This is a genomic window from Agreia sp. Leaf335 (assembly GCF_001423605.1).
Classification (GTDB): domain Bacteria; phylum Actinomycetota; class Actinomycetes; order Actinomycetales; family Microbacteriaceae; genus Agreia.
The window spans coordinates 110098-223207 of record NZ_LMOQ01000001.1 but is presented as its reverse complement, the minus strand read 5'-3'; the positions used below and the strand labels follow the sequence as shown (position 1 = coordinate 223207).

Annotated in this window: 106 protein-coding genes, 2 tRNA genes and 2 pseudogenes (2 of these 110 running past the window's edge); 52 read left to right on the top strand and 58 right to left on the bottom strand. The window is 66.5% G+C overall.

Features of this window, described 5'->3' with window-relative positions; genetic code table 11:
- The 3 genes in view from hpaE to ASF79_RS01105 are tightly spaced (at most 2 nt apart) and all read right to left on the bottom strand, a layout consistent with a single transcriptional unit that may run on beyond the window.
- On the bottom strand, window positions 1-1067 hold the 5' portion of the coding sequence (gene hpaE, locus ASF79_RS01115) for a 5-carboxymethyl-2-hydroxymuconate semialdehyde dehydrogenase (RefSeq protein WP_055850997.1). It extends 478 nt beyond the left edge of the window; only the first 1067 of its 1545 coding nucleotides appear in the window; it begins with the start codon at window positions 1065-1067; the stop codon falls past the left edge of the window.
- A 2-nt stretch (window positions 1068-1069) separates the two neighbouring features.
- On the bottom strand, window positions 1070-1753 hold the full coding sequence (locus tag ASF79_RS01110) for a GntR family transcriptional regulator (RefSeq protein WP_235480494.1): 684 nt from the start codon (window positions 1751-1753) through the stop codon (window positions 1070-1072).
- Window positions 1743-3242 carry a fumarylacetoacetate hydrolase family protein gene (locus ASF79_RS01105; protein ID WP_082495612.1) on the bottom strand — a complete coding sequence of 500 codons (1500 nt, stop codon included), beginning with the start codon at window positions 3240-3242 and terminating at the stop codon, window positions 1743-1745. The genes ASF79_RS01110 and ASF79_RS01105 overlap by 11 nt, the downstream gene beginning before the upstream one ends.
- Before the next feature lie 98 nt (window positions 3243-3340).
- Here ASF79_RS01105 and hpaH point away from each other — a divergent pair, with 98 nt between their 5' ends.
- Together hpaH and ASF79_RS01095 are read left to right on the top strand one after the other, a co-directional pair.
- A complete protein-coding gene (gene hpaH, locus ASF79_RS01100; protein WP_055850994.1) occupies window positions 3341-4126 on the top strand; it encodes a 2-oxo-hept-4-ene-1,7-dioate hydratase in 786 nt (261 codons plus the stop codon).
- The gene (locus ASF79_RS01095; protein ID WP_235500593.1) at window positions 4111-4929 is read left to right on the top strand and encodes an HpcH/HpaI aldolase family protein; all 819 of its coding nucleotides are present in this window, start codon (window positions 4111-4113) and stop codon (window positions 4927-4929) included. Before hpaH ends, ASF79_RS01095 begins: the two co-directional genes overlap by 16 nt.
- Here ASF79_RS01095 and ASF79_RS01090 read toward each other — a convergent pair.
- A complete protein-coding gene (locus ASF79_RS01090) occupies window positions 4923-6815 on the bottom strand; it encodes an FAD-binding monooxygenase (RefSeq protein ID WP_055852947.1) in 1893 nt (630 codons plus the stop codon). The genes ASF79_RS01095 and ASF79_RS01090 overlap by 7 nt on opposite strands.
- Window positions 6816-6966: 151 nt before the next feature.
- Between ASF79_RS01090 and ASF79_RS01085 the strand changes: the two genes are divergently transcribed.
- Window positions 6967-7680 carry an IclR family transcriptional regulator gene (locus ASF79_RS01085; RefSeq protein WP_055850990.1) on the top strand — a complete coding sequence of 238 codons (714 nt, stop codon included), beginning with the start codon at window positions 6967-6969 and terminating at the stop codon, window positions 7678-7680.
- Between the two features lie 66 nt (window positions 7681-7746).
- On the top strand, window positions 7747-8532 hold the full coding sequence (locus ASF79_RS01080; protein WP_156366117.1) for an SDR family oxidoreductase: 786 nt from the start codon (window positions 7747-7749) through the stop codon (window positions 8530-8532).
- On the opposite strand, the gene ASF79_RS17505 is transcribed toward ASF79_RS01080, so the two are convergent.
- Window positions 8498-9331, bottom strand: coding sequence for a cupin domain-containing protein (locus ASF79_RS17505; protein WP_200933508.1), 834 nt, complete (start codon window positions 9329-9331; stop codon window positions 8498-8500). The genes ASF79_RS01080 and ASF79_RS17505 overlap by 35 nt on opposite strands.
- A 265-nt stretch (window positions 9332-9596) precedes the next feature.
- On the opposite strand from ASF79_RS17505, the gene ASF79_RS01070 reads away from it, so the two are divergent.
- On the top strand, window positions 9597-11303 hold the full coding sequence (locus ASF79_RS01070) for a histidine-type phosphatase (RefSeq protein WP_082495611.1): 1707 nt from the start codon (window positions 9597-9599) through the stop codon (window positions 11301-11303).
- Entirely contained in the window at window positions 11251-12171 is a 921-nt protein-coding gene (locus ASF79_RS01065; RefSeq protein ID WP_162239051.1) for a phosphatase PAP2 family protein, read from the top strand. The genes ASF79_RS01070 and ASF79_RS01065 overlap by 53 nt, the downstream gene beginning before the upstream one ends.
- Window positions 12172-12269: 98 nt before the next feature.
- Here ASF79_RS01065 and ASF79_RS01060 read toward each other — a convergent pair.
- From ASF79_RS01060 to serS, 5 genes are all read right to left on the bottom strand, one after another.
- Window positions 12270-12358 (bottom strand) — tRNA-Ser (locus tag ASF79_RS01060).
- 61 nt (window positions 12359-12419) lie between these two features.
- Window positions 12420-13649 (bottom strand): LCP family protein, encoded by a 1230-nt coding sequence (locus ASF79_RS01055; protein WP_082495609.1) that lies wholly within the window; start codon window positions 13647-13649, stop codon window positions 12420-12422.
- Window positions 13650-13701: 52 nt separating this feature from the next.
- A tRNA-Ser gene (locus ASF79_RS01050) sits at window positions 13702-13789 on the bottom strand.
- Window positions 13790-13856: 67 nt separating this feature from the next.
- A complete protein-coding gene (locus ASF79_RS01045) occupies window positions 13857-14663 on the bottom strand; it encodes an HAD family hydrolase (protein WP_055850979.1) in 807 nt (268 codons plus the stop codon).
- Complete coding sequence (gene serS / locus ASF79_RS01040; protein WP_055850973.1) at window positions 14660-15922, bottom strand: serine--tRNA ligase; 1263 nt, start codon at window positions 15920-15922, stop codon at window positions 14660-14662. The genes ASF79_RS01045 and serS overlap by 4 nt, the downstream gene beginning before the upstream one ends.
- A gap of 71 nt (window positions 15923-15993) precedes the next feature.
- Here serS and ASF79_RS01035 point away from each other — a divergent pair, with 71 nt between their 5' ends.
- Entirely contained in the window at window positions 15994-16977 is a 984-nt protein-coding gene (locus tag ASF79_RS01035; protein WP_235500592.1) for a diacylglycerol/lipid kinase family protein, read from the top strand.
- A 3-nt stretch (window positions 16978-16980) separates the two neighbouring features.
- Here the strand turns inward: ASF79_RS01035 and ASF79_RS01030 are convergent, their stop codons facing one another.
- Window positions 16981-18165 carry an epoxide hydrolase family protein gene (locus ASF79_RS01030; RefSeq protein ID WP_055850965.1) on the bottom strand — a complete coding sequence of 395 codons (1185 nt, stop codon included), beginning with the start codon at window positions 18163-18165 and terminating at the stop codon, window positions 16981-16983.
- 60 nt (window positions 18166-18225) lie between these two features.
- On the opposite strand from ASF79_RS01030, the gene ASF79_RS01025 reads away from it, so the two are divergent.
- Complete coding sequence (locus ASF79_RS01025; protein ID WP_082495608.1) at window positions 18226-19275, top strand: helix-turn-helix transcriptional regulator; 1050 nt, start codon at window positions 18226-18228, stop codon at window positions 19273-19275.
- Here ASF79_RS01025 and pheA read toward each other — a convergent pair.
- Window positions 19200-20162: a prephenate dehydratase gene (gene pheA, locus ASF79_RS01020; protein ID WP_055850962.1), complete on the bottom strand. Its 963-nt coding sequence runs from the start codon at window positions 20160-20162 to the stop codon at window positions 19200-19202. The genes ASF79_RS01025 and pheA overlap by 76 nt on opposite strands.
- Before the next feature lie 174 nt (window positions 20163-20336).
- Here pheA and pgm point away from each other — a divergent pair, with 174 nt between their 5' ends.
- The gene (pgm, locus tag ASF79_RS01015) at window positions 20337-21959 is read left to right on the top strand and encodes a phosphoglucomutase (alpha-D-glucose-1,6-bisphosphate-dependent) (protein ID WP_055850959.1); all 1623 of its coding nucleotides are present in this window, start codon (window positions 20337-20339) and stop codon (window positions 21957-21959) included.
- 6 nt (window positions 21960-21965) lie between these two features.
- On the opposite strand, the gene ASF79_RS01010 is transcribed toward pgm, so the two are convergent.
- The 3 genes from ASF79_RS01010 to ASF79_RS01000 form a co-directional block, all read right to left on the bottom strand.
- Window positions 21966-22880, bottom strand: coding sequence for an amidase domain-containing protein (locus ASF79_RS01010; protein WP_055850955.1), 915 nt, complete (start codon window positions 22878-22880; stop codon window positions 21966-21968).
- Between the two features lie 85 nt (window positions 22881-22965).
- A complete protein-coding gene (locus tag ASF79_RS01005; RefSeq protein WP_055850953.1) occupies window positions 22966-24348 on the bottom strand; it encodes an MFS transporter in 1383 nt (460 codons plus the stop codon).
- A complete protein-coding gene (locus ASF79_RS01000; RefSeq protein WP_146077646.1) occupies window positions 24341-25255 on the bottom strand; it encodes a M15 family metallopeptidase in 915 nt (304 codons plus the stop codon). Before ASF79_RS01000 ends, ASF79_RS01005 begins: the two co-directional genes overlap by 8 nt.
- A gap of 157 nt (window positions 25256-25412) precedes the next feature.
- Between ASF79_RS01000 and ASF79_RS00995 the strand changes: the two genes are divergently transcribed.
- Both ASF79_RS00995 and ASF79_RS00990 read left to right on the top strand, forming a co-directional pair.
- A complete protein-coding gene (locus tag ASF79_RS00995) occupies window positions 25413-27275 on the top strand; it encodes an MDR family MFS transporter (protein WP_200933506.1) in 1863 nt (620 codons plus the stop codon).
- A 109-nt stretch (window positions 27276-27384) separates the two neighbouring features.
- Window positions 27385-28812, top strand: coding sequence for a glycoside hydrolase family 1 protein (locus ASF79_RS00990; RefSeq protein ID WP_055852935.1), 1428 nt, complete (start codon window positions 27385-27387; stop codon window positions 28810-28812).
- A gap of 123 nt (window positions 28813-28935) precedes the next feature.
- Here ASF79_RS00990 and ASF79_RS00985 read toward each other — a convergent pair whose 3' ends face one another.
- Both ASF79_RS00985 and ASF79_RS00980 read right to left on the bottom strand, forming a co-directional pair.
- A complete protein-coding gene (locus ASF79_RS00985; protein ID WP_055776707.1) occupies window positions 28936-29394 on the bottom strand; it encodes a VOC family protein in 459 nt (152 codons plus the stop codon).
- Window positions 29395-29509: 115 nt separating this feature from the next.
- The gene (locus ASF79_RS00980; protein ID WP_055776710.1) at window positions 29510-29821 is read right to left on the bottom strand and encodes a DUF4190 domain-containing protein; all 312 of its coding nucleotides are present in this window, start codon (window positions 29819-29821) and stop codon (window positions 29510-29512) included.
- 85 nt (window positions 29822-29906) lie between these two features.
- Between ASF79_RS00980 and ASF79_RS00975 the strand changes: the two genes are divergently transcribed.
- Window positions 29907-30956: a LacI family DNA-binding transcriptional regulator gene (locus tag ASF79_RS00975; protein ID WP_055850946.1), complete on the top strand. Its 1050-nt coding sequence runs from the start codon at window positions 29907-29909 to the stop codon at window positions 30954-30956.
- Here the strand turns inward: ASF79_RS00975 and ASF79_RS00970 are convergent.
- Entirely contained in the window at window positions 30953-31594 is a 642-nt protein-coding gene (locus tag ASF79_RS00970; RefSeq protein WP_055850943.1) for a TetR/AcrR family transcriptional regulator, read from the bottom strand. The genes ASF79_RS00975 and ASF79_RS00970 overlap by 4 nt on opposite strands.
- A 119-nt stretch (window positions 31595-31713) precedes the next feature.
- Between ASF79_RS00970 and ASF79_RS00965 the strand changes: the two genes are divergently transcribed.
- A complete protein-coding gene (locus tag ASF79_RS00965) occupies window positions 31714-33264 on the top strand; it encodes an MFS transporter (protein WP_082495607.1) in 1551 nt (516 codons plus the stop codon).
- 88 nt (window positions 33265-33352) lie between these two features.
- Here the strand turns inward: ASF79_RS00965 and ASF79_RS00960 are convergent, their stop codons facing one another.
- Window positions 33353-34222, bottom strand: coding sequence for a DNA-methyltransferase (locus ASF79_RS00960; RefSeq protein WP_055850940.1), 870 nt, complete (start codon window positions 34220-34222; stop codon window positions 33353-33355).
- A gap of 43 nt (window positions 34223-34265) precedes the next feature.
- On the opposite strand from ASF79_RS00960, the gene ASF79_RS00955 reads away from it, so the two are divergent.
- Entirely contained in the window at window positions 34266-34550 is a 285-nt protein-coding gene (locus ASF79_RS00955) for a GNAT family N-acetyltransferase (RefSeq protein WP_055850936.1), read from the top strand.
- Between the two features lie 3 nt (window positions 34551-34553).
- Here ASF79_RS00955 and ASF79_RS00950 read toward each other — a convergent pair whose 3' ends face one another.
- The 7 genes from ASF79_RS00950 to ASF79_RS00920 all read right to left on the bottom strand — a co-directional run bounded on the left by ASF79_RS00950 (window position 34554) and on the right by ASF79_RS00920 (window position 41963).
- Window positions 34554-35603 (bottom strand): lipoate--protein ligase family protein, encoded by a 1050-nt coding sequence (locus ASF79_RS00950; RefSeq protein ID WP_055850933.1) that lies wholly within the window; start codon window positions 35601-35603, stop codon window positions 34554-34556.
- Between the two features lie 23 nt (window positions 35604-35626).
- A complete protein-coding gene (locus ASF79_RS00945) occupies window positions 35627-36469 on the bottom strand; it encodes an alpha/beta hydrolase (RefSeq protein WP_235500591.1) in 843 nt (280 codons plus the stop codon).
- Window positions 36470-36488: 19 nt separating this feature from the next.
- Entirely contained in the window at window positions 36489-37334 is an 846-nt protein-coding gene (locus ASF79_RS00940; RefSeq protein ID WP_055850931.1) for a transglutaminase family protein, read from the bottom strand.
- Window positions 37331-38263, bottom strand: coding sequence for an alpha-E domain-containing protein (locus ASF79_RS00935; protein WP_055776729.1), 933 nt, complete (start codon window positions 38261-38263; stop codon window positions 37331-37333). Before ASF79_RS00935 ends, ASF79_RS00940 begins: the two co-directional genes overlap by 4 nt.
- Window positions 38257-39975: a circularly permuted type 2 ATP-grasp protein gene (locus ASF79_RS00930; RefSeq protein WP_082495605.1), complete on the bottom strand. Its 1719-nt coding sequence runs from the start codon at window positions 39973-39975 to the stop codon at window positions 38257-38259. Before ASF79_RS00930 ends, ASF79_RS00935 begins: the two co-directional genes overlap by 7 nt.
- 104 nt (window positions 39976-40079) lie before the next feature.
- Window positions 40080-40778, bottom strand: coding sequence for a YceI family protein (locus ASF79_RS00925; protein ID WP_055850926.1), 699 nt, complete (start codon window positions 40776-40778; stop codon window positions 40080-40082).
- Window positions 40779-40790: 12 nt separating this feature from the next.
- On the bottom strand, window positions 40791-41963 hold the full coding sequence (locus ASF79_RS00920; RefSeq protein WP_055850923.1) for an acyltransferase family protein: 1173 nt from the start codon (window positions 41961-41963) through the stop codon (window positions 40791-40793).
- A 191-nt stretch (window positions 41964-42154) separates the two neighbouring features.
- Here ASF79_RS00920 and ASF79_RS00915 point away from each other — a divergent pair, with 191 nt between their 5' ends.
- Together ASF79_RS00915 and ASF79_RS00910 are read left to right on the top strand one after the other, a co-directional pair.
- The gene (locus tag ASF79_RS00915; protein ID WP_055852928.1) at window positions 42155-42814 is read left to right on the top strand and encodes a response regulator; all 660 of its coding nucleotides are present in this window, start codon (window positions 42155-42157) and stop codon (window positions 42812-42814) included.
- Window positions 42811-43908 carry a sensor histidine kinase gene (locus tag ASF79_RS00910; protein WP_055850919.1) on the top strand — a complete coding sequence of 366 codons (1098 nt, stop codon included), beginning with the start codon at window positions 42811-42813 and terminating at the stop codon, window positions 43906-43908. Before ASF79_RS00915 ends, ASF79_RS00910 begins: the two co-directional genes overlap by 4 nt.
- 26 nt (window positions 43909-43934) lie before the next feature.
- Here the strand turns inward: ASF79_RS00910 and ASF79_RS17620 are convergent.
- Window positions 43935-44225, bottom strand: a pseudogene (locus ASF79_RS17620) (hypothetical protein); the annotation flags it as partial.
- A gap of 75 nt (window positions 44226-44300) precedes the next feature.
- Window positions 44301-44900 (bottom strand): acyl-CoA-like ligand-binding transcription factor, encoded by a 600-nt coding sequence (locus ASF79_RS00900; protein ID WP_162239050.1) that lies wholly within the window; start codon window positions 44898-44900, stop codon window positions 44301-44303.
- 100 nt (window positions 44901-45000) lie between these two features.
- Between ASF79_RS00900 and ASF79_RS00895 the strand changes: the two genes are divergently transcribed.
- Together ASF79_RS00895 and ASF79_RS00890 are read left to right on the top strand one after the other, a co-directional pair.
- Window positions 45001-45915: an SDR family NAD(P)-dependent oxidoreductase gene (locus ASF79_RS00895; RefSeq protein ID WP_055850907.1), complete on the top strand. Its 915-nt coding sequence runs from the start codon at window positions 45001-45003 to the stop codon at window positions 45913-45915.
- Between the two features lie 107 nt (window positions 45916-46022).
- Complete coding sequence (locus ASF79_RS00890) at window positions 46023-46778, top strand: SDR family NAD(P)-dependent oxidoreductase (RefSeq protein ID WP_055850903.1); 756 nt, start codon at window positions 46023-46025, stop codon at window positions 46776-46778.
- Between the two features lie 150 nt (window positions 46779-46928).
- On the opposite strand, the gene ASF79_RS00885 is transcribed toward ASF79_RS00890, so the two are convergent.
- From ASF79_RS00885 to ASF79_RS00860, 6 genes are all read right to left on the bottom strand, one after another.
- Window positions 46929-47249, bottom strand: coding sequence for a DMT family transporter (locus ASF79_RS00885; RefSeq protein ID WP_055850898.1), 321 nt, complete (start codon window positions 47247-47249; stop codon window positions 46929-46931).
- Window positions 47249-47593: a DMT family transporter gene (locus ASF79_RS00880; protein WP_055850895.1), complete on the bottom strand. Its 345-nt coding sequence runs from the start codon at window positions 47591-47593 to the stop codon at window positions 47249-47251. The genes ASF79_RS00885 and ASF79_RS00880 overlap by 1 nt, the downstream gene beginning before the upstream one ends.
- A complete protein-coding gene (locus ASF79_RS00875) occupies window positions 47590-48117 on the bottom strand; it encodes a TetR/AcrR family transcriptional regulator (protein WP_055850892.1) in 528 nt (175 codons plus the stop codon). The genes ASF79_RS00880 and ASF79_RS00875 overlap by 4 nt, the downstream gene beginning before the upstream one ends.
- Before the next feature lie 288 nt (window positions 48118-48405).
- On the bottom strand, window positions 48406-50853 hold the full coding sequence (locus tag ASF79_RS00870) for a glycoside hydrolase family 2 TIM barrel-domain containing protein (protein WP_055850888.1): 2448 nt from the start codon (window positions 50851-50853) through the stop codon (window positions 48406-48408).
- A gap of 69 nt (window positions 50854-50922) precedes the next feature.
- Window positions 50923-51924 (bottom strand): Gfo/Idh/MocA family protein, encoded by a 1002-nt coding sequence (locus ASF79_RS00865; RefSeq protein ID WP_055850885.1) that lies wholly within the window; start codon window positions 51922-51924, stop codon window positions 50923-50925.
- A gap of 6 nt (window positions 51925-51930) precedes the next feature.
- Window positions 51931-53421, bottom strand: a complete 1491-nt coding sequence (locus ASF79_RS00860; protein WP_162239049.1) for an MFS transporter — start codon at window positions 53419-53421, stop codon at window positions 51931-51933.
- A gap of 148 nt (window positions 53422-53569) precedes the next feature.
- Here ASF79_RS00860 and ASF79_RS00855 point away from each other — a divergent pair, with 148 nt between their 5' ends.
- The 9 genes and pseudogenes from ASF79_RS00855 (at window position 53570) to ASF79_RS17615 (ending at window position 61328) form a co-directional block, all read left to right on the top strand.
- Complete coding sequence (locus ASF79_RS00855; protein WP_055850879.1) at window positions 53570-54586, top strand: LacI family DNA-binding transcriptional regulator; 1017 nt, start codon at window positions 53570-53572, stop codon at window positions 54584-54586.
- A 375-nt stretch (window positions 54587-54961) separates the two neighbouring features.
- On the top strand, window positions 54962-55093 hold the full coding sequence (locus ASF79_RS16970; RefSeq protein ID WP_082495708.1) for a MerR family DNA-binding transcriptional regulator: 132 nt from the start codon (window positions 54962-54964) through the stop codon (window positions 55091-55093).
- Between the two features lie 22 nt (window positions 55094-55115).
- Window positions 55116-55504: pseudogene (locus ASF79_RS17845) on the top strand (TipAS antibiotic-recognition domain-containing protein).
- 123 nt (window positions 55505-55627) lie between these two features.
- Window positions 55628-56422: a sugar phosphate isomerase/epimerase family protein gene (locus tag ASF79_RS00850; protein WP_055850875.1), complete on the top strand. Its 795-nt coding sequence runs from the start codon at window positions 55628-55630 to the stop codon at window positions 56420-56422.
- Window positions 56422-57561 (top strand): Gfo/Idh/MocA family protein, encoded by a 1140-nt coding sequence (locus tag ASF79_RS00845; protein ID WP_055850872.1) that lies wholly within the window; start codon window positions 56422-56424, stop codon window positions 57559-57561. Before ASF79_RS00850 ends, ASF79_RS00845 begins: the two co-directional genes overlap by 1 nt.
- Window positions 57562-57804: 243 nt before the next feature.
- Window positions 57805-59067: a D-arabinono-1,4-lactone oxidase gene (locus tag ASF79_RS00840; protein ID WP_055850869.1), complete on the top strand. Its 1263-nt coding sequence runs from the start codon at window positions 57805-57807 to the stop codon at window positions 59065-59067.
- Window positions 59068-59497: 430 nt separating this feature from the next.
- A complete protein-coding gene (locus ASF79_RS00835) occupies window positions 59498-59866 on the top strand; it encodes a hypothetical protein (RefSeq protein WP_055850866.1) in 369 nt (122 codons plus the stop codon).
- A 67-nt stretch (window positions 59867-59933) separates the two neighbouring features.
- Window positions 59934-60128 (top strand): DUF2795 domain-containing protein, encoded by a 195-nt coding sequence (locus ASF79_RS00830; RefSeq protein ID WP_055850862.1) that lies wholly within the window; start codon window positions 59934-59936, stop codon window positions 60126-60128.
- A gap of 12 nt (window positions 60129-60140) precedes the next feature.
- Entirely contained in the window at window positions 60141-61328 is a 1188-nt protein-coding gene (locus ASF79_RS17615) for a glycosyltransferase (protein ID WP_082495603.1), read from the top strand.
- Window positions 61329-61335: 7 nt separating this feature from the next.
- Here ASF79_RS17615 and ASF79_RS00820 read toward each other — a convergent pair whose 3' ends face one another.
- The 3 genes from ASF79_RS00820 to ASF79_RS00810 form a co-directional block, all read right to left on the bottom strand.
- Window positions 61336-61524 (bottom strand): hypothetical protein, encoded by a 189-nt coding sequence (locus tag ASF79_RS00820; RefSeq protein ID WP_055850856.1) that lies wholly within the window; start codon window positions 61522-61524, stop codon window positions 61336-61338.
- A gap of 397 nt (window positions 61525-61921) precedes the next feature.
- Window positions 61922-63046 (bottom strand): MFS transporter, encoded by a 1125-nt coding sequence (locus ASF79_RS00815; protein ID WP_162239048.1) that lies wholly within the window; start codon window positions 63044-63046, stop codon window positions 61922-61924.
- A gap of 402 nt (window positions 63047-63448) precedes the next feature.
- On the bottom strand, window positions 63449-64069 hold the full coding sequence (locus ASF79_RS00810) for a TetR/AcrR family transcriptional regulator (protein WP_055850847.1): 621 nt from the start codon (window positions 64067-64069) through the stop codon (window positions 63449-63451).
- A gap of 109 nt (window positions 64070-64178) precedes the next feature.
- On the opposite strand from ASF79_RS00810, the gene ASF79_RS00805 reads away from it, so the two are divergent.
- Window positions 64179-66344 carry a glycoside hydrolase family 3 protein gene (locus tag ASF79_RS00805; RefSeq protein ID WP_055850844.1) on the top strand — a complete coding sequence of 722 codons (2166 nt, stop codon included), beginning with the start codon at window positions 64179-64181 and terminating at the stop codon, window positions 66342-66344.
- An 86-nt stretch (window positions 66345-66430) separates the two neighbouring features.
- Here the strand turns inward: ASF79_RS00805 and ASF79_RS00800 are convergent, their stop codons facing one another.
- Window positions 66431-67000: a MarR family winged helix-turn-helix transcriptional regulator gene (locus tag ASF79_RS00800; RefSeq protein WP_055850841.1), complete on the bottom strand. Its 570-nt coding sequence runs from the start codon at window positions 66998-67000 to the stop codon at window positions 66431-66433.
- Between the two features lie 172 nt (window positions 67001-67172).
- Between ASF79_RS00800 and ASF79_RS00795 the strand changes: the two genes are divergently transcribed.
- The gene (locus tag ASF79_RS00795; RefSeq protein WP_235500590.1) at window positions 67173-68468 is read left to right on the top strand and encodes an MFS transporter; all 1296 of its coding nucleotides are present in this window, start codon (window positions 67173-67175) and stop codon (window positions 68466-68468) included.
- Window positions 68469-68488: 20 nt separating this feature from the next.
- Entirely contained in the window at window positions 68489-71137 is a 2649-nt protein-coding gene (locus ASF79_RS00790; protein ID WP_055850838.1) for an alpha-L-rhamnosidase, read from the top strand.
- Between the two features lie 26 nt (window positions 71138-71163).
- Here the strand turns inward: ASF79_RS00790 and ASF79_RS00785 are convergent, their stop codons facing one another.
- Window positions 71164-72174 carry a LacI family DNA-binding transcriptional regulator gene (locus ASF79_RS00785; protein ID WP_055852921.1) on the bottom strand — a complete coding sequence of 337 codons (1011 nt, stop codon included), beginning with the start codon at window positions 72172-72174 and terminating at the stop codon, window positions 71164-71166.
- 100 nt (window positions 72175-72274) lie between these two features.
- Here ASF79_RS00785 and rhaI point away from each other — a divergent pair, with 100 nt between their 5' ends.
- Entirely contained in the window at window positions 72275-73438 is a 1164-nt protein-coding gene (gene rhaI, locus ASF79_RS00780) for an L-rhamnose isomerase (RefSeq protein ID WP_055850835.1), read from the top strand.
- A 213-nt stretch (window positions 73439-73651) separates the two neighbouring features.
- Window positions 73652-75172 carry a DHA2 family efflux MFS transporter permease subunit gene (locus tag ASF79_RS00775; RefSeq protein WP_055850833.1) on the top strand — a complete coding sequence of 507 codons (1521 nt, stop codon included), beginning with the start codon at window positions 73652-73654 and terminating at the stop codon, window positions 75170-75172.
- 42 nt (window positions 75173-75214) lie between these two features.
- Here the strand turns inward: ASF79_RS00775 and ASF79_RS00770 are convergent, their stop codons facing one another.
- Together ASF79_RS00770 and ASF79_RS00765 are read right to left on the bottom strand one after the other, a co-directional pair.
- Window positions 75215-75871 (bottom strand): hypothetical protein, encoded by a 657-nt coding sequence (locus ASF79_RS00770; protein ID WP_162239047.1) that lies wholly within the window; start codon window positions 75869-75871, stop codon window positions 75215-75217.
- A gap of 57 nt (window positions 75872-75928) precedes the next feature.
- Entirely contained in the window at window positions 75929-76519 is a 591-nt protein-coding gene (locus tag ASF79_RS00765) for a hypothetical protein (protein WP_055850828.1), read from the bottom strand.
- Between the two features lie 88 nt (window positions 76520-76607).
- On the opposite strand from ASF79_RS00765, the gene ASF79_RS00760 reads away from it, so the two are divergent.
- The 4 genes from ASF79_RS00760 (at window position 76608) to ASF79_RS00745 (ending at window position 79920) form a co-directional block, all read left to right on the top strand.
- The gene (locus ASF79_RS00760; RefSeq protein ID WP_055850825.1) at window positions 76608-76823 is read left to right on the top strand and encodes a hypothetical protein; all 216 of its coding nucleotides are present in this window, start codon (window positions 76608-76610) and stop codon (window positions 76821-76823) included.
- A 186-nt stretch (window positions 76824-77009) separates the two neighbouring features.
- Window positions 77010-77816: an alpha/beta hydrolase gene (locus ASF79_RS00755; protein WP_055850821.1), complete on the top strand. Its 807-nt coding sequence runs from the start codon at window positions 77010-77012 to the stop codon at window positions 77814-77816.
- On the top strand, window positions 77813-78205 hold the full coding sequence (locus ASF79_RS00750; protein ID WP_055850817.1) for a VOC family protein: 393 nt from the start codon (window positions 77813-77815) through the stop codon (window positions 78203-78205). Before ASF79_RS00755 ends, ASF79_RS00750 begins: the two co-directional genes overlap by 4 nt.
- Window positions 78202-79920 (top strand): MFS transporter, encoded by a 1719-nt coding sequence (locus ASF79_RS00745; RefSeq protein WP_055850813.1) that lies wholly within the window; start codon window positions 78202-78204, stop codon window positions 79918-79920. Before ASF79_RS00750 ends, ASF79_RS00745 begins: the two co-directional genes overlap by 4 nt.
- Window positions 79921-79956: 36 nt before the next feature.
- On the opposite strand, the gene ASF79_RS00740 is transcribed toward ASF79_RS00745, so the two are convergent.
- From ASF79_RS00740 to ASF79_RS00720, 5 genes are all read right to left on the bottom strand, one after another.
- Window positions 79957-82908, bottom strand: coding sequence for a DUF5107 domain-containing protein (locus ASF79_RS00740; protein WP_055850809.1), 2952 nt, complete (start codon window positions 82906-82908; stop codon window positions 79957-79959).
- Window positions 82909-82978: 70 nt separating this feature from the next.
- A complete protein-coding gene (locus ASF79_RS00735) occupies window positions 82979-84046 on the bottom strand; it encodes an ABC transporter permease (protein ID WP_055850805.1) in 1068 nt (355 codons plus the stop codon).
- Window positions 84043-85542, bottom strand: a complete 1500-nt coding sequence (locus tag ASF79_RS00730; protein WP_055850801.1) for a sugar ABC transporter ATP-binding protein — start codon at window positions 85540-85542, stop codon at window positions 84043-84045. The genes ASF79_RS00735 and ASF79_RS00730 overlap by 4 nt, the downstream gene beginning before the upstream one ends.
- Window positions 85543-85629: 87 nt before the next feature.
- Window positions 85630-86670, bottom strand: a complete 1041-nt coding sequence (locus ASF79_RS00725; RefSeq protein WP_082495601.1) for a substrate-binding domain-containing protein — start codon at window positions 86668-86670, stop codon at window positions 85630-85632.
- 212 nt (window positions 86671-86882) lie between these two features.
- Window positions 86883-87770 carry an AraC family transcriptional regulator gene (locus tag ASF79_RS00720; protein ID WP_082495600.1) on the bottom strand — a complete coding sequence of 296 codons (888 nt, stop codon included), beginning with the start codon at window positions 87768-87770 and terminating at the stop codon, window positions 86883-86885.
- Between the two features lie 59 nt (window positions 87771-87829).
- Here ASF79_RS00720 and ASF79_RS00715 point away from each other — a divergent pair, with 59 nt between their 5' ends.
- The 3 genes from ASF79_RS00715 (at window position 87830) to ASF79_RS00705 (ending at window position 92221) form a co-directional block, all read left to right on the top strand.
- Entirely contained in the window at window positions 87830-88591 is a 762-nt protein-coding gene (locus ASF79_RS00715) for a DeoR/GlpR family DNA-binding transcription regulator (RefSeq protein WP_055850798.1), read from the top strand.
- A gap of 107 nt (window positions 88592-88698) precedes the next feature.
- Window positions 88699-90747 carry a bifunctional rhamnulose-1-phosphate aldolase/short-chain dehydrogenase gene (locus ASF79_RS00710; RefSeq protein ID WP_055850795.1) on the top strand — a complete coding sequence of 683 codons (2049 nt, stop codon included), beginning with the start codon at window positions 88699-88701 and terminating at the stop codon, window positions 90745-90747.
- 34 nt (window positions 90748-90781) lie between these two features.
- Window positions 90782-92221 carry a rhamnulokinase gene (locus ASF79_RS00705; protein ID WP_055850792.1) on the top strand — a complete coding sequence of 480 codons (1440 nt, stop codon included), beginning with the start codon at window positions 90782-90784 and terminating at the stop codon, window positions 92219-92221.
- A 100-nt stretch (window positions 92222-92321) separates the two neighbouring features.
- Here the strand turns inward: ASF79_RS00705 and ASF79_RS00700 are convergent, their stop codons facing one another.
- Window positions 92322-92942, bottom strand: a complete 621-nt coding sequence (locus tag ASF79_RS00700) for an LppP/LprE family lipoprotein (RefSeq protein ID WP_055850787.1) — start codon at window positions 92940-92942, stop codon at window positions 92322-92324.
- A gap of 57 nt (window positions 92943-92999) precedes the next feature.
- The gene (locus ASF79_RS00695; RefSeq protein WP_055777525.1) at window positions 93000-93527 is read right to left on the bottom strand and encodes a YbhB/YbcL family Raf kinase inhibitor-like protein; all 528 of its coding nucleotides are present in this window, start codon (window positions 93525-93527) and stop codon (window positions 93000-93002) included.
- Between the two features lie 146 nt (window positions 93528-93673).
- On the opposite strand from ASF79_RS00695, the gene ASF79_RS00690 reads away from it, so the two are divergent.
- On the top strand, window positions 93674-94453 hold the full coding sequence (locus ASF79_RS00690; RefSeq protein ID WP_235500587.1) for a FadR/GntR family transcriptional regulator: 780 nt from the start codon (window positions 93674-93676) through the stop codon (window positions 94451-94453).
- On the top strand, window positions 94446-95810 hold the full coding sequence (locus ASF79_RS00685; protein WP_055850784.1) for an alpha-hydroxy acid oxidase: 1365 nt from the start codon (window positions 94446-94448) through the stop codon (window positions 95808-95810). Before ASF79_RS00690 ends, ASF79_RS00685 begins: the two co-directional genes overlap by 8 nt.
- Window positions 95811-95931: 121 nt before the next feature.
- Here the strand turns inward: ASF79_RS00685 and ppk2 are convergent, their stop codons facing one another.
- Both ppk2 and ASF79_RS00675 read right to left on the bottom strand, forming a co-directional pair.
- Entirely contained in the window at window positions 95932-96759 is an 828-nt protein-coding gene (ppk2, locus tag ASF79_RS00680) for a polyphosphate kinase 2 (RefSeq protein ID WP_055850782.1), read from the bottom strand.
- Between the two features lie 79 nt (window positions 96760-96838).
- The gene (locus ASF79_RS00675; protein ID WP_055850780.1) at window positions 96839-97168 is read right to left on the bottom strand and encodes a hypothetical protein; all 330 of its coding nucleotides are present in this window, start codon (window positions 97166-97168) and stop codon (window positions 96839-96841) included.
- A gap of 205 nt (window positions 97169-97373) precedes the next feature.
- Between ASF79_RS00675 and ASF79_RS00670 the strand changes: the two genes are divergently transcribed.
- The gene (locus tag ASF79_RS00670; RefSeq protein ID WP_082495599.1) at window positions 97374-97727 is read left to right on the top strand and encodes a DUF4342 domain-containing protein; all 354 of its coding nucleotides are present in this window, start codon (window positions 97374-97376) and stop codon (window positions 97725-97727) included.
- Between the two features lie 42 nt (window positions 97728-97769).
- Here the strand turns inward: ASF79_RS00670 and ASF79_RS00665 are convergent, their stop codons facing one another.
- A complete protein-coding gene (locus ASF79_RS00665) occupies window positions 97770-98432 on the bottom strand; it encodes a pentapeptide repeat-containing protein (RefSeq protein ID WP_055850776.1) in 663 nt (220 codons plus the stop codon).
- Window positions 98433-98552: 120 nt separating this feature from the next.
- Here ASF79_RS00665 and ASF79_RS00660 point away from each other — a divergent pair, with 120 nt between their 5' ends.
- Window positions 98553-99746 carry a Gfo/Idh/MocA family protein gene (locus tag ASF79_RS00660; protein WP_055850773.1) on the top strand — a complete coding sequence of 398 codons (1194 nt, stop codon included), beginning with the start codon at window positions 98553-98555 and terminating at the stop codon, window positions 99744-99746.
- Window positions 99747-99788: 42 nt separating this feature from the next.
- Window positions 99789-100802, top strand: coding sequence for a sugar phosphate isomerase/epimerase family protein (locus ASF79_RS00655; RefSeq protein ID WP_055776794.1), 1014 nt, complete (start codon window positions 99789-99791; stop codon window positions 100800-100802).
- Window position 100803: 1 nt separating this feature from the next.
- Here the strand turns inward: ASF79_RS00655 and ASF79_RS00650 are convergent, their stop codons facing one another.
- Window positions 100804-102045, bottom strand: coding sequence for a cytochrome P450 (locus tag ASF79_RS00650; RefSeq protein ID WP_055850771.1), 1242 nt, complete (start codon window positions 102043-102045; stop codon window positions 100804-100806).
- A 99-nt stretch (window positions 102046-102144) separates the two neighbouring features.
- Here ASF79_RS00650 and ASF79_RS00645 point away from each other — a divergent pair, with 99 nt between their 5' ends.
- The gene (locus ASF79_RS00645) at window positions 102145-103317 is read left to right on the top strand and encodes an epoxide hydrolase family protein (RefSeq protein WP_055850768.1); all 1173 of its coding nucleotides are present in this window, start codon (window positions 102145-102147) and stop codon (window positions 103315-103317) included.
- Here ASF79_RS00645 and ASF79_RS00640 read toward each other — a convergent pair whose 3' ends face one another.
- Window positions 103318-103995 (bottom strand): AIM24 family protein, encoded by a 678-nt coding sequence (locus ASF79_RS00640; protein ID WP_055850764.1) that lies wholly within the window; start codon window positions 103993-103995, stop codon window positions 103318-103320.
- 181 nt (window positions 103996-104176) lie between these two features.
- Between ASF79_RS00640 and ASF79_RS00635 the strand changes: the two genes are divergently transcribed.
- Together ASF79_RS00635 and ASF79_RS00630 are read left to right on the top strand one after the other, a co-directional pair.
- A complete protein-coding gene (locus ASF79_RS00635) occupies window positions 104177-105031 on the top strand; it encodes a cytochrome c oxidase assembly protein (RefSeq protein ID WP_235500585.1) in 855 nt (284 codons plus the stop codon).
- A gap of 49 nt (window positions 105032-105080) precedes the next feature.
- Complete coding sequence (locus ASF79_RS00630; RefSeq protein ID WP_235500584.1) at window positions 105081-106037, top strand: aldo/keto reductase; 957 nt, start codon at window positions 105081-105083, stop codon at window positions 106035-106037.
- A gap of 51 nt (window positions 106038-106088) precedes the next feature.
- On the opposite strand, the gene ASF79_RS00625 is transcribed toward ASF79_RS00630, so the two are convergent.
- Window positions 106089-106379: a GIY-YIG nuclease family protein gene (locus ASF79_RS00625; RefSeq protein WP_055852905.1), complete on the bottom strand. Its 291-nt coding sequence runs from the start codon at window positions 106377-106379 to the stop codon at window positions 106089-106091.
- Window positions 106380-106603: 224 nt separating this feature from the next.
- Between ASF79_RS00625 and ASF79_RS00620 the strand changes: the two genes are divergently transcribed.
- Window positions 106604-107209 (top strand): TetR/AcrR family transcriptional regulator, encoded by a 606-nt coding sequence (locus tag ASF79_RS00620; protein ID WP_055852902.1) that lies wholly within the window; start codon window positions 106604-106606, stop codon window positions 107207-107209.
- Between the two features lie 147 nt (window positions 107210-107356).
- Entirely contained in the window at window positions 107357-108235 is an 879-nt protein-coding gene (locus ASF79_RS00615; protein WP_055850756.1) for a DsbA family protein, read from the top strand.
- Between the two features lie 93 nt (window positions 108236-108328).
- On the opposite strand, the gene rocD is transcribed toward ASF79_RS00615, so the two are convergent.
- Entirely contained in the window at window positions 108329-109567 is a 1239-nt protein-coding gene (rocD, locus tag ASF79_RS00610) for an ornithine--oxo-acid transaminase (protein WP_055850753.1), read from the bottom strand.
- Complete coding sequence (ddaH, locus tag ASF79_RS00605; RefSeq protein ID WP_055850749.1) at window positions 109564-110424, bottom strand: dimethylargininase; 861 nt, start codon at window positions 110422-110424, stop codon at window positions 109564-109566. The genes rocD and ddaH overlap by 4 nt, the downstream gene beginning before the upstream one ends.
- Window positions 110425-110604: 180 nt before the next feature.
- On the opposite strand from ddaH, the gene ASF79_RS00600 reads away from it, so the two are divergent.
- The 3 genes from ASF79_RS00600 to ASF79_RS00590 are packed head-to-tail and all read left to right on the top strand — an operon-like array spanning window position 110605 to window position 112202.
- Window positions 110605-111033: an Lrp/AsnC family transcriptional regulator gene (locus tag ASF79_RS00600; RefSeq protein WP_044440623.1), complete on the top strand. Its 429-nt coding sequence runs from the start codon at window positions 110605-110607 to the stop codon at window positions 111031-111033.
- A 19-nt stretch (window positions 111034-111052) separates the two neighbouring features.
- Complete coding sequence (locus tag ASF79_RS00595) at window positions 111053-111829, top strand: GTP pyrophosphokinase (RefSeq protein WP_326942837.1); 777 nt, start codon at window positions 111053-111055, stop codon at window positions 111827-111829.
- A complete protein-coding gene (locus ASF79_RS00590) occupies window positions 111822-112202 on the top strand; it encodes a GntR family transcriptional regulator (protein ID WP_055850745.1) in 381 nt (126 codons plus the stop codon). The genes ASF79_RS00595 and ASF79_RS00590 overlap by 8 nt, the downstream gene beginning before the upstream one ends.
- Before the next feature lie 20 nt (window positions 112203-112222).
- Here ASF79_RS00590 and ASF79_RS00585 read toward each other — a convergent pair whose 3' ends face one another.
- Window positions 112223-112576, bottom strand: coding sequence for a hypothetical protein (locus tag ASF79_RS00585; protein ID WP_055850741.1), 354 nt, complete (start codon window positions 112574-112576; stop codon window positions 112223-112225).
- An 81-nt stretch (window positions 112577-112657) separates the two neighbouring features.
- On the bottom strand, window positions 112658-113110 hold the 3' end of the coding sequence (locus tag ASF79_RS00580) for an ABC transporter substrate-binding protein (protein WP_055850737.1). 897 nt of this gene lie beyond the right edge of the window; the window shows 453 of its 1350 coding nt (coding positions 898-1350); the start codon falls outside the window, past its right edge; the stop codon is at window positions 112658-112660.

Here is a 113110-nt window from a genome sequence, read left to right as displayed (position 1 = left end):
ATGACCTTTGCGAAGTGCTCGGGGTGCACGAGCGCCCCCACCTCGGTCTTCGGATCGTGGGGGTCGCCCACCACGATGTTCTTCGCGCGCTCGGCGAATCGCGCCACGAAGTCGTCGTAGACGCTGCGCTCGACGAGGATGCGCGAGCCTGCGGTGCAGCGCTCTCCGTTCAGCGAGAACACCCCGAAGAGGGTCGAGTCGAGCGCGGCATCGAGGTCGGCGTCGGCGAAGATGACGGCCGGCGACTTTCCGCCGAGCTCCATCGACATGCCCTTGAGCGTCGGCGCGCAGTTCGCGAAGATCAGCTGCCCCGTCGAACTCTCGCCCGTGAACGAGATCAGCTGCACGTCGGTGTGCTTGACGAGCGCGTCGCCCGCCTCTTCGCCGAGTCCGTTGACGAGGTTGAACACGCCATCGGGAACACCGGCCTCGCGGAAAATATCAGCCCACAGGCTCGCAGAGAGAGGCGTGAACTCGGCGGGCTTCAGCACGACCGTGCAGCCGGAGGCGAGTGCCGGTGCCAGCTTCCAGCTCTCGAGCATAAAGGGCGTGTTCCACGGTGTGATGAGCCCGGCGACACCCTTCGGCTTGCGATTCACGTAGTTCAGCTGCCGACCCGGCACCTTGTAGGTGTCGTCGGACTGCGCGACGATCAGGTCGGCGAAGAAACGGAAGTTCTCGGCGGCACGCTGCGCCTGGCCGAGGGCCTGTGTGATCGGGAGGCCCGAGTCGAACGATTCCAACTCGGCGAGCCGGGCATCCCGCGACTCGACGATGTCGGCGATCTTGTTGAGCACGCGCGATCGTGCGCGCGGCAGCATCCGGGGCCAGGGGCCCTCGTCGAAGGCCGTGCGGGCGGCCGCGACGGCGAGGTCGATGTCGGCCTTCTGCCCGGCGGCAGCGGTGACGTAATTCTCGTTCGTCACCGGGTCGAGCACGTCGAAGGTCTCGCCGCCGACGCTGTCGACGAACCGGCCGCCGATGAAATGCTGGATGCGCTCGGGCAGGCCATCTGGAACGTGCTGTGTCGGCGTGGCCGGCTGGGTGCCTGCTGTCTCTGTCGTCATGGTCATCGTCCTTGATTCGCTTGGTGGTTGAGGAGCGCGTCGAGCGTTCCGGTTCGGTGGGCACGGGCGGCGAGCTCGATCTCGAGCGGATCGGCACCGCTCTCGATCAGCTGCAGCAGACGCTCGTGCTCGTCGACCGACTCCTGCGCCCGGCCGGGCACGAAGCCGAAGATCGAGTCGCGCAGCACGGCGAGGCGCTTCCAGCCGCGGTGCACGAGGTCGAGGATGTGCGGATTGGGGCAGTGCTCGAAGATCACCGCGTGGAACTGCCGATTGAGCTCGGTGAAGCGATGAGGGTCGAAGTGGTCGAGACAGTCGCGCATCGCCGCGTTGATGTCGCGCGCCTCGATCAGGTCGAGCGCGGTGACGAACGGGGCCGACAGAGCGGTGGCCCTGCCCTCGACGAGGCTCAGCGTCTCCATCGTGTAGAAGTACTCGCGCTCGTCGACCATCGCCACCTGGGCTCCGACATTGCGCTCGAACGTCACCGCACCCTCGGCCTCGAGGCGGCGGATCGCCTCGCGTACCGGCACCACGCTCACCTCGAGCTGCTTGGCGATCTGGCCGAGCACGAGCCGGAACCCGGGAGTGTAGTTTCCGTTCTCGATGCGCTCCTTGATGAAGCGGTACGCGAGTTCGGACTTGCTCTCGGTCACGATCTCGCCGTTCGCAGGTTCACTCGGCACGGCTCTCGCCCTTCGCATCGGCGTACTTCTTCTTCCACGCCGCGTTCATCGGATAGAGGCCGTCGACCGGCTCGCCGGCCGCGACCTGCTCGGCGATGTACTGCTCTTCGCGCTCCTGCTCGATGGCGGCTTCGACGACCTCGTCGACGAGCTGCGGCGGAATGACCAGCACGCCGTCGCCGTCGCCCACGATCACGTCGCCCGGCTGCACCGCGGCGCCGCCGCAGGCGATGGTCACGTCGACGTCCCACGGAACATGCCGTCGACCGAGAACAGCCGGATGCGCGCCCTGCGAATACGCCGGGATGCCGAGAGCGGCGACCGCGGCGATGTCGCGGATGCCGCCGTCGGTCACGATTCCGGCGGCGCCGCGCACCTGGGCGCGCAGGGCCAGGATGTCGCCGACTGTTCCCGTGCCGGCCTCTCCGCGCGCCTCGATGACGAGCACATCCCCGGGGTTCAGCCCGTCGAACGCGCGCTTCTGCGCGTTATAGCCGCCCCCGTGGCTGGCGAACAGATCGGGTCGGGCGGGGATGAAGCGCAGGGTGCGGGCGCGCCCGATCATCTTCTCTTCCGGGTGCAGCGGCAGCACACCGTCGATGGAGACGTCGTGGAAGCCCTTCTTGCGCAACTGCGAGCTGAGCGTCGCGGTGGCCACCGAGGCGAGCTTGACGCGTCGCTCCTCGGTGAGCTGCCACGCCGGTTCGAGCCCCGCCTCCTCCGGGCTGCCCCATGCTTCGGCGCGCTGCAGATCGTCGATCTTCGGGCCGGCGCCGAAGGCTCCCGGCTCGGAGTCGCCCTGCACCACCCGCGTCACGAGACGTCCTGTGCTCGGCGCGCCCGGCGCATCCGGTGCATCGACCTCGACCTCGACGGTCTGCCCGGGCACGACGACGCTCGACCCGGCCGGGGTGCCCGAGAGGATCACGTCGCCGGGCTCGAGGGTGATGAGTTGCGAGAGATCGGCCACCAGCTGGGCGAGCGGAAACACGAGTTCGGCTGTCGTGTCGCTCTGCACGAGCTCGCCGTCGACCCAGGTGCGGATGCGCAGGGCGGCGGGATCGACGGATCGTGCGTCGATGAGGTTCGGGCCGAGCGGGGTGAAGCCGTCGCCGCCCTTGGAGCGGAGGTTCGATCCCTTGTCGGCGTAGCGCAGGTCGTAGACGCCGAAATCGTTGGCCGCGGTGACGGCGGCGACGTGCGCCCAGGCATCGGTCTGCGTCACGCCGCGAGCGCTCGTGCCGATCACCAGGGCGATCTCTCCCTCGAAGGCGAGCAGCTCGGTGCCGGCGGGGCGCTCGATGACGCCGCTCGAGGCCACGGAGGTGCTGGGCTTGACGAAGTAGGAGGGCTGCGCCGGCGTGCGTCCGCGTTGCGCGATACGGCTCGGGTAGTTGAGGTGCAGCGCGATGACCTTGCCGGGGCGCTGAGCTCCGGTGGAGCCGTAGGGGGTCACGAGCGCCTCGGACGGGACTTCTTCGTACGTCATGGAAGGATCGTATACGATAAGATCAACGATGCAAACCCTCGTGGTCGTGCCAGCATAAGAAGCGGCCCGCGCGAGGATCGAGAAGAGACGAGGATGTCATGCTCGACGACACGACGATCGCTGCGATCGCCGACGAATTGGTTGAGGCGGCACGCACCCGCACTCCCGTTCCGCGGCTGACCGCCCGCTACCCCGACATGACCATCGAGGATTCGTATGCCGTGCAGTCGCTCTGGCGTTCGCGCAACGAGGCAGCAGGCCGACGCCTCGTCGGCCATAAGATCGGCCTCACCTCGAAGGCCATGCAGGCGGCCACCGGCATCACCGAACCCGACTACGGACTCATCTTCGACGACATGGTGCTCGAGAGCGGCACGGTTCTCGACTGGGGCGTCTACTCGCATCCGCGGGTCGAGGTCGAGCTCGCGTTCCGTCTGAAGGCCGATCTCACCGGCCCAGACTGCTCGCTGTTCGACGTACTCGCGGCCACCGAATACGTCGTGCCCGCGCTCGAGATCCTCGACTCGCGCATCGAGATGGAGGGCCGCACGATCGTCGACACCATCAGCGACAACGCCGCCATGGGCGTGATGGTCGTCGGCGGTCGCCCGGTGCGCCCCGACGAACTCGATCTGCGCTGGGCGGGCGCCATGCTCTATCGCAACGAGGGCATCGAAGAGACCGGACTCGCGGGCGGCGTACTCAACAACCCCGCCAACGGCGTGGCCTGGCTCGCCAACAAGATCTTCCCGCACGGCGACACGCTCAAGGCGGGCGAGCTCATCCTCGCCGGCTCGTTCACTCGCCCGATGTGGGTGTACGCAGGCGACTCAGTGTTCGCCGACTACGGCCCGCTCGGGGTGGTGACATGCCGATTCCAGTGAGCCCCCTAGATCCGGATGCCGGCTTCGCCGCCGCCCTCGGCTCCCACAACCGGCCGCTCGCCGGCATGTGGGTCTGCAGCGGCAGCCCGGTGATCGCCGAGCTGTGCGCGGGGTCGGGACTGGACTGGCTGCTCATCGACGCCGAGCACACGCCGAACAGCCTCGAATCCCTGCTCGCCCAGCTGCAGGCCGTGCACGGCTACCCGATCCTTCCGGTCGTGCGACCGCCGGTGCTCGATCCGGTGATCATCAAGCAGTACCTTGACATCGGCGCCCAGACGCTGCTCGTTCCCATGGTCGATACGGCGGAGCTCGCCGACCTGGCCGTACGGAGCGTGCAATACCCGCCCCGCGGCATCCGGGGTGTGGGATCGGCCCTTGCTCGCGCCTCGCGCTGGAACCGCACCGACGACTACCTCGCCACCGCCGCGTCGCGCATCTCGGTGATCGTTCAGATCGAGTCGGTCGCGGCCGTCGAGAACATCGATGCGATCCTCGCTGTCGACGGCATCGCCGGCATCTTTCTGGGCCCCTCCGACCTCGCCGCCTCTATGGGCGTGCTCGGCCAGCAGGATCACCCGGATGTCATCGCCGCGGTCGAGCGCTGCATCGCTGCAGCCGTCGCGGCCGGGGTGCCGGCGGGCGTCAATGCCTTCGCCGAGCCGCTCGCGCGTCGCTACCTGTCTGCCGGGGCGTCGTTCATTCTGGTCGGCGCCGATGTCGCGCTGCTCGCGCGCGCCTCGGAGGGCTTGGCGGCGAAGTATGTCTCGGCGGAGCCAGACGAGAACCGCGCCAGCTACTGAGTCGAGGCCGGGAGCATCGCGCCCGAGAAGAACCCCGAGAGCTCGCCACGAGCCGAGAGCGGCAGCACGTGGGCCACGTACTGATCGGGGCGAACCACCACGACGCACCCCTCTGACGCAGAGATACCCCGCTCGGCGAAGATGCTCCGCTCCGGCGCGGCCGCGTAGACCTTCTCGTAGTCGATCAGGCCGAACGGTCCGGTCCGCGGCAGGAACACCGTCGGCACCGCGGTGATGTCGACGTCGACGTGAGCCTCGGGGTACACGACCTTCACGTCGAAGACGCCATCGAACTCGGCGCCGGGTGCGACGTGTCGAACGAGGGGTGACTCCGGTGCACGCTCCAGCCACTCGGCCCACGCGGCCAGGGCTTCACGACCGCCATCCGCCTGTGCGGCCGGAAAGGCGTACAGCCTCCATCGGCCGTCGGCCTGGGCGTGGTGCCCGAGGTGAAGGGGATTTCCGTCGGCCACGCGAACCACCGGGGCTGACTTGAAGCGCTTACCCAGGGGAAAGCCCTCGGCCAGGCCCTGGTGCGCGGAGTCGCCGATCAGCATCGACGGCTCGTACTGGGTCATGAAGCCAGCGGGGAATTCGATCGTGCGAACGTAGAACTCGGCGAGCTCTTCGGGGTTCTCGAACTCTTCTGGCTTCTTGGCCATCAGCGTCGACCACTCCTTGTCGAAGTCGATCAGGTTCTTCGCGATGACCTGACGCTCACCGGAGTACGTCTTCAACAGCTCCTCCGACGCGAGGCCGGTCAGTACGTGCGCGAGCTTCCAGCCGAGATTGAAGCCGTCCTGCATCGAGACGTTCATGCCCTGCCCGGCCTTCGCGCTGTGGGTGTGGCAGGCGTCGCCCGTGATGAAGACGTGCGGGCTGCGATCGTCGCCCTCGGGCACCTCGTCGAACTTGTCGGTGAGCCGGTGGCCGACCTCGTAGACGCTGTACCAGGCCACGTCTTTCACATCGAGCGTGTACGGATGCAGGATGGCGTTCGCCTTCTCGATCGCCGTCTCGACCGTGGTTGTGCGCACCGCGCCGTTGTCGCCCGCGGCCACCTCGCCGAGGTCGACGTACATACGAAAGAGGTGCCCACCCTCGCGGGGGATGTGCAGGATGCTGCCCGACTGCGATTGGATCGCGCACTTGGTGCGGATGTCGGGAAAGTCGGTGACGGCCAGCGTGTCCATCACGGCCCACGCGTGCGCGGCCGAGGCGCCCACGAGCTTGCGGCCGATCGCCTCGCGCACACCGCTGCGGGCGCCATCGCATCCGACCACGTACTTGGCGCGCACCTGCCTCGTCTGCCCGGCGCGCTCGCCCGCGGTCTCACGCAGGGTGACCAGCACCGGATACTCGGCCTCGTCGTCGACCACGAGCGTCACGAACTCGAAGCCGTAGTCGATGCCCATGCGGGCCGGCGCGTTGCGTGCCACCTCGGCGAAGTAGTCGAGCACACGGGCCTGATTCACGATGAGGTGGGGAAACTCGCTCACCCCGGTCGCGTCGTCGACCGCGCGGGCCGAGCGATGGATGCGGCTCGGGTCCGTGGGGTCGGGCGACCAGAAGGCCATCTCGCTGATCTGGTAGGCCTCGGCGGTGATCCGGTCGGCGAAACCGAAGGCCTGAAAGGTCTCGACGCTGCGGGCCTGGATGCCGTCGGCCTGACCGATGGCCAGCCGCTCGGGCCGGCGCTCGACGATGCGGGCGTCGATGTCGGGGAACTGCGCGAGCTGAGCGGCGAGGATCATGCCCGCGGGCCCCGATCCGACGATCAGCACGTCGACCTGGCCGGGCAGCTCGCTCGGTCGATTCAGCCCTACACCGGCAGCGGGCGCGATGCGGGGATCGCCGGATACGTAACCATGGTGGTGGAATTGCATGAGTTGCTGCTCCGTCTTCATTGACCGGGCCATCACCGGCCTTGTACCGCCGGATGGAGCGTTCTATAATCGAACGCAGTGTTCGATTATCGTTCGCTGGAGCGTAGCGCGACACTCGTGCAGACGCAATCACCTCGATCCCGGGAGCAGCATGAGCACCCTCGACTCCGCGGCCGGCTCGGTCTCGCAGACCCTCGATCGCGGAATCCGCATCCTGGAATTACTGGCCGATGCCCGGCGCCCACAGAGCATCGACGATATTGCCGCCGCCCTCGAGGTGCATCGCTCGGTGGCCTACAGACTCATTCGAACGCTCGAAGCGCACGGTCTCGTGGTGCGAGAGACGTCGGGCCGACTTCAACTCGGTGCGCGTCTGGCCGCCCTGGCCGCCGGCGTCGCGCACGATCTGCAGGCCGAGGCCCTACCCGAACTCACCGCTGCCGCGAACGATCTCGGCATGACGTGCTTCCTCGTCGTGCTCGACCGCGACGAGTGTGTGACGCTCACGAGCGTCGAGCCGCGACACGCTGTGGCGACGGTCGCTCAGCGGCCGGGCACGCGGCATCCGGTCACCGCCGGAGCGCCGGGCAAGGCCATACTCGCCCAGCTGCCCGAGCGGGACTGGCCGACAGGAGTCGACGAGGCGCTGGCCACCGAGGTTCGCGAGGCCGCCACGAGACGCTGGGCGGAGAGTCAGAACGAGGTCATCTCGAGCCTGCACGCCGTGGCGGTTCCCCTGTCGATCCGCGGGCGCGCACCCGCCGCGATCGCCGCGGTGTACCTGCCGAACGGTCACGAGGCGGCGGCCGTGGCCGAACGGCTCACACGCTCCGCGAACGCGGTTCGCGCCGCGCTCGGCGCGTGACGCCGCATACTCTTAGTCGCACCGGCCCCTGCGCCGCTCGCGTCGCCACCCGTGAAGGAGCCACCTGTGAACACCCTCTCGTCACGCGTCGCAATCGTGACCGGAGCCGGAAGCCCCGGCGGAATCGGATTCGCCGCCGCCCTCGCGCTCGGCTCCGCCGGTGCGCGCATCGTCGTGACGTCGACCAGCGATCGCATCTTCGACCGGGTCAACGAGCTTCGAGCACAGGGCATCGAGGCCATCGGTGTCGTGGCAGACCTCACAGCTCAATCAGGCGTGAATGCCGTGGTCACGGCTGCGACAGACGCGTTCGGCACGGTCTCGGTGCTGGTGAACAACGCCGGCATGACCTCTGTGTCCGACCCCGACTCCCCCGGCTCCATCGACGAGATCTCCTCGCGTCAGTGGCAAGACGCGGTCGACCGCAATCTCACGACCGCCTTCGGCATGGTCCGCGCGGTCGTCGGCACGATGCGCGCCGCGGGATACGGGCGGATAGTGAACGTCGCATCCGTCTCCGGCCCCGTGCAGGCCTACACGGGCGACGTGGCCTATCACGCCGCCAAAGCAGGTCTCGTCGGACTCACCCGGGCCGTCGCCGTCGAGACGGCATCTGCCGGAATCACGTCAAATGCCGTCGCTCCCGGCTGGATCGATACCGCCTCGGCGACCGATCACGAACGCGCCATGGGCAGAGCGACGCCGGCCGGGCGCCCGGGCACACCCGACGAGGTGGCCGCGGTGATCGCCTTCCTCGCCTCGGAAGGAGCCTCGTACCTCACGGGCCAGGTTCTCGTCGTCGACGGGGCCAATTCGATCAACGAGGAGCGCGGGCCCGTTCTGCCTCGATGAGCCGCTCGAACACCTCGGCGTAGCTCACGCGCACCCGCTCCCACGAGGCACCCATGTCGAACAGCATCGGGTCGTCGATCGGCAGCGCGTAGCCCGCCTGAGCGTGCGGCACCGGGTCACCGGGAAGCACGAGGGTCTGGATGTAGGCACCCGTGTCGACGTTGAAGGTCAGCGTGTGCGACGCCACATTGCGGTCCCAGTCGTCGGACGGCCACGACAGGAATGAGACGTGCCGGGGCGGCATGCCGTCGCCGAGCGGAGTGGCCGAGACGTAGCTTCCGTAGTGCTCCTCACCCGGAGAGAGGATCTTGTATGCGCCGTTGTCGAGGTAGATGAGCAGAGCCTCGGGAAAGGGTTTGGGACCGTACATCGCGGTGTAGCGGAAAGCCTGCGCGAAGACGGGCTTGCCGAGCGGCACGGCGATCGACGAAGCGCCCGCCTGGGGAGTGGCCGCTGAGGCCTTCTCGCCCGGGGCCGGGCACGGCACGGCAGCCTCGGAGCCCGCCGGGATGTGCGACAGGAAGAGAAGCTCGGCCTCGTCGTCGCCCGTGCTGTTCGCGATATGGGCGATGTCGGGCTTCTCGACGAGCGGTGTCGCGATCTCGAAGATACTGTCGCGATCCGCGGTGGAGTGGCTGATGGCGCCGCGCACCAGAAAGCCCGTCTGCCAGCCGTCGTGATAGTGCCATCCGGTCGACGTGCCGCTGGGAAGGACGACGCGTCGCACCTCGAACCGGCTTCCATCGGGACTCTGGATGCTGGCGAGAATCTCGGTCGACGGTGATTCCGGTTCGTTCACGAACGCTCCCTGTCTGCTTCGCGTCGAGGCGATGCCGTCGACGGTGGGGCCGCTCCTCGCGGGCAGTCCATTTTCGGGGGCCGTCCTGGCCGAAGCCTGAGATCGCGGCTCTCAGCACACACCGGGCGCGCCGACACTGTGTGTTCACGTCTACGACAGCGGCCGGTCACGTGGGCGACATAGCCTTCGCCTGTCGTGAACGCGACTACCCGTCTCGCGCCACCTGCTTACCCCTGCGTGCGCGACCTTCCCGCACAGGATTCCGATGCTGACCAAGACCCCCTTCCCTGCGAGCTCCCGAGCTCGATCCCGCACACTCCTCGTCGCCGCGAGCGCACTCGTACTGGTGCTCGCGGGTTCGGCGGCGCCCGCCATGGCGGCATCCGGCACCGGCACGGGCACCGACCCCGCGTCGAACCGCACGTACTACAGCAGCAAGACGCCCTACGTGCCGCAGCAGACGCCCGCCGAGCTGCAGGCACCACCGGCCGGATTCGTGCCTGTCTACACGGAGTCGGTGGCCCGCCACGGATCGCGAGCGCTGTCGAGCTTCAAGTACGACTCGCTGACCACACAGGTCTGGGAGCAGGCTCGTTCGGAGGGCGCTCTCACCGAGCTGGGCAGCACCCTCGGCCCCGAAGTGCAGAAGCTGACGGCCGCGAACCAGAAGCTCGGCTACGGCAACCTGACCGGCCAGGGCGCGACCCAGCACCGCGGCATCGGCAGCAGGGTCGTCGAGCGGCTCCCCTCGCTGTTCGCGGGCATCGATGCCGGAACGGACACCGTCGCCGTCGAGAGCTCGGGCGAGGCCAGGGCCACGGCATCCGGCAAGGCGTTCGAGAAGGGCCTCGAGCAGGCCGACCCCCTGATCGCCTCCCACCTGCCCGCCGCCATCGCGAAGCGCCCCGACACCCTCTACTTTCACAAAGAAGACATCAACGCCGACTACCAGGAGTACGCCGACAGCGCGAAGGTCAGCGACGCGGTCGATGCCATCTACGACCAGCCCCGCAGCCACGAGGCCTCGCGTGAGGTGCTCGAGCGGCTGTACACACCCGCGTTCGTCGACCGGCTCGCGGCCGGCGCCTACCACTTCGTGGACGGCGGCGACGGCAAGACGACCGTCGACAACGAGGTCGACGCGGCGATGATGCTCTACAACCTCTACATCATCGCGCCCGACATGACCGAGGAGGTGCAGGTCGATTTCGACCGCTACTTCGCCGGTGCCGACGCCGAGTGGTTCGCGTACCTGCTCGACTCCGACGACTTCTACGGCAAGGGCCCCGCCTTCGCCGGAAGCGACATCACCTACAAGATGGCCACGCCCCTGCTCACCGATTTTCTCGACTCGATCGACGCCCGGCTCGCCGGCTCCACCACGGCGGCGACGTTCCGCTTCGCCCACGCCGAGACGATCATCCCGTTCGCGGCGCTCATCGGCCTGCCCGGCTCGACCCAGCCCGTGACACCGGATGCGCCGTACTCATACGCCACGAACGCCTGGCGCGGCGAGACGGTCACCCCCATGGCGGCGAACGTGCAGTGGGACGTCTTTCGCGACGCCAGCGGTCGCGCCATCGTACGCATGCTCTACAACGAGCGCGAGATCGCCTTCCGCTCCAGCTGCACACCGATCGCCCCCGGCTCCCTCTTCTACGACGTGAGCGAGGTGCGCCGCTACATCACGGGGCAGGTCGCGGATGCCTCCGTCACTCCCCCGAGCGCGATCTCCGATCCGGCCACCCCCGCGGCAGGCGGAACGAATGGCTCGGCCACTCTCGCGGCGACGGGCGAGGATGCGACGCAGCGCGATCTGCTCATCGGCTTCGCCGTCGCTCTGCTCGCCGCCGGTGCGATCGTGCTGCGCAGAAACCGGAGGCACCACACGCGTCCGACACCGGCTAATGTGCATGGGCATGACGTCATCGCGTTCTCGGGGCCGCGGGGAGGCACATCCCCGCTCCGGTGATGCACGCTCGACGCCCGTCGTAGCCGGTCGCCCGGCCCGGCGATGGCTCGTCACGGCCGTCGCCGCGGTCGTGCTCCTGGTTGGCGTCTACATCGTCGCCGTGCTCACGCCGTGGGGACAGCGCTGGGAGAACTCGGCTCTGACGGGCTCCGACCGGGCCTCGCCCGAAGAACAGGCGCAGGCTCTGGATGCCCTGGCGGCGATTCAGATCTGGTCTCTAGCTGCTGCCCTCGCCGCGGTAGCGGTGATCGGCCTGCTCAGGCGTCAGGCACGCACAACAGTCATCGCCCTCGCCGTCGTCCTGGCCGGCGCCGGGGGTACGGAGGCGCTGAAGCGCTGGATTCTGCCGCGCCCGGATCTCGTTGAGGCACCCGTCGATCTCGTTCAGAACAGCTTTCCGAGCGGACACACGGCCATCGCGATGACCACGATGGTGGCGGTGTTTCTCGTCGTGCCCTACCGGTGGCGCGGCTGGGCGATGTTCGTCGTCATGACGTGGGCGACCAGCATCGGGCAGTACACCGTCACCGCGCACTGGCACCGACTGTCAGACACCGTCGGCGCTGATCTCATCGCGGTGATCCTCGGCAGCGTCGCGGCCTACTGGCTGCACCGTCGAGGACTCGTGCGCGTCGTCGCTACGCGTCGGTACGGCGGACGGGTCGTCTACGTCGTCGTGACGGCGGTTCTGGGAACCCTCTCTCTAGGGCTGGGAGCGCTTCTGGTCTGGGTGTCGATCAACCAGGAGATCTCCGGCGGTTCGGGCGATCACAACGCATTCCTGGCCACGCAGGTACTGGCGGGCGCCTTTTCGACCGCTGCAGCGCTCGTCTACTGGGCGACGTGGCATCGGCTCGAGGTCGCCTAGCCCACACCCTGCCTCTGTGCGCTGCTGGCCGTGGATACACAAAAACCCGCTTGGCCAGAACAGCCGAGCGGGTTTCACCGCGTGATAAACACGTAGTGCGGAGACGGAGGGATTTGAACCCTCGGTGGGGTTTCCCCCACTCCACCTTAGCAGGGTGGTGCACTAGGCCGGACTATGCGACGTCTCCTTGGCTTGCGCCTCAGCAATCATAGCCGACGTCGGCCGAATCTCTACTTCCGGCCTATAGCTCAGTAGTCGAAGCCCTTGGTGCAGGTGTATTCGGCGGCCGATTGGCCGGTGATGCTGTTCGGCAGCACAGTCGCGGCCGAGCCCGGGTCGGCGGTGGTGCCGGATGCCGGGGGCAGGGCATTCGGATCGACCTCGGCTCCCACGCCGGTGTTGCCCGCCTCCGCGACGATCGGCTGATCGGCCCGGATGGCGGCGAACATAGCTTCGGCATCGGCGGCGTTGGGCTGCACCTTGCCGGAGTACACGCCCGAGCCACCCGTCGACCCCGGATACGCGTAGAACCCGATGTCCTCGAGCGGAATGTCCTTGAGGGCGAGGGCGATCGAGACCATGGTGTCGGGCGAGCTCAAGCTCGTCGAGATCTGCATGTTGCTCGCGGCCGCCTTGGCCAGACCGTAGAGCTTGGTGACGTCGGTGAGCGTGTCCGAACTCTTGATGGTGCGCACGAGCGACGACAAGAAGACCTGCTGCGAGCTGATGCGACCCAGGTCGCCGCCGTCGCCGACGCCGTGTCTGGATCTCAGGTACTGGAGCGCATCCACACCCTGCAGCTGGTGCGTACCCACGGGCAGATGGGTGTTCGTCCACTCGTCGTCGATGGGCGACGCCACGCACACGGGCACACCGCCGACAGCGTTCGACATCTCGATCACGCCGTTGAACTGCACCTCGGCGGCGAAGGGGATCTCGAGCCCGGTGAGCTTCTCGACCGTGAGCACCGTGCACGGCAGCCCGCCGTAGAGCAGGGTGACGTTGATCGGCTGCGCCGACATCGCATCGCTCGTGCCGCCGTCGCCCTCGGGGCATTCGGGGATCGAAACGACGAGGTCGCGCGGAAAGCTGATGACCGAGGCACTCGAGTGATCCTGCGAGATGTGCAAAAGCATCGTCACGTCGTTCAGGTTCGAGGTCTCGTCGCCGTAGGCCTCGCCTTGACCCACGCGACTGTCGCTGCCGACGAGCAGCAGATTGACCCCTCCGTCGATGGCGGCGATGTTGGGTGGCGCCGCGTCGGTCTTGTCACCCTCGAGGGCGACGACGGTCAGATCGTTGCGCACGTCCCAGGTGGCGATCGCAGCAATCGAGACACCGCTGACGAGAAACACGGTCAGCGCGAGACCGACGGCCCTGAAGAACGAGGCGATCGCGGTCGATGTGCGCTGACGGCCATGGCGAATGGCGGTGGGTCGAGACGAGGGCGTGCGTCGACGCGTTGAATCTGCCCTCACTCGGTCCTTTCATGCACACGGTCTCGGATCGACCATGGTCATCGGGGTGGAATGGCGGAGGGCTAGGGATTCGAACCCTAGAGACATTTCTGCCCACCAGTTTTCAAGACTGGCTCCATCGGCCGCTCGGACAGCCCTCCTTGCCCGGCAGAACCAGACAAGCCACGATTCTAACCGAACCGCATCCGTCGGTGGGTCAGGCAGTTCCTACACGAACGTACGAAGGGCGACGGCCAGGCCGTCGTCGTGCACGGATGCCGTCACCTCGCTGGCCACGGCCAGCACGTCGTCGGGCGCCTGGCCCATCGCGACGCCGCGGCCGTGTTCGCCGGCCCAGGTGAGCATGTCGACGTCGTTTCGCCCGTCGCCGATCGCGAAGACCCGGTCTCGCGGAACATCCAGAAGCTCGCGCACCCGCTCGAGGCCTGTTGCCTTGTTCACGCCGTCGGGCGCGATGTCGAGCCAGGCAGTCCAGCCGATGGCATAGCTCACCTTATGCAGGCCCATGCGCTCGACCAGAGAGAGAAAGTCCTCCATGTCGTGATCGGGCGAGATCACGACGACCCGGGTGGCTTCGATGGTGAGCAGCTGCTCGAACGGCACCGCTCGGCTACCGACGTCGGCAGCCGTCACGGGGAACGTGCCGTAGTAGCAGAAATTGCCCTCTTCGTCTTCGACGGCGAAACTCGCCTCGGCGAGATGAGCCTTGATCTGCGTGAGCACGGGCCCGGGATCGAACGTCTCGACGAACTCGCGGCGGTATCCGACCGGAGCCGTCTCGTCGCGCTTGAGCGTGATCGCGCCATTGGAGCACACCACGTACTCCGGCGTGATCGACAGCTGGTCGAGCATAGGCAGCGTCGACGCCACCGAGCGACCGGTCGCCAGCATGATCTCGTGGCCGAGAGCCGACACACGAGCGACCTCGTCCCGCACAGCGTCGGTCAGGGTGCCGTCTTCGTAGATGATCGTGCCGTCGATGTCGAGGGCCAACAACCAGCGGTCGTCGGTCACTTCGGCTCGATCCTCTCGACTCCGTTGAGATACGGGCGAAGCACCTCGGGCACGATCACCGATCCGTCTGCCTGCTGATGGGTCTCGAGAATGGCGACGATCCAGCGGGTGGTCGCCAGGGTGCCGTTCAACGTCGCGACCGGTGCCGTCTTGCCGCTCTCGGTGCGGTAACGGGTGTCGAGGCGGCGGGCCTGGTAGGTCGTGCAGTTCGAGGTCGACGTGAGCTCGCGGTACGCATCCTGGGTGGGGATCCACGCCTCGATGTCGTACTTGCGCGCCGCCGACGAGCCGAGGTCGCCCGCGGCCGTGTCGATGACCCGGTAGCTGAGCCCCAGATCCTGCATCATCTGCTCCTGGAACGAGACCAGCGCGAGGTGCTCGTTCTCGGCGTTCTCGGGCAGCACGTAGCTGAACATCTCGAGCTTGTTGAACTGGTGCACGCGCAGGATGCCGCGGGTGTCTTTTCCGCCCGACCCCGCCTCGCGTCGGTAGCACGTCGACCAGCCGGCGTAGCGCTTCGAGCCGCCCTCGAGGTCGAGGATCTCGTCGGAATGGAACCCCGCGAGCGCCACCTCACTCGTGCCGGTGAGATAGAGGTCGTCGGCGGGAAGGTAGTAAATCTCGTCGGAGTGCTCGCCGAGGAATCCGGTTCCGGCCATGATCTCCGGGCGCACGAGCGTGGGAACGATCAGGGGAACGAAGTCGTTCTTCTCGGCCCGATCGAGGGCAAGCGTCATCAGAGCGAGCTCGAGGCGAGCGCCGATTCCGGTGAGGTAGTAGAAGCGGGCTCCCGAGACCTTGGCACCGCGCGCCAGATCGAAGATGCCCAGGCTCTCGCCGAGCTCGACGTGGTCTTTGGGCTCGAAGTCGAACGAGGGGCGCTCGCCGACCTCCCGCAGCGTCACGAAGTCGTCTTCGCCGCCGACGGGCACGCCGTCGATGATGGGGTTGGCGATCTGCCGGACGATCGTCGTGAACTCAGCCTCGGCATCCGTCGCCCGCTGACTCGCGGCCTTGACCTCGGCGGCCAGCGACTGCGCCTCGGCGACCAGGGCCTTCTTCTCGTCTTTGGCTGCCTGCGCGACCTTCTTGCCGAAGGCGTTCTGGCTCGCTCGCAGGTTCTCGAACTCGCCGATCGCGGCGCGGCGGGCGGCATCGGCCGACAGTGCCGCGTCGACCAGGTCGACGGAGTCGCCCCTCGCCGCCTGCGATTGGCGGAGGACATCGGGATTTTCGCGCAAGAGTACGGGATCGATCACCGCTCAAGCCTACCTTTTGCCGCACGCGCGCCCGGATGGCCGTTGATGAACAACGCGGTAGCTTTACACTCGTGGCCACAATCGAAGAACCCGCAGAGCCCCAGCGGGCCGCTGTCGTGTACAACCCGATCAAAGTGGATGTCACGAAGCTGCGGGCCGAGGTCAACCGGGCCGCCAGCACGGCCGGGTTCGAGAAGACCCTCTGGTTCGAGACCACCGTCGACGAGGCCGGACAGAGCCTCACCCGGCAGGCGGTCGAACAGGGCGCGACCGTGGTGATCGCCGCGGGCGGAGACGGCACGGTCAGGGCCGTCGCAGAGGGATTGCGCAATACCGGCGCGGCGCTCGGCCTGCTTCCGAGCGGCACGGGCAACCTGCTGGCCCGCAACCTCAACATGGGCGTTCCGCACACCGAGAGGGCGCTCGGCATCATCTTCACCGGCAAAGACCGGGTGATCGACCTGGGGCTGGCCGCCATCACGCGGGCCGACGGCGAGGTGCAGGAACACGTCTTCCTGGTCATGGCGGGCCTGGGGCTCGACGCCAAGATGATCGCGAACACCAACTCGAAGCTCAAGAAGGCCGTCGGCTGGCTGGCCTACGTCGACGGCGTCGGCCGCTCGCTGCCCGAGCTGCGCCCCGTGAAGTTCCGCTTCTCGATCGACGGCGCCCCCTGGAAGTCGACGTCGGCGCACACAGTGATGGTCGGCAACTGCGGGGTCCTCCCCGGCGGCGTGCTCCTCATTCCGGATGCCAGGCTCGACGACGGCGTGCTCGACATCATGGCGTTGCGCCCCGAAGGCCCCTTCGGCTGGCTCAAGGTGTGGAACAAGATCGCCTGGGAGAACGGCGTGCTGCGTAAATCGGCGGCCGGGCGCAAGATCATCGACCTGTCTCGCGACGTGCGCTCGGTGACCTACCGAACAGGCAAAGACCTGCAACTCGTCGTCGCCGAGCCGGAGGAGTTCCAGCTCGACGGCGACGAGTTCGGCGAGGTCACCGCCGTGCACAGCTGGGTCGAGCCCGGCGCGCTGCGCGTGAAGGTGCCCGCGTAGATTTCAGGCCCGAGGGCGCAGGGATCGCAAGAACTCTCGGATGTCGTCGACCAGCATGGCCGGCTCCTCGAGCGCGGCGAAGTGGCCGCCACGATCGGTGACATCCGTCCAGCGCACGACCGAATTGGATGCTTCGACGAAGCGTCGGATGCCGATGTCGTGCGCAAAGCAGATGACGCCGGTCGGCACGCCGGAGATGGCAGGAACGTCTCCCCACCCGGAGTTCTGGGCGTAGCCGACGTAGGCGGACGAACCAGCACTCGCCGTGAACCAGTAGAGCGATGCGTTGGCGAGCAGAGTGTCGAGGCCGACGACCTCGTCGGCGGGAGCATCGGTCGGGTGGGTCCAGGCCTGGAATTTGTCGACGATCCAGGCGAGCTGCGCCACCGGGGAGTCGGTGAGCAGGGTGCCGACGAGTCCCGGGCGGGTCGACTGCAGGGCGATGTAGCCGAACTCGTGGCGCATGAACTCGGCGACCCGTCGCATCCGGTCTCGCTCGAGCTCTGTCAACGTCGATGCCGACTCATCGTCGAGTTGCGAGACGAATGCCGAGGCGCCGTTGATGTGAACGCCGAGGGTTCGATCGGGTGCCACCCGGCCGATCTCCGGCGCGATCAGAGCACCGATGTCGCCGCCCTGCGTGGCGAATCGTTCGTAGCCGAGTCGAGTCATCAACTCGACCCACGTCTCGGCGATGCGGCGGGTGGTCCAGCCTGCCGAGGACAGCGGCGTCGAGAACCCGAACCCGGGAAGCGAGGGGACGACGACGTCGAAGGCGTCGGCTGCGTCGCCTCCGTGCGCGACCGGGTCCGTCAGCGGCCCGATGATGTCGAGGAACTCCAGGAAGGACCCTGGCCAGCCGTGCGTCAAGAGCAAGGGAACCGCGTTCGGTTCGGCCGAGCGGACGTGCACGAAGTGGATGACCTGTCCGTCGATGCTCGTCGTGAACTGCGGCACCTCGTTCACCCGGGTCTCGAATGCGGGCCAGTCGAACGTCTGCCACGCGGAGACGAGGCGACGAAGTGTCGAAGCGGGCACGCCCGTGCTCCACGAGCCGCCCGGCAGACGTTCATCGGGCAGGTCGGCTGCGAAGCGCGTCGAACGCAGTCGACTTCTCAGATCGGTGAGGTCGTCGAGCGGAACAGAGATGCGAAAAGGGAGGACGTCAGTGGAGTCGGATCGAGTCATGACCCCAGCGTGGATCTCGATGCGGCCACAATATGGCCTCATTTGCCGAGAAGATAAACAATGCCTCGAACGACCGCACGCACCCTCGAACTGCTGGGCTTGTTGCAGGCCCGCCGACACTGGAGCGGAGCCGAGCTGCAGGGCCGCCTCCAGGTGAGTGCGCGAACACTTCGACGAGACATCGACGACCTGCGCGGGTTGGGCTACGGCGTCGACGCGGTGCCCGGGATCGGCGGCGGCTACCGACTCGGTGCGGGAGCGGCCATCCCGCCGCTCGTGCTGTCGGCCGACGAGGCCGTGGCGATCGCGGTGGGCCTGCGCGCCGCGGCGAGTACCGCCGTGACCGGCATCGAGGATGCGGCGGCGCGCGCCCTCGTGAAGCTCGAGCAGTCGCTGTCGTCGGAGACCCGCGGGCGCATCACCGAGGTGGGGCAGGCCATCATTCCCCTCGGTGGACTGTCCGAACCCGTCGACCTCGACACGGTCCTCACTCTCGCGCGCGCGATCCGCGAGTCTCGCAGCGTGCGAATCGACTACACGAGACACGACGGCACAGAGGTGCGTCGCACCATCGAGCCGCACCGTATCGTGCACGCGGGCAGGCGGTGGTACGTCGTCGCGTGGGATGCCCAGCGCGGAGCATGGCGCACCCTTCGCCTCGATCGGCTGACACCCCGGCTGCCGTTGGCGGAACCGTTCGAGGCGCGCGAGGTTCCCGCCGACGCGGTGCGCGAGCTGACCACGCGGAGCATCTCGGTCGCCCCCTATCCGTGTCACTTTCGTGTTCGGATGCATGCCTCGGCTGCCGAGGTCTCGGCTCGATTCGGGGCGTCCACCGCACAGGTCACGCCGATCGACGAGAACAGCTGCGAGCTCGTGGCGGGTGCGAACTCGGCCCGCGAATTCGCCCTCTACGTCGGACTGTGCGGAATCGACTTCGATGTGATCGAGGATGGCGACCGCTCGGCGAACCTCGCCGACGCTCTGATCGAGGTCGGCGCGCGGCTGTCTCGTGCCGCCGGACAGGCCCCCCGTTACGAGGCGTCGGGCTCGCCCGAGATGACCGCCCGCAGCCAGTCGCGCGCCTCGATGAACACGTCGTCGTCGTAGCGGGGGATGTATTCGATGGGCGCCTTGTCGGCTCGCGGGTAGGAGCCGAGGAAGATGACCTTCGGGCTGAAGCGGCGTACGCCGAGCAGGGAGTCGGCGACGCGTTCGTCGAGGATGTGCCCGTCGGCGTCGATCACGAAGCGGTAGCGGCCGAGAGCGTCGCCGATGGGCCGCGATTCGAGCAGGCTCATGTTCACGCCGCGGGTCGAGAACTGCTCGAGCAATTCGAGCAGGGCACCCGCGCGGTCGTCGGGCAGTTCGACGATGAGACTCGTCTTGTCGGCCCCGGTGCGCGGAGGAATCGCCGTGGTCTTGCTCACCAGCACGAAGCGGGTGACCGCATTGTCATTGTCACCGATGTTCTCGGCGAGCACGTCGAGGTCGTAGTGGTCGACGATGCCGGGAGGAGCGACGGCCGCGTCGGCGAGGTCGTTCTCGAAGAGCGAGGCGGCCGCCGCCACGTTCGACGTGGCCGGAATGTGTCCGTGGCTCGGCAGATTGGCGTCGAGCCAGTGATGGCACTGCGTGTAGGCGACCGGATGCGCGTTCACGACCTTCACATCGGCGAGCGTCGTTCCCGGCCTGGCCACCAGGACGAACTGCACCTTCACGAGGTACTCGCCCACGATGCGCAGATTCGGGATGTTCGCCAGGGCGTCTTGAGTGGCGTTCACCCCGCCCTCGATCGAGTTCTCGATCGCGATCATCGCCGCGACGCTGCGACCGCTCACGACGTCGTCGAGGGCCTCGCCCACGTTGTTGACGCTGCGCCAGATCTTGCCCCGGGCATGCGGAACCTGAGCGAGCGCCGCCTCGGTGAACGTGCCCCGGGGGCCCAGGTAGCTGTAGCTCTCGGTGGCGGCGGCGTTCTGCGGTGCGTCGGACATGGCTCAGAGCCTATTCGACGCCGCGATTTCTCCGTGGCGCCTGCAGTTCTCGCGCACGGCGCTCTTTTCAGGAAGAACCGGCCTAAGGCTCGGTTTTCGCACGCGCAGGGCGCGTTTCTCCTGAATACGAGCGGCACCTCCTCTCTGCGGTGTCGGAGTGCCAGACTGGGGGGCATGGAAAACCGCGCCGGCACCGTTGCCCTCCCCGAAGACCTGGTCGATGTCGAGGCGCTCGTTCGCGCCTATTACGACCTGAAGCCCGATGTCACGATCGCCGACCAGAAAGTGGTGTTCGGCACGAGCGGGCACCGCGGCTCGTCACTGAACACGGCTTTCAACGAAGACCACATCGCCGCCACGACGCAGGCCATCGTCGAGTACCGCGCCGGCCAGGGCATCACCGGCCCTCTCTTCATCGGCATCGACACGCACGCGCTCAGCCGCCCCGCACAGACCACGGCCCTCGAGGTGCTCGTCGGCAACGAGGTCCGGGTGCTCGTCGACGAGTTCGACAGCTTCACCCCGACCCCCGCCGTGAGCCACGCGATCATCGCGTACAACCTGGCGCATCCGGATGAGCCGCAGGCCGACGGCATCGTCGTCACGCCGAGCCACAACCCGCCCGCAGATGGCGGATTCAAGTACAACCCGCCTCACGGAGGCCCTGCCGACAGCGACGCCACGGGCTGGATCGCGAACCGTGCCAATGAACTGCTCGCCGACGGTCTGCGCGGCGTGAAGCGTGCCGAGCCCAGCGCGGTCGAGACCTACGACTTCATGAACAACTACGTGAACGACCTCGGCACCATCATCGACATGGAGGCCATCAAGAAGTCGGGCATCCGCATCGGCGCCGACCCCCTGGGCGGTGCCAGCGTCTACTACTGGCAGGCCATCCGCGAGCGCTACGGAATCGACCTCACCGTCGTGAACCCGGTCGTCGACCCGCAGTGGGGCTTCATGACCCTCGACTGGGACGGCAAGATCCGCATGGATCCGTCGTCGCCCAGCGCCATGGCATCGGTTCTCGCCCATCAGCACGACTACGACCTCCTCACGGGCAACGACGCCGACGCCGACCGGCACGGCATCGTGACCCCGGATGGCGGCCTCATGAACCCCAACCACTACCTGGCCGTCGCCATCCAGTACCTCTACGCGAATCGCGCCGACTGGAAGCCCGACGCCGCGATCGGCAAGACCCTCGTGTCGTCGAGCATGATCGACCGGGTCGCCACCGAGCTCGACCGCACACTGCTCGAGGTTCCCGTGGGCTTCAAGTGGTTCGTGCCCGGGCTGGTCGACGGAACCGTGGCCTTCGGCGGCGAGGAGAGCGCCGGCGCGAGCTTCCTGCGCTTCGACGGCACCGTGTGGACCACCGACAAAGACGGCATCATCCTGTGCCTGCTCGCGGCCGAGATCCTCGCCGTCACCGGCAAGACGCCCAGCGTTCTGTACGCCGAGCTCACCGAGAAGTTCGGTTCGCCCGCCTACGAGCGAGTGGATGCCGCGGCCACGAAGGCGCAGAAGGCCCGGCTCGGCAAACTCGACGGCGATGCGATCACCGCCACCGAGGTGGCCGGCGAGGAGATCATCGCCAAGCTCAGCCACGCGCCCGGCAACGGTGCGGCGATCGGCGGGGTGAAGGTCGTGACCGAGAACGCGTGGTTCGCGGCGCGGCCCAGTGGTACCGAAGACGTCTACAAGATCTACGCCGAGAGCTTCTTGGGTGAGGAGCACCTGCGCCAGGTGCAGAAAGAGGCCAAGGCGATCGTCGACGAGGCCCTCGCCGAGTAGCGCGCGCTACGCGATGCTGTAGAACCAGGCGGTCGCGCCCGGGTTCTCGATCGTGATGGCCTGATCGAGGTCGCGGTACTGGGCATCGATGGTGTGCCCCACCATGCTGATCGCACCCGTGGCCGCGTCGACCTTCGAGACGAGCATCGTGTGGTCGACGCCGTTCTCGTTCGCCGGATCCCAGTCGAACATGACCACGTCGCCGACCTTGGCCTGGTCGCGCTGCTCGAGAGAGAGCCGCGTCGCCCTGTCTGTCTGCGACGCGAAGAACGCATCCATAGCGGGGCCGCGCGCCCAGCTGTCGCTGAAGTCGCCGGTGGTGTTCCATTCGCTGTACCACTCGTCGGTCTGCACCCAGCCGCGTGCGATCAGGGTCTGGTTCACGAAGTTGCCGCAGTCGTTGTCGGGGAAGGTGCCCCAGACCTCGTCGTTGTAATCCTGCCAGTGAGCGAAGGCGTACTGCATCTGCGCGTCGACCGGGGTGACGACCTGATAGTCGTAGTTCGCCGCGCTCGCGATGACCTCGCCCTCTTCGCTCGCGGCAGTGACGCTCACCGCGCCCACGGCGTAATCGAGAGCCGCGGGAGCCACGACCTGAAGCTGGTTATGGGCCACCGCCGTGACAGATGTGGCGGCCACTCCCCCGAAAACCACACTCGACACGTCGTCGAGCCCCTCGCCCGTGAACGTGATCGTCTCGCCGCCGAGAAGAGAGCCGGATGCCGGCGAGATCGTGTCGATGCGCGTGGTGTCGGTCTTCTTGGACTGCTCGGACCCCTCTGTGTGAGCCTCTTCGACGGCAGTGCATCCTGTGAGCGCGAAAGCTGCGACGAACAGCGATGCCAGAACAGATCGGGTGGTGCGCGTGCGGCGAATGATGATGTCCTCCAGAGAACTCTTCAGGGGGCGCAGAGGGAGCAAAAACGAGCGCGTGACCGGGATTCATCTCATTCGAACACAGCTTTCTGAACGCCCCCTAAAGGGTTACGCCGTGAGGTGTGCTGTGTTAAGCCGTTGAGCCGGTTGCGCGCTGCGAGACCCGCGCGCTCACCAGCAGGGCCAGGATGCCGACCAGCAGCGAGAAGGCGAAGGTCGCGACGAACGACGGCTGGCTTCCTGGATCGCCCGCGACGGAGAACGCGACAGCGCCCAGCGCGAGCGCGATGGCCGATCCGCCCGAGTCGGCGATAGCGAGCGCCGACGAGTTGAAACCCTGCTCGTCGGGCGCCGAGTAGTCGAACGTCAGCACCGTGATGCGCGGATACGCGAAGCCCATGCCCGCTCCCCCGAGGAACCAACCGGCGATGATGACCCAGGCGGGCAGTTCGAGCGCGGTCACGAGCACCACGATGCCGATCGCGATGGTCGCCCCGAGAATGCCGACCCGGATGGCGGTGCGATGCGACACCCGCTCGCCGAGCCGCCCCTGCGCCAGCGACGAGGAACCCCACGCGACCCCCGAGAAGCTCAGCGCGAGTCCGGCGAGCGCCGCCGTCAGCCCGAAGCGCTCGGTGAGCACGTACGGAAGATATACCTCGGCGCTCATGAATGCGCCGGCCAGCAGACCGCGCAGCGCGATGACGCTCGGCAGCCCCCGGCGCAAGCGCAGGCTGGCCGCGGGCAGCAGCGGCCGGAGGGCCACGAGCGCGACGGCCAGGCCGCCGACCGCCAGCACCCAGCGGGCCGCGCCATCCAGATCGGCCGCGATGTTCAGACCCAGGATGGCGACGGCCAGCAGCACGGCCCAGAGTGCCCGCGCGGTACTGCTCCGGCCATCCGACTCGAGCCGGTCGTGTGGTGCCATGCTGCGCATGCCGGGCAGCACCATGGCCATCGCCGGCAGTACGAGCACAACGACACCGAGGAAGACCCAGCGCCAGCCCAGATACTGCCCGACCACGCCCGCGATGAACGGGCCGACCAGAGCGGGAACGACCCACGCCGCCGCGAAGGCCCCGAAGATCTTGGGCTGCAGACGGGGCGGATAGATCTTGGCGACGATCACGTAGAGCGCCACGGTCATCGCTCCGCCCCCGAGACCCTGCACGAGGCGTCCGGCGAGGAAGAGCGGCATCGACGACGCGGTGCCGGCGATCACGAGTCCCAGGGCGAACAGCGCGACCGATGCGTAGAGCGCCTTCACCGGGCCTCGCCTGTCGGACCAGTCGCCGGCCAGCACCATGCCGATCACGCCCGAAGCCAGCGGGCCCGCGAAAGCCAGGGCATACAGGGCCAGCCCATCCAGATCGCGCGCGATGGCGGGCATGATCGTGGTGACGGCGAGCTGTTCGAACGCCGCGATCACGATCAGGGCGCACGCGCCGATGCTCACCAGGCGGTACGGCCTGTCGAGAATGCCCTGGGGGCGTGCGGCGGCGGGCCTAGTCAAGGTAGCCGGGCGCGGCGGGCAGGCCGAAGAACTCCTCGAGGGTCGTGACGCCCTCGTTGTGCATCTCGGTAGAGAGGTCCACTCCGATATAGCGGAAGTGCCACGGCTCGTATTCGTAGCCGGTGACGGCCGTCTTGTCTGCCGGATAGCTCAGCAGGAAGCCGAAGCGATAGGCGTTGGCGGCCAGCCACTGGCCCGCGGTCGTGTCTCCGAAGCAGGGGCCGTCGAGGGAGCAGCCGCTGCCCGTCGCCAGAAGGTCGATGGCCATGCCGGTCTGGTGCTCGCTGAACCCGGGGCGTGCGCTGGTGAGGTCTGCGCCCGCCGTGCCGAGCTGGCCCACATAGCGGTTGTAGGCGTTCACCTGGATGCCGTACGAGCGATACCCGCTCTGGGCCACGAGCTGCTGCCCGGTCTCAGCAGACGCGGCGTCGACCATAACGGCGAGCGCGTCGGCCGCCTCCTGCCGCAGCGGGAACCCGTTGGGGTTCGGAATGTCCGATCGCAGCGATACCAGGTCGGGCGGAACGTAGTTCGCCGCGTCGGGTATCGGGCGCGTCTTGTTGACGACGAACCAGATGCTCGTGGGGTCGTCGATCGACCGGGCCGACTTGTCGAAGCCGGTCGGAGCGGCGGCGGCAGGAGCCGGCTCGGCGGGGACGGCGAGAGGCACCGCGGTCTGGATGGGAGCGGGAATCGTGATCTGCGCGGGCGCCGCGCCATCGTTCGGCAGCGCATCCGCGGCGACGGATGCGTCGGGCGCGTTCCGCTGTGCGGTCGCGCTCCACAGGGCCGTTTCGCCGACGATGACCAGCACGATGGCGGCGAGCCCGGCTGCGATCACGCGAGTCTTCGAGCGACGAGAGGGTTCGCGGCGACGCAGTTCGCGTCGCGGTCTCAGCTCAGTCACCGTCCCACAATACGGGCGCGATCTGTTCTTTTCGTGGAGGTTGCTACACAGTGCGGTTGAGAAGCCGTTTCACCCGGTGTAACTTTGCACTCTGCGCAATTTTCTGGCGTGCGATTTTCTCCTCCCCGTTTACCCTTCTCTCTTCGTCAGGAATCTCATGACCTCCATACCGAGCGCTTCTCGAAGCTCGAAGAAGTCCGGCGCCGATCGCGCACGGGCCGCCGCCGAATCCGGTGGCCAGCTGTCGCCACGACAGATCCAGTTCATCATCTTCGGCCTCATGGCGGGCATGTTCCTCGCCGCCCTCGACCAGTCGATCGTGGGCACGTCGATGCGCACCATCGGCGACGACCTCAAGGGGCAAGACCAGCAGGCGTGGGTCACCACCGCGTACCTCGTGGTCTCCACGATCGCCACCCCGATCTACGGCAAGCTCAGCGACATCTTCGGTCGCCGCCCCCTCTACATCATCGCCATCTCGATTTTCATCCTCGGCTCGCTCCTCGCCGGCATCTCGACGTCGATGATCGAGCTCGCCGGATTCCGCGCGATCCAGGGTCTCGGCGCGGGTGGCCTGATGTCGCTGGCCCTCACGGTGATGGGCGACATCCTCGCTCCTCGCGAGCGGGCGAAGTACCAGGGCTACTTCCTTGCCGTGTTCGGCGTCTCGAGCGTGCTCGGCCCGCTGCTCGGCGGTCTGATCTCGGGCACCCCCGAGATCTTCTTCATCACCGGATGGCGCTGGATCTTCCTGCTCAACCTGCCCGTCGCCGCGATCGCGATGATCCTGGTGGTCAGCTTCCTGCACATTCCGCACACCCGTCGCGACGCCCGCATCGACTGGTGGGGCGCCGCGTTCATCGTCATGGGCATCGCGCCCCTGCTGCTCGTGGCCGAGAACGGCCGCGACTGGGGCTGGGGCTCCGCGGGCGCACTCGCCTGCTACGTGATCGGCGTCGTCGGCGTCGTGGCGTTCATCATCACCGAGCGCCGCATGGGCAGCAACGCCCTCATTCCGCTCTCGCTGTTCTCGTCACCGACCTTCTCGATGGCCAGCATCATCGGAACTCTGGTGGGCTTCGGAATGTTCGGCGGCATGCTGACGATCCCCCTCTACCTGCAGATCGTCAACGGGGCCACACCGACCGAGTCCGGCCTCCTGATGATCCCGATGGTCGTCGGCCTGATGATCGCGTCGATCGTCTCGGGTCAGATCATCGCCAGAACGGGCAAGTACAAGGTCTTCCCGATCGTCGGAACGTTTCTGATGTCGGCCGCCTTCTTCTACCTCACGTTCGCCACCGCGACCAGCGGCGTCGTCTTCGTCATGGGCGGAATGCTCATGCTCGGCCTCGGCCTCGGTCAGTTGATGCAGACGCTCACGATCGCCAGCCAGAACTCGGTCGGACCTCGCGACATCGGTGTGGCCACGAGCGCCGCGACCTTCTTCCGTCAGATTGGTGGAACGCTCGGCACCGCCGTCATCTTCTCCGTGGTGTTCTCGCGCGCCCCTGGCGCCATTCAAGACGCGTTCAAGACACCGGATGTCGTGGCCGGCATCGCGGCCGCCGGTCAAGACCCGAAGGTGCTGGCGAACCAGGCCAACGTCGACGTGCTGACGCAGATGCAACTCGCGCAGTCCGGACAGCCGAACACCCTGAGCAGCGCCCTCAACGGCGACACCTCGTTCCTGAACGTCATCGACCCGCGTCTAGCTCGACCGTTCCTCGAGGGCTTCTCGACCGCCATGGTCACGGGATTCTGGATCAGCCTGAGTGTGGTGCTCATCGCCTTCCTGCTCAGCTGGTTCTTGAAGGCCACTCCCCTGCGGCAGAAGTCGGCCCTGCAGGAGGCCAACGACGACGCCGAGGCTGCGTCCGCAGCGAAGGCCGATGGCGTGCGCGCCGAGTCCGAGGGTGAGCTGCAGCTGCAGCTCGGCTCCACACGCGCGGCCGAGACCTTCGGGGCGCTCGTCGAACCCGCGACCGGCAGCATCCCGGCCCAGAAGCCCAAGCCGTAGGGCTCGCTGACCGCTCCGGCAGGTTTGACACCTGTCGGAGCGGTCGCCTACCGTGGTGAGAATGCCGAGAGAGCGCTCTCTCGTCGCAACTGAGGAGCCCGTCACCACCATGTCGCTCGACACACCCACATTCTCGTCCTTTCCTCCCGGCTTCATCTGGGGCTCGGCCACGGCCGCCGCTCAGATCGAAGGGGCGGCCCACGAGGGTGGCAAAGAAGACTCCGTGTGGGACACGTTCGCACGCGTTCCCAACGCGATCATCAACGGCGACACCCCCGAGGTCGCGGTCGACCACTACCACCGCTTCGCGGGCGACGTGGCGATCATGAAAGAGCTGGGCCTCGACTCCTACCGCTTCTCCACGAGCTGGTCGCGCATCAAGCCGGGCGACCGAGAGTTCAACCGTACCGGGCTCGACTTCTACTCGCGCCTGGTCGACGACCTGCTCGACGCCGACATCCTGCCCTGGCTCACCCTGTACCACTGGGACCTGCCGCAGGCCGTCGAGGAGCAGGGCGGCTGGGCCAGCCGCGACACCGCCTACCGTTTCCGCGACTACGCCGAGGGCGTCTACGCGGTTCTCGGCGACCGCGTCGAGCACTGGACCACGTTCAACGAGCCGTTCTGCTCGGCGCTTCTCGGATACGGAGCCGGCGTGCACGCGCCCGGTCGCCGCGAACCGCTCGCCGCGATCCAGGCCGTGCACCACCACCACCTCGCACACGGTCTGGCCGTGAACCGACTGCGCGAACTCGGCGCACAGAACCTGGGCGTCACGTACAACCTCACCAACGCCATCCCCGCCGACGCCGCTGATCCGGTAGACCTCGATGCCGCGCGCCGCCTCGACGGCATGATGAACCGCATCTTCCTCGACCCCGTGCTGCGCGGTGCCTACCCCGCCGATGTAACCGACGATCTGGCGGCCGTCGGCATCCAGCTGTCTGAAATCGTGCACGACGGCGACCTCGACATCATCTCGGCGCCCATCGACTTTCTCGGCATCAACCACTATCACGACGACGTCGTCAGTGGACACCCGTTGGAAGCCGGGGCCATCGATCCTCACCTCGTCGAGAACGGGCGACCGCTGTCGTCGCCGTTCGTCGGCAGCGAGTTCCTGACGTTCCCGAGCCGCGGCCTGCCCCGCACCGCCATGGACTGGGAGGTGCACCCCGACGGGCTGCGCCACCTGCTCGTGCGCCTCGGCCACGAGTACCCGAACCTGCCGCCGCTCTACATGACCGAGAACGGCGCGGCCTACGACGACGTCGTGTCACCAGACGGCGCGGTGCACGACCCCGAGCGGGCGGCGTTCATCCTGGCGCACGTGGCGGCCGTGGCCGAGGCCATCGCCGAGGGCGCGGATGTTCGCGGGTACTTCGTGTGGTCGCTGCTCGACAACTTCGAGTGGGCCTGGGGTTACGACAAGCGATTCGGCATTGTGCGCGTCGACTACGACACGCAGGAGCGCACGATCAAGGACTCCGGCCGCGCGTTCGCTGCGGTGTTCGCGGGACGGCCCGCGGCGGAATAACCGCGCGGGCGGGGCGCCACGCGCATCCGCTCTGCGCGTCCGGTTTGCCACATCTGCCCCCTCGTCGCGCCCTGAGGCAGCGGATTCAGACAACTCGGTGGTGCGCCACGGGCAAGCTGCCAGTCAGTCGCCGGTCGTGAACCCGGGGCTGACCTCCCGCGACTCGAGCGAGTCAAGCTCTTGGAACACCGTCAGTTGCAGGCCAGCGGGCGCGTCGAGCCGCGAGTTGACCGACCGCCAAGGGGTCTCGCGCGGCTCGGCGATCAGCTCAGCACCCGCTTCGACGAGATCGTTGGTCACGGACGGCGAGTCGTCGACCTCGAAGGCGATCCGGATCCGCGCGCTCGGCTTTCCCTCGGCCTCGACCCCGTCGATCATTCGCACTTGGGCAGGGTTGGCGATCTCGAGGGTCGCGAGCCCGGCATTCAGGATCATCACCTTCGCGTCGCCCTCACCCTCGTAGGCGGCCTGCTCCGTGAGACCGAGCGCATCGCGATAGAAGGCGACAGCCGCATCGTAATCGTCAGCCTCGACCACGAGTCGGAGTTGACGAACAGAGGTGGGCGGAATCGATTCGGTCATTCTCCGAGCGTAAGAGGCGCGGCCGCGGCGGGAAAGGCCACTGAGGTGCGGAGTATGGCCGCATCCCGCGGCTTCGAAGCGGCCATATCCCGCATCTCAACACGGCCACCCGCTTTCAGTTGACTGTGCCGCCGTTGAGTAGCGTCACGAAAAGAGAGAGCCAGACGACGAAGAATGCCGCCACACCCGCGGAAAAAACGAAGCCGACAATGATGCCAGCCTTCGCCAAACCTGAACCTTCCTCCCCCGTGCGTCGAATCTGCGACAGCGAGAGAAAGCCGGTGATAATCGCGGCCACGGGTACGACGAACGCAGCGACGAACGAGACGATCGCAAGCACATTGGTGCGGATCACCGGCCGGACCAGCCCCGTATCGCCTCGTCCGGTCACATCAACGGAATCGGTGGTCGAAGCGGAATCACTCATGATCCGGATGCTAGCGCGTCGTCGGTCACGGCAGTGGCCAGTCGCGCTTCTAGACTGGTGTCCTCGCAGCAGAAGGGCAGCGCCAATGTCGATCGATCACTCCGAGGATCCGGCGGCCGAGCAGGCGATCCCGCAGGCGCCCACACTCGAGATGGTCGCGCACGAGGCCGGGGTCTCTAGGGCCACCGTCTCTCGCGTTGTGAACGGATCGACAGCGGTGACCCCGCATGTGACCGCCGTCGTGAACGCCGCCATCGAGAAGCTGAACTACGTGCCCAATAGGGCGGCACGCTCGCTGGCGAGTCGGCGCACGAATGTGATCGCGCTCATCGTTCCCGAGCAGACGTCGATCGTGTTCAGCGACCCCTTCTTCGCCGCCGTCATCCAGGGCGTCGCCGTGTACCTCAACGACACCGACTACACGCTGAACCTGCTCATCGCGTCGGAGAGCTCGAGCGACAAGACCCGGCGCTACCTGCTCGGCGGCAACGTCGATGGCGCCCTCGTGGTGTCGCACCACTCAGGCGACCACTCGTACACGCGCCTCGGACAGAAGCTGCCGATCGTCTTCGGCGGCCGCCCCCTCACCCCCGAACTCGACGACAGCTACTTCGTCGACGTCGACAACGTGGCCGCCGCCCGCTCGGCCACCGAGCACCTCATCGCGCTCGGTCGCACGCGCATCGCCACGGTCGCAGGCCCCCAGGACATGCCGCCGGGCGTCGATCGCCTGCGCGGGTGGCGCGAAGCCATGGATACCGCGGGTCTCGCCGACGACCTGGTCGAGGTCGGCGGGTTCTCGCCCGCGTCGGGTGCGGATGCGATGGCGCGGCTACTGGAGCGCGACCCGTCGGTAGACGCCGTGTTCTTCGCGAACGACCAGATGGCTGCCGGCGCCTATCCGGTACTGCGCGAGCGCGGACTGTCGATTCCCGGCGACATCGCGGTGGCGGGGTTCGACGACGATCCTCTCGGAACAGCGCTGAGCCCGACCCTCACCACGGTGCATCAGCCGTCGTCGGAGCTCGGGGCGGGCATGGCCGCCGCCCTCGTCCGCCTGATTGCTAAAGAGCAGATCGAGCGAGCCAGCATCATGCCGACGAGCCTGGTCATCAGGGAGTCGACGACGCTTTAGTTCGACGACCCGCGGGGCAGGCCGACAGCAGGCAGGATCACCCCGTCGATTACCGAGATCAGGAAGTCGCGGTCGACCGGCCGGCGCTGAATGAGCGAGCGGTAGGCCACCATCGAGGGCGAGATCGACGAGACGAGCTGAATGTCGATATCGGCGGCGATCTCTCCCCTGTCGATGGCGCGATTCAAGAGCATGCGATTGATGCGAGCACGCGGCTCGACGATGGCCTCGTTGGCGGCATCGGCGAGCTCGGGAGCGGAGGAGAGCATCGACGCGAGGCCGGCCATGACCTTGAGCTTGCGCTCGGCGTCATCGATCGTGGGCGGGCGGATCATCGCCACCAGGTCTCCGCGCAGCGTTCCCGTGTCGGGGATTTGAAGCGCGTCGAGGTCGCTCTTCTTGAGGCACGCGACCGCGTCGAGAACGAGTTCGTTCTTCGACGCCCAGCGGCGGTACACCGTGGCCTTGCCCGCTCCGGCTCGGGCGGCGACCATATCGATCGTCATGCCGTCGAAGCCGGTCTCCGCGAGCACCTCGACGGCGGCATCCAGAATCTGCTGGTCTTTGGCCGGGTCTCGCCGTCGGCCGAGTTTCGGGGCGTCGTCGGTGATGTTCTGACTGGCGTCGAGCTGCGTCATTGCGGCCGTCTCCTCATGTCTCTGGCGATCGCTGATATATCCAGTGTATCAATTAGAGAACCGCGAAGATCCGGAACTGAATCTATCCGGAACTCTACAGTTCCGTATATGCTTTCCCCATGACCCAGATCACCTCATCGCCCTCGGACGTCGCCGACGCCGCGAAGGTCTCCCAACGCCGCTGGCTGACGCTCACCGTCGTCGCCCTCGCCCAGCTCATGGTCGTACTCGACTCGACCGTGGTCAACATCGCCCTCCCCGCCGCCCAGACCGATCTCGGATTCAGTGACGGCGACCGCCAGTGGGTCGTGACCGCCTACTCCCTCGCCTTCGGCAGCCTGCTCCTCCTCGGCGGCCGTCTCTCCGACCTCATCGGCCGCAAGCGCACCTTCATCATCGGACTCATCGGATTCGCCGTGGCCTCGGCGCTGGGAGGCGCGGCCGACAGCTTCGGCACGCTCGTCGCGGCACGCGCCCTGCAGGGTGTCTTCGGCGCCTTGCTCGCCCCGACCGCCCTCGCGGTACTCACCACCACCTTCACCATCCCCAAGGAGCGGGCCCGCGCCTTCGGAATCTTCGGCGCGATCGCCGGAGCCGGAGGGGCGGTCGGCCTGCTGCTCGGAGGGTTCCTGACGGAGCGCTTCGACTGGCGCTGGAACCTCTACATCAACGTCTTCATCGCGGTCATCGGCGTGATCGGCGCTGCGATCTACGTGTCGGAATCCAAGCGCACCGGTCCGCGGCCGAAGCTCGACATCCCCGGAACCGTGCTCATCTCGGGCGGCCTCTTCGGCCTGGTCTACGGCTTCGCGAACGCAGAGACCGACGGCTGGGGCTCGCCGCTCACCTGGGGGATGCTCGCGGGCGCCGCCGTTCTGCTCGTCGCGTTCGTGCTCTGGCAGCGTCGCGCGGCCCACCCCCTCCTGCCGCTGACGATCGTGCTCGATCGCAACCGCGGCGCGGCCTACGCCTCGGTGCTCATCGCAGGTGCGGGCATGTTCGGCATCTTCCTCTTCGTCACCTACTACCTGCAGGCCTCACTGGGCTTCTCGCCCATCCAGACCGGACTGTCGTTCCTGCCCATGATCGCCATGCTCGTGCTCGCCGCCCAGCTCGGCACCAACATCTTCGTGCCGCGCTTCGGGCCGAAGATCATGGTTCCCCTCGGAATGGTCATCGCCGCAGTGGCCATGATCATGCTCACCCGGCTCGACCTCGACAGCAGCTATGCGGCGAACGTCCTTCCGGCACTCATGCTCATGGGCTTCGGAATGGGCACGATCATGCCCGCGTCGATGCAGACGGCCACGCTCGGCGTCGACCGAGAGTTCGCGGGTGTCGCGTCGGCCATGGTCAATACGAGCCAGCAGGTGGGTGGCTCGATCGGTGTCGCCCTGCTGAACACCCTGGCCGCCACCGCTGCGACCGACTATCTCGCGTCGCATGCGGCCTCGGCCGACGTCGCCGCGAACGCCGCGATCGCGAGCTACGCCACCGCGTACTGGTGGGGCGCAGCGTTCTTCGCGCTGGGCGCGGTCGTCTCCGCTCTGCTGTTCCGCCGCCGCGGCCAGGGCCTGTCGCTGTCGCACAACGCGGCCGCACCGGCGACCGGCGCCAGCGCATCCGGATCGGCCGAGGCCGATGACGCCGTGCCGATGCCCGTGCACTAGGGCCGCCCGAACCAGCCCATCCGCGCCTGTTGGGCGCATCCGCTGCCGGTCGACCGGTGGCGCATGCGCCCAACGGGCGCGGATGCGTTCAGGCCTCGTGCACGGGAACGTCGGGCATGCGGGCGTGCATCACCTGGATCGCGTCGGGGTTCTGGTCGACGAGCACGAAGCGGCGGCCGAGCGCGTGGGCGACCGCGCCGGTCGTACCGCTGCCCGCGAAGAAGTCGAGCACCCAATCACCCTCGCGGCTCGACGCCTGAATGACGCGACGCAGAATACCCTCGGGCTTCTGAGTGGGATAGCCGGTCTTCTCTCGACCGGTCGGCGACACGATCGTGTGCCACCACACGTCGGTGGGCAGCTTGCCGCGCTCGACCTTCTCGGGCGTGACGAGACCGGGTGCCATGTAGGGCTCGCGATCGACCGTTGAGGAGTCGAAGTAGTAGCGGGCTGGGTCTTTGACGTAGACGAGAATCGTGTCGTGCTTCGCCGGCCAGCGGCTCTTCGACTTGGCGCCGTAGTCGTAGGCCCAGATGATCTCGTTGAGAAAGCACTCGCGCCCGAACAGGGCGTCGAGCAGAACTTTTGCGTAGTGGGCCTCGCGGTAGTCGAGGTGCAGGTAGAGCGTTCCGTCGGGCGCGAGCAGGCGCCATGCCTCGATCAGTCGGGGTTCGATGAACTCCCAGTAGTTCTCGAACACATCGTCGTAGGCGAGCAGATCGCCCTTGATGCGTTCGTAGCTGCGGCCCTTGAATCCCGTCACCGAGCCGGCACCGGCCTGCGTTCGAACGGATGTCGTCGACTGCCGCTTCTGCACGCGGCCCGTGTTGAACGGCGGGTCGAGATAGATGAGCGTGAACGCCTCGTCGGCGAGGCCGGCGAGAACGGGCAGATTGTCACCCTGGATGATCCGGCTGACTCCCTGGTCAGACGCCGGGTCTGTCGGATGATCGGGCATCCTGCAATTGTGGCAGGTCTTGACGAGGCGTATCGTTCGTTGAATGCAGAGCCGCGAAGTGCGCCATGAGCCCGATGCCCGCCGCTACACCCTCTGGATCGATGACGAACAAGTCGGTCTCGCCGACTACGAGGAGCGGGGCGATGCGATCGCCATCACGCACACCGAGATCGATCCCAGCAAGCAGCACGGGGGGCTCGGCAGCGTGTTGGTGCAGGGCGTTCTCGACCAGATCGCCGAGGGCACGCAGCGCGTGATTCCCGCCTGCCCCTTTGTGGCGAGCTACATCGACAATCACGACGAGTACAAGCCGCTCACGACGCGCTGATCTCTAGGGAACGCGGGCGATCCACTCCGGCGTGCTGAACTTGGTGCGCACCAGCTCTTCGGCCTTGCCGTACTCCTCGTCGGTGATGCCACCGGGCGTCGCGCCGTAGAGTCCCGTGAACGTCGCGATCATCTTGTCGATGATCTCGGCGCGAGAGAGACCGGTCTGGCTGCGCAGCGGGTCGACCCTCTTCGCCGCCGACTTCGTGCCCTTGTCGCTCATCTTCTCGCGGCCGATGCGCAGCACCTGCACCATCTTCTCGCCGTCCATGTCGTAGCTCATGGTCACGTGGTGCACGACGGCGCCGTTGCCGAGTCGCTTCTGCGCGGCCCCGCCGATCTTGCCCGTGGGGCTCGTGATGTCGTTGAGCGGCGCGTAGTGCGCGTCGATTCCGAGCGCCTTCAGCGCGATGATGACCCACTCGTCGAGAAAGGCGTAGGAGTCGGCGAACGTCATGCCCGAGACCAGCGCCGCGGGCACGTAGATGGAGTAGGTGATCACGGAGCCGGCCTCCATGAACATGGCGCCGCCTCCCGAGATGCGGCGAACGACGTCGAAGCCGTACTTGTCGGCGTTCTCGAGGTCGACCTCGTTCTTCAACGACTGGAAGCTGCCGATCACCACGGCGGGCGACTCCCACTCCCAGATGCGCATGGTGGGCTGGCGGCGGCCCTCGCCGACCTCGATCGCGAGCACCTCGTCGAGAGCCATCTGCTCGACCGGCGGGACGGCCTTCGAGTGGATGACCTGCCAGTCGTAGTCACGCCATCCGGTGGCCTTTGCGAGGGAGCGTCGCACGGCGACCGCAACGGCCTCGGGCGAGAAGCCCAGAAGTTGCGCACCCTCGGGGAGCGCGGCCTTTACCGCTGCGGCGATGGTCGCCGCATCGGACTCGACCGGCAGGCCCTCGATGGCGGCATTGATCAGGGGAAGTGCGTCGTCGGGCTCGAGAAAGAAGTCACCCGCCAGCCGGAAGTTCGCGATGCGACCATCGACCTGGTCGAGGTCGACGACCACGAGTTTTCCACCGGGGACCTTGTACTCACCATGCATGCAGCCAGCCTACGCCGCTGCAATCAGCGGGTGCGGTGCTCGAGCCAATCGACGAGGCGGTCGGCCACCGCCGCACGGTTCGTCTCGTTGAAGACCTCGTGCCGGGCATCCGGAAAGACCACGACCTCGACATCGGTCAGCTTCGACCGCCGCGTGAAGGCGCGCGCGAGCCGGCGCATGCTGGCGGTGCCGCCCAAGGTGTCGTCGCTTCCACCCATGATGAGCACGGGCAGGTCTCGGCGCATCTCTCGACCCGGCAGCCCGAACAGCAGCAGGCCGTCGCGCACTCCGAGCTCCTTCAGCGCCTTCGCCTCGAACATGAACGGGTCGCCCGCCGCAGCCGCCTGCATCGCCACATCGCGGCTGAGCCACTCGAACCCCGATCCCTGGCCGCGGCCCGGGCGGTGACGCCGCGTCAGGTCGCCGCCATCCAGCGACCCCGGCATCCGCAACGCCGTGCCCGTGAGCACGACACCGTCGAACGCCGTCGATCGCGTGTTGACGACCCGCTGCAGCAGCAGCGAACCGAGGCTGTGGCCGAGGGCGAAGAGCGGAACTCCGGGAACCTCGTCGCGCAGCAACCGGGTGAATCGCAGGATGTCTGCCTCGGCCGTGCGCACGCCGTCGGGCCCCATGCGCTGGCCGGGCTGCGTCTCGCCCCCGGGCAGCCGGGCGGTCTCGCCGTGGCCGCGCAGGTCGTGCGCGTAGACGGCGTATCCGGATGCGTTCAGCCGGCCCGCGAGTTCGGCGTACCTGCCCGAGTGCTCGCCGAGGCCGTGCACGATCTGCACGACGCCCCGGGGGCGATCGATCGGCCATGCGGAATAGCTGATGGCGACGCCGTGGTCGCTGAGAAACTGGGGCACCCGTTCATTGTGCACCGGCTCAGCTCTCTCGGGTGATCTCCACGGTGACGAAAAGACTCGAGCCGAAGGGGCCGGCGTAGACGCCGCGCAGCGGAGCCACGTCGTTGTAGTCGCGACCGCGGCCCACCGTGACGTGGCGGTCGCCGATGTCGATGGAGTTCGTGGGGTCGAAGCCCCGCCACTCTCCGCAGTACCACTCGACCCAGGCGTGCGACTCCCCCGCGACCGTCTCGCCGATCTCGGCGTTGGGCTTCGGGTGCAGGTAGCCCGACACGTAGCGCGCGGGGATTCCGACGGAACGCAGCGCACCGAGGGCGATGTGCGCGATGTCCTGGCAGACTCCGCGCTTGTCGGCCCAGGAGTCCTTCGCCGTGGAATGCACGTGCGTGACACCCTGCACGTACTGCATCTGATCGCCGATCGCCGAGCAGATCTCGAGGGCGGCCTCGCACGGGCTCTCGTAGCGCGACGCGATCTCGCCCGCCAGCTCGACGATGTCGTCGGCGGGGTCGGTGAGGCGGGTCTGCTTGGAGTGCTCGACAAACGCGGTGGCCTTCGCCGAGGCATCGGCCAGGGCGTCCCAGCCGACGGCGTGCGGCTTGTGCGGGCGGGGGCGCACCTCGACGAGGCTGTTGGCGGTGAGCGACAGCTCTTTATGCGGGGTCAGCACTTCGAAGCTCGACACCCGGGTTCCCCAGTAGTCGAGGTAGTTGTGGTTGCTCGACACGGGCGCGATCTCGAGATTCGAGAAGAGCACGAACTGGTCGCCCGACGAGACGGGCAGCATGCGCGCCTCGTTGTACGACGCCGCCACCTCGCCCTCGTAGCGGTATCCGGTGACGTGCCGGATGCGGAGCCGGTTCATGTGTTCTCTCCCGTCCAGGAAGGAGCCGCGTTGGTGGGGAAGTAGCGCATGCGAATAGCCTCCGACGCGGTCGATGTGGCGTCCTGCACGCTGTCCATGTGTTTGGGCAGCTCGTGGAGGATGTCCATGATGGGCCGGTACTCGAGCTGGCTGCGGATCTGGCCGAGCAAACGCTGAGCGTTGTCGGTGACGCCGACGCGATCGTTGCGCGGTTCGATCGCCCTCAGTGACTCTTCTGCCCGCGACACCGAGAAGATGATCGAGCGGGGGAACAGTCGGTCGAGCAGCAGGAACTCGGCCGCGTTGCGCGCCGAGGGCACGCCCCGATAGGTGCGCAGATACGTCTCGTAGGCGCCGCACGATCGCAGAATGGTCGTCCAACTGGGGCCGGATGCCTCGGTGAGGCTTCTCGTCGCCAGCAGCCGGGCCGTCATGTCGGCCTGCTCGAGCGAACGGCCGAGGTTGAAGAAATGCCAGGCCTCGTCGCGGCTGGTTCCCGCCTCGACGATGCCCACCGCGAGCGCGGCGCGCTCGCGCACCCAGCCGAAGAACTCGTGGGTCTTCTCGGCTGCGACCTTGCGCGGCATCTTGGCGCGGGTCGTGTTGAGGCACTCCCACAGCTCGGTCGACACGATCTCACGCGCCCGGCGGGCGTTCTCGCGGGCCGCGCCCAGCGAATAGGCGATGGATGCGGGATGCGTGCGGTCTACCGCGAGTGTCGCGAGCACGTCCTGGCGCGTCAGCTCCCGCTCGGGGCCGGGCACCTCGCTGCCCATGAGGGCGAGAAGCGATCGGCAGGCGAGGTCTTCCTCGATCCACGGGTCTTCGAGCAGCAGCTGCAGGTGCACATCGAGGATGCGGGCGGTGCCGTCGCTGCGCTCGATGTAGCGTCCGATCCAGAAGAGGCTCTCGGCGATGCGGCTCAGCATTCGTCTGCCCCCTCGGTCCGTTCGTCGAGCCCCTCGAGACGCGCCGCCGGTAGAGGCGGATGCCCCGGGCTCCACCGCGCCTGCTGCTGTTGCTGCTGCTGGTCGTTCTGCGGCTTGTCCTGGGGCGAGTGATCGACCGCGTGCTTGCCGACGATCGGAATCGACTGCGTGTTCGCCGCCTGATCGGCAACCAGCCCCTGGATGTTGCGCGCCGACGACTCGTGGAAGAAGTCGGGCTCGAGTCCGATGACCCAGGTGTCCTTCGATCCGCCGCCCTGGCTCGAGTTCACGACGAGCTCGCCCTCGGGAAGCGCCACGCGCGTGAGCCCGCCGGGCAGAACCCAGACGTCGCTGCCGTCGTTGACGGCGAACGGACGCAGATCCGCGTGGCGCGGCCGCATCCCGTCTTCGACCAGCGTGGGGATCGTCGAGAGCTGAACGACCGGCTGCGCGATCCATCCGCGCGGGTCTTTGAACAGCCGCTTGCGCAGCGTCTCGAGCTCGGTCTTGGATGCGGCGGGGCCGACGACGAGACCCTTGCCGCCCGAACCATCGACCGGCTTCACGACGAGTTCGTCGAGGCGGTCGAGCACCTCCTCGAGCGAGGCCGGGTCTTCGAGGCGCCAGGTGTCGACGTTCGGGATGATCGCGGTCTCGCCCAGGTAGTACTTGATGAGGTCGGGCAGGTAGGTGTAGACGAGCTTGTCGTCGGCGACGCCGTTGCCGACCGCGTTGGCGATCGTCACGTTTCCGAGTCGTGCCGCCATCATGATGCCGGGCGAGCCCAGCTGGCTGTCGGCGCGGAACTGCAGCGGGTCGAGATACTCGTCGTCGACCCGGCGATAGATCACGTCGACGCGCATCGGACCGGCCGTGGTGCGCATCCAGACCCTGCCACCCGAGCAGAAGAGGTCGCGGCCCTCGACGAGCTCGACGCCCATGAGTCGGGCCAGCAGGGTGTGCTCGAAGTAGGCCGAGTTGTAGACGCCGGGGGTGAGCACGACCACGTTGGGGTCGTCTACTCCGGCGGGGGCCGAAGCGCGGAGGGCCTGCAGGAGCTTGTTGGGGTAGTCGCCGACCGGGCGCACGCGCATACTGACGAACAGTTCGGGCAGTGTCTGCGCCATGACGCGGCGATTGGAGATGACGTAGCTGACGCCGCTCGGCACGCGAACGTTGTCTTCGAGCACTCGCCAGGCGCCCTTCTCGTCGCGGATCAGGTCGATTCCCGACACCTGGATACGCACGTTGTTGGCCGAGACGATACCCGCGGCCTGACGGTGGAAGTGGCTCGACGAGCTGATCAGCGCCGCGGGAATGACGCCGTCACGCACCGCGTGCTGGGGGCCGTAGATGTCGGCGAGAAAGGCCTCGAGCGCCCTGACCCGCTGCTTGATTCCGGCCTCGACGTTCAGCCATTCCTTCTGCTCGATGACCCGCGGAACGGCGTCGAGCGGAAAGGGCCGTTCTTCACCGGCGAAGTCGAAGGTGACGCCCTGAGCGAGGTACGAACTGGCCAGCGCGTCGGTGCGCCCGCGCAGTTCCTCCTGCGTCATGCGGGCCAGTGCCTGGTACACGTCTTTATAGGCGGCGCGGGCTTCGACGGGTGCCAGAGAACTCGGTTCGGGGAACATTTCGTCCCAGGCGCTCGCGGATCCGCGCGAGGAGCGAGGCTTGAGTGTGGCGCCGTATCCGGCGAACAGGTCGACCATGCCCTGAGCCTAGTGTGGCGGTGTTGCCGGTGTGTTTCGGATGCCGCGGGTCGGGTTCGGCGGCGGATATACGCACCGGATACCCAGGTCGGGCACCCGACCCATCAGCTCGCCGCGCTCTTCTGCAGGTCGAGCGAGAACTCGATCGACCCCTTCGGCTCCACCTTCACGAAGCCGAGGTCGGGAGCGGTGACGCTGTAGTCGGCGAAGGTGATCGGCACGCTGCCGGCAAGGATCGCTCCGTCGCCGCTGAGGGCGAAGGTCACCGGCGCAGTCACCTCTTTGGTGACGCCGTTGATGCTGAGACTGCCTTTCGTCTGCACGGTCTGAGACTTCGCCAGCGACGAGGGGTCGATATTCAGCGGCTCGGCGATCGTGAAGGTCGCCTTGGGAAATTTGCTCGTGTCGATCGCGGTGGTGCGGAAGTACTCGTCTCGCGCCGCCTCGGTCGTGGCGATCGATGCCACGTCGACGCTGATCTCGGCGCTCTTCACCGTGTCGGACGTCGTCGTGATTGCGGCGTCGACCTTCGAGGTGCGGCCAGTGACCGTGACGTCGGTTCCGTTCAGAACCTCCTTGACGCGGTACCCGGCGTAGGAGCTCGAGCCCGTCTTCCACAAGCCCGCGAGCTGGTCACCGCTGAGCGTACTCGGCTTCAGCACCCCGAGGTTCTCGGTCGGTGCCGCCGCGGCCGGGCCGACCACGAGGTCTCTATAGAGAGTGGGACCGGCGACGAACGCTGTGGCGCCGAGGGCGACGACGACGGTTGCGGCGGAGATGATGACGATGTTGCGAGTTCTCATGAGTGTGTCTTTCTATCGGTGGTTGTGATCTGCGGAGAGTGAGGTGGGGCGCGCGATGAGCGCCGTGGTGGTGCTGTGCACGAGCGATTCGAGGGGACCTCGCCGAGCGAAACGGAACCAGATCAGCGCGAAGGCGATCGATCCGACGATGAAGGCCAGCAGCACCCAGAGAGGCGGCCCGGGCATCGCATCGAGACCGGCGACATTGATCGTCAACACGTGGGCAACGTAGATCGTCAGCGACATCGATCCCGCGGCGACCATCGGCCGGGTGAGGCGGGGCAGCCGCTCCGCGGCGGCGAGACACAGGGCGAGAATCGACAGCGCGACCCCGATGCCGCCGACGATCTCGAAGGTCGAGCCGGTGTGCGCATCCGCCCCCAGCAGAATCGACCAGTCGATCGCGCTCGACGCGTCGGGCGGGCCAGCGACCGGCCGCGGCCCGAGGGGGGTGAGCAGAGCCGAGAATCCGTAGGCGACGAAGGCCATACCGACACCGATGGCGAGCATCGTCGTGCGCGAGAGCCGAGCGATGTCCATCCGTCCGAGCGCCAGACCCACGAGGATGAACGGCATCCAGGTGACGGCGGGGTAGATGCCCGTCACGAGCAGCTGGTCTATGCCCTCGCCCGAGATGAGCGTGATGGGATCGACGCGGGCGACGACATCCGCCGCACTCGAGCCCCACCACCACGACTGCACGAGAAGAGCGACGACGGGGCCCGCGATAGCCCAGCATCCGGCGATCACGAGAAGGGTGTGGGCCTTCAGCCGCAAAAACGGGATCGCGAGCAGGAAGAAGACGCCGTAGTAGGCGAGGATGACGGCCACTGGGGTTCCCATCGCGGTGAGTGTGACGCCGATTCCCATGATCAGCAGGCCGCGCACGGCGATACGCAGTCGGGTGCGCCGCGGGTCGGATGCGCCGGGCGGCGTCGCGCCGCCGCTGAGCAGAGCGAGCGAGAGACCGGCGAGGGTGGCGAAGAGAATCGACGAGCGGCCGGACGCGGCGAACATGACCGCCCCGGTAAGGCCGCCGACGTCGGACGACGGCCCCACGTGCGCCGCGAACATGCCGAACAGGGCGAGGCCCCGGGCGAGGTCGATGCCGCGGATGCGAGGACGAACGGCCTGAGCGTCGACGATCGACGGGGCGGGCGGTGCGGCGACCGAAGCTGCGCTCATAAACGACTCCTTCTCGAGGTGATGGATTCGCGACCTGTCGGTGGCGATACATCGACTCTCCGGCAGCGACGCCCGCGGCAGTATCCGCCGGGCGACCGGAGTACCCCCGGCACCTGGGGGGTATTCGCCCCCGCGACCCCGACAGCGCAGTTTCTAGCCCTACGGTGGAGACCAACAGGATGGAGAACCCGATGATCCGCGTGGTGGTGATCGACGACGAGGCGCTCGTGCGAAGCGGGTTCCGCTTCATCCTCGAGGCGGTCGACGACATCGTCGTGGTGGGTGCCACCGACGGCCATGGGGCCGTCGACCTGATCACCGAGACCGATCCCGACGTCGTGCTGCTCGACATCCGGATGCCGGGGCGCAACGGCCTCGAGATCCTCAGCGACCTCGATCCCCACGCGGGCGGCCCGGTCGTGGCGATGCTCACGACCTTCGACACCGACAGCTACATCGCCGAGGCATTGCGGCGCGGAGCGAGTGGCTACCTCGTGAAGGACACCGACCCCGAGCAGCTGCCGCATCTGGTGCGCAGCCTCGCCACGGGCGGCGTCGTGCTGTCGGCCGAGGCGAGCCGGGCCGTGCTGCACCGGCAGCTCGGCACTGTCGACAACGAGCTCGCGAAGAAGCAGGTGACGCAGCTCACCACGCGAGAACGCGACGTGCTCGTCTTACTCGGCGGCGGAGCATCCAACACGGAGATCGGCTCGGCGCTGCATCTCAGCAGCGGAACGATCAAAGACCACGTGAGTTCGATCCTGGCCAAGTTCGGCGTCGCGACCCGCGTGCAGGCGGCTCTCGTGGCCGATCGAGCGGGCCTGCTCGAGAGCCACGGAGAGACACGATGAACGCCGCGTATCGTCTCTTCGCGCGCACTCCCCCGATCGTCATCGACCTGATCCTCGCGGGGCTGGCGCTCACCGATGGGCTGCTCAGCCTGTGGCGCACGACCGACACCGACACGATCTACACGATCGTCGCGGCCGCGGGCCTGCTGCTGCGCAGACGCGTGCCCTACCTGGCGCTCGCCCTCACGCTGCCCAGCCTGTTCTTCGGGGCATCCAACGTGGCCGCGATCATCGCGTTGTACACGGTGGCGGCGCTCTCGAAGTCACGCCTCGGCGTGCTCGTCGCGGCCGTCATCGTCTTCATCGGCAACACCAGCTTCTGGGCCGAATCCCTCACTTTCGCCGAGGCCGTTCCCGACATCATCTACAGCCTCATGGTCGCATCCGGCCCTACCGCCCTGGGCCTGCTGGCCCGCACCTACGGTGAGCTGGCGCGCCGGGTCACCGAGCTCAGCATCCTGCGCGATCAGGAGCGCGAGCGCATCAGCGACGAAGTGCGCGCCGCCGAGCGGGTGCAACTCGCCCGCGAGATGCACGACGTGGTCTCGCACCAGGTCAGCCTCATCTCGGTGCAGGCCGGCGCGCTGCAGGTTCGGTCGGCGGACCGCGAGGTGAAGGAGGCTTCGCTGACGATCCGCCGCCTCGCGTCGCGCACCCTCGAGGAGCTTCGGCAGATGGTGCTCGTGCTGCGGGGGCCGGCTGACGAGGGCGTGTCGCTCACCCCGCAGCCGACACTGGCGAGCATCGACGAGCTGATCGCGGGCAGCGGCCTCGACGTCAAAGCAGACCTCTTTCTTCCTGATGACCTCTCCCCCGCGGTGCAGCGCACTCTCTATCGCGCGGTCCAGGAGGGCCTGACGAATGTGCGCAAGCACGCGCCGGGCGCTCGAGTCACCGTGCGCGGAGTCGTCGAGCGGAATCAGATCGTCGTGACGGTGACGAACTCGTCGCCTGCTCAACCCGCGCTCGATCTGCCCTCGGCGCGGCACGGGTTGCTCGGGCTGGCCGAGCGGGCAGAGATCCACGGCGGCTCGTCGTCGGCCGGGCCGACGCCGGATGGCGGGTTCGAGCTGGTGTTGCGGGTGCCTCGCTGATCGGGCGCCGGAGCGGTCAGGCATGATCATCTACGTTGGAGTACCGGCATCGGAGATGGCGCTGCTCGATACAACCACCAGCATGAGAACGGCGAGGGTACCTGGTCTTCGACGGGTTGCTGGTGACGGTAGAGAGTGGATCGACTCCAGTGAACAAGCCGAGCGGCATCTTCAGCCGTGCGCCCCTTCGCTCGAGCGTCGGCGGCGATCGCAAGCGTGTCGGCAATGACGGCTGGGCCAGACAGAGGCCAGCCAAGGCGAGTAACGCTCCGCCTCGCCGCGGCAACGTCAGCGATGACTCGCTCGACAATCAACTCCGCTTATTGGGACGCCTCTAAGTAGAGCTGCCCCGGGACGAAGCGGAGGGCGCTACCCGGTCGGCCGTGCCGCGCTCATACCGGCTGGATCGCGCTCATGGCCTCGTCGAGCAGTTTTCCGAACGGTCGACCGCGGTCGGTGGTGATCCATACGTCCTTGGCGGCGATGACGCAGGTCAGGGCCGCGCCGGCAATGACCGTGGGCCGCGGGTCGGTGGCCGCTAGGGGGCCCATCCGCGCGCCTACGAGTTCGGCGAGATCGCCCTGGACCCGTGAGATCCGCTCGAGCTCCCCCGCACTCAACGCGGGATTGTCGTGAATGATCTTCTCGATCGCAAGAGCCCGTTCCGCGAGTGTCGCGTCTTCGAAGTGCTCGACGACGACGTCGAACGCCCTCCTCAGCGATTCCCAGACCGGCTCGTCGACGGGCCGTGCAGCGAGTGCCTCGGCAAGCATCTGCGACCACGCATCATATTTGCCCAGCATGAGGTCCTCTTTCGAGGTGAAGTAGCGGAAGAACGTGCGCCTGGAGATACCGGCAGCCGCCACCAGGTCGTCGATCGTTGTTTGCTCGTATCCCTTGACCGCGAACAGGTCCTGGGCCAGCATCGCCAGTTCGGTGCGCATGGCCCGTCGGGCTCGTTCGCGCACGGGGATAGGGGTGGACTCGTTCATGTGTACCACCATACAGGGAAATAGGCGCAGGTGGCACTCAGTAGCAGATATGCCGTATAGTGGCATCACCGGAAGTTGACCACGAAATCGGAGCTGCCCTATGACCACCCCATGGACTTTGAACGACATTCCCCGCCAGGACGGGCGCGTCGCGGTGATTACCGGAGGCAGCAGTGGTCTCGGATTCGAGACCGCCCTCGGACTCGCGGATCACGGCGCGACCGTGGTGCTCGCCGTTCGCGACATCAACAAGGGCAAGCAGGCCGCGTCCAAGATCCGCGCCCATGTGCCCGGGGCCAACATCTCGGTGCAGAACCTGGACTTGAATTCGTTGGCATCCGTGCGCGCAGCGGCCACCGATCTCAGATCTGCGCACCCGCGGATCGACCTTCTGATCAACAACGCCGGCGTGATGTACACGCCTCAGCAGAAGACAGCCGACGGCTTCGACCTGCAGTTCGGCGTGAACCACCTCGGTCACTTCGCGCTGACCGGGCTGCTGCTCGACCACATTCTGCCCGTGCCGGGCTCTCGGGTGGTGACGGTGAGCAGCTACGGTCACCGCATTCGCGCGGACATCTACTTCGACGACCTGCAGTGGGACCGCAGCTACGACCGGGTCGCCGCCTACGGCCAGGCCAAGCTGGCCAACCTGATGTTCACCTACGAGTTGCAGCGTCGCCTCGCCGAGCGCGGCAGCACTGTGGCCGTCGCCGCGCACCCGGGCAACGCCTCCACCGAGCTGACCCAGAACTTGCCCGCTCTCGCGCGGGTCGCCTCCGCCGTCGTCAAGCCACTGCTAGCCCAGAGCGCTGCCGGAGGCGCACTCCCCACTCTGCGTGCCGCAACTGATGCAAGCGTGCTCGGCGGCCAGTACTACGGCCCTGACCGTATGCGCGAGACGCGAGGACACCCGCAGTTAGTTACCTCCAGCGCCGCCTCTTACGACCTGGCAACACAGCGCCGCCTGTGGTCCGTGTCCGAGGAACTCACTGGCGTCACCTTTCCCGTATAACGACTCATTCCCGAAGAACAGGCGCCCTCTATCCAACGATCGTGGGCAGTTCCTTCACGCAAACCTTCATTTGACGCACAAATCACCCCTAGAGAAAGAAGCACATCATGGCCGCATATGACGTCGCCAACCGTTCCGCAATCGTGACGGGGGGCGCATCCGGCATTGGTCGGGCGACTGCTCGTTTGCTTGCCGCGAACGGCGCATTCGTTCTTCTCACCGATATCAACGCCCCACTGCTGCACAGCGCGGTCGATGAGATCATCGCCGCCGGCGGCAAAGCCGCAGGACTGGTCGGAGATGTCACCGACCCGGAGCACGCCTTCGAAGCCGTCCGCAAAGCCAGCGAGCTCGCACCTCTCGGCATTGCCATCAACAACGCAGGCATTGGCGGATCGGTAGCTGCCGCGGCCGACTACCCCACGCAGACCTGGGACGAAGTCCTCGCCGTCAACGTCACCGGGGTCATGAACGGAATGCGGGCCCAACTGCCGGCCCTTGTCGCGAATGGCGGGGGCGCGATCGTCAACACCGGCTCGATCGCTTCCAGCATCGGCGTCGCCATGTCCAGCGCATACATCACCTCAAAACACGCCGTCTTGGGGCTCAGCAAAGCTGCCGCACTCGACTACGCCGCGCAGGGGGTCCGCATCAACTCTGTCGGACCTGGTTTCATCCTCACCCCCCTCGTCGAAGACAACATGGACGCAGACATGCTTCGATACACCGAGAGCAAGCACCCGATCGGGCGACTCGGTAAAGCCGACGAGGTAGCGGCCGTGATCGCCTTCCTCGCAAGCGATGCTGCAAGCTTCGTCACCGGCTCTCACTACCCCGTCGACGGCGGCTACCTGGCACAGTAAGCGCACCAGGGCACGCAGGTCGGTTTTCCGTTGCAGCTTCTCGGCACGCGACGGAAAACCAACCCCGCGGCGAGATTCGTCCTAGACAGATGAGTAAAGCCGAAGTGCCCGTTGAGGGAAACCTCAACGGGCACTTCGGCTATTGCTGGGTTAGTGCGCGGCCCCGATTTCGATGAGCAGTACTCCTCCAACGATGAGTGCGACACCAACACCCATGATGAGGGTGAGAGGTTCCTTAAAGAGGAACCTGCTCAGTACGGCCGTCAACGCAACGCCGGCCGCGGCCCAGATGCCGTAGGCAACGCCGAGAGCCATTCCCGTGCTCAGAGTGAGGACGAGCATCGCGAATGCGACGAGATAGCCGATCCCGACGCCGATGAGCCATCTTTTCTTTCCAGTCGCGACCATCCGCAGCGACATGGTGGCGAAGACTTCGAAGGCGATCGCGCCGATCAGAAACAACCAGCCCATCACGCGACCGTGCCCTTCTTACGCGCGGCTTGTGAGCCAAGTTCAACACAGAGCACGCCACCAATGATCAGAACAATCCCGACGCCCATGACGGCAGTGAGGGGCTCCCCGAACAGCAGCGACGACAAGAGGGCCGTGAGCATCACCCCAGATGCGCCCCAAATCCCATAAGCGACGCCGAGGGGCATACCTGCTCTCAGAACCAAGGAGAGCGCGACGAAAGATCCGATATAGCCGATCGCTACGACGGCATACAGGGCAGGGAGCTCCATCGCCCCTTTCAGAGAGAGCGTCGCCGTCACCTCCAGGGCAATCGCTCCGACAAGAATGAACCACTTTTTCATGATCGTGTCGTCCTTTCGGTGAGTTCTAGTGCGATGGTAAGGATTGCGGAGCGGTCGGATTCCGAGAAGTCCACGGTTCCCAACGCGCGGTCGAACCACGCTCCGTCGGCAAGGAGCCGAGCAGCACGGATCGACGCGAGCTCCACGGGGTCTGCGGTGATGTCCTCGCCGAACCAGGGCGCAAGTCGCTCGATCCAGAGCTCGTTGAGCTTGTCACGCAGCCGAGCGTCAGACAGTAACGCCAAGTCGCTGGGGTCGAGGTCAGAGGTGAAAGCGAACTCGACATAGGCCCGCAACCGGGCTCGAGCGTCCGCATTGTCATCGACTCGACCGTTCAGATCGAGTTCCCACAGATCCATCAAACGTTCGACGACCGCGACCGTAAGAGCACCTTTGGTCTTGAAGTGATGCACGATCCCCGGCTTTGTCAGGCCGGCATGCGCCGCAACCGAATCGAGCGTCAACGTCTCTCCCTGCCGCAACGCCACCAAAGCAGCATCGAGTATTTCTGTTTTGTTTGCCATGACCGTAACCTACCATACGTTTGGTAGGTACGGTGGATGCTGCCGAGCTGTCAGCCATCCGAGCCGCGGCGCCACACCCCCGTAGGAACGTGTGACGCCGCGCGCTGTCTGCGCCAACGACGTGGCGTGGCCGCACTACTGCTCAGACATTCGTCTACCCGCCCGATTCCATTGCGTGCAAGGTCGCCCTGATGGCAACACCTACCTCGCTGCGCGAGGTGGGGTGGATCCGCTGGTGCGCGTTCCTCGCTGGTCCGGCTGCGCGTGACTGGTTGCGACGAGCCGCAATCAGATGTCGGACGGGTTGGTCGGCTCGGCGGCGACGTTGAGCGTGATGCTGAGGGGCTCGAGTCCGTCGGCGCTCACGTCGACGACGATTGGTCCGACACCGGTCGGGCGGACAATGGCCAGAAGGCGTCCGTCGAAGCTGGTGTGCTCGTTCGAGTCGAACTTCTCGGTGGTGTCGGGACGAGCGCTGCCCAGGCCCTGCAGAGTTCCCGCGCCGCTGACCTCGACCGTAACGAGGCGGTCGCCCTCGTTGAGGAGGGTGCCGTTCTCATCCCGCAGTTCGATGGTGACGAAGCTGAGTTCCGACGAATTGTCGATCAGCTGGTCGCGGTCAGCAGTCACGTGAAGGCGCACGTCGGCGGAGGCGGTGCGCAGACTCGTGCGGCTCTCCTCGAATCCCCCGGTGAGAGCGACGGCGGTGAGTTCTCCCGGCACGTACTGCACGTCGAAGGTGGCCCGGTAACTGTTGTCGCGTCCGGCCGGCGACCGACCGATGCTGTCTCCGTTGAGGAAGAGCTCGACCTCGTCGGCATCGCTGTACACCTCGACGGTTACAGACGACCCGGTGGCGACATTCCAGCTCCAGCTTGCGATGGCGTCGGACCATGTCCATTGGCTGGCCTGCTTGCGGGCGCCGTAGTGCTGAGGGCGTTGCACCGCGATGTAGGGCTGGTGACGCAGGCCGAAGACCGTCTCTCGGTAGTAGGACGCGGGGCGGCGCAGTCCTGTGATGTCGATGTCGCCGCACCAGGCAGCAATCCAGGGGTAGGGAGCGGCGAAGACGGCGTCCTCGCCCTCTGCGAGGTACTGCATACGTCCGATGCCGGTTTCGCCCAGGTAGTCCCAGCCGGTCCACGTGAAGTCTCCGATGACGTGGGAATTTTCCTCGACGAGCCGCCAGTTCACGTCGATGTGTGTCGGGAAGGTCTCGGTGCCGACGATGATGCGGTTCGGGAACGCGTCGCGGTCGGCGACGTAGCGCGAGTCGCCGTAGTTGAGGCCAGCGACGTCGACGATGGCGAATGACTCCGCTGTCTTCTCGGTCACGAGCTCGGAGGAGTTGATCATGTCCATGAGGTCGCCCGCGTCATTCACGCCAGCGGGAGCGCCGCCCGCGCCCTGAGCTGCCATGAGATCAACGACGTCGTTTAGTACGGAAACGAAGCCGTTGATGCTGTTGGTCAAATAGCGGGTCTCGTCGAGGGTGCGGATCTTCTCCGCGATCTTGCGCCCCCAGTCCGATGCGAGCGCATTGCCCGTTTCAGGAATTTCGTTGCCGATGGAGTAGAAGATGACGGAAGGGTGGTTGAAGTCCTTCGCGACCAGAGCCTCCACGTCGCGCTCCCACCACTCGGGGAATGACAGGGCATAGTCGAAGGCGGACTTGCCGACGGTCCACATGTCGAAGGTCTCGTCCATCACGAGCATGCCAAGCCGGTCGCAGGCGTCGAGCATGGCCTGGCTGAGCGGGTTGTGGGCGCTGCGGATGGCGTTGAATCCCGCCTCCTTCAGCAGTTCGACGCGGCGCTCTTCGGCGCGACCGATGGCGGCAGCCCCGAGAATTCCGTTGTCGTGGTGGATGCATGCGCCGCGGAGTTTCACGGTTGTTCCGTTGATTCGCAGGCCGTCTACCGGGTCGAGCTGAATGCTACGGATGCCGAAGACGGTCTCGCGCTGCTCGACCGGACTCGCCGCTTCGAGGAGAGTGCTGACCGCCGTATAGAGCGATGGGCTTTCGACGTTCCACAGTTGCGGACTCTCTACGTAAAGGCGCTGCCTTGTCATGGAGCTCGCACCGGCCCGAACGGTGACAGGGGCAGTGTCGGTTGCAACGATGCGGCCAGCGGAGTCGCGGAGGACTGTCGAGAGCGAGCGCTGCGCGGTGCCAGTGCTCTCGTTCTGAACAACGCTCGCGACTTCGACGACTGCACGGCGCGCGTCGATATCGGGCGTGGTGATCTGCACGCCGGTGGGGGTGAGGTGTACGAGGTCGGTGACGTGCAGCAGAGCGTCGCGGTGCATTCCGACGCCCGTGTACCAGCGGGAGTCCTCGTGGTTGCGGGACTCGACTCGGATGGTGTTTGTAGTGCCGTAATTCAGGAAAGCGTCGAGAGGCACGAAGAAGGTGGAGTATCCGAACGGGCGTTGGGCGGCGAAGACGTCATTCACATAGACCATCGCATCGCGATGGACTCCCTGCAGCTCCAGGGTGACGCGCTTGTTTCGATACTCCTCAGGAATGTCGAGCGCCTTGCTGTACTCGACGGTCGCGCTGGGGAAGTAGCCCGAGTGCGAGGTGCGCCCGGCGGCGCCGGATCGGTCGCGGTGGATGAGAGCGTCGTGCGGAAGACGAACGGGGACCGCTTCGGCGGCACCGCCCTGGAGGGCCTCGAAGATACTCGTCTTCTCGCGAACGCTCCAGCCGTCGTTGAATGAGGTGGTTGTCATGGTTGCTCCTTAGTGCGGGGTGGTTGCCCCTGGTGGGTGGCAGCTTTTGCAACTGCCTAGCGGGTTGGGTCAGGTGGCGCGGGTTGTGCGGGCCACGGAACGGATACGGTCGAGGACGGTGGATGTCTTGATCGAGGCGTCCAGCGTGTGAAGCGGGTGCTCCGAGAATCCGCGCCCGATGGCTTCTCCCACGGCGCGCAGCATCGGCACGTACCCGCTGCCTTCCCTCGCGAGAGCTGTCGTCGTCGGCGACCCGAAGGCGTCCGCGATACCGCCCGTATGGGTGGTGAAGCTGGTCGTAGCCCAGAACGGGGCCGGAATCTCGATCCAGCCGTCCGAACCACTGATGGAGGCACTGGGGTCGATGTACTCCACCATCGACGCGGCAAGGTCTGCGAACGTCCCGTCGGCGTACTCGAATGTCGCATGGGTGGTGAGGTCCACACCGTCGTCGCGCTGTATCTGTTCGGCGCGGATGCCCAGAGGCGTTCCGAGAACATCGAGCGCGAGGGTCACCGGGTAGATGCCCTGATCCAGCAGGGTGCTGCTAGCTCGTTCTGCCGAGAGACGCGTCGACTCCGGGGGGTGGAACGGGAGCCCGAACGAGGCTCGAAGACTGCGTATCTGCCCGATCGCTCCGGACTGGACGCGGCCGATGAGCTCTCGATAGGCCGGAGCGAATTTCATCCACATCGCCTCCATCGCGAATCGACCTGATCGGCGTGCCGCCTCTGCAATGACCCGTGCTTCGTCGGCGCTCACGCCGATTGGCTTCTCGATGAGCACGTGCTTGCCGGCGCGGAGCACGGCCAGTGCGATCGGCATGTGGGTTGCGTGCGGAGTGCCGATGTACACGATGTCGAGATCGTCGTTCAGGAGCATCTCGTCGAGGTCTCCGTACGCCCGTTCGACGCCCTGTTCGGCGGCGAACGCCTCTGCGGTTGCCACGTCTCTCGAGCACACCGCAAGCAGCCTCGCGGTGTCGAGACGTGAGAGGTCAGAGCTGATCGAGCGTGAAATGTCGCCGGTGCCGACGACACCCCACGCCAACCGCATCGCGGATGTCGTCATTAGTTCCTACTCGGCCGCAACCGCGGAACTCGTGCGTCGTTCCGCGAGGTCACGCTGCATCTGAGAGAGGTTTTTATCGACATTGAGGAAGTAAATGATTACCGCGATCAAGATCGCCGTAATCCCGGGCAGCACCAGGTAGAGGAAGATCTCGACGTTGATCGCTGACTGCGGCTGCGACGCGGCGAGGCCGTCGTAGTTGCCGAAGGCGAGCAGCCATCCGACCAGGGCCGTGCCCAGGCCTGCACCGAAGTTCTGGCCCGCGGTCGCGGCAGCGTAGGTCATCCCGTCTAAGCGGACCCCGCTTTTCCACTCGCCGTAGTCGATGACGTCGGCGACGAGAGCGAACATGGCCGAGGCGTTCGGTACCCCGCCGATCGCGCGGATCAGGCTCCCGATGATGAGAAGCGTGACGTTGGTTGGGTCTATGAGAGTGACGGCCGTGCCGACCAATACGAAGGCGGTGCCGAACAGGATCGGCTTTCGCTTGCCGAAGCGGCCGATGATGGTGGGCATGAACCACATGCCCAGCAGCAGGGGGGCGAGACCGGCGATGCTGAGGAGGCCGAAGAGCGACGGGTCGTTGAGCACGTCGGAGGCGAAGTAGATGCCGACGCCCGCGGTGCCCTGCACCATGTATTGCAGGAGGAAGAAGCCGAAGATCAGCAAGAAGTATGGATTGCGGAAAAGGGTGCGAATCATTTTGCCCAGCGGCATCTTCGGTCCCGATGCTGCGGTGACGGTGCTCTTCACGCGCTCTTTGGTGCCGAAGAAGACGATCAGCAGGGTGATCGCGGCGATGCCGCCGTAGATCAGGGTCGTCATGCTCCAGCCGCCCTGGCCGCCGCCGAATGCTGTCAGCAAGGGAATGGTCAAGGAGTTGACCACGAGGGTGGTGAGGATTGCGCAGAATGTGCGAATGACGGTGAGTGAGACGCGGGTTTTCGAGTCGGATGTGATCACGGAGAGCAGCGTGTGATAAGCCAGGTTGGAGCTGACGAACCCGACGCCGAGGCACAGGAAGTAGAAGACGAAGGCGTAGATCTCTTTGCCCGTCTCGGTGAGCCCGGCGGGAACGTTGAACAGCAGCACGAAGGAGATCACCAGCACAGGCATGCTGAAGAGGATCCACGGTCGCGCCTTGCCCCAGCGCGTTCTGGTCTTGTCGACGAGCGTGCCGATGATGAGGTCGAGCGTGCCGTCGAGCACGCGGCCGAATAGCAAAAGAGTGCCGGCGATTGCTGCCCCTACGCCGACGGTGTCGGTGAGGTAGAAGAGGAGAAAAGCTGACACCGGCGCGAAGATGAGGTTGGCCCCGATGTCGCCCACGCCGTATGAGAGCTTCTCGCGGAGCTTCAACTTCTCACCGGAGCGGTCCGCGTGGATCGCCTCGCCGACAGCCTCTGCCGACAGCGCTGCGGTCACAGATTCTTCAGTACTGAAAGCGACGGCGGCGCGCATCTGCTCGCCCTGCACCCGCCCGGGATTCTTTGCCATGTATGACTCCTTCGTCATTTCGGTGCCCGCACACCACTCGACCAGACAGCCAGTGGTAACACGAGTAAGTGACACGTGTTAGTAACGCGCGACACCACGCTAGACCATTCCTTCGAGCCGGTCAATACAGCTGTGTCAGACTGGGGGAATGACAGCCATGACGCCTGCCCGACGAGCGACGAGTTCAGATGTCGCCAAGCGCGTCGGACTGTCCCGCACGACGGTCAGCCAAATCCTCAACGGCAACGTGTCCAGCTTTCCGCAAGAGACACGCGATCGCGTCGCGGTCGCCGCTGCAGAGCTCAATTACCGCCCGTCCCGGGCCGGGCGCGCACTGGTGACCGGGGTCAGCGACATGGTCGTCATAACTATTCCGAGCGCCACCTTCGGCCCACACCTCCAGAACGCCGTGGATCAAATCACCGAAGCGTCGGCAGCACTCGGCATGAGCGTGGTCGTTCACTTCGCCAGGCGCGATACCGCCTCGACGCTGACCTCCGTCTTAGATCTGCGCCCCCTGGCCATAGTCGATTTCGGGGTGTTCACACCCGCGCAGGGGCGTACCCTCGAAGCCTCTGGCAGCCACGTGCTGCCGTCTCTTCCCGAAGCCGAACGCGGGATCGAGGACGAACTCGACACCTACGTCGGGCGCTTGCAAGTACGTGAACTCGTTCGCCGCGGAAAGCGTCGGGTGATCTTCGCCCAACTGGACGACACTCGCACAGCCCCCTACGGCGACGTCCGACTTCGGGGAGTCCAGGCCGAATGCGCGGCTCTGAACCTGCCAGAACCCGTCGTAGTTCGCGTTCAGCTCGAAGCTGCTACCGCCGAAGCCGAAATGCGCTCCGCACTCGAGCTGACGGGAGAAGAACCCGTGGCCGTCTGCGCCTACAACGACGACGTCGCCATCGCCATCATCGCCGCGACGCGACGGCTGAACCTAGCCGTGCCCTCCCGAGTCGGGGTGATCGGGGTCGACCACACGGTTCTCGGACAACTTGTCACTCCCCGGCTGACGACGGTTCATATCGATCTCCCTCGCATAATCGACGGCTATTTGCATCAACTCGCATCCATTCGCGGAACCGGCGGAGCCCCTCCGGAGGAGACGACCCCATTCGTTCTCAGCGAAGTCGTCTGGACAGTTTCCGGCGACAGCTGCTGAGCTTCTCGCTTGCAGACGCCTCGCCCGAGACGGGAAAGATGTTGCCCTCGATCAACCGATGACGAAGGTGGTTCCTGGGCTCGCGAAGTCGACGGGTCCTGAATATTCGGTTGACGCCCACGGAGCGTGTCCTCCGGAGATCGAGCAGGCTGACGTACTGCTGCAGGGGTCCCAACATGCCGGTTCCGGCTTCGACCCACAGGAGAGTCGTCTCTGACGCAACGAAGCAGCCCGAACACGGGTTGTCGACGCTCGGGTACGGCGTAGAACTTCCGAGAAGCGTGTCAAGTTGCCGGGTGGTCATCAGCAGAGCTGAGACGAACTCGGAAAGTCGCACTTGACTCTGCCGTCGCGTCAACTGGAATTGTTGTGGACATGGCACAAATGCAGGAGTGGCCCATCAAAGAGGTGGGCCGGGCTACCGGGCTCACCAGCCGAACGCTTCGACACTACGAGCAGATCGGCTTGCTTCACCCCTTGCGGGTGGCAAGCAACGGCTATCGGTAACGCGGTGCAGAAAGGACAAGAAATGAGCATAGAAGAGGTGTTCGCTGGCGTCGACCAGAGCCAGTACGAGAGCGAAGTGCGACAGCGCTGGGGCGATGACTCGTGGGAGCGAAGCGCGAAGCGCCGAGACCAGATGACGGACGAGGGACGCCGGGCCGACGATCAACGAAGCCTGGATGTGACGGCCGCACTCCGCGCTGCCGCCGATCGAAGGTTGACCCGGCATCGGATGCATTTCAGACGCTGTTCGAGGCTCACCACCGGTGGGTCACCGAGCACTGGAATGGCCGCACCCCCGACCGAAATGCCTACACCGGGCTCGCGCAGCTCTACGTCACGGACTCATGTTTCGCCGCCGCCTACGGAGGCCAAGCGAACGCCGAAGTCATCCGAGCCGTGATCCAGACGTAGATCGAAACGAACCTGCCATAGGGCACCGGGCACGCTCGCGCATGGGCGCTCAATCAAATGTATGCGCATCCGGTGGCGCCAACTAGGCTTGTCGCACACCCGCACGACTCACCGAGGAGACGCATGACCGCGACCATTTCGCTCCAGCTGTACACGGTTCGCGAGGCGCTCAGCGCCGATCCGGATGCGACGCTCGGGCGGATCGCCGACATCGGTTTCACCGCGGTCGAGTTGTACGGCCTGCAGGAGTTCGGCGACGCGTACGCCGCCCGGCTGGCGAAGCACGGTCTGGCCGCACCGAGCACCCACGTGCCCCTAGCGACCGGCGAGCTCGAGGCATCCTTCGCCCTGGCCGAGAAGCTGGGCGTGCACACGGTGATCGAATCGTTCACCCCGCCGACCCTGTGGGAGAGCGCCGACACCATCGCCCGGCTGGCCGATCGACTCAACTCGGCCGTCGAGCCCGCTGCCGTCCGCGGCATGCGCGTCGGCTATCACAACCACGACGGCGAGATCCGAAACCGCGTCGAGGGCGTCACCGGCCTCGACCACTTCGCGAGCCTGCTCGACCCGCGGGTCGTGCTCGAGGTCGACGCCTACTGGGTGGCCGCGGGCGGCGAAGACGTCGTCGAGTTTCTGCGCCGCAACGCCGACAGGGTCAAGTTCATCCACGTGAAAGACGGCTCGCTCACCGGTGACCTGCCCAATCAGGTGCCCGCCGGACACATCTCGGGAGAGCAGCCCGAACACCTCTCGGGCCAGCTTCCCGCGGGCCAGGGAGTGGTTCCGCTCGCCGCCGGACTCGACGCCGTTCCCGAGCTCGAATTCGCGGTCGTCGAGTTCGACACCTACGAGGGAGACATCTTCGAGGGCATCGCCGAAGGCAGGCAGTTCCTCGTCGAGAGGGGTCTCCACTGATGAGCACAGCCCCACGCAGTCCAATCGGCACCTACACCACCACCGGCTCCGGCCCCGTGGGCATCGGCATCATCGGCGCGGGCGCGATCAGCGACCAGTACCTCTCGAACCTCATCACCTTTCCCGACGTGCGCGTCGTGATGATCGGTGATCTGGATGTCGCACGCGCCGCGCAGCAGGCCGACAAATACGGCGTGCCGCGTTCCGGACGCGCCGACGAGGTGCTGAAAGACGATGACGTCGAGATCGTGATCAACCTCACGATCCCAGCCGTGCACGCCGAACTCTCTTCTGCCGCGCTCAGTGCCGGCAAACACGTGTGGAGCGAGAAGCCGATCAGTCTCGACCGCGAGAGTGGTCAGGCCCTGCTCGACCAGGCCGCGGCATCCGGTCTTCGCATCGGCGTCGCGCCCGACACCATTCTCGGACCGGGCGTGCAGAGCGCGCTGCGTGCGATCGCGCGCGGCGACATCGGTCGACCGCTCACGGCGATGACCGCGTTCCAGGGCCCGGGCCCCGAGTCGTGGCACCCGAACCCCGACTTCTTCTTCGTGCCCGGCGCAGGGCCGCTGTTCGACATGGGGCCGTACTACCTCACGACGCTCGCGTGCGTCTTCGGATCGTTCCGCGAGGTGGCCGCGATCGGCTCGCGGGCCCGCGATGTGCGGATCATCGGATCGGGTCCGCGCGCCGGCACCGAGCTTCCCGTGACCGTGTCGACCCAGATGAGCGCACTCGCCCGTTTCGAGGGCGGCGAATCGTCGCAGAGCATCTTCAGCTTCGATTCACCGCTGCGGCGCTCGGGGCTCGTCGAGATCACCGGCGAGACCGGAACCCTCGTGCTGCCCGATCCGAACATGTTCGAGGGCGTGAGCACGCTGGTACGGGGCGACGAGAGCATCGAGCTGCCCGAGACCGGATTCGCCGGCGGCCGCGGATCGGCTGTGCTGGAGATGGCCAGGGCCATCCGTTCGGGTGGCGCAGATCTGCTGCCGGCCGAGCTGGGCTACCACGTGCTCGACGTGATGACCGCGATGGAGGAGTCCTCGGAGGCGGGCAGTTTCGTGCGCGTAGAGAGCACGGCGCCTGCGAGCCCCGTCCTCCCAGAGTCGTGGGACCCGACGCTGCGCACCCTGTAGCGGCGAGGCGCTACGCTGCGCAGCCCTGCGGTATCCGCGCCCGTTCGGCGCATCCGCCCCGGTTCGGCCAGGCGCGGATAGCCCCAATAGGCGCGGATGCGCGGATGCCCCCGCGCACGGATCCGCGTACGCTACAACGGTGGCTGTCGACGATGAGCCGGCTTCTGCCATCTCACCGGATGCGTCGGCCGCGAGCTGCGTCGCCGCATCGGGTGACGAGACCATCGACACAGAAGGACCCCCGTGAGCCACGACTCCGAGCTGAACTGGGCGGGAACGCTCGAGTACGGCGCCGCCGACATCATCGACGCCACCACGATCGATGAGGTCTCCTCGCTCGTCGCCGGCGCGGAGCGCATCCGGGCCCTCGGAACACGGCACTCCTTCAGCGACATCGCCGACACCGACGCCCTGCTCGTGACGGTGACCGACATCGAGCCCGACTTCGTGCTCGACGAGGAGGCCCGCACGGTGACCGTCGGCGGCGGAACGCGCTACGGCATCCTCGCCCGATTCCTCGAAGACCACGGCTGGGCGCTGCACAACATGGGCTCGCTCCCGCACATCTCTATCGCGGGCGCCATCGCCACCGGCACGCACGGCTCGGGCAATGACAACGGCGTGCTCTCGACCGCCGTATCCGCTCTCGAGATCGTCATCTCCGATGGAGAGCGCCGCACCGTGCGTCGCGGCGAGCCGGGCTTCGACGGTCTCGTCGTGGGACTCGGGGCGTTCGGCGTCGTCGTTCGGGTGACCCTCGACATCCAGCCGTCGTTTCAGGTTCGGCAGGATGTCTACCGCGGCCTGCCCTGGGACGTTCTGCTCGACGACCTCGACGGCGTCACCAGCCTGGGCTACAGCGTGAGCGTCTTCACCGACTGGGTCGAGGAGACGATCGCCAATTTCTGGGTGAAGACGCGCATGGATGCCGGCACCGAGGTCGTCGACGAATGGCGCGGAGCCAAGCGCGACATCGTGTCGGCGGGCGCCCTCTGGGAGACGTCGGACGACAATCTCAACGAGCAGGGCGGCAAGCCCGGGCCGTGGCTCGAACGACTTCCGCACTTCAGGCTCGACCGTGTTCCGTCAGCCGGCGACGAGATCCAGACCGAGTACTTCGTTCCGCGCTCGCAGGGTGCTGACGCCATTCGCGCGCTGCGTGCCCTCGGCCCGAAGATCGCGCCGCACCTCATGATCACCGAGCTGCGCACGGCAGCCGCCGACGACCTCTGGCTGAGCATGGCGTACCAGCGCGACTCGCTGATCATCCACTTCACCTGGAAGAACGAGCCCGCGGCTGTGAAGGCCCTGCTGCCGCAGATCGAGGAGGCGCTCGCGCCCTTCGATGCGCGACCGCACTGGGGCAAGCTCAACACGGTGGATGCCGCCACTCTCGAGCGCCTGTACCCGCGGCTTCCCGAGTTCCGGGCTCTGGCCGCGGAGTGGGACCCGACCGGCGCGTTCCGCAACGACTACCTCGACAGGTTGATCTTAACGGGCGAGTAGCGACGCGACGCTGGGCGCAGAACTCCCTCGCCTTCGCCACGGCTTCGTCGAGCGATGACACCCGCTGCACCGTCAGATTGGGAAGCCACAGCACCTCGTAACCGTCTCTCGACTTCTCGACGTAGCTGATGAGGCGACGGGAATCGGTGGCCGGGATTCGGGCGTCGCACAATCTCCATTCGCCCTCGCAAAGGCAGACGACCTCGAGGTCGGTCGTCGCTTCCGCAGCTGTCGCGTACGTCGTCATGGCCCGTCCTTTCGCGATCAATGTGTGCAGCAGAGTAATCAGCGCAGACAAGCGAGAATTCAGGGCTTGACGGCACCGGCGCCGGTAAGGCAGCGGTGTACGCAGGCTCGCGGTTAAACGCCTCGATCCGCGACAGCCGCAAGTCCCAGATTCGTCGGTTTCGCCGAGTGCTGAGCTTGGTGCATGAACGTACGGGTCGGCGCGAAAGAGGTGCTCGCTTGGATGCGCACCATCCGAGCGTCGAACGCGCCGAAACGCATGGACGAGCTCACCGACGACGAGCGGCTGAGAATCACGCGTTTCACAGCCCGGGTCGACAGCCAGGAGGCTGGCGGCACCTCGTGGTTCCTCGCGGTCTACGGATTCGGGTCGAGCACCCCGCTCGCCCACCAGAATATCGAGCTGCCCGCGGAGCTCATCGATCGCCGGCCGGCTCTCGATAGCGCACTCGGCTCTCTGTCACTCGTTCGCTGGGGCGAGTGCATGGCCGTCGATCTTGAGCGCATCGAAGGATGCTGCGTGCACGACTTCGCCGAGCGATCCGTCGCCTGATCAGTGCCGAACAGCCCGGTCAGTAGAACCACGAGAGAGAAACACCACACACGAAGAAAGGAAAATCATGGTCGAGAAGCCCACACCGATCGAACTGCAGAAGTACCTCTCTGGGGTCGATTACCCGATAAGCAAGAACGATCTGCTCGACACCGCCCGCAATCAAGGGGCGCCCGACCACGTGGTCGAGGCGCTGGAGAGCGTCGACCAAGACGAGTTCGACGGACCGACAGCCGTGAGCAGCGCCGTCTCGGGTGGCTGAACGCCGAGTCGGCTGACCTCCGATCGGTGGGCCGACCCGAAGGTCGGTTCGCCGGTCGACATCGACGTCCTCATTCCGACCGTGGGGCGCCCGGCCGAACTCGCGGTGACGCTTGCTGGTCTCGCTGCCCAAGACGATCCGCCGTTCCGGGTGATCATCAGCGATCAGTCCGACGACGCCATCGGAACGGCACATCCTGCGGTCGAGGCGATGGTGCGCGTGCTGCGAGCCCAGGGTCGAACCGTTGAGGTCCATCGGCATCTGCCGAGGCGGGGCCTGGCCGAGCAGCGCCAGTATCTGTTCGACTGCTCGAGCGCCCCGGCGGTGCTCTATCTCGACGACGATGTGTGGCTCGAGCCGGGCCAGCTCGAGACGATGAGCTCCGCCCTCGACACCTTGGGCTGCGGCTTCGTCGGCGAGGCGGTGCAGGGGCTGTCGTACCTCGACGATGAAAGGCCCGAGCAGCAGTCGGGCTTCGAGTTGTGGAGCGCGAAGGTCGAGCCCGAGCGCGTGCGGCGCGGGTTGCCCGCCTTCGACCGCTGGCCGCTGCACAACGCGGCGAACCTCACGCATATCGCCCGGCGCATCCCGCTGTCGAGCCACGGATGGGCGGCGTACAAGGTCGCGTCGGTCGGGGGGTGCGTGCTGTACTCGCGGCACGTTCTCGAAGAGGCGGGCGCCTTTCGATTCTGGTCGGACCTGCCCGCCCAGCACTCGGGGCTGACCGGGCTCACGGTGCTGTCGACCCCGCATCCGGCCGCGCTCGCCCGTTCGCTGGTGACCTCGGCGCAAGCGTTGCGCTCTTTCTACATGCTCGTCTTCCAGCTCCCCTGGATTCCAGAACGGCTCCTGCGCCGTCGGCTCACCTCGTTGCTCGAGCGAATGGGGCTGACCTCGTCTGTCGCCGCCTCGTACGGCTCTTTCATGTCGGAGCCCCGCCGTCTCACGGGCGGTCTCAACTGGTACCGCGGAATCGCACTGCCCGACAAGAGGGCATCGCCAAATAGCACGGTGCTCGTGCCGACGACATATATCTGGGGCAACGGCGACCAGGCCCTCGGTCGTCGTGCTGCTGAGCTGACGCGGCCGTTCATCGCAGCCCGCTACCGTTTCGTCGAACTCGCTGAGAATCATTGGCTGCCCGAGAACGCGCCGGATGTCGTCGCCCGAGAGATCATCGCGGGCGCGACTTCTCGGTGAGGCCGGTCTAGTCCACGACGTCGCCCGGGTTCTCGCTCTCCGACTCGGACTGCTCCGTCTGATCACGCAGTCGGTCGGACATCTCCGACGCTCCTTCGGTGCCGGGATCCTCGTCGACCTCCTTGATGAGTTCGGCGAGCTTCTCGTCGCGGGGCGCCTCCGCGGATGGGTCAGGTGTCTGGGTGTCGTCGCTCATGCGTCTCAGCCTGGTCCTTCGACGACTGTCCGGTCAGCCCCTTGCTCATCGCGGCGGGGCGTGCTCTTCACTCGTGTGTGCCGCATCTCGCCGCCATCGCGCAACCCCCGATTCGGCTGTCGGCGCGGGGTTCTAGCGTCGGTACCAGCAACGAATGGCGCTCGGTCTGAGCGCCCACGACAACAAGAATCACCTAACGAAAGGACGCACCATGTCGTCAGCAGCAGAAACCCAGCCGAACCCTCAGAACCACGACACGGTTTGACGACGCCGCTTCGAACAAGCCGTCTCAGGCCGAGGGTTCCGAGGAGCAAGCCGACGAGATGCTCGACGAGCAGAACCCGTCGGACTCGCTCAACGAAACCGACTGATCGCCGCGAGACAGAGACGCTGACGCCTATCGGGTCGACCGAATCGGCTGGATGAGGAGTGCGGACACCCCGGTGAAGATCGCCGCAACGATAAACACAGGACCGAAACTGCCCGCGAGACTCGCAATTCCTGACGTGAGTCCCGGGCCGAGAATCTGACCTCCGGTGTTGGCCATGTTGAGGATCCCCAGGTCTTTTGCCGCATTGTCCGGGTCGGGAAGCACATCCGTGTTGAGAGCCTGGTCAACCGAGTTGTAGACGCCCGAACCGATTCCGGCCAGCAAGGCGTAGACGATCATCGCCCATGGTTCGGCAACGAAGAACGGAAAGAGCGATGCGATCGCGACGACGAATGCGGAGCCGATGACGAGCGGCTTGCGACGGCCGAGACGGTCAGAGATCGGGCCCGAGATGGCGCCGAACACCAGCGCTGTGCCGAGCTGGATCAGGCCCATGATCGCAATGGTTCCGCCGGCCTCTGCGAGGCTCAGCTTCATGTAGTCGGTGAGGATGAAGAGCTGGTACCCGGTGATGGAATACGTGCCGACGACGAAAAGCAGCTTGCCGCTGAGAGCGAAGTAGTAGTCGCGCGCTCCACGGGTCGGCAAGAGGAAGTTGCGCCCGATCATCGAGAGGCTGAACGGCTCCCGCGGGTCGTGTCGGTTGGATCGTTCGGGCGCGATCACCGCCACCAGCGGCCCAGCCAGCAGCACGATCACGGCGAAGATAACCATGCCTGACACAGGATTCGTGGTGAAGCCGGACGCCGCGATCTGCGATCCGAAGACACCGACGATGACGCCCACGCCGTACACCGCCGAGTAGGTTCCTCTCTTGGCTGCGGGAATGCGGTCAGCGAGAGTTGCCAGCAGAGGCGCAGCGATCGCATTCAGGAAAAGTTGGAAGACCATCCACCAGACGATCACAAGCGTCGGTGAGTCAGTCGCGGACAGAGCGAACAGAGAAGCGGATGCGCCGACGGATCCGACGATCATCCACGGCGCGCGGCGACCGAATCGGCTGCGAGTGAGGTCGCTGAAAGCGCCGAAGAAGATGTTCGCGAGCATTGCGACGATGGAACCGGTGATGGCCAGAACGGCCACCAGGGCAACCTTGTCGTCGGGCGCTATCTGCTCGAGCCGGGCGGGCAAGAGCACCGCGTTGTTGGCAAAGAATGGGCCGATCCACAATGCGCCGCCAAGAAACAACGCGACACCCACCCGTCTAGGCACAGAGGCAGGAGGCCCCGATGGCCCCGCGGCAGAGGCTCGAAATTGGGGCGTGGGCGGAGTCTTAGGGTGAGACATCGTTGTCCTTCATGCGTATTCGGGAGAAACCGCACGGCGTGGCGGTTTCGTTACCCGCATGCATGCGGGTAACGGCATATTAGAGGCATGGGCGTCACATCCGCAAGCGTTCGGCCTCACGTGGTGGCAGCGGCGACGCGCGAACCGGTCTACGCATCGACTACAACTGGCGAGCAGCGCCCCGCGAAAGCGCGCGGCCGAGCAGACCCGCGGCGCGCGCGGCCAGCCGCGACTCTGGTGTGAGAATTACGCCGTCGAGTCCCGGTCGAGCAGCGCTCCCGCACTTCGCCAGAGCTCGAACAGATCAAGGTGCGGCTCTCGCAACCAGCTGATCTGCAGCCCATCAAGGACGGCAATCACTTCGATGGCAAACTTTTCTGGATTCGGGTGCCAGGAGCCGATCGATGAGGCAAAGGCCTTTCTGGCGGTCAGCGCACGTTCCAGAAAGTAGCCGTGGGCGGGGTGTTCCGGATTCAGCGATTCCGCACCGAGAACGGTGTAGAGCTGCACGATCTCGCGCTGGGACGCGTTGCGACGGACGGCCTCATCCAAGGCGCGCCACATGCCTTCGCGGTCTAGGGAGATTTCTCTCTCACCGAGGCCAAGGAAAGCTGCATCTACTTCGTCGCGGTGACGCAGAACGGCGATAAGGATTTCTTCGCGCGAGGCGAAGTAATGATCGAGTCCGCGTCGCGTCATTCCGCATGCTTCAGCGAGGCCGAGCAGGGTGAAGGCATTAAAGCCCCGCTCGGAGATCACTGTCGTGGCTTGCTCGATGATCATGGCGCGGCGCACCTCGGGCGCCAGTCGGGTCCGTGAGTGCCGCTCGGCCGCAGCCTCGCCCGTCGTCTCCCCTTGCGCAGTCACGGATATATGTTTACCATCTCCTTACCCGCACTGATGCGGGTAAGGATTTCGATCCTAGAGATACCTCCACGGCACCCGAGCTGACGGAGGTCGAGTTTAAGGAAAGTCGATGACGACCACTCACACCTTGTTCGATGACGCGATTCAGCGCGTACGCGCTGGCAATACCGCGCAGTCCGAAGCCGCAGACCTCCTTGCGCAGTTGACCCCGGAGGAGAAGCTGGGCCTACTGGACGGCGATCAGGAATTTTGGCCGGGCATGGCGGAACTGGCCCAGGGATACAACCGAGAGCCCATCATCATGGGCCGCGTGGACCGAGTCGGTGTCCCCGGCCTCCGCTTCAGCGACGGACCCCGAGGTGCTGTCATGGGCGCTTCCACGGCCTTCCCGGTTTCCATGGCCCGTGGAGCCACCTGGGATCTCGCCCTCGAGGAGCGCGTCGGAATCGCGATCGGCGCCGAGGTTCGCGCCCAAGGCGGCAACTTCTTCGGAGGCGTCTGCATCAATCTTCCTCGGCACCCCGCATGGGGCCGAGCGCAGGAAACGTACGGCGAGGACAGCTACGCGCTCGGCGAGTTCGGCGGCGCCCTCACGCGCGGTATCCGCCACCACACCATGGCAGTGTCGAAGCACTTCGCGTTGAACTCGATGGAGAACGGCCGGTTCGTCCTCGACGTCACCGCCGACGACGCCGCACTTCACGAGGTCTACCTGCCGCACTTCCGACGCACCGTTGAAGAGGGCGTCGATGGAATCATGACCGCCTACAACAGCGTCAATGGCGAGTGGGCCGGGCAGAACGAGGTCTTGATGGAGGGCATCCTGCGTGACCAGTGGGACTTCCAGGGAGTCACCGTCTCGGACTTCCTCTTCGGACTTCGCGATGCCGCCAAATCCCTCCACGCCGGTCTGGATGTCGAGGAACCACTGCGGCAGCAGCGCGCCCAGCACCTCGAGGCCGACCTCGACGAGGGGCGAGCATCCTGGGACGATGTCGAGCGCGCTGGCAGGCGCATCCTCGCCACCCAGCTCGCGTTCTACGCACGCGAGCTCGACGACGAGCCCTCGATCGATGTGGTCTTCTCTCACGAGCACCGCGCGCTCGCCCGAGAGGCTGCCGCCACTGCGGCAGTGCTCCTGAAGAACGACGATGTGAACGGCCGCCCCCTCCTTCCCCTCGATGCGTCGTCGCTGCGGCAGATCTCCGTCATCGGTCGCCTCGCCGGCTTGGCCAATACGGGCGACGAGGGCTCGTCGAACGTGCATTCACCACACGTCACGACCCCACTGGAAGGCATCCGCGCCGCACTGCCGGGCGTGGCCATCGACTACGTGGAAGACGACGACCCGAGCGCGGCTGCGACCGCCGCCGCGAGCGCAGACGTTGCGATCGTGGTTGTCGGATACACCTCCGCCGATGAAGGCGAGTACCTCGGTGACATCATGACCGACCCCAATCTCCTTGCCCTCTTCCCACCGCCACCCGAAGGAGTAGATCTGAGCGCGCTCATGTCGGCGGCCAGCGATGGCGGCACCGTGATGGGAACGGCGATCGGCGGCGATCGCCGGTCCCTGCGCTTGCGCACCATCGATGCAGACATCATCCGTGCAACCGCCGCAGCCAACCCGCGCACTGTCGTGGTCATTGTCACCGCGGGCGCGGTCATCACCGAGGAGTGGCGCGAAGACGTTCCGGCCGTTCTTGTGGGCTGGTACAACGGCTCCGAGGGCGGAACGGCCCTCGCGGACGTCCTCCTCGGCCACCATGACGCCACCGGCAGACTGCCGTACTCCATACCTCGCGACGAGAGCCATCTCCCTTTCCTCGACATCGACGCCACCGAAATCACCTACGACAGGTGGCACGGACAACGGCTCCTTGACCGCGACGGCAACGCTGCCGCATTCCCGCTGGGTTTTGGACTGTCGTACACGACATTCAGCATCGACACGGTCGGCGTCTCACCTGTGGTCGACGAGCACTTCGATGCCACGGTCACCGTATCGAACACCGGCAATCGGCCCGGCCGACACGTCGTGCAGCTCTACGCCGTCATCGACGCGAACGACTTCCCCCGTCGCGTCCTCGTCGGCTTCACGCCCGTGTGGCTCGAAGTCGGCGAAACCAAGACCATCACGGTTAGTGGTTCAACCCGCCCCACCAACCGGTGGACCGACGACGGGTTCGTTCCCGCCTCACCCTCAGTGATTATCGAAGCCGCGGCATTCTCTGGCGACGAGGCTGCTGCGACAACGATGCTGGACCTCCTGTAATAAGCAGCAAGGAATGACGAGGGGGCTGCCCGGAAAACCCGGCGCAGCCCCGCGGTCCTCCGCTAGCGGTTGTCGAACCGGTGACGTCATAGCTCGCGATCGACGACAGCCGGACTGAACGAGACGCCCGCGGTAACCGTGAGCGGATGATTGGGGAACGCGTCGAGCGTCGTTGCGAGCTTGATCGTCAACTGCTCGAGCATCTCGATCTCCTGCGCGCTCCATCCGTCCAGTTCCCCGAAATCCTGCATGCAATCAAGCACGCGTGTGCCGAGATCTCGACCGGACGCCGTCAGGCCGATGACCGTGCCGCGGGCATCTCGTGGGTCGTGCGCACGGAAGACCAGGGCGGCACTCTCGAGGCGGTCGATGACACGGCTCATGTTCGACCGCGTGGTGTCGACCGCGTCGGCCAGCGCCGTGGGCGTCGCGAGTCCGCGATAGACGAGCTGGTTGACCACGAGGAAGGCCGGCAGGTCTTTCGGATACGGAAATCCGCTGTCGCGCATGAGCTGCTCGCGGTACGACCGCGACGTTCCCCATGTCACGATCGCCTGGAACGCCGACAGGAACGTCGGAACGCGGGCTCCCGCGATGGGAGCGGTCTGCTCGGCCGCAAGGGCATGCAGCGGCAGCGCGTTCTTACTTCTCGGCACCGGCAGTAACTCCTCTGGGACTCAGACGCCCCCAGCATAGGGCTCAAACACAAAGAACGTTCGAAAAAGTATTTGACTCACGAACATACTTAGTGGGACGCTGGGGCCAATTGATTCGTTTCATTCGTCGCCTGACGATTCCTCACCTCGCGTTCTTCAAAGGAGAAGTCCCGTGTCTCTCACTCCCGCATCTGGCCCACGTCCCTGGTGGGTCGCCGTCGTCTCCGGCATGGCCTCATACGTCGATGCCGCCGCCATCACCGGCTTTGCCACGGCAATCGTCGTGTTCCAGCAGACCCTCGGTCTGAACGAGCTCCAGATCGGTTTGGCTGGTGGAGCACTCACGGCATCCATGGCCATCGGCGCCCTCGTCGGCGGCCGGCTCGGTGATCGCTTCGGTCGCCGCCCCGTCTTCACCGCGACGATGATCGCGCTCGTCACCGGAGCCGTCGTGCTGGTGTTCGCCTCATCGTTCCCCGTCATCCTCGTCGGCGCGATCATGCTTGGATTCGCGAGCGGCGCAGACCTGCCCGTTTCGCTCTCGACCATCTCAGAGGCGGCAACCGAGCACAATCGAGGCCGTCTCATCGGGTTCACGAACCTCCTGTGGATGGCCGGAATCATCGCGAACATCGTCATCAGCACCCTCGTCGGCGACCTGGGAAGAGTGGCACCGATGATCCTCTTCGCGCATATCGCCGTGGTCGGCCTGCTGATCCTTCTCGGACGGCTGACGATCCCCGAGTCCGCACCGTGGCTCGCGGCCCAGGCGGAACGACGAGCTGGACTGAGAATCGTTCGCGCGGAGCGCACCAGTATCAAAATCCTCTTTCGGAGCCCTTACGGAACCGTCTTCCTCGCACTGGTGATGTTCGCTTCGCTGACCAATCTGATCGCGAGCACGATCGGCAGCTATGGCACCTATATCCTCGTCAACTTCGGCGGCGTGACGATTAGCCAGGCTTCACTTGTCACCCTTCCGCTGCTGCCGGTGAGCATCATCGGCTACCTCTGGTTCATGAGAATCGCGGACAAACCCGTTCGATTCCGCTATTTTCAGATCGGCGGCATCGCGTTCGTTCTCTCGCCGCTTGCGGTCGCGGTTTTCGGAGCGAGCGTCCCCGTCTACCTCGTCAGCCTTCTGCTCATGGGAGTAGGGTCGGCCTTCGCATTCGAGGGCATTCAGCGGGTGTGGGCACAGGAACAGTTCCCCACGCTCCTTCGCACGACGGCGCAGGGGTCGATCATCGCCATCCAACGATTCACCGCAGCCGCACTCGCGAGCATCACTCCGACTCTGCTCATCGGAGGACCGTCCCTGCTGTTCGGCATCCTGACAGTCGGCTCCGCTATCGGCGTGGGGTGGGCCTGGATCGTGTTCCGCACTCGTGACCGGCATGACGAGTTCGACTCCGAAACCGGCACCATCGGCCGCGCAGAACACTCCGCCCCGCTCGCCTCCCACTAATCCGGTCGAAAGGACTCTCCATGACCCCGCATTCGCTCACGGTCGATCGGCGCCCCGCCCCCTTCGGCCTCGACTCGGCGGCTCCGGAATTCGCGTGGACGCTCGCGAACGATTCGCCGCCGCAACTCGGGTACGAGATCGAAGTCTCCGTCGACTCGTCTTTCCTTCCCCGGGACATCACATGGACGAGCGGCCTCGTCGAGAGCACGACCCCATACGGCGCGCCGTATGCCGGCGGCGCCCTCCACTCACGCACTGAATACCACTGGAGGGTGCGGGTACATGGACCCGATAGCACAGTGAGTGACTGGGCAACCGCCTCGTTCGAGACCGGTCTGCTCCATCCGACCGACTGGCGGGCCGGTTGGATCAGCCACCCGGTCGCCGCCAAAAAGGACCCCCGCAGCATCTACCTGTCGACGACGATCGAGCTCCCCGCCGATGTCGTGCGAGCTCGGGCCTACACCAGTGCACTCGGCTGGTATCGCCTGTTCGTCAACGAGCACGACGTCACGGGCACCGCGCTCGTCCCCCGATGGACTCCCTTCCACAACTACACGGAGTACCAGGTCTACGACACGACCGATGCGCTGCGCGCGGGCACGAACGTCGTGGGCATCATCGTCTCGGAAGGTCGCTTCAGGGGACGACTCGGTGCGTTCTCGCTACCCAACCGCTATGGTGATCGGCTGGCAGCTCTGATGCAGCTGGAGCTCGAACTCTCCGACGGCAGCACCGTCAACGTGACAACCGACGAGAGTTGGACCGCCAGCTACGGACGCGTTCGAGTCGCGGATCCGAAGGATGGCGAACGCGTCGATCTTCGGCTCCCCGAGCTGCCGTGGCTTGATGGCCCAGCGGAAGGCACGGTTCGCGCCGTGGTCCTTCCCGAACGCCGCAGGATGATCGCGGAATCCGTCGAACGCGTCGAGCAGATCGGGCGACGGCGCGGAACCGTCTCGCGGACACCATCGGGCAAGCAACTGGTCGACTTCGGCCAGAACCTCTCCGGTGTAGCACGCGTCAGACTGTCGGGTCCAGAGGGCGCTACTGTGCGACTGATGTACAGCGAGGTGCTTTCCTCGAACGGGGAGATCGCCACCGGCTACCTCGGCGGCGCCTCCTCGAAGAAGGACTGGTTCCAGCGTGATGAGGCGATCCTGGGCAGCGAGCCAGTCGACTACACCCCTGGCGCCACCATCAAAGGGTTCCGTTACCTCTGCATCGATGGGCCAGCGGAGCCGATCTCGGCCGAAGATGTGGAAGCCATCGTCCTGTCGACGCCGTTGCCTGCGGTCAGTGAGTTTCACAGCTCCGACGGTCGCCTGAACCAGCTGTGGCAGAACGTGGTGCAGTCGCTCCGTTCGAACTTCACCGACACTCCGACCGATTGCCCGACCCGGGAGCGCAGCGGCTGGACGGGTGACATCCAGGTATTCGGACCGACAGCGGTACAACTGGTCGACGCCGATGCCTACCTCCGGCGATACCTGCGCAACCTCGCCGCCGAGCAGCACCCGGACGGCACAGTCCCTCCATTCATTCCCTCCGAGGCCGCGGCCGGAATCAGCCGCAATCCGCTGGGCTTCACACGTACCTCTGCCGGTTGGGGCGACGTCGCCGTGATGCTTCCCTGGACGCTGTACCAGTACTACGGCGACACCACAGTCCTTCGAGACCAATACGCCAGTGCCAAGGCGTGGGTCGACCAGATGGCACTCCGGGCCGCACGCAAGCGGGGGATGAGACGCAGGTTCACGCGTGGTGTCGGACACCTCGAGCGGTACATCGTCGACACCGGCTATCACTGGGGAGAGTGGCTTCGTCCCGGAGAATCGCTCGCGTCAGAGATGCCAGGGAATTTTCTCGGTCGACGCACCAGCGTCGCGACGGCCTATCTTGCGCACTCCGCCCGGCTCCTGTCTCAGATCGCCGACGTGCTGGGCGAGAACGCGGACTCCAGCCGTTATACACAGCTCGCCGACAGCGCGAGCACGGCCTGGCGAGCCGCCTTCGTGACCGAAGGAGGAAGCCGCATCGGCGACGACCGGCAGGATGATTACGTCCGAGCCCTCGCATTCGACCTGCTCGAAGCTCACCACCGCGACCGAGCCGCCACCCGTCTCGCCGAACTCGTAGAGCAAGCTGGCGACCACCTCGCCACCGGGTTCCTGAGCACACCCATGCTGCTCGATACGCTCGTCGACACCGGGCACGCCGACGTCGCTCTGCGGATTCTGCTCCGTACCAGCGCTCCATCCTGGCTGCACGCCATCGAACTCGGAGCGACCACCACATGGGAGACCTGGGACGGCTACAAGCAGGGGGAACCCGAGGCCTCTCACAATCACTACGCCTTCGGCGCCGTCGCCGCCTTCCTGCAGGAGCGCATTGCCGGCCTTGCGCCCGCGGCGCCCGGGTATGCCCGGCTGCGGATCGCCCCAATCATCGGGGGCGGCCTGACCTCCGCTGCGGTCTCGATCGACACCGTGTATGGACGCGCATCCTCATCATGGAAAAGGAGCTCGTCTGGCGTCGTGACCCTGACGGTCGAGGTGCCCCCGGGTGTTCGGGCGGACATCGTGCTGGGCGAGATCTCGACAGAGGTGGGATCGGGAACCCACGACTTCACGTCGAACGCATTGGAGACCGCGAGCGGCAACCGGTAGCCGCGTTCTCGGGCCTCGGCCTTGCTTCAGCCCTCGGTACTCGCGCGGATCACCAGCTCCGGCTGGAAGACCACGTGCCGCGGCGGCGAGGTTGAGTCCTGAGCTTCGGCGAGCAGAATCTCGACCGCGGTTTTCCCGATCAGCGCGCTCGGCTGACGAATCGACGACAACGGAACAACGGCCGCGCTGGCGAAGTCGATGTCGTCGTACCCGATGAGTGCGATCTGCCCGGGAACGGCCACGTCGGCCCCCTGCATCGCGAACGCCTGCATCAGTCCCATCGACACCAGGTCGTTCGCCGCGAAGATCGCGTCGGGCCTCTCCCCCGACGAGCGCCCGACGATGTCGGCTCCGGCCGCCCGGCCCGCCAACACGCTCAACGCGTCGATCTCGATGACCTCGAGCGAGACATCCGGATGCGCCGCAACGGCCGCGCGAGCGCCGTCGAGTCGATCGGCCACCTGGCGGATGCCCATGGGCCCACCAACGAAAGCGAGCCGAGTTCGACCCAACGAGATGAGATGCTCGACCGCGAGCCTTCCGCCGGCGAGGTCGTCGACCGACACTGAACTGAAGGCACCCGCTGGGCTCGACCGGTCGACGAGCACGGCGGGGATGCCGCGCTGCTTGAGCCGGGCGAGCCGTTCAGTGATGTCGGCGTAGGCCGAGATGACGATCCCGTAGACCCGCTGCTGCTCGAACAGGTCGAGGTAGGTGGCCTCGCGCGCGGGGTTCTCGTCGCTGTTGCCGAGGGTCACCGTGAGACCGGAGCCTGCGGCCTCGTCTTCGGCTCCACGAGCGAGGTCGGTGAAGAACGGGTTTCGCACGTCGAGAACCACCATGCCGATCGTGCGGCTACGGCCGTTGCGCAGCTGCCGTGCGGCGTCGTTGCGTATGAAACCGAGTTCGTCGATCGCCCGCTGAACGCGCTCGACGGTCTCCGGAGAGACCTTCTCAGGGTGGTTCAAGACGTTCGACACCGTGCCGACGGAGACGCCCGCCCGCAGGGCCACATCCCGAACACTCGACGCCGACATGGAACCCACCCTATGGGCGAGCATGGCGGTCTTGTGAATCCGTTCATTGTATCCTAGTCTTGTCCATGTTGAATCGATTCAAAGAGGAACGGAATATCTCATGGTGCAATTCAGCGACATCGCCACTCAGCTCGAGGGGCAGTCCATCGAACTGCCGTCGTGGGCGTTCGGCAACTCGGGCACGCGGTTCCGCGTCTTCGGAACCCCGGGCACGGCTCGCAACCCCGAAGAGAAGATCGCCGACGCCGCGCAGGTGAACAAGTACACGGGCCTGTCACCCAAGGTGGCCATCCACATCCCGTGGGACAAGGTCGACGACTACGCCGCTCTCGGCGCCTACGCGAACGACCTCGGTGTCGAGCTCGGCACGGTGAACTCGAACACGTTCCAAGACGAGGACTACAAGTTCGGCTCGCTCACCTCGTCGAACCCCGTCGTGCGACAGAAGGCCATCGACCATCACTTCGAGTGCATCGACATCATGGATGCGACGGGCTCGAAAGACCTCAAGATCTGGCTCGCCGACGGCACGAATTACCCGGGACAAGACGACATCCGTGGTCGCCAGGACCGTCTCGCCGAGTCGCTGCAGACCATTTACGACCGCATAGGCGTCGAGCAGCGGCTGGTGCTCGAGTACAAGTTCTTCGAGCCGGCGTTCTATCACACCGATGTTCCCGACTGGGGAACCTCGTACGCCCAGGTCTCGGCCCTCGGTGAACGAGCGCTCGTCTGCCTCGACACCGGGCACCATGCACCGGGCACCAACATCGAGTTCATCGTCGCCCAGCTGCTGCGCCTCGGAAAGCTCGGCTCGTTCGACTTCAACTCGCGCTTCTACGCCGACGACGACCTGATCGTGGGGGCGGCCGATCCGTTCCAGCTGTTCCGCATCCTCTACGAGGTCATCCGCGGAGGCGGCTTCGGACCAGACTCTGTCGTGGCATTCATGCTCGACCAGTGCCACAACATCGAGGCCAAGATCGCCGGCCAGATGCGCTCGGTGCTCAACGTGCAGGAGATGACGGCGCGCGCGCTGCTGGTCGACCGCGCGGCCCTCGCCGCAGCTCAGGAGTCGAACGATGTGCTCGGCGCCAACGCCGTGCTCATGGACGCCTTCTACACGGATGTCCGCGGTCCGCTGGCCGAATGGCGCGAGTCTCGCGGTCTGCCGGCCGACCCGATCGCCGCGTTCCAGGCATCCGGCTACCAGGAGAAGATCTCGGCCGAGCGCGTAGGGGCCCAGGCCAGCTGGGGCGCGTAGCGACCCGCCCCGCCAACCGTATTCGCGCCGGTTCGGCGCATCCGCTGCCGCTCGACCAGGCGCGGATGCCCCGAACTGGCGCGTTCGTGCGCCAGGACTCTTTTGAGTGTCGGGGGAATAGAGCAGAGTGGTCACAGGTTCTCCCGACGAAGCGAATTCCGTGAGCCATCGCTGGCGCTTCCCTTTTCTTCTCTTCTCAGCCCTGGAGTTCTCGTGACTGATCGTCTTGCCCCGCCCACGGACTCCGTGCCTGCCCCCGCCCAGAACGACGCACCCGCGTCGCCATGGGCATCCGACCCCGCACTGGCCGGGCGCAACCGTCTCGTCATCTCGCTGCTGCTCGTCTCGGCGTTCGTCGTGATTCTCAACGAGACGATCATGAGCGTGGCCCTGCCCGTGCTCATGAAAGACCTCGACATCGCCGCAGAGGCGGCCCAGTGGCTGACGACCGCATTCATGCTCACGATGGCCGTGGTCATTCCGATCACCGGCTTCCTGCTGCAGCGCTTCAACACGCGCCCGGTCTTCCTCGCCGCTATGGCGCTCTTCAGCGCGGGCACGTTCATCTCGGCGATGGCGCCCGGCTTCGAGATCCTGCTCGCGGGCCGTGTCATCCAGGCCAGCGGTACGGCCATCATGATGCCGCTTCTCATGACCACGGTGCTCAACCTCGTGCCGCCGGCCACCCGCGGCCGCACCATGGGCAACATCTCGATCGTCATCTCGGTCGCGCCCGCCATCGGCCCCACGATCTCGGGCCTCATCCTCAGCGTTCTCGACTGGCGCTGGATGTTCTGGATCGTTCTGCCCATCGCCCTCGGTTCGCTGGTGCTCGGCTTCCTCAAGATCCCCAACGTCACCGAGCCGCGCAAGGCTCCCATCGACGTCTTCTCGGTGATCCTCTCGGCCTTCGCCTTCGGCGGCCTCGTCTACGGTCTCAGCTCGATCGGCGGTCACGGAGCGACAGAGGGCGGCATGCCCAGCTGGCTGCCGCTGGCCGTAGGCATCGTGGCTCTGGCCGCGTTCATTCTTCGTCAGGTCATGCTGGCCCGCCGCGAGAAGGCGCTGCTCGACCTCCGCGTCTTCCGCTCGTCGACGTTCTCGGTGGCCATCGCCATGCTCGCGATCAGCATGATGGCCCTCTTCGGCACGCTCATCATCCTGCCGCTGTACACGCAGAACGTTCTCGGGCTCAACACGCTCTCCACCGGACTCCTGCTGCTTCCCGGCGGACTGCTGATGGGCGTTCTGGCCCCGTTCGTCGGTCGCATCTACGACCGCTTCGGCCCGCGCGTGCTGCTGATCCCCGGCTCCATCATCGTGAGCGCGGCCTTCTGGGGCATGACCCTGTTCACCGCCACCACCGCGTGGGGCTGGGTGCTCGCCGCCCACGTCACCATGAGCCTGGGTCTCGCGCTGCTCTTCACCCCGCTGTTCACCGCCGGACTCGCCTCGCTGACTCCGAAGCTCTACTCCCACGGCAGCGCCGTGGTGGGCACGGTGCAGCAGCTCGCCGGCGCGGCCGGAACCGCGCTGTTCGTCTCGGTCATGTCGGCCCAGGCGATCGCGCTGTCGGGCGGCGGCACCCCGAGCGCGGTCGACACGGCCGGCGGCATCCACGCGGCCATCATGTACGGAGCGTTCATCTCGCTCGCAGCAATCGTGATCTCGTTCTTCGTGAAGGCGCCCGCGCAGCCCGAGGGCGCGCACGACGCGATGCCCGTCGGACACTAGGCGGCTGCGCACCGCGCACGACAGTGCACGACGCCTACCGGGTCACGAATCGCTGACGGTCGGTCTGTCGCGATAAAAGCGGTCCATGCGGTCGATGAACTCTTGTTGCGCTCGAACCGAGCTCAGATCGATCGCAGCACCGAAGCCGCTGCCCGGCTTACGGGCGAGGAGCGGGAACGTCACCTCGGTGCCGTCATCGCTGACGCCCGTGACGGCGATCGCGTGGATGCCGTCTGTGGGTCCGAAAAACACGTTTGTGCTTCGAACGACGGTCGGGGCAAGGCCGGTCAGGGTCGACCACTTGATCCACAGATCCAACACCTTCCTGTCTCCGTATGAATAGAAGAACAGTCCGCTTCGGTTCACCACGAGCCTGAACGGATCGGCCAGCCTTCTGGCCTCGTCGCCGAAGCCGAGCGCTGCGAGGCCGTCAACGGTCCGCGGGTCGCGCTTGACGTCGATGACGAATTCGCCCGGCGGATCCGGCCTCGTGCCCCACGGCTCAGAGACGGATCGGCCCCACACGGTCTGGTCCGCTTCAGCGGGGTCGACGCTGCTCCAGATGCGGTTGCTCGTGACCCCGTGGCCCAGTACGGGCACGGCAGCCTCGTCGTGGGGCCGACCCCTCATCGCGCGCGCGAGGCCCGCGACGACCCGCGTGAGTTGAGGCGCCATGGGGAATCGTGCTTGCCGGGGCATGCCTCATTATGGCCGGACGGCTCGGCCGCACCACGCAGATGTCACCGCTCGCCGACTCTATCGCCAGCGCCACCTCTCGAGGTGGCGGGCGATGTCGCGCACGCGCGTGAGCGCCTCGGCCTCTTCGCGCTTGGTGAGTTGCGGTGCCCCGGCAGGGCGGATCTCGAAGCCTGTCTCGGGATCCACCTGGGGTCTTCGCACTTCTCCCTCGCGCCAGACCGTGTAGCCTGCCGCATGCTCCTGTCTCGAGCGCGTGGTCCATTCACTCCGGGCCCTACCGAAGACGACGGCGCCTGCTACGAGGGCGACCACCGCGACGAGGGCGACTGCAGTCTTGTCATCGCGGGTGAGAAACGAGAACGCCACCACGATCACGTAGCCGATAAGGACATGTCGTGCGACGCCTCGCCTGCGGTTTCTGAGTTCGATCGATGAGCGCCCGCGCAGCAGCTCCACTCGGGGAGGAATCTGCGACGGGTGAATCCCCCACGTCGGAACCGTCGATCTGTCGGCTTCGGTTCTCCGGGCGAGTTCGGCCTCCGAGGGCTCGGGCGGGAGCGCTCCGCCCTCAGCGTCTCCCCGCACGACACGGGCGAGAGAAGCAACCAACGGCTTGCCCAGCCGGGTGAGTCGCTGTCGCCACGTCATCTCACAATCATGCTGCCTTGGGCCACCCGTTCCGTGCCGAGCGTCTTCTATGATCGTGACCAGATTCGAATCGTAGACGGGGGAAGTCATGCGCAACGAAACAGGTCTGGGACTCTCGACCAACACACTCCGCAGCATCGCCGTGACCCTCATGGTCATGGGCATCGCGTTTCTCGCGGGCGGACTGATCTGGGATATGAACGGCGGCCCCAGCTGGCTGCATGCCTTCACCTGGGTCGGTGGATGGGCCTTCGGCTACGGCGTGGTGCTGCTGGTCTCGGCCCGGCGCTCGGCTCTCAAGTAGCTTTTCGCTCCAGCGCGGTGGCGGTGCCGCCCGCCGTCTTCGGCGCGGCCGGGCCGTCGCATTAATCGAGCGCGCGTTCCTGATCCCAGCAGTACTAGCCTGCTTTCTTTTCTTCGTCATAGTGTCGAGGCGTTCCAACCCGGCCCGTAAGAAACGCAGTACTGATCAGCCGAAAGAAGGACGCTCATGACCGCTCCCCTCATCACCCTCGATGTTCCCTACGGCACGGATTCAGACCCGATGCATCTGCTCGACATCTACGAAGACGCCGAGCGAACGGATGACGCGACTCGCGCGGCGATCATCCTCGTGCACGGCGGCGGATGGTTTCGCGGCAACAAGAGCAAGGAGAAGGTGCTGGCATCGCTCCTCGTCGAGGCCGGCTACCTGGTTTTCGTGCCCAACTATCGACTCGCACCCGACAACGTCTTTCCTGCGGGCCGCGAGGATGTGCTCGCGGCCGCCGAGTGGGCGCGCGCCTCGGAGCACGCTTTCGATCGCGGGCGCGTGGCGTTCTTCGGCGGCTCGGCGGGCGGCAACCTGGTGGTCGAGGCCGCGATAGAGACCGGATGCCCCGCCGTGAGCTGGTCAGGAATCTTCGACCTGGCGGGCATCATCGCGGCGACCGACGCGACGGCCGCCGAGCCGACGACGCAGGATCTCGACGCCATGCGCAGCGCCGACATCAACCAGACGGGCCGCGACGACGCCTTCCTCCGTTGGGTGATCCTTCAGGAAGTCGGCGGCGACCGCTCGGCCCTGGCCGGGGCATCCACCACGGCGCGGGTGACCAGCAAGACCGGGCCCGTGTATCTGGCCAATTCGCTCGCCGAGTTCGTGCCGGTGTCGGATGCCGCCGGGCTGCAGAACGCCCTGTCGTCGGCCGGAGTCGCCAGCACGCTGCAGCTGGTTCCTGGAACCCATCATGCTGAGGGCTACCTGCCGCAGGCTCTGCACGGTTCGCTCGCGTTCCTCGCAGACGTGCTGCGATGAGCAGCTCGCTGAGCGGAGTCGGAAACGTCTTCTACTTCGTCGATGACTTCGAGAAGGCCGTGCCCTGGTACTCGGAACGGCTCGGCGCAAAGCCTGCCGTAGAGGCCGGTCAACTGGTGACCTTCCTCGTCAACGGGGTTCGCCTGACCATCCATCGCGCCGACGAGTACGACAGCTCCGGCCCTTCCGGGGTCGCCGCCTACTGGACCGTCGACAGCGTCGACGCGTTCGTCGCGGAGTGGACGAGTCATGGCGCCGTCGTGCATCGTGGGCCGAAGACCGTGTTCACCGGCGAGAGGCTCTGCCAGCTCATCGACCCGTTCGGCAACCTCTTCTGCGTCCGCGAAGAGATCGAAGCGACGACGGCGGCGCCCGGGCCCGCGGGATGAGCGTGGCGCCAGCCGTATCCAGACCGACGGGGCCGCTGGCACCGCTCGCGGTCACGATCTTCCGGTGGCTGTGGATCGCCGACGTCGTCAGCAACATCGGCGGCTGGATGCAGACGGTCGGCGCCCAATGGTTTCTCGTCGAGGACCACGCCTCGCCCGCCATCATCGCGCTGGTCTCGACGGCCTCCGCCGCGCCCGTGCTGTTGTTCGGCATCCCGGCAGGGGTGCTCGGCGAGTTCGCGAACAAGCGGCATCTGCTCATCGGCGTGCAGTCGGCTCAGGCCCTGGTAGCGGCGGGGCTCGCCGTTCTCACGGCCGTCGGAGCCATGACGCCGACGTTACTGCTGGCCTTCACCTTCGCGCTCGGAGTCGCATCGGCCGTCCAACTACCCGCGTACCAGGCGTTCGTCCCCGGTGTCGTACCGAAGCCTCTCGTGGGGGATGCTGCATCTCTCTCGTCGATCGGCGTCAACGTCGCCCGAGCCATCGGACCGGCGATCGCCGGTGTGGTGATCGGATCGTGGGGCATCCCCTTCGTCTTCGCCCTCAACGCCCTGAGCTTCGCCGGACTGCTTCTCGTGCTGATCCTGTTCAAGGGCTACACGCCGCCGACCGCAGACCGGGAGCCATTCATGTCGGCGACCCGAGCCGGCCTGCGATACGTGTTGCACGCCGCCGTCGTTCGTCGCATCTACTTTCAGCTGCTCATCTTCATCATGCCCGCCAACGCGCTCTGGGCCCTTCTGCCCGTGCTCGCCAGCAATCGGCTCGCGCTCGACTCCAACGGTTACGGAATACTGCTGGCCGCCCTCGGAGTCGGATCCATCGGCGGCGCGTTCATCATTCCCAAAGCGCGGGCAGCCCTGGGCACCAACCGGCTCATCATCGCGACGAGCGCCGCTTACGGCATCGGAATCGCGGCGACGGCGCTGTCGCAGACGCTCTGGATCACCCTTCCGGTGCTCGTACTGGTGGGCCTGTCGTGGATCGGCGTGATCGCCACCCTGAACGGCACCGTTCAAGCCTTCCTGCCCGGTTGGGTGCGCACCCGAGGACTCTCGGTCTATCAACTCGTGCTCTTCGGGGGAACGGCCTTCGGCGCCGCGATCACGGGTGCACTCGGTGGTGTCTTCGGTACCGCGCACACCATGGCCGTCGCGGGAATCCTGGTGGTCATCGGCGCAGCCATGCTGCTCATCTGGCCCCTGCACCCCACCGCCGACAAGAGCCGCGCTTTGTTGCCGATGCCCATCACCGACATTCCGCCGGTGGCTACGCCGCTGCCTGGCGATGACGACGCGAGTCCCGACGAGGCGGCTGCAGCCGCGGCTGCGCCCACGGTTCCCGCCCGCGATCACATGCTCGACCCGGCCGGCGCCACGCTGGTCATCGTGCGTTACGAGATAGCCGATCGCGATCGGGCGGCATTCCTCGCCGCGATGCGCACGCTCGAACAGAGCAGGCGCCGCACGGGAGCCCGATCGTGGGATGTCTACGACGACCGCGAGCGTCCCGGCTTCCTCGTCGAGGCATTCCACGTCGGCTCGTGGCAGGAGCATCTCAGCCAGCACCACAACCGCACGACCGGCTACGACACCAAGATCGTCGAGGCGGCACGCAAGCTCTCCGCCTCGCCCCCGACGGTCGAGCACCTCGTCTCGGCCGCCCTCCCGCACCACCAGCACCCTGCCAGTGCGAAACGGACCTCTCCCTAAGCGGCGACCGATCGAGACGATCGACGAGCTGGCCGACTACTCCCGCGCGAAGAGCAGCAGCTCGGGATGGCTGGTCGCGAAGTAGTCGGTCACGCCGTCTTCCCGAACGGCCTGGGGTGCCTGATACTCGGCACGCACCTCGCCCAGGCTGGCGGGTGGCTCTGTCTGTTCGAGGCCGAGCGCCGCGATCGTCGAGTCCCAGGCGCGGATGGCCTGGCCCTCGCCGCCCTCCCACGGATGGAATTCGCGCGAGCGCAGGATCTCCAGTGCCTCTCCGGCGAGTCCGCCCGCCACGAGCAGACCGACATACTCGATTGTGAAGTCGTCTCGACTGAGCACCAGATCGGGGTGCGCTCGAAGTCGGGCGAGCCTCTCCTCGGCGGGGTGACCGAGCCGGGCGGCCAGTTGATCCTGCTCGAAGAGGAGCCGCGCGTCCTGCGGGGCGAGCTCGACCGCCTGTTCGTAGCGACGCCAGGCCGTCTCGTCGTCGTGCGCGACGTTGTAGGCGGCGAGGCCGGCGTTGCGCAACAGCACCGGATGCTGCAGCCCCAGTTCGATCGCGGACTCCCACTCGTCGAGGGCATCCTCTCGCCGGCCGTGTGCGAACAGCAGCATTCCGAGGAGGAACCGGGCCGTCGCATCCGCTGGCTCGACCCGGAGCGACGCGACCAGCGCGTCATGGGCATCGAGGCCGTAGGGGAACGCTCGGGTCAGGTCGCTCTGTCTGGCCCGTCTGCGCTGCTCGGCGGCATCGGCGGCCAGACCGCTCTCTTCGAGTAGCCCGGCCGCCACGTAGTGAGCCAGCGGAACCAGATTGCCCGCGGCTGTGGCCGGCAAGGCGGCGACACGGTCGAGAACGGAGAGTGCTCCGGCGACGTCGCCGGCGGCTCTCAGTTCGAGAGCCACGTCGAAGGCGAGACCGGGGTCGGTGAGATTGGCCCCTCCGAGAAGCGTGCGGATGGTCGGATTCACCGGCTCGAGCACTTGCTGCTCACGCAGCAGAGAGTCCGCGTGCGCGGTGTCGCCGACGCGGCGCAGAACGATGGCTTCGAGCACACAACGGCGACTGTCGTGGGCCGCGACCGACCGCAACGAATCCAGTACGCGAAGTGCTGCGCGGTTACGACCACGACGCGAGAGCGACGCGGCGAGCTCGTATCCGGCGCCCGCAGCCCAGGTGCCGTCCCAGCCGGCCTTGCCGAAGTAGGCCTCGGCCTCGGCGAGACGGCCGAGCCTCTGCGAGATCAGGCCGGCGAGGTAGAACGCCTCGGTGTCTTGCGGGTTCGCATTGCGGCGGGTCAACCGGGCCAACGCCACGTCGACCCGCTCGAGGGCGCTCGAGTACTGGCCGGCTCGGTACTCGAGATCGGCGAGCGCCAGATTCGTGCGCACGTCGCCGTCATCGCGCTCGAGTGCTGCGTTCCAGTAGTCGAGCGGCGAGCGTGTGGGATGCCGGAACTGACTCAGGTGCAGACCCGTGAGATAGAGCTCTTCGACGGTCTCGATCTCGGATGGCGGGAGCGGTTCGTCGGCAACCCACGGCTCCTCGTCGGTGACGACGGTCTGCGACCACCGCACGAGCGACCGCCCCGATGCGTCGAGGAGTTCGACCACCGTGGAATCGGTCAGAGCATCGAAGTCGATCACCGCCGGTGTGCCGGGCGCGAGGTCTGCGATTCTCGACGCCGTGATCGACTCTCCGTCGCTCACCCGAAGCGTCGCGCCTTCCTGCGGCGTCGTGACGGCGAAACTGGCCGAGGGCCGGGCGCCTCGCTCGACGTGCACCGCCGCATCCGGCGTCGCCTGGTGGGCCGCCCCGATCGCGGGAAGCGGGTACCAGTACTGGGTGAAGACCTTCGTCTCGCCGGGCAGGAGCCAGCTGAAATCGGGCTGGTTGTCGGTGAACACACCGGCCATGAGCTCGACGTACGGGCCGTCGTCGTCGGTGAGTTGCGCATCCCACGCATGACCGAAGGCTGCGTTGCCCCACGTCCACTGCTTTTTGCCGGGTGAGAGCCGCCGTTCCGCCCAATGCACGAAGCCCGCGCCTGCCGCGTGGTCGTAGCCGCCGAAGAAGTCCTGCTGCGAGTCGACGATCATGTAGGAGGTCGGCACGGGGATGTTGCGGTAGAAATCGATTCGATCGGCACCCGGTGCTGCCTCGGCGAGTGCGGCGTAGTCGACACCGTAGTAGGGGCGGTCCGCCGCCGGAAAAGCGGTGAGAGCCCGACGGGCGTGATCGGCGACGTATCGCACGTCGTCGGGGAAGAACGACTGGTAGTCGTCGTTCACTCGCGCCGCGACGTTCGCCCACCAGAGGAAGGTCTGGCGTTCGCTCGTTCGGTTGTGCAGCCGCACCGCCAACTCGACGACGCTGCTGCCCGGCCGTAGCCGGACCCCGTGCTGCCCGGCCATGCGGGTGAACGGGTCGTGGTCGGCGCACCAGACGGTCACGGAGCCGTCGTCGCCGTACTCGATCGTCGTTTCGACGGGGAGGTACGTGGCCGGCCGGTGGTGTTGCGGCCAGTTGAATTCCACGCCGCCCGATACCCAGGGGCCAGCCAGACCGACCAGAGCAGGCTTGATGACGTTGTTGCGGTAGAAGAAGTCGTAGCCGGTGGTCTTGTCGTACCCGATGTGGATGCGCCCGCCGAGTTCTGGCAAGACGACGAGTCTCACGTACTCGTTCTCGAGGTGAACGGCCTGCCACTGCCGATCGTGCGCCTCATCGGAGACGTGCTCGGTGAATGGGATCGGATAGACCTTGCCGCTCGAGCCCTGATAGACCCTCCGGTCGAGGTACATGGGGTACGCGCTGGGTTCGTCGGTCTCGTACGTGCGGATGCTGAGGGGCTCGCTCCACGCGATGGGCCGGCCCGCCTCGAGTTCGGGCCGCAGCGCATCCGGCGCCTCGGGGAGGATGATCTTCGCTCCCAGGTGCTCGGGCGACGGATCGGAGCCAGCGGGCATGGTCGTTTCGACGGTCATTTCGTGCGCCTCATTCGATGTCGGCAGTCGGAGGTGATGCGGTTCGGGATGCGGTTCAGACGCAGCTGGATCAGCCGGGGATGCCGATGCGTCGCTCGCCCGATCGCAGCTGCTGGATGACCACTGCCACGACGAGCAGGGTGCCCTGCGCGACGTTCTGCCAGAAGGTGTTGACGCCGAGGAGGGTCATGCCGTTCGTGAGAACGCCCAGCAGGATGACGGCGAGGATGGTGCCCGCGATCGCGCCCTTGCCGCCCTTGAGCGCCGCGCCTCCGAGAGCGGCGGCGGTGATCGCCTGCAGCTCGAGACCCTCGGAACCCGAGATCGGCTGGCCCGAACCCGTGCGAGCAGTGATCAGGATGCCGGCGATCGCAGCGACCGCACCCGTCACCATGTACACGCCGATGATGTACCGGTTGATGTTGATGCCGCCGAGTCGCGACGCGATGTTGTTGCCTCCGACGGCATAGATGTTGCGACCGATCGTGGTGTACCGCAGCACGACGTGCGCGAGCACGGCCACCAGGACGAGCACGAGGATCAGCGTCGGCACGCCCAGCAGCGTTCCTCGGGCGAGGAAGACGAAGAAGGGGTCTGCCCCGGTGTAGCCCTGCGCCCGACCATCGGAGATGAGCTGGGCGATGCCCTTGAATGCGGCCAACGTGGCGAGCGTGGCGATCACGGGGTTGACCCGGCCGAACACGATGATGCACCCGTTGACGAGCCCACAGACCACGCCGATCGCGACGGCTCCGAGAACGCCCATCGCCGCCGACGACGTCGACGTGAAGATCATGGCCGACGTCACCGAGGCGAGGCCCGCTATCGATCCCACCGAGATGTCGAGCGCACCCAGGATGATCACGATGGTCTGCACCACCGCGAGCAACCCGACGATCGCGATCGCCGTGCCGATGACCTTGAGGTTGGGCACGGTGAAGAAGAGCGGGTTCTGAATGCCGATGATGGCGACCACCAGCACGATGGCGAAGATGAGCGAGATGTTCTGCACGCCGACGGCCGTGATGACACGTCTGAACGCGGAGACGCGTTCGACCTCCGGCTCTTTCGGGGCGGGTGGTCGGGTGTCGGTCTGTGCAGAGAGCACGGGGGTGTCCTTTCGGGTGACGGTGTTCATGCGGCGACGTCCTCGTCCATCGCAAGGGCCAGAATGCGTTCTTCGCTCGCTTCGGAACGAGTGAGCTCACCGGAGATGCGACCGGCCGCCATCACGTAGATGCGGTCCGATACTCCGAGCACTTCCGGGAGTTCGCTCGAGACGACGATCACGGCCACGCCCTGGTGGGCGAGCTCGTCGATGATCGCGTAGATCTCGGATTTGGCTCCGACGTCGATGCCTCGAGTGGGCTCGTCGAGAAGGAGCACCTTGGGTGTCGTGGCGAGCCATCGGGCAAGCACGACCTTCTGCTGGTTGCCACCCGAGAGGTTGCCCACCAGCTGTTCGGCTGATGGCGTGCGGATGCGCAGTCGATCGATGTAGGTCTTGGCGAGGGCGCGTTCGGCCCGGCTGCTCACGAAGATCCAGCGAGACAGGGAGCGGAGCACCACGAGTGCCGCATTGTCGCGTACCGACCGCTGCAGCAGCAGGGCCTCGGCCTTGCGTTCTTCTGGGGCGAAGCCGATGCCGGCCCGGATGCTGTCGGCGGGTTGCCGGATTCGCCAGACGTCGTCGTCGACCACGATCTCGCCGGTCGCGATCGGATAGTCGCCGGCGATCGTCTTCATCAACTCGCTGCGCCCTGCACCCACGAGTCCGGCGATGCCGACGACCTCACCGGCTCTGACAGTGAGGTCGATGCCGTCGACGTATTGGTTGCCCACGTTGCGCAGCTCGAGAACGGTCTTGCCGAGGGGTGCGGGCTCACGGTGGAAGAACTGGCTGAGGTCGCGGCCCACCATCATGCGCACCAGCTCGTCGTGATTCGTCTCGCCGACGAGTTGCGTGCCCACGAAGGAACCGTCGCGAAGCACGGTGATGCGGTCGGCGAGCTTGAAGATCTCGCCCATGCGGTGCGATACGTAGGCGACCGCGATGCCCTCGGCCTGCAGCTGGCGGATGAGAGCGAACAAGAGTGTGACCTCGTCGTCGCCCAGCGAGGAGGTGGGCTCGTCGAAGCAGATGATCCGGGGTTTGCTCACGACCGCGCGCATGATCTCGACGATCTGCCGTTGGGCGGGCGAGAGCTCGGAACCGAGCGCTTCCGCCCGGATCGTGCGGTCGAAACCCCAGCGCTTGAGTTCGTCGCGCGTGCGCCGAAGCAGCGCCTTGCGGTTGTACGCGACAGACCCGAGACTGCCCACGAAGATGTTCTCGGCCACCGAGACCGCGGCGATGATCTCCGGCTCCTGCGCGATGACCCGCAGGCCGGCGGCGCGAGAGTCGGCCGGATCGCCGAAGACGGTGGGTACGCCGTCGATGCTGAGAACACCGTCGTCTGGCCGGAAGTCGCCGTTCAGGATCTTGAGCAGCGTCGACTTGCCGGCGCCGTTCTCACCCATCAGGGCCGTGACCTCGCCGCTGCGCAGCTCGAGTTCGACTCCTCGCAGAGCGCGAACGGGGCCGAAGCTCTTGGTGATGCCTGTCGCGCGGAGAGCGATGGGTTCGTGCGTCATTGCATGTCCTTTGTTGTTGCTGGCCGAATGGGCGGCGATCCGAGGCGAGGGCGACAGAGTGTGTGGCGCCCTCGCCTCGATTCGCTGCTAGGTGCAGACGACGCCCTTGGCTTCCCAGTTCGTGGCATCCACGATCTCGGTGTTGGCGATCGAGACCGGGGGCAGGGCGGTTCCATTGCGCAGCAGATCGATCATCGACGTCGCCGCGGCCTTGCCGACCTCGATTCCCGAGATGAACAGGGCGGACTTGTTGCCCGTCTCCTGTCCGGCGTTCCAGTCCTTGCAGGTCAGGTATGCACCGAGGCCGACCCCGACGATGTTGTTGGGCGAGACGCCCGAGTTCTGCAGGGCCGTGACGACACCCGTCTCACTCTCGTCGTTGCAACCCCAGACCACCCAGTTCTTCACGCCGGCGTTGGCCGTGATCACGGCACCCGCCTTGTCCTGAGCATCCGTGGCCGAGTTGTCGGTTCCGATGTCGATGATCTCGGGACCGTCGGCGACCGCTTCGGCGAAGGCGCTGGCCGCGCCGTCGACGCGCTGGGTGCAGACGGAGAGGTCTTCTTTGTAGGCCGAGAGGATGCGGGTGTCTGCTGCCGTCCAGCCTGCCTCCGTGTAGAGACGGGCCGCTTCGGCGCCGACCTTCTCGCCCATCGACGTGCCGTCGAAGCCCGAGAACGGAGCGGCTGTGCCGGATGCGTCCTCGATCGTGTCGTCTGCAGCCATGATCGGGATGCCCGCCTCTTTGGCGAGCTGCATGACCTGCGGGCCGATCTGCTGGTCGGGTACGACGATGATGATGCCGTCGACCTTCTGTGCGATGGCGGCCTCGACCTCGGAGATCGCCTTGTTCGAATCGGTGCCGAGGTCGACGACGTTGATGCTGATGTCGCCATCGGCCTTCGCCGCCTCCTTCGCTCCGTTCGCCTCGTCGATGAAGTACTGCTGGTCGCCCTGCTTCTGAAGGAAGGCGATGGTGAGCGGTCCGTCTTTCGGGCCAGCGGCTGCGCCCGTCGACGTGTCGCTCGATTCCATGCCCGAGGTGCATGCGGTGAGGGCCAGCACGGCGGCGGCGGCCCCGACTAGCGCAATCCGCTTCCACGAGCGCGTTGCTGTGTGACTGTTCATCCGTGATTTCCTCATCTTCTTTGACTGGCCGGCAACGGAGCCGGAGGGTGACCTGTGCGGTGCTGGCGGAAGCGGGTCGGCCATGCCGACGGTCGTGCCGCACCTAAACGATATGACTGGGGCCGCCCGTGGATTGAGCACAAATCGACGCAATCACCTAGACGATTCTCTGACTCGTGTCGTCTTGCATCGTGGGGATCGCCCGATGCGCGTCAGCGATCCTGGAACGCCGCCCGGTACTGACTGGGGCTCGCGCCGTTGATCGCGCGGAAGTGACGCGAGAAGTAGAAGGGGTCGTCGTAGCCCACCGCATTGGCGATCTCGGCGACCGACGCGTTCGTCGTGATCAGCAGCTCACGCGCACGCGCACTCCGAAGACGCTTGCGATACTCGACCACGCTGGTTCCCGACGCCTGCCTAAACCGTGCCGAGAAGTGCGAGTCGCTGAACCCCGCCATCGTGGCGAGCTCCGCCACACTCGCCGTGCTGTCGAGGTTCTCGCGCAGATAGTCCTGCACGGCGAGAATCGGATCGCCCGCCTCGGAGGTTCCGCGAGCGCGGTCGGCCGCGAGTTGCGCGAGTACACCCCAAGCGGCACCGGATGCGGAGCGGAGACTGGCGACGGTATCGTCGCGCTCAAGAGACACCAAGACGTGCTCGAGCGCGCCTCGCACGGCGTAGGGATCGTGGGCCGGCATCACCGGCGAGCAATCCGCCGACGAGCCGGCGATCGCCGCGACGAACGCGTCGCTGTCGAGACCGACGACGTGCATCCACCAGATCGTCCAGGGATCGAGCGGGTCGGCGCGATATCTGTGCGGAATCCCGGCGGGAATCACGACGACGTCACCGGGTGAGACACCGAGTCTCTGCCCTCGGAGTTCGACATGCCCGGTTCCATCGGTGCAGAGGATGACGACGACCTCGTCGGCGCCGCGAGGGCGTGACCGGCCGTGGGCCGCCGCGTGCGGAAAGTGCCCGGCATCCGTCACCAACAGCCGATCGGTGATCGGCTCGGCAAGCGCCTCGACGACCCGCGGCCTCGGGAGCACGCGCAACCTCTGACCGGGGAAGCCATCGCGGATCAGCACGGGCGCCATACTAGCGCGCTGTTAGATTATGTTAGGTTCTTGTTCACTTCACGATAACGGGGGCAGGCATGGCGACATTGCGCAGCTTCGGCGCCCAGGCCCGACGCGAGATCCTGCTCGAGACACTGCGTGCGAACGGCGGCATCCGCCTTGAGGCCGCTGCGGAGCAGCTCGGCGTCAGCGTGATGACCGTGCGCCGAGATCTCGACGAACTGGATGCCGAGGGACTGCTGCGGCGGGTGCGCGGCGGAGCCGTTCCCGTCTCCGGCGCCAGGCCGTTCAGCGAGCGGCACAGCACGGGGCGTGCCGCGAAGACGCGCATCGCCGAGAAGGCCTCCTCTCTCCTCCCCGGCGCCGGTTCCGTTGCGGTCGACGCATCCACCACCGCCGGAGGCCTTGCCGCCCATCTCTCGCCGACCGGCCCGCTGACCGTCGCCACCAACAGCTACGAGAACTTCGCGGCTCTCAACGCGAATAAAGACCTGTCACCCATCCTCATCGGAGGCGAGCTCGACGACCGCACCGGCAGCTTCGTCGGGCTCATCGCCTGCCAAGCCGCTCACGCCATGCTGTACAGCCGATTCTTCGCGTCGGCCTATTCCCTCGACGCAGACAACGGCAGTTCCGAAGTGTCGCTCGCAGAGAGCCAGGTGAAGCGCGCCTTCGCGGAACGCTCCCGCGAGATCGTTCTGCTCGTCGACTCGTCGAAGCTGGGCCAGCAGGCCCTTGCGGTGGGCTTCGCGTGGCACGAGATCGGAATCCTCGTGACCGAGCTCGACCCGCTTGACACGGCGCTCGACCCCTACCGGGATCTCGTCGAACTGCTCTGACTCACCCCAGGCGCTTCGGCAGCCTCGGGAAGCTCACTCGTTGTGCTTGCCCGTTAGATTTTGTAATATCTAACAAAACGCAACAAACCCCGTGCATTGGAGCGCCCATGACTTCCCCCGAGACCCCCGTCGCCGCAGCCGAGCTCATCGCCCGCTCCAACCGACTCGGACAAGACCCGAAGAACACCAACTACGCGGGCGGAAACACGTCGGCCAAGGGCTTCGCCACCGACCCGGTCACCGGCGAGCAGGTCGAGCTCATGTGGGTCAAGGGATCGGGCGGCGACCTCGGCACGCTCACCGAGAAGGGCCTCGCCGTTCTGCGCGTCGATCGCCTGCGCTCGCTCGCGAACGTCTACCCCGGCGTCGAGCGCGAAGACGAGATGGTCGCGGCCTTCGACCACACCCTGTTCGGCAAGGGAGGCGCTGCCCCCTCGATCGACACCGCCATGCACGGGCTCGTCGACGCCGCCCACGTCGACCACCTGCACCCCGACTCGGGCATCGCGATCGCGACGGCTACCGACGGCGAAGAGCTGACCACGAAGATCTTCGGCGACAAGGTCGTGTGGGTTCCGTGGCGCCGCCCCGGCTTCCAGCTCGGCCTCGACATCGCCGAGATCAAGCGGCAGAATCCGGATGCGATCGGCTGCATCCTCGGTGGCCATGGCATCACCGCGTGGGGCGACACGAGCGACGAGACCGAGGCGAACAGCCTCTGGATCATCGACACCGCCGCCGCCTACATCGCCGAGCACGGAAAGGCCGAGCCCTTCGGCCCCGCGCGCTCCGGCTTCGCCCCGCTCGCCGCAGCCGAAAGACGAGCCAAGGCCGCAGCCCTCGCCGCCACTCTTCGCGGAATCGCCTCCGCCGACGCCCCCAAGGTCGGCAGCTTCACCGACGCCGACGTCGTGCTCGACTTCCTCTCATCGAGCGAGGCGCCGCGCCTCGCCGCGCTGGGCACGAGCTGCCCCGACCATTTTCTGCGCACCAAGGTCAAGCCGCTGATCCTCGACCTGCCCTCCGACGCATCCATCGAGGAGTCGATCGCCCGCCTCGTCGAACTGCACGCGGAGTACCGCGCCGACTACCAGGCGTACTACGACCGACACGCCACCGCCGAGTCGCCCGCCATCCGCGGGGCAGACCCGGCGATCGTCCTCGTTCCGGGCGTGGGAATGTTCAGCTACGGCGCGAACAAGCAGACCGCTCGCGTGGCCGGCGAGTTCTACATCAACGCCATCAACGTGATGCGCGGCGCCGAGTCGCTGTCGAGCTACGCCCCCATCGAAGAGAGCGAGAAGTTCGCGATCGAGTACTGGGCCCTCGAGGAGGCGAAGCTGCAGCGGCTGCCCAAGCCGAAGTCGCACGCGACCCGCGTCGCACTCGTTACCGGTGCCGCATCCGGAATCGGCAAGGCCATCGCGACCCGCCTCGCGAAAGACGGCGCGTGCGTCGTGATCGCCGACCTCGATCTCGAGAAGGCCCAGGATGCCGCCGCGCAGCTCGGATCGACCGACGTCGCCATCGGCGTGCAGGCCGACGTGACCAACGCAGACGACATCCAGGCCGCTGTCGACGCCGCCGTCCTCGCCTTCGGCGGCCTCGACCTCGTGGTGAACAACGCCGGACTCTCGCTGTCGAAGCCTCTGCTCGACACCACCGAGGGCGACTGGGATCTGCAGCACAATGTCATGGCCAAGGGCTCGTTCCTCGTCTCGAAAGCCGCCGCCAAGGTGCTCATCGAACAGAAGATGGGCGGCGACATCATCTACATCTCGAGCAAGAACTCGGTCTTCGCCGGCCCCAACAACATCGCGTACTCCGCGACCAAGGCCGACCAGGCGCACCAGGTTCGACTGCTGGCCGTCGAGCTCGGCGAGCACGGCGTGAAGGTCAACGGCATCAACCCCGACGGCGTCGTTCGTGGTTCGGGCATCTTCTCGGGCGGATGGGGCGCCAAGCGAGCCGCCGTCTACGGTGTGCCCGAAGAGGAGCTGGGCGCCTACTACGCCAAGCGCACGATCCTGGGCCGCGAGGTGCTTCCCGAGAACGTGGCCAACGCGGTGTCGGTACTCACGGGCGAAGACCTCACGCACACCACAGGCCTGCACATTCCCGTCGACGCGGGCGTGGCGGCGGCCTTCCTGCGATGATTCTCTGCATGTCCCCTCTGCCCGGAGTAGCCGCATGACGGCCGCGGTCGCCGCCGTCGACCTCGGCGCCACCAGCGGTCGGGTCATGCTGGGCTTCGTCTCGCACAACGAACTCAGCCTGAGACCCGTTGCGCGGTTTCCGAACACTCCCGTAGCGACGATCGACGGGCTGCACTGGAACATCCTCGAGCTCTACCGCAACGTCGTCGCCGGCCTCGGCGCGGCCGTGCGCGAGGAGCCCTCGCTCCGGAGCATCGCAGTCGACTCCTGGGCCGTCGACTACGCCCTGATGCGAGGCGGTCGTATGCTCGGCAACCCGTATCACTACCGAGACGAACGAACCGCGGCGGGGGTCGAAAGGACCAGCGCTCTGGTCTCGGCGGCCGAGCTCTACACCGCGAACGGCCTGCAATTCCTGCCGTTCAACACGCTGTACCAATTCGCGGCGGATGCCGTGGCCGGGTCGCTCGATCACGCCGACACCGCGCTGCTCATCCCCGACCTCATCACCTTCTGGCTCACCGGAGTCGCCCGCGCCGAGAAGACGAACGCGTCGACCACCGGGTTGCTGAACGTGCACACCCGCGAGTGGGATGACGCGCTCATCGCCCGCCTGGGCCTGCCGCGCGGGCTCTTTCCCGAGCTGGTCGAGGCAGGAACGCCGGTCGGCGCCCTGTTGCCGAGCGTCGCATCCGAGATCGGCCTGTCGACCCAGGCCGCCCGGTCGCTGCAGGTGACGGCCGTCGGGTCGCACGACACGGCATCCGCTGTCGTGGCGGTGCCAGCGACGGGCGACGACTTCGCCTATATCTCGAGCGGAACCTGGTCGCTGGTGGGAGTCGAGCTGCCGAGCGCCGTCGTGAGCGAGGCAAGCCGTCTGGCGAACTTCACGAACGAGGGCGGAGTCGACGGCCGCGTGCGTTACCTCAGCAACGTGATGGGGCTGTGGCTGCTGAGCGAATCGGTGCGTACCTGGGAGAAATCCGGCACCCCGAAGATCGATCTGCCCGCGCTCATCGCCGAGGCCGCCGCGATCACCATCCCGGTCGCCATCTTCGATGCCGACGACCCGCGCTTTCTGGCGCCGGGCGATCTGCCGTCGCGCATCGTCGACTGGTGCGCCGAGAACGGTCTGGATGCGCCGCGCACGCGAGCCGAATTCGTGCGGTCGATCATCGAGAGCCTGGCTCACGCCTACGCGAGCAAGATCGAGCAGCTCGCCGAACGGTCCGGCCGCAGCATCCGCACCATCCACATCGTGGGCGGCGGATCGTTGAATGCCCTGCTCTGCCAGCTCACGGCCGATCGCACGGGCCGCACGGTTCTGGCCGGCCCCGTCGAGGCGACCGCCATCGGAAACGTGCTCATCCAGGCCCGAGCCCAGGGTCTCGTGACCGGATCGCTCGAGAGTCTGCGCACCCTCGTCGCCCGGGCGTTCACGCCGGTCGTGTACGAGCCGCGTTTGCGCCCCTGAACCCCGAGGCGCAAGGGGCTGCGCGAGCACGCCGCTTGGCGGCAATCGACCCACACCTCGGTGTTTGGGTCGATTACCGCCAGATGCATGCGGCTTCGACCTACTCCGCTGGCGGAAGCTCGCCCGCCATCTCGACGGAGTCGGTCGTAGCGTTCCACGTGTACGTCGCGACTGCGCGGCCCGAGGCCTCGGCGTTCGACTCCATGCCCTGTGTGAAGCGATAGGTCACACTGATCGCATCGTCGGCCGTGCGCTCGACCGCGGGCGTGAAGCCGTAAGCCTGCTCGGTCGCCGTGCCGAGGTAGGCACCATCGTGGAACAGGAGGATCGCGGTGGGGCTGCTGCCCGTGGCGTTCTCCAGCGTCACGAGCGACCACGACAGCGGAGCGCACGGGTCGTATCCGCTGTAGTCGGCGTTGGCGGCGTCCCAGCGCGCACTCTCGAGACCGGCCGGAGCAGGAAGCGCGGCGATGCCGGCGGCTGCGGCCTCCTGGCCGGTCGCCGGGCCGCATGCGTCGGGAGACGGCGTCGGTGACGGCGTCGGCGTCACCGCGGCATTCTCGCTCGGCGAAGGGGTGGGTGCTGCAGCGGTCGAGCCTGCGTCTGCGGTGGTTGCGCAGCCCGCCACCAATGCGGCTACGAGTGTCACGAGAGCCAGACCGGTCGATGCGCGGGCGGCGGTTTTTCGCGACCGCGGATGGGATGTTTTCTCATTCATCATGCTTCCAGCCTCCTACGCGTGGTCGTCGGAGTCCACCCACCTCGGTGGTCGCGGGCGCTACTCGCTGACCCCGTACGGAGCGCTGATCACCGCACGACCGATGCCGTGGAAGAACAGATTGAAGCCCAGCATGGCGGGCGTCGCGTCTTCGGGAATATCGAGCTTCTCGACGTCGACCGCGTGCACAACGAAGTAGTACTGATGATCGCCGTGTCCGGGAGGGGGCGTCGCGCCGACGAAGCCAGCGACTCCGGCGTCGTTGGGCAGGGTCACAGCGCCCTCGGGCAGCATGCTGCTGCCCGGCGTTCCCGCGCCCGCGGCGAGGCTCGTCACATCGGCCGGAATGTTGAACACGGCCCAGTGCCAGAATCCGGATGCCGTGGGCGCGTCGGGGTCGTAGACCGTCACGACATAGCTCTTGGTCGCCTCGGGTGCCCCCGACCAGCTGAGCTGAGGCGAGACGTCTGCGCCGCCGGCCGACTCACCCAGCTGAGGGTCGGAGAGCCTCTCGCCCTGTCGCACATCGCTCGACGTCACCTCGAACGAGGGAAGAACAGGAAGGCTGTCGTAGGGGTTCGCGCTCATGAGAGTCCTTTTCTCGAAGATGGGGATGCCCACGCTAGCCCCGCCGTCTGAATATTGGGTGCGTCTGGACACGGATACACAGCCGTCGTAAACTGTGGTCTGACCACACGGCCTGACCACAGGCATCCGGCGAGCGAAGGAGCGACGTGAGCGACATCGATGCGTCGGCACCCATCGACTCCCGCCGTGCGTGGGAGGTCGTCCTCCAGCACATCGAAGGCGATCTGCTCGCGGGGCGCCTCGTTCCAGGCGACCACCTGCCTGCCGAGCGCACTCTCTCGAGCGAACTCGGAGTCGGCCGCTCATCGGTGCGAGAGGCGCTGCGCGTGCTCGAGGTTCTCGGACTCATCCGCACCCAGACGGGATCGGGCCCGCAGTCCGGCGCCATCATCGTGGCCCGCCCATCCGGTGGCATGTCGTCTCTGATGCGCCTGCAGGTCGCGGCCCAGGGATTCGATGTGCGCGACGTCGTGAAGACCAGACTCGTGCTCGAGTCCGCCGTGGTCACCGAGCTCGCAGAGCTGGTTGCCCGCGACACCGCCGACTCCGCCCCTCTCGATCTCGGCGTCGCCGCGCAGTTGCTCGATGCGATGGATGCCGATGGCCCGGTGTCCGAGGCAGAGTTCCTCGCGCTCGACGCGGCTTTCCATCTCGCGCTCGCCGAGCTCTCGGGCAACGCCGTGATCGCTTCGATGATGGCGGGCCTGCGCAATTCGATCGAGAGCTATGTTCTCGCCGGCGCGCCGAACCTGCCGTCGTGGGCCGAGACATCCGGCCGCCTACGGCACGAACATCGGGCAATCGTGTCGGCCATCGAGGCCGGCGACGCCGAGCTCGCCCGCACGCGGGTGACCGCGCACATCACCGGGTACTACACCGAGACGAACTTCATCGCCGCATCCGAACAGAGGACACTCCATGGTTGAACGCCGTTTTCCGAATCCCAAAGAGCTGCTGCCGCTGATGCAGTTCAAGAAACTCGAGCTCGACGGCAAGAAGCGTCGGCTGCAGGGCGCGCTGACCATCGACGACCTGCGCACCATCGCCAAGCGGCGCACTCCGAAGGCAGCGTTCGACTACACCGACGGATCGGCCGAGGGCGAGATCTCGCTGGGTCGCGCCCGTCAGGCCTTCCGCGACATCGAGTTCCACCCCTCGATCCTGCGCGATGTATCGAAGCTCGACACGACCACACAGATCCTGGGTGGAACGTCGGCCATGCCGTTCGGCATCGCTCCTACCGGTTTCACCAGGCTCATGCAGACCGAGGGCGAGATCGCGGGTGCGGGCGCCGCCGGCGCCGCGGGCATCCCGTTCACTCTCTCGACGCTCGGCACGTCGTCGATCGAATCGGTCAAGGCGGCGAACCCGAACGGGCGCAACTGGTTCCAGCTCTATGTGATGCGTGATCGCGAGATCTCGTACGGCCTCGTCGAGCGGGCCAAGGCGGCGGGCTTCGACACCCTGATGTTCACGGTCGACACTCCCGTGGCGGGCGCGCGTCTGCGCGACAAGCGCAACGGCTTCTCGATTCCCCCGCAGCTCACTGCCGGCACCATCATCAACGCGATCCCCCGGCCATGGTGGTGGTACGACTTCCTCACGACTCCCCCGCTCGAGTTCGCCTCGCTGTCGTCGACCGGCGGCACGGTCGGAGAGCTGATCGACTCGGCGATGGATCCCTCCATCGACTTCGCCGACCTCGAGACCATCCGCGGCATGTGGCCGGGCAAGATCGTGGTCAAGGGAGTGCAGAACCTCGCCGATTCCAAGCGCCTCGCCGACCTCGGCGTCGACGGAATCCTGCTGTCGAACCATGGAGGCCGCCAGCTCGACCGCGCTCCTATTCCCTTCCACCTGCTTCCCGACGTAGCCCGCGAGGTCGGCGGCGACGTCGAGGTCATGGTCGACACGGGCATCATGGACGGCGCCGACATCGTGGCCTCGATCGCTCTCGGGGCCAAGTTCACGCTGATCGGCCGCGCCTACCTCTACGGACTCATGGCGGGCGGGCGAGCGGGCGTCGACCGTACGATCTCGATCCTGTCGGAGCAGGTCGTGCGCACGATGAAGCTGCTCGAGGTCGCGTCGATCGACGAGCTGACGCCGGCGCATGTCACGCAGCTGCAGCGTCTCGCTCCGCGTGCGGTCTCTGCTCAAACGGCTGCCGTGGCCGAGAAAGCCGCCTCGCGCAAGGCTCCGGCACGCAAGCCCGCCGCATCCACCCCCGCGATCACGAAGACCGCCGAGAAGAAGGTCGAGGCGACGCCGGCCGACGCGTAGTCGCTTTCTGATTCGGCGTTCCTTATTCAGGAGGAGCGACGAAGGGGAACCGTGAAGAAGTGACTGTTTCTGAGCGGTGTGCCGCTGCTCGAGGCGGGCGCGGTGTACGAGCGGGCTACCGCTAGCGCTTCGCGACGGCGCCCGCGTGGTCGGGCACGTACTTGTACCGCTCCTTCTCGGGGCGCTCGTAGTCGTCGGCGAGGGGGCGCGGAGGGATCGTGACCTCATCCGGGTCGCGCGACTCGTACGGGATCTGCGACAGCAAGTGGCTGATGGTGTTGATTCTGGATGCGCGCTTGTCGTCGCTCTCAATGGTCCACCAGGGAGCGTCGGCGTGGTCGGTCGCCTCGAACATCGCATCCTTCGCGCGGGAGTAGTCCTCCCACTTCGTGATCGAGACGACGTCAGTGTCGGAGAGCTTCCAGCGACGCATCGGGTCGTTCAGGCGAGAGTGGAACCGCTCCTCCTGGATGTCGTCCGAGACCGAGAACCAGTACTTGATCAGAATGATGCCGTCTTCGACGAGCATGCGCTCGAAGGTCGGAACCTGGTGCAGGAACCGGCGGTATTGCTCAGGAGTGCAGTAGTCCATCACACGCTCGACGCCCGCACGGTTGTACCAGGAGCGGTCCATCAGGACGATCTCACCGGTCGTCGGGAGCCGCTCGATGTAGCGCTGGAAGTACCACTGCCCTTTCTCCCGTTCGCTCGGTGTCGGGAGCGCGACGACCCGGGCGGAGCGCGGGTTGAGGTACTGCATCACGCGTTTGATGGCGCCGCCCTTGCCCGCGGCGTCTCGCCCTTCGAAGATCACGACCACGCGAGCGCCGGTGTCGATCACCCACTGCTGCATGCTCACGAGTTCGATCTGCAGCCGTTCGAGTTCTTTCTCGTACGCGCGCTTCGGCATGCGCTTGGCGCGCGCGGGAACCTTCTTGGAATGCGACATGCTCGAACTCTCCTCGCTTCGAGCCGCCGATTCGCGGGGTTGTCCTCCGTGATGCACACTGCGTACAGTTATCGACCGCTCAGCCCAGGTTGATCATGCCCAACCCGATGGCCAGCGCGCTCACGGCGACGGCGCCCGTGCCGACAGCGACATATGCGAGCGTTCGAAGGGTCGACGCGCGTCGCATCGACAATTCGACCACGTCCTGGGCCTGGCTGAGGGTGCCGCAGGATGCGATGGTCGCGCCGCGCGCATCCGTCACGCTGTAGTGACCATCGGTGAACTCGACGAACCCCGCGAAGTCGCCGTCGCGCGACGCCACCCAGAGCTTCGCCTCGGGCGAGAGCCACGTGAGCTGCCCGTTCGAATCGTTGATGGGGCGGCGGGCGAGGATCTGCGTCGAGGTCATGACTTCAGCTTCACGCGTCGGCACTCAAAGCGAATCCTGCCTAAGGATGACTTCCCGCGCCGCGCCAATGGTACTGAGGTCTAGGTCTCGGGTGGCATAGGTACCCCGGACTGATGCGCGTTCGGAGCGTCCGGGCAAGAATGAGAGGGAGGCGCTCCGAACCGGATCGTCGAACGAGCATCACCGTCAGACAGGACGCATCGACATGAGCGACAAGAAATCCACTTTCGAACACTTCGAGGTTGCCGGCGACAAGCTGGTCGAGACGGTCAAGAATCTCATCCACGAGGGCAACGTTCGCCGCATCATCCTCAAGCGCGAAGACGGCAGCGCGCTGCTCGAGATCCCGGTCAACGCGGGCCTCGTCGGCCTCGCACTCACGGTCGCGATCGCGCCGGTTCTGCTCGCGATCGGCGCCATCGCCGCGGTCGTCTCGCAGGTCACGCTGGTCGTCGAACGGCGAGCGGATGCGGCGGGTTCGGTCGACGCACCGGCAACGCCCCCGGCCGCCGGCCCCGCAGGCGGATCAGCCGACCAGGACCCGGCGGCATCCATCTGACGCTCGGTCCGCGCAAACGCCTGCCGGGCCTGTCGAACGGCGTCAGTCCTCGACGCGGATTCCCAGGTGCTCGGCGAACGACGACGCGAGGTCGGCGACCTGGCCGCTCGTGAGTGTCGCGCCGGCCAGCGCCGTGAAGCCGTCGAGGCGCGAGAATTCGGCACGGCGCAGGTCGACGTTCGTCAGGGTGGCGTGGTTGAGGCTCAGCACCCCGATCGTGCAATCGACGAACGCCACCCGGTTGAGCTTGGCGCTGCCGAGGTCGAGCTCGTCGATCGAGCAGCCGGTGAACAGCACGTCGAGCAGTGTCGCCCCCGACAGATTCACGAAGCCCAGCTTCGTCGACGAGATGTGCACCGACGAGAGCGACGACTCGTAGAGCTCGGCGGATCCGAGACGGGAGCCGTCGATCGCCACCGAGCGCAACTCTGCCCTGGGCGCCGAGAAGATGGGCGCGTTGAGGCGGGTGATCCCGACGTCGGCGAAGGTCGCTCCGCGCAAGGCCGCATCGTGGGCCTGCACGTCGTCGAATGAGCATTCTCTGAACTGGATGCCCACCAGATCGCGACCGGCGAGGTCGACACCGTCGAAGCGCAGACCCTCGTAGACGTCATGCGGTTCGAGCGTCTCGGGGTCGCCGGCGGCGAGATCGACCAGCCTGATCGCATCTAATCGGGGTGCTTGCGTGCTTGTCTTGCGCGCCATAACGTGCCTCTCGTGAGCGGGGCGAACCACCCGGCCGCCCTGCAGAATTCTAGGTAGCGCCGCCGACAGAGCAGAATAGATTCATTCCCATCACACCGCGAGGAAGCGAATGGAGCAGTCGTGAGCACCACTCCCCCCACACCCCTCGGCGTCGCCGTCATCGGTTACGCGTTCATGGGAAAGGCTCACTCGGGTGCCTGGCGGAATGTCGGAGCGTACTTCGATGTACCCGAGATCGAGCAGACGGTGCTCGTCGGCCGCGATGCCGCGAAGGTCGCCGCCGCCGCTCGGAGGTTCGGCTGGAAAGACAGCGCCACCGACTGGCGCGCGGTCTTGGAGCGCGATGACGTGCACATCGTCGATGTCTGCACCCCCGGCATCCTGCACCGCGAGATCGTGCTCGCCGCACTCGCCGCGGGCAAGCATGTGATCGTGGAGAAACCGCTCGCCAACACGATCGACGAGGCAGCCGAGATGGAGGCCGCGTTCGAGAAGGCCCGCGCGAACGGCCAGCACGCGATCGTCAACTTCAACTACAGGCGCGTACCCGCGATCGCTCTAGCCAAGAAGCTCATCGACGACGGCCGCGTCGGTTCGATCCGACACGTTCGCATCAGCTACCTGCAGGACTGGCTGAGCGACCCCGACTCGCCCATGAGCTGGCGACTGCGTCGTGACGAGGCGGGGTCGGGCGCCCTCGGAGACTTGGGCTCGCACGCCACCGACCTCGTTCTGCACCTCACCGGCGAAAACATCGACAGTCTCACGGGCGGTGTGCACACCTTCGTGGCGCGGCGCCCCGCGGGTGACAGCGGCGACGGCGCGATCGGCGGCTCATCCACGAGCGGCGACTCGGGCGACGTCGAGCTCGAAGACGTGACCGTGGATGACGCCGCGTGGGCGACGGGCCGGCTCTCCGGCGGCGGCCTCCTGCAGCTCGAGGTCTCGCGCGTCGCGCTCGGCGCCAAGAACGGGCTCACGCTCGAGATCTACGGAGAGAAGGGCAGCCTGACGTTCGACCTCGAGAATCTCAACGAGCTGCGCTTCTTCGACGGTTCCGACGCAGCCGGTGAGCAGGGCTTCCGACGCATCCTCGTGACCGAGGCCGGGCATCCGTACGTCAAGCACTGGTGGCCCGACGGACACATCATCGGCTGGGAGCACACCTTCGTGCACCAGTTCGCCGAATTCCTCACCTCCATCCGCGACGACACCGAGTCGCAGCCGTCGTTCGCCGACGGCCTGCGGGTTCAGAAGGTTCTCGCCGCGGTCGAGGAGTCTGCCGCCGCAGGCGGCGCATCCATCACGCTGTAACCGACCCGCACGACCGAAAAACCGAACACACAAGGAGAAGCAATGACGCACCCCGTAACCCTGTTCACCGGCCAATGGGCGGATCTGCCCTTCGAGGAGGTGGCCCGACTCGCCGGCGAGTGGGGCTATGACGGCCTCGAGATCGCCTGCTGGGGAGACCACCTCGACCCGTGGCGTGCCGCCGAAGACGACGCATATGTGCAGTCCCGCCTCGACATCCTCGAGAAGAACAACCTCAAGGTCTACGCCATCTCGAACCACCTCAAGGGGCAGGCGGTCTGCGACAACCCCATCGACTTCCGCCACAAAGACATGGTGTCGGCCAAGGTGTGGGGCGATGGAGACGGCGAGGGCGTGCGACAGCGTGCCGCCGAAGAAATGAAGAAGACGGCCATCACGGCACGCAAGCTCGGCGTCGACACCGTCGTGGGCTTCACCGGCTCGAGCATCTGGCAGTACGTGGCGATGTTCCCGCCCGTGGGCCAAGACGTCATCGACGCCGGCTACCAGGACTTCGCCGACCGGTGGAACCCGATTCTCGACGTGTTCGACGGCGAGGGCGTGCGCTTCGCCCACGAGGTGCACCCGTCGGAGATCGCCTACGACTACTGGTCGACCGTTCGCGCCCTCGAGGCGATCGACCACCGTACGTCGTTCGGGCTCAACTGGGATCCGAGCCACATGGTCTGGCAGGGCATCAACCCGGTCGAGTTCATCACCGAGTTCGCCGAGCTGATCTATCACGTCGACTGCAAGGACACCCGCATGCGCAACGCCAACTCGGGGCGCGCGGGAATCCTGGGCTCGCACCTGCCGTGGGCCGACCCGCGTCGCGGCTGGGACTTCGTGTCGACAGGGCACGGCGATGTGCCGTGGGAGGACGCGTTCCGAGCTCTCGGCTACATCGGCTACACGGGCCCGATCTCGGTCGAGTGGGAGGACGCCGGCATGGATCGTCTCCGCGGCGCGCCCGAGGCTCTCGCCTTCGTACGCTCGCTGCTGTGGGACCGACCCACGGCATCGTTCGACGCGGCCTTCTCGACGAAGGTCGACTGACTCACGCGCGCACGGCCATGCCGGAGAGCAGCACACCGCTCTCCGGCATGGCCGGGAACGTGCGCAGACTCACCCTCAGATCCTGCGGGGGAAGCTCGTAGCTCATGCGCTGCGTCAGAATCTGTACGACGCGCATGATCACCCGTACGGTGAGCGGCTCGCCAGGACAGCGATGATCGTCGAGATAGGTGCCGCCGCCTTGCGCGATCAGATGGTTGGGATCGACGCCCTTCTCGGCGAACCGCTCCGGCCGAAAGACCTCGGGGTCGCCCCAGTAGCTCTTGTCATGGTCGGTGCCGTAGAGATCGAGCATCACCAGCGAACCCGCGGCGATCGGATGCCCGTCGAACTCGAGCGCTCGGCTCGCGCGACCGGCGATCACGGGAAAGAACGGATAGAACCGGCGCACCTCCTGCGCGAAGTCCTCGAGCAGTGACTCATCGCCCGACCGGAAGGCCTCGGCGAGGTCTGGGCGGCGGCGCAACCCGAGCACGGCGAAGAGGAGAAAACGGGAGATCGCGACGAAGGGTCGCAGCACGTTGATCAGTTCGACGGCCGCGACATCGACCGGCAGAGGCGCCCCCGTGCGCGACGTCTTCGAGGCCACCGCGCCGAGCACGGTGCCCTCGCTCGCCGCGGGGTCTGCGCGCGCATCGACGACGAGGCTGCCCGCCCACTTCTCGGTGCGGCGGCGGCGCGCTCGAGCCGCCCAGTTCGGCGGACCGATGCGGGCCGCGTTCTCGATCATCGACACGAACTCGCTCGCGCGCTCGTCGGCCCCCGAGGGCGTGGCTGCGATGCCCGACCACGACAGGATCGCGCGCGACAGGATCTTCGGAATCTCCGCGCTCAGGGAGACACGATCACGGTGCGCCCAGCCCCCGGCGGCGGACATCCATTCGTCTTCGACCGCGTCTGCGAGGCCGTCGAGGGCCTCGCGCGACATCAGCGCATCGACGAAGAGGTGCTTTCGGTCACGGTGATCGGCGCCCTCGAGGGTCTGGACGCTGCCCACGTCTTGCAGCAGGTGAGTGATCGACGGCGGGAGGGCCGCCGACCTCGTGAAGCGGCCCTGCTCGTAGAAGAAGCGGCAGGCATCCGAGCCCCGCATCACCACCACGGGCACGCCGAGCAGCCGCGTGCGGAACGCGTCGGTCTGCACGGCGTCGAAGCGACGGGTTCCGAAGAGGTAGCCGTCGGCGAGAAAAGAGAGGGCACTGTCTACGCTGCGAAGCTTCTGCATCTGCTCGAATGTAGAACGGGTGCGCGGGCATTTCGAGGACTTGACAGCGCGCTCGCCGTCGGTCGACGGAGGCAACGACCACGGAGTAGCCTGACGCGCATGCCCCCTTCGCCCACGCCCTTCAGCGCACAGGTGACGGCCGACGAGCTCGCCGATCTGCGCACGCGCCTGCGTGCGACCCGGTGGCCCGATGCCCCCGAGGACGCGGGATGGTCGCTGGGCACCGACGTCGACTATCTGCGCGAGCTCGTCGAGTACTGGGCCGAGGAGTTCGACTGGCCGGCGCAGGAGGCGGCCCTCGCGCGCATCCCGCGCTTTCGAGTGGAGCTCGGCGGTCTCGGCATCCACTTCGCTCACGTGCGGGGCGTCGGCGCCGCCGGCTCGACCTCGTCGGCGATGCCGCTGATCCTCAGCCACGGCTGGCCCGACTCGTTCTGGCGCTACTCCAAGGTGATCCCGCTGCTCACCGACCCCGGCGCGCACGGGGCCGACCCCGCCGATGCGTTCGACGTCGTGGTGCCCGACATGCCGGGCTTCGGCTACTCACCCAGACCTGTGGGCGCACCGCTGAACTCGATCGATGTCGCTGGCCTCTGGGCGCAACTGATGGATGCGCTGGGTTACGACCGCTTCGGCGCCGCCGGTGGCGACATCGGCAGTCACGTGAGCCGCTATCTCGCACTCGATTTTCCCGAGAGGGTGCTTGCGGTGCATCGCACCGACGCGGGAATCCCCGTGGCCCTCCCGGGTCTCGAACTCACGCCGAACGAGCAGAGCTTCGTCGACGAGGCCACGGCCTGGAATCTGAGCGAGGGCGCGTACGCGGCGATGCACCGCACGAAACCGCAGACCGAGGCCGTGGGGCTCACCGACTCCCCCGCCGGCCTGGCCGCGTGGATCGTGGAGAAGCTGCGCTCCTGGAGCGACTGCCAGGGAGATCTCGAGAGCAGCTACACGAAAGACGAGATCCTGACCCTCGTGAGCATGTACTGGTTCACCGGCACCATCGGCTCGTCGATGCGCATGTACAACGCGAACGCCGCGATTCCGCCGACGCAGCTCGCCCGTCGTGTCGAGGTGCCGTCGGGCTTCGCCCTGTTCCCCGGCGACCTCCTGCACCCGGCGCGCGAGTGGCTCGATCGCACGGCGAACACGGTGCACGTCAGCGAGCCCCCGCGCGGCGGGCACTTCGCAGCGTTCGAGGAGCCCGAGCTCTACGCGCAGGAGCTGCGCGACTTCTTCCGCCCGTTCCGCCCAGCGCCCTTGGTGTGACTACGCCGTGGCGGTGGTCGCGCCCGTGAACTCCGAGGGCTGAATGATGACCCAGCCCGGTCCGTGGAACGCGTACTGGAACGCCTCGCCCGATCCGCGGCCGATGAACGCGCCCGCACTCAGCGACGACTTCACCGTCGGCTGCAGGTTGGCGCTCCACGCGACGGTGGCGTTGATGTCGGTGAAGGTGGGCTGCTGTGAGCAGTCGAGGATCATCGGGGTGCCCTGGGTGGCGACCGCCAGGTGGCCGTGGCCGTGCACGGTGGTGTTCCAGAAACCGCCGGCCAGCATGCTCGCACCCTTGAGGCGGGTGAGCTCGTAACCCAGATCGGCCTGGAACGCCAACAGCGAGGTTCCGTTGATCGTGACGCCCTCGCCCTCGAGCTGGATCAGATGGATGTTCGCGCTGTGGTGCGCGAAGAAGACGTCGCCGTGGCCATACACGCGCATCAGGGGCTGGTCGTCTGACGAGACCATCTTGCGCAACAGGGCGCCGGCATCCCGTGCACCCTCGTGCTTGAATTCGACGTTGCCCTGATAGGCGACCATCGCGCCCTTGCGGGTGATGATGTCCCGACCCGGGCTCACGCGTGAGCGCAGCATGTAGGGGTTCTGCAACGCCATCAGAGCGTCGGATTCGACCTCGTTGTTCTCCTGGCTGAAAAGTGTCGAGCGCATGGGGAGTGTCCTTCTCGTGCGGTGAAGTGTGGTGGCCCCAGCTTAGGGGCCACCCCCAGCGCAGCCGAGTAGTATCCCCCTCGTTCCTGGCCTCACCTCACGCACCTTCGCCCTGAAAGGCACGCCGACGCCTCCCCTCGACATCCTGCTCGGTTCGTGGTCGCTCGACCCCGTCGCCCTCGTGGCGATACTCGCCAGCGCCGCGCTGTACGCGATCGGCGTCTCGCGCATCCATCGCGGCGGCGGCCGCTGGCCGGTCTCGCGAACCGTCTTCTTCGTGGTCGCCGGTCTCGGCTCGTGGGCCGTGGTCTCGTTCGGGTTTCTCGGCACCTACAGCGAAGAGCTCAGACTCGCCTTCACCACCCGCATCGCGCTTCTCCTGTTCGTCGTTCCCGCGCTGATGGTGCTGGGCCGCCCCGTCGAACTCGCGCGACGCTCGCTCGGGCCGCGAGGCTCCGCCCGGCTCGAACGCGTGCTGTCGTCGTGGATCGTGCGCGTCACCGGCAACGCCGCATTCGCCACCCTGTTCGCCGCCCTCTCCTTCTGCGTGTTCCTCACCCCGCTGGCCGGCGTGCTCAGGCTGAGCCCGATCGCCGAGCCGGCCATCGGCATCCTCGTGCCCGCCATCGGCCTGCTCTTCGCGCTGCCCCTCGTCGAGAATTCTGCGGCGCGCAGCACCCTGTTCATCACGGCCGAGTTTCTGCTGGCCTTCGTCGAGCTGGTTCTCGATGCGATCCCGGGCGTGCTGATGCGTCTGAACGACGGCATTCTGGATGGCGTCGGCCCCTTGATCGCCAGCGGGGTAGGCGCCGTCGCGTCTCAGGTGCTGCCCGGCTGGTGGCCGAATCCGCTGCACGATCAGCACCTCGCGGGCGACCTGCTCTGGTTCATCGCCGAGATCGCCGATGTGCCGATTCTGATTCTGCTGTTCGTGCGCTGGTCGCGGCTCGACCGCCGCGATGCCACGAAGATGGATGCGCTGAGCGACGACGAGATGGACGCCCTGACCCGCGAGCACCTCGACCGCCGCGGCTGAGCCCGTGCGCTGCGGGCATCCGCTGAGCACCTGCGCGTAGGCTCGAATCGTGGATGACATCGAGATCGAAAGCAGCATCGCCTCACGCCTGGGACTCGGACTCGCCGCGATCGGGCGCCCCGCGTACATCACTGCAGGCCGCGAGAAGGATCTCGGCGCGGGTGCCGATCGAAGCGTGGATGCGATGCGAACCCGGGCCCACAAACTGCTCGACGCCGCGTGGTGGCTGGGCATCCGGTACATCGACGCCGCCCGGTCGTACGGACTCGCCGAGCAGTTCCTCGGATCGTGGCTCGCCGAGCATCCGGGGCACCGCGACGAGCTGACCATCGGCTCGAAGTGGGGCTACGAGTACATCGGCGACTGGCGGCTCGACGCGCCGCAGCAGGAGCGCAAGGAGCACTCGCTCCCGATGTTCGACAAGCAGTGGGCCGAAACCCTCGAGGCCCTCGGCTCCGAACCCGATGTCTACCTCGTGCACTCACTGACCTCAGACAGCCCTGCCCTCGACGACTCCGCCCTGCTCGATCGCCTGCGCGCGCTTCGCGACAGCGGCGTGCGGGTGGGCTTCTCGACCAGCGGGGCCGATCAGGCCGCCGTGATCGAGCGCGCGCTCGGTCTGGCCGACTCCCCCTTCTCAGCCGTGCAGTCGACGTGGAATCTGCTCGAGCCCTCTGTCGGCGATGCCCTCGCGGCGGCGAACGACGCGAAGTGGCTCGTGGTCGTCAAAGAGGTGCTGGCCAACGGTCGGCTGACGTCGAGGGGAGACGAGACAGCCGCCGCGGCTCTCGCCACCGAAGACGGGCAGCGCCTCGACGCACTCGCCATCGGCGCGGCCGTGGCGCATCCGTGGGCCGACATCGTGCTGACCGGCGCCGTGACGCGCAAGCAGCTCAAGCAGAATCTGGATGCGCGTCCGCCGTCGCTCGACGAGGAGCGCCTCGCCGAGCTGGCACAGCCCGCCGAGCAGTACTGGGCGGCCCGCGCCGCGCGGGCCTGGAGCTGACCCCTCGCGCTGATCGAGTAGACGCGCGACGAAGGAGCCATCGTATCGAGATCACTCCCGCCGCTTCCAGACCTTCTTGCTCAAACCAGGCAGTCTATGAAGTTCCCCGCTGATGAGCGCCTCTCGCTTGGCGCGACCCCATCCTTGGATGCGCTTCTCCATAGCGAAGGCTTCGTCGACCCGGTCGTACTCCTGTGAGAAGACGAGCTCGACTGGAAGACGACGCTTGGTGAACTCAGCACCATCCCCGGACGCGTGCTGTTCAACGCGAGCTTCGAGGTGCCAGGTGCTCCCGACGTAGTAGCTCCCGTCTGAGCAGCGGAGGATGTAGACGTACGGCATGCTGAGGATTATGGCCGGTGATCCATGAATAGCGAGCCAATTATCCACAGGTGGTCTCGATACGCTTCGGCCGCGAGCGGCCTCGGGCTACTCGACCAACGCAACTCCCTCGAGCGGTCTCGGGCTAATCGGGTGACGAAGCTGCCTCGGTCACCTCGATCGGCGTGCTGAGGTGCAGGTTCGTTGTGAACGGCGCGGCTGTCGCCACCGGTAGAGTCGCCCCCATGACGGTGAGCGGTAAGCCACGGGGCTCCTACGCGAAGACCGCTGCCCGACGGCGCGAGATCCTCGAGGCCGGCATCGAGGTCTTCTCGGCCAGCGGCTTTCGCGGCGGCTCGATCCGCGAGATCGCCGAACGGGTCGGCATGAGCCAGGCCGGTCTGCTGCACCATTTCTCGAACAAGAACGAACTCCTCGCGGGCGTGCTCGAGCTGCGCGACGACACGTCTCGCGACATCTCGAATCTCGACAGCGCAGACGGGGTGGGGCACCTCCGCGGCCTCGTCAAGGTCGTCGAGTACAACGCGGGCGTGCCCGGGCTCGTCGAACTGCACTGCGTGCTCTCGGCCGAGGCCACCTCGCCCGACCACCCCGCGCACAGCTACTTCGTCACTCGCTATCGGTCGGTCGTCGCACTCACGACGCAGTCGTTCGAGAGCGCACGCGCCGCCGGCCAGCTCGCCCCGGGCGTCGACCCGGCGAGCGCGGCGCGCACACTGGTGGCGCTGATGGACGGCCTCCAGGTGCAGTGGCTGCTCGACAGGACTTCCGTCGACATGGCCGAGGAGACCCGCCGCTATCTGCGCCCGCTCCTGACCGTTCCGCTCTGACCTGCTGACGAACTGCCGCAGGTCACGGTCCAGATACAACACGCCGCTCGGCTGTTCCTCAGTCTTTTCTGGGCAAGGTCGAAGGGCCGCCGAAGCTGCGCTCACTAGTGTCGGGGCGTTCGTTCTGCACCCCGAGGAGACCAGCCGATGAGAGCCGACAAGACGCACTTCAGCGGACTGGGCAAGAAGGATCGCCGCGCCCTCGTGCGTGAACTCGCCCGACTCGAACGCGAAGAGGCGGCGCGACGGAGGCGGCGCCGACGCATCGCGTGGCGAGCCGGCCTCGGAGTCGTGGGGGTCGCCGTACTGTCGGTCGGAACCGTCACCATCGTCTCCGCGCTGCAACCGGCACCCGCGCTCGGACCGTTGAACATGGCCAGCGACGGCATCCTGTTCTCGGGCAACGGCAAGACGGTCACCGCGGCCACGACCGTGGCTCTCGAGTCGAAAGAGGCTCCCGAGACGAACCCGCTCGACACGAGCGACGGCATGCTGCACCTGGTCGCGTACGTCGACTACGGCAACGCAGACTCGGCCACGTTCGAGACCACGAACGGCAGCACCCTGTTGTCGTGGGTGACCTCGGGCAATGCGACGCTCGAGCTGCACCCCGTGGCACTCGACGACTCGGTGAACCAGAACTACTCGACGCGCGCGGCGAATGCCGTGGCGTGCGTGGCCGATGCCTCACCTGACAGCGTTCCCGCCATCAACAGTGCGCTCGCCGCCGCCCAGCCGACCGCCGGAGCGTCGGGACTGACCGATGCGCAGCTCGTCGCACTCGTGCAGAAGGCGGGCGAGAACGACACCTCGGTCGCAGACTGCATCACCTCGAGCGGCTTCGGCGCATGGGTCGCGGATGCCACGGGCCGGGCCCGCGCGTCGGTTCCGAATTCCGACGTGCCGACCCTCACGACCGCGCCGCTCGTGCTCGTGAACGGCAAGGCCTACACCGGACCCCTCGACGACGCGAGCGCCTTCGAATCGTTCGTGAAGAGCGTCTACGCGCCTGCGCCGGTCGAGTAGCCGCGCGAGGAACGAGCGCGGCGTATCGAGACCGCCCGACAGATCTCGATACGGCCGCGGGCGGCCTACTCGATCAGCGCAGAAAAAGGTCGATCAGTGCAGGCTGAACGACTGCAGCGTGGCCTCGAGCTCGTCGACCAGCCAGTCGAGATCTTCTTTCGAGATCACGATCGGCGGGGCGAGGCGAATGGTCGATCCGTGCGTGTCTTTCGCCAGGATGCCGCGGGCGAGGAGCGCCTCACAGACCTCGCGACCCGATGCCAGCGCGGGGTCGATGTCGATGCCCGCCCACAGGCCGGCGCCGCGCACCTCGACGACACCGCGACCCACGAGCGACAGCAGCCGCGAGTGCAGATGCGCGCCGAGTTCGGCCGCGCGGGACTGATACTCGCCGGTGGCGAGCAGATCGACGACGGCGTGTCCGACGGCGGCGGCCAGCGGGTTGCCGCCGAAGGTCGACCCGTGCTCGCCGGGGTTCAGCACGCCCAGGATGTCGGCGTTGCCCACCACGGCAGACACGGGAACGATTCCGCCGCCCAGCGCCTTGCCCAGCAGATAGAGGTCGGGCACGACGCCCACGAGGTCGCACGCGAACGTGGCTCCCGTGCGTCCGAGCCCGGACTGGATCTCATCCGCGATCATCAGCACGTTCTGCGCCGTGCACAGTTCACGCAGAGCGGGCAGATACGACGCGGGCGGAGCGACGATTCCCGCCTCACCCTGGATCGGCTCGACCAGCACGGCGACCGTGTTCTCGTCGATGGCGTTCGCCACGGCATCCACATCGCCGTAGGCGACACTGCGGAAGCCGGGCGTGAACGGGCCGAAGCCCTCGCGAGCCGTCTGGTCGTCGGAGAAGCTGATGATCGAGATCGTGCGGCCGTGGAAGTTGCCGTCCATGACCACGATGTTGGCCTGCTCGGGCGCGACGCCCTTGACCCGATAACCCCAGGCTCGGGCCACCTTGATGCCCGACTCCACGGCCTCGGCGCCGGTGTTCATCGGCAGCACCATGTCTTTGCCCGCGAGCTCGGCGAGCGCGGTGACGAACGGGCCGAGTCGGTCGGAGTGGAACGCGCGCGACGTGAGCGTGATGAGGTCGAGCTGCGCCTTCGCCGCATCGATGAGCACGGGGTTCGAGTGCCCGAAGTTGACGGCCGAATACGCGGCGAGACAGTCGAGGTAGCGTCGCCCGTCGATGTCGGTGACCCAGGCTCCGTCGCCCGACTCGACGACGACCTGAAGCGGGTGGTAGTTGTGCGCGGCGTGCTCCTCGACGAGCCGGATGGCCGCCGCCTGGCTGGCCGAGAGCTCGAGGGCCACGGTGCTCATCGGAGTTCCAGCGTGCAGCACTTGACCCCGCCGCCGCCGAGCAGCAACTCGGACAGGTCGACCTTGATGGGGTTGTAGCCGCGCTCGCGCAGCTGCTTCTCGAAGCCCAGGGCACGGTTCGCGATGACCACGTTGTAGCCGTCGGAGATCGAGTTGAGGCCCAGAATCGCGCCGTCTTCTTCGCTGACCAGGATCGCGTCGGGGAACCGCTTCTCGAGCTCGAGACGGCTGGCCGTGTCGAAGGCGCTGGGCAGGTAGGCGATGTTCGCCGACGTGTCACCCGTGAGCGGGTCGAGCACCGAGATCGCGGTGTCGAGGTGGTAGAAACGCGGGTCGACGAGGTTCAGCGTCACGACCTCGCGGCCGTAGATCTCGCCGAGTTCCTCGTGGCTGTTCGAGGCGCTGCGGAACCCGGTGCCCGCAAGGATCACGTCGCCGACGAGCAGGAAGTCACCCTCGCCCTCGTTGGTGTTCTGCGGCTCGGCGACCTCGTAGCCGTGGTCGCGGAACCATTCCATGAACGCGGGGCCCTCGGGCTGGCGCTCAGGGTGCGTGAACAGGGCGCCGTAGGCGACGTTGTCGATGATGAACCCGCCGTTGGCGGTGTAGACCATGTCGGGCAGTCCGGGGATCTGGTCGATCAGCTCGACGGTGTGGCCGAGCGACAGGTAGGTCTCGTAGAGCGTGTTCCACTGGGTGACGGCCAGCGACGTGTCGGTGGGGATCGCCGGGTCCATCCAGGGATTGATGCGGTACGCCACGGTGAAGTGGTCGGGGCGGCACATGAGGTAGTGCCGCTTGGTGGCGACGCGAGCGGGAGCCTGAGCCTGGTCTGAGGTTTTGAGAGTGGACGTCATGGGGAGTTCCTCCGAGGATTGTCACGGGAGGCGGACTGAGTCCAGTGGCCCAGGCCTGTTGCACAGCCGGGCACGCCTTCGATCAGTCTTGCATGCGGCAATCCGCGCGTGACGATCTTTCGACGCCGAACTCATGCGCCAAGTGCCAGCCGTTGCAACAATTCCGCGTATCCTCGCTGTATGGACGCGCTGGACTACAAGATTCTCGACCTGCTCAAGCTCAATTCCCGCTCGGGCTACGGCGACATCGGCCAGGTCATCGGACTGTCGGCCTCGGCGGTCAAGCGGCGCATCGACAGGCTCGTGGGCAGCGGCATCATCCGCGGCTTCACCATTCAACTCGACCCCACCCTCGACGGCACAGTGACCGAGGCGTACGTCGAGCTGTTCTGCCGCGGAACCGTCGCGCCCGCCGAGCTCAAGCGCATCCTGTCGTCTGTGCCCGAGGTGGTCGATGCGGGAACCGTCACGGGCAGCGCCGACGCCATCGTGCACATGCGCTCGCGCGACATCCCGAGCCTCGAGCTCGCCCTCGAGAAGGTGCGCATCGCGCCCAACGTCGACCACACGCGCAGCGCCATCGTGCTCTCGAACCTGATCCGCAGGTAGCACTGGCAGACTTCGACTCGTGCACGCCCCCAATAATCCGCCCGAGATCGATCTCCGGGCCGAGTTCACGCGCTTCATGATGTCGTACAAATTCGCCATCGACGAGGTCATGACGAAGATCAACATCCTGCGCGAAGAGTTCAACCACGTGCACGACTACAACCCGATCGAGCACGTCAATTCGAGGCTGAAGTCGCCCGAGTCCATCCTCGAGAAGGCCCAGCGCAAGAGTCTCGAGATCGACACCGCCGTGATCCGCGAGAACATCCACGACATCGCCGGGATCCGCATCACCTGCAGTTTTCTGAGCGACATCTATAAGATCCGCGACATGCTCGCGCGCCAGGTCGACCTCACGGTGATCACCGAGCGTGACTACGTGGCCGCGCCCAAGGCCAACGGCTACACGAGCCTGCATCTCATCGTCTCGATTCCCGTCTTTATGTCGGACAGGGTCGAGCAGGTACCCGTCGAGATTCAGATCCGCACCATCGCCATGGACTTCTGGGCGAGCCTCGAGCACAAGATCTACTACAAGTACAACCGCGAGGTTCCGGTGACGCTGCTCGACGAGCTCAAAGACGCCGCGGCCACCGCGAACCGTCTCGACCTCAAGATGCAGAATCTGCACACGCAGGTTCGTCAGCTGAACGCGAGCGCCGACGCAGCGCCCGCCGGCAGCGAGGGCACCGTTCCCTTCGGCGACCTCGAACGTCTCATCGTGCCCAAAGCGCTGCTCGACTCGCTGGCGGAGCAGTCACCCCGACCTGCATCGACCGAGGCGTCCGATGCCTGACACGAGTTTTCCCGGCGCCTGGTCGGTGGATGCCGAGGGCTCGGCGCCTCCGTTCGAGCAGCTGCGGGCGCGCGTTCTCGACCTGGTCACCTCGGGCGAACTGCCCGCGGGCTTCCGGCTGCCGCCGGTGCGCACGCTCGCCGAGCAGCTCGGGCTCGCGGCGAACACGGTCGCCCGGGCTTACAAAGAACTCGAGGCCGACGGGATTGTCGAAACCCACGGAAGGGGAGGCACCCTCGTCTCGGCGCAGGGCGACGCGGCCCGTCGCGCGGCCCAGCATGCGGCCGCGGAATACGCGGCGAAGACCCGCTCACTGGGCATCACGGAAGCCGACGCCCTTGAACTCGCGAGAACCGCTCTGACCCTTCGCTGACCGAACGGCGGCGCAGAACGCTACTTCTCGAAGCCCTCGAGATCCATGTCGATGTCGACCGCGTCGTCTGCCGCGCTCCCCCTGGGCATAGCGAAGCGGGCGGAGTCCAAGGCGAGCATCTTCTCGCGGATGTACGCGATCACCTCTGAGTTGTCGGGCGCCTCGAGACTGTTGTGCGAGGTGGCGGCGATGATGTTGGTTCCCGAATTCAGCAGCAACGTGGCGACGACGGTGTCTCCGTCGGCGTCGAACGCGTTGAGCTTGACCGTATCGGCCTTGCCGTGATTTGCGAGCACCGCCGCGTATTCGATGGCCAGATCGGCCGCCTCGTCGCCGATCATCAGTGTCTTCTCCGCGTACATGATGTGCTTCATGCTTCGAGGGTACGAAGCGGGCCGCCGACGAGGCCCCGCCTTGACATCGTCCGCCGACCGTGAGCGGTGCCCGTCGACAACTCAGCCCGCGGCCGTGTTGTACGCCGCGATCTGATCCGCGGCCTTCGACTCCGCGTCTTTCATCGACGACGTGACGTCGGCGCCCTCGACGATCTGATTGAACGCGCCGATGACCGTGGCGCGCACCGTGGGAAAGGCGCCCGTGCGGCATCCGGCTGCGGCCTGACTGGCGGGCGTGTTCGCCAGCTGATCGGCCATAGCCGCCACGTTCGGATCGGACAGGGACTGCTTGCCGACCGTGGTGTCGGCGACCGCCGTGTTGGATGCGAGATAGCCCGTGGCGCTCGCCCACTCGGCCTGCACATCGGCGGAGTGGAGATAGGTGAGGAACTCGTAGGCGGCCTTCTGCTGAGCCTCGGAATGACCGTCTCCGGAGATCCACAGGGCGTTGCCGCCGATCACGACGCCGGCATCCTTCGAGTCGGAGGTCTTGGGGAAGGCGGCGACCTTCGA

Excerpts from the sequence above, each read along its gene's own strand:
- ASF79_RS00950 (WP_055850933.1), bottom strand. The coding sequence starts at position 35,603 with ATGCATGGTGAGTACAAGGTCCCCGGTGGAAAACTCGTGGTCGTCGAC.
- ASF79_RS00720 (WP_082495600.1), bottom strand. The coding sequence starts at position 87,770 with ATGGCGCCCGTGCTGATCCGCGATGGCTTCCCCGGTCAGAGGTTGCGC.
- ddaH (WP_055850749.1), bottom strand. The coding sequence starts at position 110,424 with ATGACGTCCACTCTCAAAACCTCAGACCAGGCTCAGGCTCCCGCTCGC.
- ASF79_RS00970 (WP_055850943.1), bottom strand. The coding sequence starts at position 31,594 with ATGACGCAGCTCGACGCCAGTCAGAACATCACCGACGACGCCCCGAAA.
- ASF79_RS00755 (WP_055850821.1), top strand. The coding sequence starts at position 77,010 with ATGACCGCTCCCCTCATCACCCTCGATGTTCCCTACGGCACGGATTCA.
- ASF79_RS00650 (WP_055850771.1), bottom strand. The coding sequence starts at position 102,045 with ATGCAGAAGCTTCGCAGCGTAGACAGTGCCCTCTCTTTTCTCGCCGAC.
- pgm (WP_055850959.1), top strand. The coding sequence starts at position 20,337 with ATGGAAAACCGCGCCGGCACCGTTGCCCTCCCCGAAGACCTGGTCGAT.
- ASF79_RS00895 (WP_055850907.1), top strand. The coding sequence starts at position 45,001 with ATGACCACCCCATGGACTTTGAACGACATTCCCCGCCAGGACGGGCGC.
- ASF79_RS00885 (WP_055850898.1), bottom strand. The coding sequence starts at position 47,249 with ATGGGCTGGTTGTTTCTGATCGGCGCGATCGCCTTCGAAGTCTTCGCC.
- ASF79_RS00770 (WP_162239047.1), bottom strand. The coding sequence starts at position 75,871 with ATGCCCCGGCAAGCACGATTCCCCATGGCGCCTCAACTCACGCGGGTC.
- ASF79_RS00930 (WP_082495605.1), bottom strand. The coding sequence starts at position 39,975 with ATGGTCGACCTGTTCGCCGGATACGGCGCCACACTCAAGCCTCGCTCC.
- ASF79_RS00670 (WP_082495599.1), top strand. The coding sequence starts at position 97,374 with ATGAGCGACAAGAAATCCACTTTCGAACACTTCGAGGTTGCCGGCGAC.
- ASF79_RS00665 (WP_055850776.1), bottom strand. The coding sequence starts at position 98,432 with ATGGCGCGCAAGACAAGCACGCAAGCACCCCGATTAGATGCGATCAGG.
- ASF79_RS00625 (WP_055852905.1), bottom strand. The coding sequence starts at position 106,379 with ATGCCGTACGTCTACATCCTCCGCTGCTCAGACGGGAGCTACTACGTC.
- ASF79_RS00700 (WP_055850787.1), bottom strand. The coding sequence starts at position 92,942 with ATGATGAATGAGAAAACATCCCATCCGCGGTCGCGAAAAACCGCCGCC.
- ASF79_RS00865 (WP_055850885.1), bottom strand. The coding sequence starts at position 51,924 with ATGACGACATCCGCGATGCGGTTGGCGTGGGGTGTCGTCGGCACCGGC.
- ASF79_RS01105 (WP_082495612.1), bottom strand. The coding sequence starts at position 3,242 with ATGACGTACGAAGAAGTCCCGTCCGAGGCGCTCGTGACCCCCTACGGC.
- ASF79_RS00910 (WP_055850919.1), top strand. The coding sequence starts at position 42,811 with ATGAACGCCGCGTATCGTCTCTTCGCGCGCACTCCCCCGATCGTCATC.
- ASF79_RS00855 (WP_055850879.1), top strand. The coding sequence starts at position 53,570 with ATGACAGCCATGACGCCTGCCCGACGAGCGACGAGTTCAGATGTCGCC.
- ASF79_RS00850 (WP_055850875.1), top strand. The coding sequence starts at position 55,628 with ATGACCGCGACCATTTCGCTCCAGCTGTACACGGTTCGCGAGGCGCTC.
- ASF79_RS00765 (WP_055850828.1), bottom strand. The coding sequence starts at position 76,519 with ATGACGTGGCGACAGCGACTCACCCGGCTGGGCAAGCCGTTGGTTGCT.
- ASF79_RS00750 (WP_055850817.1), top strand. The coding sequence starts at position 77,813 with ATGAGCAGCTCGCTGAGCGGAGTCGGAAACGTCTTCTACTTCGTCGAT.
- ASF79_RS00990 (WP_055852935.1), top strand. The coding sequence starts at position 27,385 with ATGTCGCTCGACACACCCACATTCTCGTCCTTTCCTCCCGGCTTCATC.
- ASF79_RS00655 (WP_055776794.1), top strand. The coding sequence starts at position 99,789 with ATGACGCACCCCGTAACCCTGTTCACCGGCCAATGGGCGGATCTGCCC.
- ASF79_RS00830 (WP_055850862.1), top strand. The coding sequence starts at position 59,934 with ATGGTCGAGAAGCCCACACCGATCGAACTGCAGAAGTACCTCTCTGGG.
- ASF79_RS00870 (WP_055850888.1), bottom strand. The coding sequence starts at position 50,853 with ATGACAACCACCTCATTCAACGACGGCTGGAGCGTTCGCGAGAAGACG.
- ASF79_RS00740 (WP_055850809.1), bottom strand. The coding sequence starts at position 82,908 with ATGACCGTCGAAACGACCATGCCCGCTGGCTCCGATCCGTCGCCCGAG.
- rhaI (WP_055850835.1), top strand. The coding sequence starts at position 72,275 with ATGGTGCAATTCAGCGACATCGCCACTCAGCTCGAGGGGCAGTCCATC.
- ASF79_RS00820 (WP_055850856.1), bottom strand. The coding sequence starts at position 61,524 with ATGAGCGACGACACCCAGACACCTGACCCATCCGCGGAGGCGCCCCGC.
- ASF79_RS00975 (WP_055850946.1), top strand. The coding sequence starts at position 29,907 with ATGTCGATCGATCACTCCGAGGATCCGGCGGCCGAGCAGGCGATCCCG.
- ASF79_RS00585 (WP_055850741.1), bottom strand. The coding sequence starts at position 112,576 with ATGAAGCACATCATGTACGCGGAGAAGACACTGATGATCGGCGACGAG.
- ASF79_RS00685 (WP_055850784.1), top strand. The coding sequence starts at position 94,446 with ATGGTTGAACGCCGTTTTCCGAATCCCAAAGAGCTGCTGCCGCTGATG.
- ASF79_RS00745 (WP_055850813.1), top strand. The coding sequence starts at position 78,202 with ATGAGCGTGGCGCCAGCCGTATCCAGACCGACGGGGCCGCTGGCACCG.
- ASF79_RS00705 (WP_055850792.1), top strand. The coding sequence starts at position 90,782 with ATGACGGCCGCGGTCGCCGCCGTCGACCTCGGCGCCACCAGCGGTCGG.
- ASF79_RS00845 (WP_055850872.1), top strand. The coding sequence starts at position 56,422 with ATGAGCACAGCCCCACGCAGTCCAATCGGCACCTACACCACCACCGGC.
- ASF79_RS00805 (WP_055850844.1), top strand. The coding sequence starts at position 64,179 with ATGACGACCACTCACACCTTGTTCGATGACGCGATTCAGCGCGTACGC.
- ASF79_RS16970 (WP_082495708.1), top strand. The coding sequence starts at position 54,962 with ATGGCACAAATGCAGGAGTGGCCCATCAAAGAGGTGGGCCGGGCTACC.
- ASF79_RS00645 (WP_055850768.1), top strand. The coding sequence starts at position 102,145 with ATGCCCCCTTCGCCCACGCCCTTCAGCGCACAGGTGACGGCCGACGAG.
- ASF79_RS00675 (WP_055850780.1), bottom strand. The coding sequence starts at position 97,168 with ATGACCTCGACGCAGATCCTCGCCCGCCGCCCCATCAACGATTCGAAC.
- ASF79_RS01065 (WP_162239051.1), top strand. The coding sequence starts at position 11,251 with ATGACGTCATCGCGTTCTCGGGGCCGCGGGGAGGCACATCCCCGCTCC.
- ASF79_RS01085 (WP_055850990.1), top strand. The coding sequence starts at position 6,967 with ATGAGCACCCTCGACTCCGCGGCCGGCTCGGTCTCGCAGACCCTCGAT.
- ASF79_RS00960 (WP_055850940.1), bottom strand. The coding sequence starts at position 34,222 with ATGCCCGATCATCCGACAGACCCGGCGTCTGACCAGGGAGTCAGCCGG.
- ASF79_RS00590 (WP_055850745.1), top strand. The coding sequence starts at position 111,822 with ATGCCTGACACGAGTTTTCCCGGCGCCTGGTCGGTGGATGCCGAGGGC.
- ASF79_RS01030 (WP_055850965.1), bottom strand. The coding sequence starts at position 18,165 with ATGACTCGATCCGACTCCACTGACGTCCTCCCTTTTCGCATCTCTGTT.
- ASF79_RS00725 (WP_082495601.1), bottom strand. The coding sequence starts at position 86,670 with ATGAACAGTCACACAGCAACGCGCTCGTGGAAGCGGATTGCGCTAGTC.
- ASF79_RS00615 (WP_055850756.1), top strand. The coding sequence starts at position 107,357 with ATGAGAGCCGACAAGACGCACTTCAGCGGACTGGGCAAGAAGGATCGC.
- ASF79_RS00915 (WP_055852928.1), top strand. The coding sequence starts at position 42,155 with ATGATCCGCGTGGTGGTGATCGACGACGAGGCGCTCGTGCGAAGCGGG.
- ASF79_RS00935 (WP_055776729.1), bottom strand. The coding sequence starts at position 38,263 with ATGCTGAGCCGCATCGCCGAGAGCCTCTTCTGGATCGGACGCTACATC.
- hpaH (WP_055850994.1), top strand. The coding sequence starts at position 3,341 with ATGCTCGACGACACGACGATCGCTGCGATCGCCGACGAATTGGTTGAG.
- ASF79_RS00875 (WP_055850892.1), bottom strand. The coding sequence starts at position 48,117 with ATGGCAAACAAAACAGAAATACTCGATGCTGCTTTGGTGGCGTTGCGG.
- rocD (WP_055850753.1), bottom strand. The coding sequence starts at position 109,567 with ATGAGCACCGTGGCCCTCGAGCTCTCGGCCAGCCAGGCGGCGGCCATC.
- ASF79_RS01090 (WP_055852947.1), bottom strand. The coding sequence starts at position 6,815 with ATGCAATTCCACCACCATGGTTACGTATCCGGCGATCCCCGCATCGCG.
- ASF79_RS00995 (WP_200933506.1), top strand. The coding sequence starts at position 25,413 with ATGACCTCCATACCGAGCGCTTCTCGAAGCTCGAAGAAGTCCGGCGCC.
- ASF79_RS01070 (WP_082495611.1), top strand. The coding sequence starts at position 9,597 with ATGCTGACCAAGACCCCCTTCCCTGCGAGCTCCCGAGCTCGATCCCGC.
- ASF79_RS00925 (WP_055850926.1), bottom strand. The coding sequence starts at position 40,778 with ATGAGAACTCGCAACATCGTCATCATCTCCGCCGCAACCGTCGTCGTC.
- ASF79_RS00730 (WP_055850801.1), bottom strand. The coding sequence starts at position 85,542 with ATGACGCACGAACCCATCGCTCTCCGCGCGACAGGCATCACCAAGAGC.
- ASF79_RS00890 (WP_055850903.1), top strand. The coding sequence starts at position 46,023 with ATGGCCGCATATGACGTCGCCAACCGTTCCGCAATCGTGACGGGGGGC.
- ASF79_RS00880 (WP_055850895.1), bottom strand. The coding sequence starts at position 47,593 with ATGAAAAAGTGGTTCATTCTTGTCGGAGCGATTGCCCTGGAGGTGACG.
- ppk2 (WP_055850782.1), bottom strand. The coding sequence starts at position 96,759 with ATGTCGCATTCCAAGAAGGTTCCCGCGCGCGCCAAGCGCATGCCGAAG.
- pheA (WP_055850962.1), bottom strand. The coding sequence starts at position 20,162 with ATGTCCGACGCACCGCAGAACGCCGCCGCCACCGAGAGCTACAGCTAC.
- ASF79_RS00900 (WP_162239050.1), bottom strand. The coding sequence starts at position 44,900 with ATGAACGAGTCCACCCCTATCCCCGTGCGCGAACGAGCCCGACGGGCC.
- ASF79_RS00735 (WP_055850805.1), bottom strand. The coding sequence starts at position 84,046 with ATGAACACCGTCACCCGAAAGGACACCCCCGTGCTCTCTGCACAGACC.
- ASF79_RS00785 (WP_055852921.1), bottom strand. The coding sequence starts at position 72,174 with ATGTCGGCGTCGAGTGTTCGGGATGTGGCCCTGCGGGCGGGCGTCTCC.
- ASF79_RS01025 (WP_082495608.1), top strand. The coding sequence starts at position 18,226 with ATGCCTCGAACGACCGCACGCACCCTCGAACTGCTGGGCTTGTTGCAG.
- ASF79_RS00920 (WP_055850923.1), bottom strand. The coding sequence starts at position 41,963 with ATGAGCGCAGCTTCGGTCGCCGCACCGCCCGCCCCGTCGATCGTCGAC.
- ASF79_RS01095 (WP_235500593.1), top strand. The coding sequence starts at position 4,111 with ATGCCGATTCCAGTGAGCCCCCTAGATCCGGATGCCGGCTTCGCCGCC.
- ASF79_RS00710 (WP_055850795.1), top strand. The coding sequence starts at position 88,699 with ATGACTTCCCCCGAGACCCCCGTCGCCGCAGCCGAGCTCATCGCCCGC.
- ASF79_RS00955 (WP_055850936.1), top strand. The coding sequence starts at position 34,266 with ATGCAGAGCCGCGAAGTGCGCCATGAGCCCGATGCCCGCCGCTACACC.
- ASF79_RS00600 (WP_044440623.1), top strand. The coding sequence starts at position 110,605 with ATGGACGCGCTGGACTACAAGATTCTCGACCTGCTCAAGCTCAATTCC.
- ASF79_RS00640 (WP_055850764.1), bottom strand. The coding sequence starts at position 103,995 with ATGCGCTCGACACTTTTCAGCCAGGAGAACAACGAGGTCGAATCCGAC.
- ASF79_RS00695 (WP_055777525.1), bottom strand. The coding sequence starts at position 93,527 with ATGAGCGCGAACCCCTACGACAGCCTTCCTGTTCTTCCCTCGTTCGAG.
- ASF79_RS00620 (WP_055852902.1), top strand. The coding sequence starts at position 106,604 with ATGACGGTGAGCGGTAAGCCACGGGGCTCCTACGCGAAGACCGCTGCC.
- ASF79_RS00985 (WP_055776707.1), bottom strand. The coding sequence starts at position 29,394 with ATGACCGAATCGATTCCGCCCACCTCTGTTCGTCAACTCCGACTCGTG.
- ASF79_RS00860 (WP_162239049.1), bottom strand. The coding sequence starts at position 53,421 with ATGGCAAAGAATCCCGGGCGGGTGCAGGGCGAGCAGATGCGCGCCGCC.
- ASF79_RS00980 (WP_055776710.1), bottom strand. The coding sequence starts at position 29,821 with ATGAGTGATTCCGCTTCGACCACCGATTCCGTTGATGTGACCGGACGA.
- ASF79_RS00760 (WP_055850825.1), top strand. The coding sequence starts at position 76,608 with ATGCGCAACGAAACAGGTCTGGGACTCTCGACCAACACACTCCGCAGC.
- ASF79_RS00715 (WP_055850798.1), top strand. The coding sequence starts at position 87,830 with ATGGCGACATTGCGCAGCTTCGGCGCCCAGGCCCGACGCGAGATCCTG.
- ASF79_RS00965 (WP_082495607.1), top strand. The coding sequence starts at position 31,714 with ATGACCCAGATCACCTCATCGCCCTCGGACGTCGCCGACGCCGCGAAG.
- ASF79_RS00835 (WP_055850866.1), top strand. The coding sequence starts at position 59,498 with ATGAACGTACGGGTCGGCGCGAAAGAGGTGCTCGCTTGGATGCGCACC.
- ASF79_RS00790 (WP_055850838.1), top strand. The coding sequence starts at position 68,489 with ATGACCCCGCATTCGCTCACGGTCGATCGGCGCCCCGCCCCCTTCGGC.
- ASF79_RS00940 (WP_055850931.1), bottom strand. The coding sequence starts at position 37,334 with ATGAACCGGCTCCGCATCCGGCACGTCACCGGATACCGCTACGAGGGC.